Genomic DNA, 115,343 nt, shown 5'->3' with positions numbered 1-115,343 from the left:
GCCGCCGGCAGGTGGTGTGCAGGTCCAGGTCGTCGTCGGCGGGACCGGACACGAGTCCGGGCAGCGGCCGGTGTCCATCTACTCACGCGGTGAATACGACCGCGACGACGAATGGGTTCTGCATGCACGCGGTCTGCTGACCGTCGTGGGCCGCCCCGCGCCGCGGCAGGCGGACCCGCCCCCGGCCGGATCCCGGCCGGAGGCGTGGCCACCGGACCCGGCGACCGCGATCGATGTCGCCGCCGCGTACACGAGCCTGTTCGCCCGTGGTTACGAGTACGGTCCGGCCTTCCGCGGGGTGCGGGCGCTGTGGCGGTGCGGCCACGAGGTGTTCGCCGAGATCGCCGCGGACGCGGACACCGGGACGCGCGCCGAAGGCTTCGGGATCCATCCGGCACTGCTGGACGCCGCCCTGCACGCGGGGCAACTGGCCGGTGCGCTCGAAGCCGATACGGGACAACCGGAGTCGCCTTTCACGGTCGCGGCCGGGCAGGTGGCGCTGCCGTTCTCGTGGGAGTCGGTATCGCTGCACGGGGCGGAAAGTTCCGTCCTGCGTGTGCGGCTCACGCCGACCGGCTCGTCGGTGTCGGTTTCGGTGGCCGACGAATACGGGCAACCGGTTCTGTCGGGATCGGTGACGCCGCGGCCGATACCGCTCGAGCAACTCGTCGCGGCCCTACCGGGCGGTGCGGCCGATCCGGTCCTGGAACTCGTGTGGTCGCCCGCCGCCTCCGAGCCCGGCACGGTGCCTACGGAGGTGGGCCGTTGGGACGAGCTGGATCCGGAGGCGCAGGTACCACCGGTGGTGGTGGTCGAGGCCGGGGCCGGAGGGGACGACAGCATCGGCACCGGTGTGGTGAGCGCCACCCATACCGAGGTCACGCGAATCCTCGAGGTACTGCAGGCCTGGCGGTCCGAGGATCGGTTCACCTCCAGCACCCTGCTGATCGCCACCCGCGGCGCGGTCGCGCTGTCCGGCACCGGCTCGGCCGATCTCACCGATCTCGCCGGCGCGGCGGTGTGGGGTTTGGCGCGTAGCGCACAGACGGAGGATCCGGATCGGATCGTGCTGGTCGACACGGACACCGGCATCGACGAGCGACTCGCGGCCACCGTCCTGGCCGTGGGCGAACCCCAGGTGGTCGTGCGCGACGGCGTTGCCCACACCGCCCGGCTCACCCGGCCCGCGGTCGTGGCCCCCGCGGCGGAAGTGGACCGCCCCGGTTTCGGCGCGGGGACGGTGCTGATCACCGGCGGCACCGGAGGTTTGGGTGCGGTCGTGGCGCGGCACCTGGTGGCCGAGCACGGTGTGCGGTCGTTGGTGCTGGTCAGCCGCAGCGGCCCGCGGGCCGAGGGGGCCGCCGCGCTGTGCGCCGAGCTGGAACAGCTGGGCGCACAGGTTCGCGTGGTCGCCTGCGATGTCACCGACGCCGCCGCGCTGGCCGGTGCGGTGGCCGGGGTACCGGCACAGTGGCCGTTGACCGGCGTGATCCATGCCGCGGGTGTGCTCGACGACGGCACCCTCGCGTCGTTGACCCCGCGCCGGGTGGGCGCCGTGCTGGCGCCGAAAGTCGACGCCGCGTGGTATCTGCACGAGGCGACCGCGGAGCTGGATCTCGCGGCGTTCGTGGTGTTCTCGTCGGTTTCGGGCACCGTGGGCGGGCCCGGACAGGCCAACTACGCGGCCGCGAACACCTTCCTCGACGCGCTGGTGGCCCACCGGCGGGCGCGGGGGCTGGCCGGGCAGTCGCTGGCATGGGGTCCGTGGGCACGCTCGAGCGGTATGGCCGGACAGCTCGGTGCCGCTGATGTGGCCCGGATGGGTCGCGGCGGATTCGTCCCGATGCCGGATGAGCTGGCCCTGGCCGGGTGGCGTGCGGCGTTCGAACGGGACATGACACACGCGGTGATCACTGCCGTGGACACCGCCGCGTTGCGCGCTCAGGCCGAGACCGGGCTCCTGCCGCCGGTCCTGCGCGGCCTGGTGCCGGCGGTGGCCCGGCGCCCGGTGGCGACGCAGGCGACGGTACCGGTGCTGCGGCAACGGCTGGCAGGACTCGACGCCGACCGGCAGCGGCAGGCGGTCCTCGATATCGTGCGGACCCACGTCGCGGCCGTACTCGGTGACAAACGCGCCTCCACGATCGAAACGGACCGCGCGTTCCAGGACCTGGGCTTCGATTCCCTGAGCGCGGTCGAGCTGCGCAACCGGCTCAAGACCGCGACCGGACTGTCCTTGCCTGCCGCGGTGGTTTTCGACCACCCCACACCACAGGCGCTGGCCACCCATGTGGCCGGCGAGCTCACCGGCGCGCAGCGCGAGGTCGCGGTCACGACCACCACCGCCACCGACAGCGATCCGATCGTGATCGTCGGGATGGCCTGCCGGTATCCCGGTGGGGTCGGCTCGCCCGAGGACCTGTGGCAGCTGGTCGTGGACGGGATCGACGCGACGTCGGAGTTCCCGGTGAATCGTGGCTGGGATACCGGACGTCTCTACGATCCCACCGGCGAGACACCGAACAGCACCTACACGCGCGAGGGTGGCTTCCTGCACTCCGCCGGCGAATTCGATCCGGCGTTCTTCGGTATCAGTCCCAATGAGGCCGCGCTGATGGATCCGCAGCAGTTCCTGCTGCTGGAGACCTCGTGGGAGGCGCTGGAGCGGACCGGTGTGGATCCGGCGGCGCTGCGGGGCAGCTCGACCGGTGTGTTCACCGGCCTGATGTACCACGACTATCCGGTCAACGCGAATTCGGGATCCATTGTCTCCGGGCGGGTCTCGTACATACTCGGCCTCGAGGGCCCGGCCGTGTCGGTGGATACGGCGTGTTCGTCGTCGCTGGTCGCAATGCACTTGGCGGGTCAGTCCCTGCGGTCGGGGGAGTGTGATCTGGCGCTGGCCGGTGGTGTGGCGGTGATGGCTACGCCGGAGCCGTTCGTGGAGTTCAGTCGGCAGCGGGGGTTGTCGCCGGATGGCCGGTGCAGGTCGTTCGCCGACAGCGCCGATGGCGTCGGCTGGTCCGAAGGTGCGGGTGTGCTGGTGCTGGAGCGGTTGTCCGATGCCCGGCGCAATGGTCATGACGTGCTTGCGGTGGTTGCTGGTTCGGCGGTGAATCAGGATGGTGCGTCGAATGGTTTGACGGCGCCGAACGGTCCGTCGCAGCGGCGGGTGATCCGCCGAGCTCTCGCTAATGCGGGTGTGTCCCCGCTCGGGGTGGATGTGGTGGAGGGGCACGGCACCGGGACGACCTTGGGTGATCCGATCGAGGCCCAAGCCTTGCTGGCGACCTATGGGCAGGACCGAGACTCCGATCGGCCGCTGTGGTTGGGGTCGTTGAAGTCCAATATCGGCCATGCTCAAGCTGCCGCCGGCGTCGGTGGTGTGATCAAGATGGTGATGGCGATGCGGCACGGTGTGCTGCCGCGCACATTGCATGTGGACCAGCCGTCGACGAAGGTCGATTGGTCCGAAGGTCATATCCGGCTGTTGACCGAGCCGGTGGATTGGCCGGAGTCGGATCGTCCGCGGCGGGCGGGTGTGTCGTCGTTCGGTATCAGCGGCACCAACGCCCACATCATCATCGAACAGGCGCCCGCGACCGTTGCGACGACGCAACCGGCTCCGGACACGGTGTCGGTGGAGCCGACCGAGAACGTCCCGGCGTTGTTGCCGTGGGTGGTTTCGGCCCGGAGTAGTGCCGCTCTCGCCGACCAGGCGACTCGACTGATATCGCATGTGCGCGACCACGAGCCGATCGATATCGGCTTCTCGCTCGCGTCGACGCGTGCGGTGTTCGAGCACCGTGCGGTGGTCGTGGGCGAGGGTCGTGACGCTCTGCTGGCGGGTGTGCGGGCGCTTGCCGCGAGTGTGCGGGCGCCGGGTGTGGTGTCGGGTCGGGTGGTGCCGGGTTCGACGGGTGTGGTGTTCTCGGGTCAGGGTGCGCAGTGGGCGGGGATGGCGGCTGAGCTACGCGCTGCGTATCCGGTGTTCGCCGAGGTGTTCGACGGGATCGTTGCCGAGTTGGAGCCGTTGCTGGGGCAGCAGGTGTCGCTGAGCGTCGCATTGTCCGACGGTGACCTCGTCGACCGGACGGTGTTCGCGCAGGCGGGGTTGTTCGCGTTCGAGGTGGCGCTGTTCCGGCTGCTCGAATCGTGGGGTTTCCGGGCGGATGTCGTGGCGGGTCATTCGATCGGTGAGGTGGCTGCCGCGCATGTGGCCGGTGTGTTGTCGTTGCCGGACGCGTGTGTGCTTGTGGCGGCGCGTGGCCGGTTGATGCAGGCGTTGCCCGGGGGTGGGGTGATGGTCGCGGTCGGCGCTTCCGAGGCCGAGGTGCGTGCTCTGCTGGTGGACGGTGGTGTCTCGATCGCGGCGGTGAACGGTCCGTCATCGTTGGTGGTTTCCGGTGCCGAGGACGTGGTCGCCGCGGTGGCCGATCGCTGTGCCGAGCAAGGGTGGCGGACGCATCGTCTACGTGTTTCGCATGCCTTCCATTCGGTGCTGATGGAACCGATGCTCGCCGAATTCGCTTCGGCGATCGAGGGGTTGACCTTCGCTCGTCCGAGTATTCCACTGGTGTCGACGGTGACCGGCGCGGCTGTCACCGACGAGATGACCGATCCGTCCTACTGGGTCGGACAGGTTCGCGCGACTGTGCGCTTCGCCGATGCGGTCGCCGCGATGTCGAGTTCGGGTGCGGCCCGATTCGCCGAGGTGGGTCCCGACGCGGTGCTGACCCCGATGATCGCCCAGACGCTCCCCGGCGCGACCGCGGTCCCTGTGGCCCGGCGCGACCACGCCGATACCCCGGCTGTGGTGAACGCGGTCGCCGGCTTGTTCGTCTCCGGCGCCGAGGTGGACTGGGTCGCCTGCTACGCAGGTTCCGGAGCACGGCGCATCGACCTGCCCACCTACGCCTTCCAGCACGAGCGTTTCTGGCTCGATGCCAGGCAGATGCGGGCGCGCTCGTGGCTCGGCGCCGGATCGGGAGGCGTCACCGACGCCGGTCTCGACACGGTGGATCATCCGCTGCTGGGTGCGCTGGTGCCGCACCCGGATTCGGGTGGGGTGAGCTTCACGGGCCGCTGGTCGGTGGACTCCGTCGCATGGCTGGCCGACCACAGCGTCCTCGGTACAGTGCTGCTGCCGGGCACCGGATTCGTCGAACTGGCCTGCCACGTAGGCCGTCTCCTGGGCTGCGAGACAGTGGACGAGCTCGTCCTGCGGGCCCCCTTGACGTTGCCTGCCGAGGGCAGTGTCGCGGTGCAGGTCGCGGTGACCGCCTCCGACGAGACCGGTCGCCGACGGCTGCGTGTGCACTCCCGCCGGACGAGCGAGGGGTCATGGGTTACCCACGCCGAAGGCGTTCTCGCCCCGGGCGACGCCGTTGCTGATTTCGACCTCACCGCGTGGCCGCCCCACGACGCGCGGCCGTTGGATATCGACGGGGTATACGACGAACTGCTCGACATCGGGTATGGATACGGACCATCCTTTCAAGGGTTGCGGGAGGCATGGCAGCGCGGTGCGGAGCTGTTCGCCGAGGTCGCACTGCCGGAGGCGAAGGATGCCGACGGTTTCGGGATCCATCCCGCGCTGTTCGACGCGGCGTTGCATGCCGGGATAATTCACGGGCTTCGCGGCGGTGCCGAAGGCTCGCCGGCGCTGCCGTTCACCTGGAATCGAGTGGTGTTGCACTCGACAGGTGCCGCCGCGGTGCGGGTGCGCATCGAGCGTCATTCCGACAAGCTCGGCATCCGGATAGCCGACCAGCAGGGCCGCCCGGTGTTGTCGGTGGGCGGGTTGGTCTCCCGGCCAGTATCAGCCGAGGGCCTGAACGCGGACCGGGTTCCGGACGCGCTGTTCGGGGTGAACTGGGTCGCCGCCACGCCGTCGGCAGCGAACGCCGGGCCGGGCAGGGTGGCGGTACTCGGCACGGGGCGCAGCCGTGATGATCGAAATACCGACGGTGTGCGCGGCTACGACGACCTCGCGGCGCTGAGCGCCGATCTCGATGCTAGCCCGGAGTCGGTTGTACCCGACGTCGTCCTATTCGAATGCCCGCACTACGACGGTGCGCCGCCGGAGGCGGCGCGGCGGACAGCCGTCGATGTTCTCGACACCGTGCGCCAGTGGCTGGCCGACGGGCGCTTCGCCCGATCTCGATTGGTCATGCTGACCGAATACGCGGTGGCAGTGGATGATTCGGACGCGGTGAATCTCGCTCAGGCCCCGGTGTGGGGTCTGGTGCGTGCCGCGGAGGCCGAACACCCGGGCCGGTTCCAGCTGCTCGATCGGGACAATTCCGGCGACCGGGATGCGATCGACATCGCGACCGTAGCCGAGGGCATAGCGGCGGAGCCGGAGGCCGCGCTGCGTGGCACCGGAACTGTCGTACCGCGATTGACTCGTCACACACCCGGAACGGCTGTGCGGCTTCCGGAGCCGGGTACGGTACTGGTCACCGGTGGCACCGGTGGTCTGGGGGCGGTGATCGCCCGGCATCTGGTGTCCGAACACGGTGTGCGCCACCTGGTTCTGACGTCCCGGCGCGGACCGGACGCCCCCGGGGCAGCCGAACTTCGCACGGAGCTGACGGCGCTCGGTGCGCAGGTCACCGTCGCCGCGTGTGATGTGTCGGATCGGGACGCGACGGCGGCCCTGCTGGCTGCCGTACCGGCCGAGCATCCGCTGGTGGGTGTGGTGCATGCGGCCGGAATCGCGGACAACGGTGTGATCGAGTCGCTCACCGCGGACCGGATCGACCGGGTCTTCGGGCCCAAGGTCGACGCGGCATGGCATCTGCACGAACTCACGCGGGATCTGTCGCTGTCGTTGTTCGTGCTGGTGTCTTCGGCGGGCGGGCTGGTGCTGGCCGCCGGTCAGGCGAATTACGCCGCGGCGAACGTGTTCCTGGATTCGCTCGCCGCCTATCGTCACCGCCAGGGGCTGCCGGCGACCTCGGTCGACTACGGTCTGTGGGCACGGTCGACCGGGTTGGGGACCGACCTCTCCGATGCGGATTTCGATCGGATGCGCCGGCAGGGTTTCCCCCCACTGTCGGAGCCCGAGGGCCTGGCACTGTTCGACGCGGCGATAGCCACCGACACCGCGCAACTGGTGGCGTTGCGTGTCGATCCGGCCGCACTGCGGACTCGGGGCGAGCGCATTCCCGCCTTGCTACGGGCGATCGTGCCCGCCCCGGCTCGCCGGAACGGAACCGCCGCGGGCCGGGCATTTGCGCAGAGCCTCGCTGCTCTGTCGGAGGCCGATCGCCACAGCGCCCTGCTCGACCTGGTCCGCTCGGTCGCCGCCGAGATCCTCGGCCATACCTCGGCCGCCGTGGTGGAACCCCGGCAAGCTTTCCAGGAACTCGGTTTCGACTCGCTGAGCGCGGTCGAATTCCGCAACCGGCTCAATACCGCGACCGGGCTGGTCTTACCAGCCACCCTCGTCTTCGACTACCCCGATGCGCAGACCGTCGCCGAGTTCCTCGATGCGCACCTCACCGGCACCGGCGAGATCGGCGAGCGCGCTGTCGGCCGAGTCCGCGCCGGTGACGATCAGATCGCGGTCGTCGCGATGAGCTGCCGCTACCCCGGTGGCGTCACCTCGCCCGAAGACCTGTGGAACCTGGTCGCCTCTGGTACCGACACCACCGGCGATATGCCAACGGATCGAGGCTGGGATATCGACGGTATCTACGACCCGGAGCCCGGCAAGGCAGGGAAGACCTACACCCGCCACGGTGGATTTCTGTATTCGGCAGCCGACTTCGACGCCGATTTCTTCGGTATCAGCCCGAATGAGGCCACGATGATGGATCCGCAGCAGCGGTTGCTGCTGGAGGTGTCGTGGGAGGCGCTGGAACGCGCCGGGCTCGATCCCGCCGAACTGCGGGGTAGTCCGACCGGTGTGTTCACCGGCGTGATGTACCACGACTACGCGCGGGGAACGGGCACCGGAAGCAGCTCCGCGGGCAGCCTGGTCTCGGGGCGGGTGTCGTATGTGTTCGGTATGGAGGGCCCGTCGGTCACCGTCGATACGGCATGCTCGTCCTCGCTGGTCGCCATGCATCTGGCCGCGCAGTCGCTGCGGTCGGGGGAGTGCGATCTGGCGCTGGCCGGTGGCGTGGCCGTGATGGCCACCCCGGATATGTTCCTCGAGTTCGGCCGGCAGCGAGGTCTGTCGCCGGACGGCCGGTGTAAGTCGTTCTCCGACAACGCCGATGGTGTGGGCTGGTCCGAGGGGGCCGGTGTGCTGGTGCTGGAGCGGTTGTCCGATGCGCGGCGCAATGGTCATGCGGTGCTCGCGGTGCTCGCGGGTTCGGCGGTGAATCAGGATGGTGCGTCCAATGGTTTCAGTGCGCCGAACGGTCCGTCGCAGCGCCGGGTGATCCGCCAGGCTCTGGCGAACGCGGGAGTGGCCCCCGGCGAGGTCGATGTCGTCGAAGCACACGGAACGGGCACCACTCTCGGCGATCCGATCGAAGCCCAGGCTCTGCTGGCGACCTACGGCCGGGACCGCGCCGCGGATCGTCCGCTGTGGCTGGGATCGTTGAAGTCCAACATCGGACATGCCCAGGCGGCCGCGGGCGTGGGTGGTGTGATCAAGATGGTGATGGCCATGCGGCACGGGGTACTGCCGCCGACGCTCCATGCGGAGGAGCCCAGCACAAAAGTAGCGTGGTCCGAGGGGCAGGTGCGGCTACTGACCGAGGCCGTCGAGTGGCCCGAGGTGGGTCGTCCGCGGCGTGCGGGTGTGTCGTCGTTCGGTATCAGCGGCACCAACGCACACGTGGTTATCGAACAGGCTCCGGTGCCGGTGACGCCACCGAACTCGACCGTGGATGCGGTGCCGGCTGTCCTGCCGTGGGTGCTGTCGGCACGCAGCGGCGAGGCGCTTGCCGCTGCGGCCGCTCGCCTGGCGACGCATGTGGACGACCAGAGCGCGATCGATATCAGCTTCTCGCTGCTGTCGCGCAGTGTCTTCGAGCATCGCGCGGTGATCGTCGCGGACGACCGTGATGGTCTGCTGGCGGGTGTGCGGGCGGTGGCTGCCGGCGAGCAGGCGCCGGGTGTGGTGTCCGGTCGTGCGATATCGGGTTCGACGGGCATGGTGTTCTCGGGTCAGGGTGCGCAGTGGGCCGGGATGGCCGCCGAGTTGCACACCGGCTACCCGGTATTCGCCGAACACTTCGACGCGATCATTGCCGAGCTGGGACCCGCCCTGGGGCAGCTGGGGTCGCTCGAAGCGGCGCTGGCGAGTGATGATCTGGTGGATCGGACGGTGTTCGCGCAGGCAGGGTTGTTCGCGTTCGAGGTGGCGTTGTTCCGGCTGCTCGAATCGTGGGGGGTGCGGCCCGATGTGGTGGCGGGCCATTCGATCGGTGAGGTGGCCGCTGCGCATGTGGCCGGTGTGTTGTCGCTGGCGGATGCGTGTGTGCTGGTGGCGGCGCGCGGCCGGTTGATGCAGGCGTTGCCGACCGGTGGGGCGATGATCGCGGTCGGTGCCTCGGAAGCCGAGCTGGTGGGGTTGCTGGGCGATGGAGTGTCGATCGCCGCGGTGAACGGCCCGGCGTCGGTGGTGATCTCCGGCACCGAGAAGGATGTCGTCGCTGTGGCCGATCGGTGTACCGAGACCGGTTGGCGGACACATCGTTTACGTGTTTCACATGCGTTCCATTCGGCATTGATGGAGCCGATGCTGGTCGAGTTCGCCGCGGTGGTCGAGGGGCTGACGTTTGCTCGGCCGAACCTTTCCTTGGTGTCGACGGTGACCGGAGCGCGAGTCGCCGACGAGATGTCGGTTCCGTCGTACTGGGTGAATCAGGTCCGGGACACGGTGCGGTTCGCCGATGCGGTGACCACGATGGCGGCGCTGGGGGTGTCGAGGTTCGCCGAGGTCGGGCCCGATGCCGTGCTGACCCCGATGATCCATCGGATCGTCGACGACGAGCGGGCAGACGCGCCTTCGGCCGTGATCGCCCTGGCACGTCGAGAGCACGCCGATCCCGCGACGGTACTGGCCGGTGCGGCCGAGTTGTTCGTATCCGGCGCGGGCCTCGACCTGACCGCGCTGTACCGCGATACGGGTGCACAGCGCATCGATCTGCCCACCTACGCGTTCCAGCATCGTCCCTACTGGATGCTCGAAGGATCCGCCGGCAGTGGTGATGCCCGGTCGATGGGCTTGGTCGCTACCGGACACCCGCTGCTCTCGGCGGTGGTGTCACACCCGGACACCGGGGCCGCGATCCTGACCGGTCGCCTGTCGGTGCGGACACATCCCTGGATGGCCGATCACCGGGTGCTGGACACCGTGCTGTTCCCCGGCACCGGTGTGGTCGAACTGGCTCTGCACGCCGGCCGGCAAGTGGACTGTCCGACCCTGGACGACCTGGTCCTGCGGTCGCCACTGATATTGCCGGAAGCCGGCGGGGTCGCGGTGCGCGTGGCGGTCGACGGCGAGGACGAGACCGGTCGCCGCGCGGTGCGGATCTTCTCCTGTCCCGGCGATGCCGCCGATTCCGCGTGGGTTCTCAACGCCGAGGGCGTGCTCGCCCCGGAGGCACTGCCCGCCGCCGCCGCCCTCGTCGCGTGGCCGCCGGCCGGGGCGCGGCCGGTGGATATCGACGGTGTGTACGACGAGCTGCTCGACGCGGGGTACGGGTACGGTCCGTGCTTCCAGGGCCTGCAGGCGGCATGGCAACGCGGAACGGAGATCTTCGCCGAGGTCGCGTTGCCGGATCCGCGGGAGGCCGGGGGCTTCGGGTTGCACCCGGCGCTGCTCGACGCCGCTGTGCATGCGCTGCGCCCGGCCGGGTGGTACCCGGCCGCGGACGGGACCGGAATCGCGTTGCCGTTCGAATGGTCGGGGGTCACGATCCACGCGGCCGGGGCCGGCGCCTTGCGGGTCCGGCTGGCTCGCGTCGGCGAGAATACGGTGGCGCTGGACCTGGCGGATCCGACCGGTGCCCCGGTGGCGACCGTGCGGCAGCTGACTTCCCGGGCGATCGATCCCGCACAGCTGACGGCGGGCGTATCCGCCGTGGACAAGGCGATGTTCCAGGTCGAGTGGACACCGCTGGCGGTGCCGGACCACGAGCGCGCGGCGGCGGCGCAGGTGGATCCCGGTGCCGAGGTTCCGGCGGCGGTTGTGGTGGAGTGCGCGACGGGTAATGATCCCGCCACAATCCGTGCGGTGACTCACGACATGCTGGAGGTGCTCCGGTCCTGGGCCGCTGATCAGCGGTCCGGTGAGTCGGTGCTGGTGATCCGGACCCGTGGTGCGGTATCGGTCGCGGGGGAGGATATTACGAATTTGGCCGGTGCCGCGGTCGGTGGTCTGGTTCGTTCCGCGCAGGCGGAGAGTGCCGACCGCATCGTGTTGATCGACACCGATTCCCCGGACACCGGTGCCGACTCCGACGGGTTGCTCGGCGGAATTCTCGCTTCGGGAGAACCGCAGGCGGCCGTGCGGGGCGGTCGGGCGCACAGTGCGCGACTGGTCCGGGTGAGCCCCACCTCGGCGATCACTTCCCCGTCGGGCGCCGTCTTCGGTCCGGACGACACCGTCCTGATCACCGGTGCGAGCGGTTACCTCGGCGGGCTTCTCGCCCGGCACCTCGTCACCGCACGCGGCGTCCGGCACCTGCTGTTGCTGAGCCGGCGCGGTGAAGCCGCGCCGGGTGCCGCCGAGTTGCGGGCCGAGTTGCAGCGTCTCGGAGCCGATGCGGACCATATCGCCTGCGATGTCTCCGACCGCGCCGCGCTGGCCGCGGTACTGGCCGCTGTTCCGGCAGCACACCCCGTCGCCGGTGTGTTCCACACGGCCGGCGCGCTCGACGACGGCGCCATCACTTCGCTGACCGCGGACCGGATGGACGTGGTAATGCGGCCGAAGGTCGATGCGGCCCTGCACCTGCACGAACTGACAGCCGACCTGCCCTTGAAGGCGTTCGTTCTGTTCAGCTCGGCAGCCGGTGCGTTCGGCAACCCCGGTCAGGGGAACTACGCCGCGGCCAACGCCTGCTTGGACGCGCTGGCGTCACATCGCCGGGCTTCCGGGCGCTGCGCGCAGTCCCTCGCCTGGGGGCTGTGGAGCACGGAGGGCGGTATGGGCGCCGAGCTCAGCGATGTCGACCGGAGCCGCATGGCACGCTCGGGTATGTTGCCGTTGTCGCAGGAGCAGGGCCTGGCGTTGTTCGATGCCGCCGCCGAGATCGATACAGCGGCTCCGGTTCTCGCGCGACTGGATCGGGACGCTCTGCGCACCACGGGGTTCGCCGCCGCACTGCTGTCCGGCCTGTCCCCGGTACGTCGCGGCGCGGCGTCGAGTTCGGCCACGGCATTGCGTGCCCGGCTGGCGGAAACACCCGATGACGAACGCCTGGCAGTTCTCGTCGACGTCGTCCGCGGCCAGGTCGCGGCGGTGCTGGGGCATCAGCACGCGGTCGCGGCCGGCCGGGCCTTCAGCGAGCTGGGTTTCGACTCGATCTCCGCGATCGAGTTCCGCAACAACCTCACAACCATCACGGGTCTGCGGTTGCCGGTAACGCTGGTGTTCGACTACCCGAGCCCGCAAGCCCTGGCCGGATACCTGGCCGGCGAATTCACCGACCACAACCCCGACCGCTCGGGAGATCCGTCCGAGGACGAGATTCGCCGAGCCCTGCAGACGATCCCCCTCACCCGCTTGCGCGACGCGGGCCTGCTCGATGCCCTCATGACGCTGGCGAACGGCCGCGCCGACGCCGATCAGGGCATCACCGACGAATCGATCGACGAGCTGGATATCGACGACTTGATCGACCTGGCCTACCACAACTCAGAGGACTGAAAGAGCGATGACCAAGCCCGACGACAGCACCCAGAAGCTCGCTCAGGCCCTGCGCGTCTCGCTCAAGGAGACCGAGCGGTTGCGCACCCGCAACCGCGCCCTCGACGCGGCTCTCCGCGAGCCCATCGCGATCGTCGGGATGGCGTGCCGGTATCCGGGTGGGGTCGGCTCGCCCGAGGATTTGTGGCGGCTGGTTTCGGAGGGGACCGACGCGACCTCGGAATTCCCCGATAATCGTGGCTGGAATACCGAGCGCGTCTACGATCCGACCGGCGAGGCACCCAACAGCACCTATACGCGCGAGGGTGGTTTCCTGCACGCCGCCGGGGAATTCGATCCGGCGTTCTTCAATATCAGTCCGAATGAAGCCGCCCTGATGGATCCTCAGCAGTTCCTGCTGCTGGAGACTTCGTGGGAGGCGTTCGAGCGGGCCGGCGTCGATCCCGCCTCGCTGAAGGGAAGCCGGACCGGTGTGTGGGTCGGCATGATGTACCACGACTATCCGGCCAATGCGAACGCGGGATCGATCGCCTCCGGGCGAGTGTCGTATACGTTCGGTCTGGAGGGGCCATCGGTCACCGTCGACACGGCATGCTCGTCGTCGTTGGTGGCCATGCACTCGGCGGCGGCGTCGCTGCGATCGGGCGAATGCGATCTGGCAGTGGCCGGTGGTGTCACGGTGATGGCCACGCCGGAGACCTTCGTGGAGTTCAGCCGGCAGCGCGGGGCCGCTCCGGACGGCCGGTGTAAATCCTTCGCCGACAGCGCCGACGGCGTCGGCTGGTCCGAAGGTGCCGGTGTGCTGGTATTGGAGCGATTGTCCGACGCCCAGCGCAATGGTCATCGCATCCTGGCGGTGATCTCCGGTTCGGCGGTCAACCAGGATGGTGCGTCGAACGGTTTGACGGCGCCGAACGGACCCGCGCAGCGGCGGGTCATTCGTCAGGCGTTGGCGAATGCCGGTGTGTCCCCGCTCGAGGTGGATGTGGTGGAAGCCCACGGCACCGGTACGACGCTGGGTGATCCGATCGAGGCCCAGGCCCTGCTGGCGACCTACGGGCAGGATCGTGCCGCGGATCGTCCCCTGTGGTTGGGTTCGTTGAAGTCCAATCTCGGTCATGCCCAGGCGGCCGCCGGCGTCGGTGGTGTGATCAAGATGGTGATGGCGCTGCGGCACGGGGTACTGCCTCGCACGTTGCATGTGGATCAGCCGTCTACGAAGGTCGATTGGTCCGAAGGTCATATCCGGCTGCTGACCGAGCAGGTGGATTGGCCGGTGTCGGATCGTCCGCGGCGTGTCGGTGTGTCGTCGTTCGGTATCAGCGGCACCAACGCACACGTGATCCTCGAACAGGCGCCGGTCGCCGAACACGTACCGGCACCGATTCCGACGACGGCTCCCGGCGGCGGATCGCTGCCGTGGATGATTTCGGGACGCAGTAGCGAGGCGCTCGCGGGTCAGGCTGCTCGTTTGCTTTCGCACGTGGACGAACACGGTCCGATCGATATCGGCTACTCGCTCGCGTCGACGCGTGCTGTGTTCGAGCACCGCGCGGTGGTCGTCGGCGAGGGTCGCGACGCTCTGCTGGCGGGTGTGCGGGCACTGGCCGCGGGTGTGCGGGCGCCGGGGCTGGTGGCCGGTCGGGTAATGCCGGGTTCGACGGGTGTGGTGTTCTCGGGTCAGGGTGCGCAGTGGCCGGGGATGGCAGACGCGCTTCGCGCCGCGTTCCCGGTGTTCGCCGAGGCATTCGACGCGATCGTCACCGAGTTGGATCCGTTGCTGGGGCAAGAGGTGTCGCTGAGCGTCGCATTGTCCGACGGTGACCTCGTCGACCGGACGGTGTTCGCGCAGGCGGGGTTGTTCGCGTTCGAGGTGGCGTTGTTCCGGCTCCTCGAATCGTGGGATTTTCGTGCGGATGTCGTGGCCGGTCATTCGATCGGTGAGGTGGCTGCCGCGCATATTGCCGGTGTGTTGTCGTTGCCGGATGCGTGTGTGCTGGTGGCCGCGCGCGGCCGGTTGATGCAGGCGTTGCCCACGGGTGGGGTGATGGTCGCGGTCGGCGCCTCCGAGGCCGAGGTATCGCCGTTCCTGGCCGATGGGGTGTCCCTCGCGGCGGTGAACGGTCCGTCTTCGGTGGTGCTCTCCGGTGCGGCGGATGCGGTCGCGGCTGTTGTCGAGGCGTGTACCGAACAGGGGTGGCGCACACATCGTTTGCGGGTGTCGCATGCTTTCCATTCGGCATCGATGGAGCCGATGCTGGCCGAATTCGCCGCGGCGATCCAAGGTATGACATTCGCTCGGCCGAAGATCGCGTTGGTGTCCACGGTCACCGGTATGCGGGTCGGCGATGAGATGACCGATCCGTCGTACTGGGTGGACCAGGTCCGGGACACGGTGCGGTTCGCTGACGCGGTGGCGGTGATGTCCGAAATGGGGGTGGCCCGGTTCGCCGAGATCGGGCCCGACGCGGTGCTGACTCCGATGATCGCCGCGACAGTCGACAGCGGCGCTGCCGCGGCGGTGGCGTTGGCGCGTCGAGACCATGCCGATCCGTCCGCCGTGCTGGAGGGACTGGCGAAGGTGTTCGTCTCCGGCGCCGAGGTGGACTGGGAACGTTACTACGCCGGCAGCGGAGCCGAGCGCATCGATCTGCCCACCTACGCCTTCCAGCACGAGCGTTTCTGGCTCGACGCGGGACAACACCTGGCGGCCCAGTCGTGGTTGGGCGCCGAGCTGGGTGGGGTCGGCGCTGTCGGGCTGGACGTGCTGGATCATCCGCTGCTGGGTGCTGTGGTGCCGCATCCGGATTCGGGTGGGGTCACCTTCACCGGCCGGTGGTCGGTGGATTCGGTGGATTGGCTGGCCGATCACAGCGTGCTCGGTACGGTGCTGCTGCCCGGCACCGGGTTCGTCGAACTGGCGAGTTACGTCGGTGGTGTGCTGGGCTGTGCCGTGGTGGACGAACTCGTCCTGCGGGCACCGTTGACGCTGCCCGCGCAGGGCAGTGTCGCGGTGCAGGTGGTGGTGTCCGCCGCCGACGAGGCGGATCGGCGACAGCTGAGCGTCCATTCCCGGCAGGCGAGCGAAGGGCCGTGGCTGCTGCATGCCGAAGGCGTGCTCGCGCCGGGCGAGGCGGTGGCCGATTTCGACCTCGCCGCCTGGCCTCCGGCCGGCGCGCAGCGGCTGGACATCGACGGTGTGTACGGCGAACTGCTCGATATCGGCTACGGATACGGTCCGTCCTTCCAGGGTTTGCGGGCGGCTTGGCAGCGTGGCGAGGAGATCTTCGCCGAGGTCGCACTGCGGGACCCGCGGGATGCCGAGGGTTTCGGCATTCACCCCGCGCTGTTCGATTCGGCGTTGCATGCCGGGATGGTCCACAGTCTTCGCGGTAGTGGCGACGAGGTCCCGGCGCTGCCGTTCACGTGGAATCGGGTGGTGGTGCATTCGGCCGGCGCTGCGGCGGTCCGAGTCCGGATCGTGTTCCAGGGTGACCGGCTCGCTGTGCGGATAGCGGATGAGCGCGGCAACGCGGTGCTGTCGGTGGGGGCATTGGTCGCCCGGCCGGTATCGGCTGCCGGACTGAGCACAGCCCGGGCATCGGAGGCCCTGTTCGGCGTGGACTGGGTCGCGGTGGCACCCTCGTCGTCCGCGATGATCGAGCCGGGCCGGGTGGCGGCACTCGGCTGGAGTCATCACTCCGGTACCGCGCGGGATTTCCGGGATCTCGCGGCGTTGATCGCCGATCTCGATACCACCCCGGGTTCCGTTGTTCCCGATCTCGTGCTGTTCGCGTGCCCGTCGCCCGAGGGGGCGCCACCCGAGGTCGCACGCCGGGTGGCCGCCGCTGTTCTCGGCACTGTGCAGCGATGGCTCGCCGATAGTCGCTTCGCGGCCTCCCGTTTGGTCGTCGTCACCGGACGAGCAGTGGCCGTTGCCGATTCGGAACAGGTGGATCTCGGTCAGGCACCGGTATGGGGGTTGCTGCGTGCCGCGCAGGCCGAGCACCCGGATCGATTCCAGCTTCTCGACGCGGACGCCCCCGACGCGGACGGGACACGTGACCCGATCGCCATCGCACGCGCGGTGGCGGCAGCCGCGACAGAACCGGAAGCCGCACTACGCGGGACCGAGCTGCTCGTGCCCCGGCTGAACCGGCACGCGCCCGGTGCGACGACCGGGCTGCCGGAGGAGGGCACCGTGCTGGTGACCGGTGGCACCGGTGGCCTCGGTGCGGTGATCGCCCGGCATCTGGTGACCGCGCACGGTGTGCGCCACCTGGTTCTGGTGTCCCGGCGTGGCACGGATGCTCCGGGTGCCGCCGAATTGCGTGCGGACCTGCTCGACCTCGGTGCCGAGGTCACCATCGCCGCCTGCGATGTGTCCGATCGGTCCGCTCTGGCGGCACTGCTGGACACCGTTGGAGCCGAGCATCCGCTGGTAGGTGTGGTGCACGCGGCGGGAACAGCGGATAACGGGATGCTGGAGTCGATTACGGCGGAGCGCATCGATCGGGTGTTCCGGCCCAAGGTCGATGCGGCATGGCATCTGCACGAACTCACTCGCGATCACTCGTTGTCGATGTTCGTACTGGTGTCGTCGGCGGGTGGGCTGGTGTTGCCGGCCGGTCAGGCGAACTACGCGGCGGCGAACGTCTTCCTGGATGCGCTGGCAGCGCATCGGCGCGGTCTGGGATTACCCGCGACCTCGGTGGATTATGGGTTGTGGGCGCGGTCGAGCGGGCTCGGAACCGAATTGTCCGAGGCCGATTTCGAGCGGATGCGCCGGCTCGGTTTCCCGCCGCTGTCCGAGTCCGACGGACTGGCGCTGTTCGACGCGGCGGTAACCACGGGCACCGCACAGTTGGTGGCGCTGCGAGTCGACCCCGCGGTGCTTCGTACCCGTGGCGAGCAAGTTCCGGCCCTGCTTCGCGCGATCGCGCCGATATCGGTGCGGCGAGACACCGGAACCCCGGTCGCCAACGCCTTCGCGCACAGCGTGGCGGGTCTCTCCGATGCCGACCGCCGCGGCGCGCTGCTCGACCTCGTCCGGTCGGTAGCGGCCGGCGTTCTCGGGCACGCGTCCATGGATGCTGTCGAAACGCAGGCGGAGTTCCAGCAACTCGGATTCGACTCGCTGAGTGCCGTCGAATTCCGCAACAGGCTCAATGCCGCGACCGGGTTGCGGTTGCCGGCCACGCTCGTCTTCGATCAGCCCAGTCCCCGGACAGTCGCCGAGTTCCTCGACTCCCAGCTCACGGGATCGAATCGCGATATCGCGGTCACCACGCACCGGGCTGCCGACGGCGACCCGATCGCGGTGGTGGCGATGAGCTGCCGCTATCCGGGTGGTGTCGCCTCGCCGGAGGATCTGTGGACGCTGATCGCCGCGGGTATCGATGCCACCGGTGAGCTGCCGGCCGATCGTGGCTGGGATATCGAGACCCTCTACGATCCGGAGCCGGGAAAGGCCGGGCGTACCTACACCCGTGAGGGTGGATTCCTCTATGCCGCAGCCGAGTTCGATGCGGACTTCTTCGGGATCAGCCCGAACGAGGCCACCATGATGGACCCGCAGCAGCGGTTGCTGCTGGAGGTGTCCTGGGAGGCGCTGGAACGCGCCGGTGTCGACCCCGGGGTGTTGCGGGGCAGTTCGACCGGGGTGTTCACCGGTGTGATGTACCACGACTACGCGCAGGGAACCGGTACCGGGAGCAGCACCGGCGGCAGTCTGGTCTCCGGCCGCATCGCCTACACGCTGGGCCTGGAGGGCCCGGCGGTGTCGGTGGATACGGCGTGTTCGTCGTCGCTGGTCGCCATGCATCTGGCTGCCCAGTCGTTGCGGTCGGGGGAGTGTGATCTGGCGCTGGCCGGTGGTGTGGCCGTGATGGCCACGCCGGACATGTTCCTCGAGTTCAGCCGACAGCGGGGGTTGGCCCCGGATGGTCGGTGTAAGTCGTTCGCTGATTCGGCCGATGGGGTGGGGTGGTCCGAGGGCGCTGGTGTGCTGGTGTTGGAGCGATTGTCCGATGCCCGGCGTAACGGTCACGACGTGCTTGCGGTGGTGGCGGGTTCGGCGGTGAACCAGGATGGTGCGTCGAATGGTTTGACGGCGCCGAACGGGCCCTCGCAGCGCCGCGTCATCCGTCAGGCGTTGGCGAATGCCGGTGTGTCTCCGGTCGAGGTGGATACGGTCGAGGCGCACGGCACGGGTACGACGTTGGGTGATCCGATCGAGGCGCAGGCTCTGTTGGCGACCTACGGACAGGATCGTGATCCTGATCGGCCGCTGTGGTTGGGGTCGTTGAAGTCCAATATCGGTCATGCTCAAGCTGCCGCCGGCGTCGGTGGTGTGATCAAGATGGTGATGGCCATGCAACGTGGGGTGCTGCCCCGAACGTTGCATGTGGATCAGCCGTCTACGAAGGTCGATTGGTCCGAGGGCCATATTCGCCTGTTGACCGAGCCGGTGGAGTGGCCGGTGTCGGATCGTCCGCGGCGGGCGGGTGTGTCGTCGTTCGGCCTCAGCGGCACCAACGCGCATCTGATCGTCGAGCAGGCCCCGGCAGCGGACCCGGCGCCCGCACCGGCAGTCGAGCGGGCCCCGGCTGTTGTGCCGTGGCTGATCTCGGCGCGCAGTGCCGACGCGCTCACCGGCCAGGCCAGTCGTCTCGGCTCGCATATCGACGATCTCGATCTCGATCCGGTCGATGTCGGTTTCTCGCTGGTGACGTCGAGGGTGTTGTTCGATCATCGGGCCGTGGTGCTGTCGTCTGATCGTGATGGTCTGCTGGCGGGTGTGCGGGCGGTGGCTGCCGGCGAGCAGGCACCAGGTGTGGTGTCGGGTCGGGTGGTGCCGGGTTCGACGGGTGTGGTGTTCTCGGGTCAGGGTGCGCAGTGGGCCGGTATGGCCGACGAGCTTCGCGCTGCATATCCGGTGTTCGCCGAGGCTTTCGACGGGATCGTTGCCGCGTTGGATCCGCTGCTGGAGCAGGAGGTGTCGCTGTCGGTCGCGTTGGCCGACGGTGGTCTGGTGGATCGGACGGTGTTCGCGCAGGCGGGGTTGTTCGCGTTCGAGGTGGCGTTGTTCCGGCTGCTCGAATCGTGGGGCGTGCGTGCGGATGTGGTGGCGGGTCATTCGATCGGTGAGGTCGCTGCCGCGCATATCGCGGGTGTGTTGTCGCTGGTGGATGCGTGTGTGCTGGTGGCCGCGCGTAGCCGGTTGATGCAGGCGTTGCCCGCGGGTGGGGCGATGGTCGCGGTCGGCGCCTCGGCGGCCGAGGTGTTGACGGTGCTGGGCGTTGATGTGTCGATCGCGGCGGTCAACAGCCCGTCATCGGTGGTGATCTCCGGCACCGAGAAGGGTGTCGTGGCTGCGGCAGATCGGTGTGCCGAGAATGGCTGGCGGACACATCGTTTACGTGTTTCGCATGCGTTCCATTCGGCACTGATGGAGCCGATGCTGGCCGAATTCGCCACGTTGATCGAAGGTTTGACCTTCGCCGCACCGAATATTCCGTTGGTGTCGACGGTCACCGGTGCCCGTGTCACCGACGAGATGTCGGTTCCGTCGTACTGGGTGGGTCAAGTACGGGACACGGTGCGGTTCGCTGATGCGGTAGTCGCGATGGCGGGTATGGGCGCGAACAGGTTCGCCGAGGTCGGGCCCGATGCGGTCCTGCATCCGATGATCGTCCGGACACTCGACGATGGGAAAGATGCGGCCGCTACACCACCGGTGGTGGCATTGGCGCGCCGAGACCATGCCGATCCGGCCACGGTCTCGCGTGGGGTCGCCGGATTGTTCGTGGCCGGTGCCGAGGTGGACTGGGCCGGATTCTTCACCGGAATCGGGGCGCGGCGAATCGACCTGCCCACCTACGCGTTCCAGCGCCGCCGCTATTGGCTGCCCGAAGTGTCGTCCGGCAGCAGCGACGCCCGGGCGATGGGTTTGACCGCTACCGGCCATCCCTTGGTCTCGGCGGTGGTGTCGCAACCGGATTCCGAGGTGGTCGCCGTCAGCGGCAGGTTGTCGCTGCAGACTCAGCCCTGGCTGGCCGATCACCGGGTCATGGATACCGTGCTGTTCCCGGGGACCGGGTTCGTCGAGCTCGCCCTGCACGCCGGGGACCGGGTGGGTTGCTCGACGCTCGAGGAGCTGGTGCTGCGGGCTCCGCTGGTGCTGCCGGAGCCGGCGGGCGTGGCGATACGTGTCGTCGTCGGCGGGGAGGACAGTGCGGGCCGGCGGGGGGTGCGGATCTTCTCCCGCCCCGACGACGGTATCGACTCGGTGCCGTCGTGGACGTTGAACGCCGAAGGTGTGCTCGTGCCGACGGCCCCCGAGTCGCCGGCGGATCTCACCCAGTGGCCGCCCGCCGGTGCCACGGCGATCGATATCGGGGGGGTTTACGACGCTCTCGAAGCGCAGGGTTACCACTACGGCCCGGTGTTCCGGGCACTGAAGTCGGTATGGCGTGCACCCGACGGGGTGTACGCCGAGCTCGAGTCGGCCGAGCAGGCCCGCACCGAGGCGCAGCGATTCGGCCTGCATCCGGCCCTGCTGGATGCGGCGTTGCACGCGTTGTATTTCGCCGGCGACACGTCGGCGCCGGGCACTACGCCGGCGCTGCCGTTCGAGTGGTCCGGAGTGACGGTGCACGCGTCGGGTGCCGATGCGCTGCGTGTGCGGCTGACGCACGTGGGTGCGGACGGTGTCGCCCTGGATGTGGCGGATGCGACCGGTGCCGCGGTGGCGACGGTGCGGCAGCTCACTTCCCGGCCGGTCGATCCCGCACAGCTCACCACCGGCACATCCCTGGCTCGCACCGCTGTCTTCGATATCGCCTGGACACCGATCGCGGTGTCCGGGCACGACCTCGACTCGGTGTCGTGGGCGGATCTCGGTGCCGCGGTGCCCCCGGCGGTGGTGTGGGACTGCCCGGCGGGCAACGATCCCGCCGCCGTTCGTGGCGCGATTCATGATGTGCTGCGGGTGCTGCAGTCCTGGACCGCCGAGCCACGGTTCGGCGAATCAGTGCTGATGGTCCGTACGAGTGGCGCGGTATCGGTGGCCGGGGAGGATATTACGAACCTGGCCGGCAGCGCGGTGAATGGTCTGGCTCGTTCGGCGCAGGCGGAGCACCCCGGCCGAATCATGGTGATGGACACCGATTCCGTCGGTATGGACGCCGGGCACGGGTCGCTGCTGGGCGGTATCCTCGCCGCCGGCGAACCGCAGGTCGCGCTGCGCGACGGGCAGGTACACGTGGCGCGACTGACCCGGGTGGTCGCCACCGCTGCGCCCGCTCCGGTGGCCGGTTCGTTCGGTCCGGACGACACGGTTCTGATCACCGGCGCCGGCGGTTATCTCGGTGGCGTGTTCGCCCGGCACCTGGTCGACGTATACCGTGCGCGCCGGCTGCTGTTGGTGAGCCGCCGCGGTGAGTCCGCACCCGGCGCGGACGCGTTGGCCGCGGAGTTGCGCCGACTCGGCGCCGAGGTCGAATTCGCGGCGTGCGATGTCGCCGACCGCGACGCGCTCGCCGAAGTGCTGGCCCGGGTACCCGCGGCGCATCCGCTGGCCGGCGTGTACCACCTGGCCGGTGTGCTCGACGACGGCGCCGTCGCTTCGCTGACCCCGGACCGGATGGACGCGGTGTTGCGACCCAAGGTCGACGCCGCCCTGCACCTGCACGAACTGACCACCGAGCTGCCTTTGAAGGCGTTCGTGCTGTTCAGCTCGGTCGCCGGCGCGTTCGGCAGCCCCGGTCAAGGTAATTACGCCGCGGCAAACGCGTGCCTCGACGCGCTGGCAGCCCACCGCCGGGCTTCCGGGCGTCGAGGCCGGTCTCTGGTGTGGGGTCTCTGGAACACCGACGGTGGGATGGCCGCGGAGCTCGGTGACACAGACCGCCACCGCATGTCTCGTTCCGGCCTGCTGCCGCTGTCGGAGGAACAGGGCCGGGCACTGTTCGACGTCGCCACGGCGATCGATGTGGCGGCTCCCGTCCTCGCCCGGATCGACGTGGATGCCGTGCGTAGCGCGGGGACGGCGGCGCCCGCACTGTTTTCCGTGCTGGTCCCGCCTCGCCGCACCGCGGCCTCCGGCGCGTTCACGGCGCTGCGCGCCCGTCTCGCACGCACTCCTGACAGCGAACGCGCCGATGTGCTCGTGGAGATCGTCCGTGGCCAGGTCGCCACGATTCTCGGTCATCGTGACGCGAACGCGGTGGCGGCGGACAAGGCTTTCAGCGAACTCGGGTTCGATTCGATCTCTGCGATCGAGTTCCGCAACGCGCTGCGGGCCGTGACGGGTCTGGTGTTGCCCGTGACGCTGGTGTTCGACTACCCGACGCCCCAGGCGCTGGCACGATATCTGGCCGACGAGTTCACGGGTACCAGCCGCGACGTCGAGGTCTCCGCGCGCGTAGACCTCGACGAGCCGATCGCACTCGTGGCGATGGCCTGCCGCTATCCGGGTGGTGTCGCCTCGCCGGAGGATCTGTGGACGCTGATCGCCGGGGGTATCGATGCCACCGGTGAACTGCCGGCCGATCGTGGCTGGGATGTCGAAGGCATCTACGATCCGGAGCCCGGTAAGGCGGGCAAGACCTATACGCGCCGGGGTGGATTCCTGTATTCGGCAGCGGAATTCGACCCGGAATTCTTCGGGATCAGCCCGAACGAGGCCACCATGATGGACCCGCAGCAGCGGCTGCTGCTGGAGGTGTCCTGGGAGGCGCTGGAACGCGCCGGAGTGGATCCGGCCGTGCTGCGGGGCAGCTCGACCGGCGTGTTCACCGGTGTGATGTACCACGACTACGCCCACGCCCACGGCGGTAGCGCCACCGGCAGCCTGGTGTCGGGCCGCATCGCCTACACCTTGGGCCTGGAGGGCCCGGCCGTCTCGGTGGATACGGCGTGTTCGTCGTCGCTGGTGGCGATGCATCTGGCCGCGCAATCGTTGCGGTCGGGGGAGTGTGATCTGGCGCTGGCCGGTGGTGTGGCGGTGATGGCGACCCCTGGAACCTTTGTGGAGTTCAGTCGGCAGCGGGGGTTGTCGCCGGATGGTCGGTGTAAGTCGTTCGCTGATTCGGCCGATGGGGTGGGGTGGTCCGAGGGCGCTGGTGTGCTGGTGTTGGAGCGATTGTCCGATGCCCGTCGTAACGGTCACGACGTGCTCGCGGTGGTGGCGGGTTCGGCGGTGAACCAGGATGGTGCGTCGAACGGTTTGACGGCGCCGAACGGACCCGCGCAGCGCCGTGTCATCCGCCGAGCTCTCGCGAATGCGGGGGTGTCTCCGCGCGAGGTGGATGCGGTCGAGGCACACGGTACGGGTACGACGTTGGGTGATCCGATCGAGGCCCAGGCTCTGCTGGCGACCTACGGGCAGGATCGTGATCCTGATCGGCCGCTGTGGTTGGGGTCGTTGAAGTCGAATATCGGTCATGCGCAGGCTGCGGCCGGTGTGGGTGGTGTGATCAAGATGGTGATGGCCGTGCGGCACGGGGTACTGCCTCGCACGTTGCATGTGGATCAGCCGTCTACGAAGGTCGATTGGTCCGAAGGTCATATTCGGCTGTTGACCGAGTCGGTGGATTGGCCGGTGTCGGATCGTCCGCGGCGGGCGGGTGTGTCGTCGTTCGGTATCAGCGGCACCAATGCCCACATCATCATCGAACAAGCTCCGGTCGCGGTATCGGCTTCGGTGCAGGTGGTGGAGCCGGCGGCGCCGGTAGTCGAAACCGCCCCGGCCGTGAAGGTACTGCCGGCCGGTGGGGTGTTGCCCTGGGTGGTCTCGGCACGCGGCGGCGACGCCCTCGCCGGTCAAGCAACCCGCCTGGTAGCTCATGTCGACGAATTCGATCTCGATCCGGTCGATGTCGGTTTCTCGCTCGTCACGTCGAGGATGTTGTTCGATCATCGGGCCGTGGTGCTGTCGCCCGATCGGGCGGGGCTGCGTGCCGGTGCGCGGGCCTTGGGCCGGGGTGAGACGGGTCCGGATGTGGTGTCGGGTCGGTTGGTGCCGGGTTCGACGGGTGTGGTGTTCTCGGGCCAGGGCGCGCAGTGGGCGGGGATGGCCGAGGGCCTGCGGGTTTATCCGGTGTTCGCCGAGGTGTTCGACGGGATCGTTGCGGAGTTGGATCCGTTGCTGGGGCAGCAGGTGCCGCTGAGCGTCGCATTGTCCGACGGTGACCTCGTCGACCGGACGGTGTTCGCGCAGGCGGGGTTGTTCGCGTTCGAGGTGGCGTTGTTCCGGCTGCTCGAATCGTGGGGCGTGCGTGCGGATGTGGTGGCGGGGCATTCGATCGGTGAGGTGGCTGCCGCGCATATCGCGGGTGTGTTGTCGTTGGTGGATGCGTGTGTGCTGGTGGCCGCGCGTGGCCGGTTGATGCAGGCGTTGCCCGGGGGTGGGGCGATGGTCGCCGTGGGCGCCTCCGAGACCGATATGGCGGCGCTGCTCGAGGGCCTCGACGCGGGACTCGACGTGTCCATCGCGGCGGTCAACAGCCCGTCATCGGTGGTGATCTCCGGCCCTGAGGAGGCGATCGCGACTGCTGTCGAGGTGTGTGCCGAGAATGGTTGGCGGACACATCGTTTGCGGGTGTCGCATGCGTTCCATTCGGCGCTGATGGAGCCGATGCTGGCCGAATTCGCCTCGGCGATAGCGGGTGTGACGTTCGCCCCGCCGAAGATTCCGTTGGTATCGACCGTCACCGGTACCCGAGCCGGCGACGAGCTGACCGACCCGGCCTATTGGGTGGGCCAGGTCCGTGACACGGTGCGGTTCGCCGACACGGTCGCAGCGATGGTGGATCTCGGGGTGACCCGGTTCGCCGAGGCCGGCCCCGACGCCGTGCTCGTTCCCATGGTCGACGGGATCGTCGACACCGGGGACGCCACGGGTGCGCCGACCACGGTGGTGGCCCTGGCACGCCGCGAGCATGCCGATCCCCGCACTGTCACACGCGGGGTGGCCGCGCTGTTCGTGACCGGCGCCGAGGTGGACTGGACGGGGTTCTTCGCCGGCACCGGGCCGCGGCGAGTCGACCTGCCCACCTACGCCTTCCAGCGCCGGAGTTACTGGTTGACGGAAGGATCGGCCGGCGGCGACGCCCGTGCGATGGGGTTCGTGGCGACCGGACACCCGCTGGCTTCGGCGGTCGTCTCACACCCGGACTCCGACGCGGTCACCCTCAGCGGGCGCCTGTCGGCACGGACCCATCCGTGGCTCGCCGACCACGCGATCATGGACACGGTGTTGTTCCCCGGCACCGGATTCGTCGAGCTCGCCCTGCATGCCGGAGAGCAGGCCGGCTGCGCGCTCCTCGAGGAGCTGACCCTGACAGCGCCACTGGCACTGCCGGATTCGGCCGGGGTGGCGGTGCGTGTCGCCGTCGACGGCGTGGACCCGGCAGGTCGTCGCGGGGTGCGGATCTACTCCCGGCCCGACGACGAGATCGAGGCCTCGCGGCCGTGGACACTGCACGCCGAGGGCATGCTCGCATCCGGTGTGGGCGAGGTGCCCGCGGAACTGACGCAGTGGCCGCCGACCGGCGCCACGGCGATCGCTGTCGACGGTGTCTACGACTCCCTCGACGCCCAGGGCTACCACTACGGTCCGGCATTCCAGGCGCTGAAATCCGTGTGGCGAGGATCCGGTGCGGTCTACGCCGAGCTCGAACTTCCCGAACCGGCCCGATCCGAGGCGTCACGTTTCGGTGTCCATCCGGCACTGCTCGACGCCGCGCTGCACGCGATGCGTATCGCCGGCGACGTGGCCGCCGACGAAGCCGATCTCGCGTTGCCGTTCGAATGGTCCGGTGTCACCGTGCACGCGAGTGGGGCCGATACGCTGCGTGTTCGGCTGACCCGTGTGGGCGAGCACGGTGTAGCCCTCGACCTGGCGGATGCGACGGGTGCCGCGGTGGCGACGGTGCACCGGCTCGCGGTGCGCCCGATCGATCCCGCACGGCTCACAGCCGGCGCATCCATCGCCGGGACCCCGCTGTATCGGGTCGACTGGACACCGATCGCCACACCCGCAGTCGATACCCAGGTCACCGCGGCGTCATGGGCGGACCTCGGTGAGCAGGTTCCCCGGGTGGTGATCGTGAACTGCCGGACGGGCAACGATGCCGCCGCCGTCCACGCCGCGACGCACGAAGTGCTCGAGATCCTGCAAACCTGGACCGCGGACCAGCGCTTCGCGGAATCCACCCTCGTGGTCCGGACCCACGGGGCGGTTTCGGTCGCCGGGGAGGACATCACCGATCTGGCCGGTGCGGCCGTATGCGGTCTGGTCCGTTCCGCGCAGTCGGAGAATCCCGGTCGCATCGTGCTGATCGACACCGCTTCCGAGTTCGACGAGCTCCCCACCGACCTGATCGGCGCGATTCTGGCCACCACCGAACCTCAGGTGGCGGTGCGGGACGGACGAGTACACCGCGCCCGTCTCGGTCGAGCCGATTCCGCCGCGGCCACGAACCCGCCCTTCGCGGCGGAAGATACCGTGCTCATCACCGGTGCGGGTGGTGTGCTGGGCGCGATGTTCGCCCGGCACCTGGTCGCCACCTACGGTGTGCGCCATCTGCTGTTGCTGAGTCGACGTGGGCAATCGGCGCCCGGCATCGCCGAATTGCGGGAAGAGCTGGAGCGCCTGGGTGCCGAAACCGACGTCGTGGCGTGCGATGTCGCCGACCGTCAGGCGCTGGCACAGGTGCTGGCCGAGGTACCCGCCGCGCACCCGCTGACCGGTGTGTTCCACCTGGCCGGTGTCCTCGACGACGGTGCCGTCGCGGCATTGACCCCGGCCCGGATGGCTACGGTGCTGCGGCCCAAGGTCGATGCCGCCCTGCATTTGCACGAGCTGACCGCCGGGCTACCGCTGAAGATGTTCGTCCTGTTCAGTTCGGTGGCCGGGGCGTTCGGTAATCCGGGTCAGGGGAACTATGCCGCCGCCAACGCGTGTCTGGACGCATTGGCCGCTCACCGCAGGGCCACCGGGGACCACGCGATGTCGTTGGCCTGGGGCCTGTGGGACGGGGGTATGGCCGGAGAGCTCAGCGACGTCGATCGGCGGCGCATGGCTCGTTCCGGCATGCTGGCGCTGTCGCGGGATCAGGGCCTGGCGCTGTTCGACGCCGCCGTCCGGACCGATATCGCGGCGCCGGTGCTCGCCCGCCTGGATCCGAATATTGCGCGCGACGCGGCATTCGCCGCGCCCGCTCTGCTCTCCGGATCGATACCCACTCGCCGCACCGCGGTGTCGGGCGCGGCCACGGCATTGAGCGCACGGCTGGCGAGCGCTCCGGACGACGAGCGTCTCGATATGCTCGTCGAGATCGTGCGCGGTCGGATCGCCGCGGTCTTGGGGCACCAGGATATGAACACGGTCGCGGCCGACAAAGCTTTCAACGAGCTGGGTTTCGACTCGATCAGCGCGATCGAGTTCCGTAACTCGCTGAAAGCCGTGACCGGACTCCCGTTGCCCGTGACGCTGGTATTCGATTACCCGACACCTCAGGCGCTGGCGAAGTATCTGGCCGACGAGTTCGCCGGCACGAGCCAGGACATCGTCGTCACCGCCGACCGGGCTGTCGACGACGATCCCATCGCTGTCGTCGGTATGGCGTGCCGCTACCCCGGCGGAGTCACCTCGCCCGAGGAACTCTGGGAGCTCGTCCGGATCGGCGCGGACGCGGTGACCCCGCTCCCGGCCGACCGCGGCTGGGATCTGAACGGCATCTACGACCCGGAACCGGGCCGCGTGGGCAAGTCGTACACCCGCCACGGCGGGTTCCTGCACACGGCAGCCGAGTTCGACGCGGAATTCTTCGGGATCAGCCCCAACGAAGCCCTCACGATGGATCCGCAACAACGGCAACTACTCGAAACCACCTGGGAGGCCCTGGAACGCGCCGGCGTGGATCCGGCCGTGCTGCGGGGCAGCTCGACCGGGGTGTTCACCGGGGTGATGTACCACGACTACGCCCAGGGCAAGGGCGGCAGTGCCACCGGCAGTCTGGTCTCCGGCCGCATCGCGTACACCCTGGGGTTGGAGGGCCCGGCGGTGTCGGTGGATACGGCGTGTTCGTCGTCGCTGGTCGCCATGCATCTGGCCGGGCAGTCGTTGCGGTCGGGGGAGTGTGATCTGGCGCTGGCCGGCGGTGTGGCGGTGATGGCGACGCCGGAGACGTTCGTGGAGTTCAGCAGGCAGCGGGGTTTGGCCCCGGATGGTCGCTGTAAGTCGTTCGCTGATTCGGCCGACGGTGTCGGGTGGTCCGAGGGCGCGGGTGTGCTGGTGCTGGAGCGGTTGTCCGATGCCCGGCGTAATGGTCATGAGGTTCTGGCGTTGGTGGCGGGTTCGGCGGTGAATCAGGATGGTGCGTCGAACGGTTTGACGGCGCCGAACGGTCCGTCGCAGCGTCGTGTGATCCGTCAGGCGTTGGCGAATGCCGGTGTCTCCGCGGTGGAAGTGGATGCGGTCGAGGCGCACGGTACGGGTACGACGTTGGGTGATCCGATCGAGGCGCAGGCTCTGCTGGCGACTTATGGGCAGGATCGTGATCCGGATCGGCCTTTGTGGTTGGGGTCGTTGAAGTCCAATATCGGTCATGCTCAAGCTGCCGCCGGCGTCGGTGGTGTGATCAAGATGGTGATGGCCATGCGGCACGGGGTGCTGCCCCATACGTTGCATGTGGATCAGCCGTCTACGAAGGTCGATTGGTCCGAGGGGAATATCCGGCTGCTGACAGAGTCGGCGCCGTGGCCGGTAGTGGATCGTCCGCGGCGTGCGGGCGTGTCCTCGTTCGGTTACAGCGGTACCAACGCGCACATCATCATCGAACAGGCGCAGGCCGGGCCACCGGCTCCGGTGCCGGTGGTCAGGACCGAACCCGCGGGTGGGTTGCTGCCCTGGGCACTCTCGGCGCGCAACGGCGAGGCGCTGGCCGGCCAAGCCGAACGGCTGGCAGCGTATGCGGACGACCACGACCTGGACCCGATGGATATCGGCTTCTCACTGGCCTCGACGCGTGGTCTGTTCGAGCATCGCGGCGTGGTAATCGCGGACAACCGTGCTGGTTTGCTGTCGGGGGTGCGCGCGCTGGCCGCCGGTGACCGGGCGCCGGATGTGGTGACCGGTCGTGCGATACCGGGTTCGACGGGTGTGGTGTTCTCGGGGCAGGGCGCGCAGTGGGCGGGTATGGCCACCGAGCTGCGCGCGGCCTATCCGGTATTCGCCGAGCATTTCGACCGGATCGTCGCCGAGGTGGATCCGCTGCTGGAGCAGCGCGTTTCGCTGACCGAGGCGTTGACCGACGAAGAGCTGATCGACCGGACGGTGTTCACGCAGCCGGGGCTGTTCGCGTTCGAGGTGGCGCTGTTCCGGCTGCTCGAATCCTGGGGTGTGCGTGCGGATGTCGTGGCCGGGCATTCGGCCGGTGAGATCGCCGCCGCGCATGTGGCGGGTGTCTTCTCGCTCGCGGACGCGTGCGTGCTGATCGCCGCGCGTGGCCGGTTGATGGACGCCCTCCCCGCGGGCGGCGCGATGGTGGCCGTCGGCGCCGCCGAGACCGCGGTGCGCACACTGCTGGCCGGGGAAGTCTCGATCGCGGCGGTGAACGGCCCCTCGTCGGTGGTGATCTCCGGTGCCGAGAGCGATGTCGTCGCGGTCGCCGGCCGATGTGCCGAACGGGGTTGGCGCACCCACAGGTTGCGGGTCCCGCATGCGTCCCATTCGGCGCTGATGGAGCCGATGCTGGCCGAGTTCGTCTCGGCGATCAAGGGGGTGACGTTCTCCCTGCCGAATATCGCGCTGGTGTCGACAGTGACCGGTGCGCGGATCGCCGAGGAAATGTGCGATCCGTCGTATTGGGCCGGCCAGGTGCGCAACTCGGTGCGATTCGCCGACGCGGTCGCCGCGATGAGGGGTCTCGGCGTGTCCAGATTCGCCGAGGTCGGACCCGAGGCGGTACTGACCCCGATGATCACGCAGACCCTCGACGCCGAGCAGCTGAGCACGGTTCCCGAGGTAGTGGCCCTGGCACGTCGGGGCCGGGCGGACGCGTCGTCGGTGACGGGTGGTGTCGCCGAGCTGTTCGTATCCGGTGCCGACGTGGACTGGGCCGCGCTGTACGCCGCGACCGGCGCCGTGCGCATCGACCTGCCCACCTACGCGTTCCAACACCGCCGCTATTGGATGGCCGGCGGGTCCGCCGGCGGTGACGCGCGGGGGATGGGTCTCGTCGCTACCGGACATCCACTGGTCTCGGTGGTCGTCTCGCAACCGGACTCGGACGCGGTAACCCTTGCCGGCCGGCTATCGGTACAGACGCAGCCGTGGCTGACCGATCACAGCGTCATGGATACCGTGTTGTTCCCCGGTACCGGCTCGGTCGAACTCGCCCTGCACGCCGGCGAACAGGTCGGCTGCTCGACCCTCGAAGAGCTCGTCCTGCGCGCCCCGCTGACACTGTCGGAGTCGGCGGGGGTCGCGGTGCGCGTCGTGGTCGCTGCCGAGGACGAGACCGGCGCTCGCGCGGTGCGGATCTTCTCCCGCCCCGACGACGGTGCCGATTCGGTGCCGGCGTGGACCCTGCATGCCGAAGGTGTGCTCGCACCCGGACCCGGCAGTGCGGCCGCGGATCTGGTGCCGTGGCCGCCCGCCGATGCTGCCGCGGTCGATATCGAGGGGCTCTACGATTCCCTCGACGCGCAGGGCTATCACTACGGGCCGGTCTTCCGGGCGCTGAAGTCCGTGTGGCGGGGATCGGACGGGGTGCTCTACGCCGAGGTCGAATTGCCCGAGCAGGCTCGGGCCGAGGCGCAGCGGTTCGGTATGCATCCGGCACTGCTGGATGCGGCGTTGCATGCGTTACGTCCGGCCGACGACCCGTCGGCGGAGGGGACCGAGCTGGTATTGCCGTTCGAGTGGTCCGGTGTCACGGTGCATGCGGCGGCGGCCGACGCAGTGCGTGTCCGGTTGACCCGTGTCGGTGCGCACGGCGTCGCCCTGGATCTGGCCGACCCGTCGGGTGCTCCGGTGGCGACGGTGCGGCAACTGTCGACCCGGCCGGTCGATCCCGCGCAGCTCGCTGCCGGTCCATCGGTCGCCGGTAGCGGGCTGTTCCAGATCGGCTGGGCGCCGGTAGCCGTGCCTGCGGACGAGGTCACCGCGGTGGCGTGGCCGGACCTCGGTGAGCAGATCCCGCAGGTCGTGGTGCTGGACTGCCCGACGGGTGATGATCCCGCCGCCGTCCGTGCCGCGGCACACTCGGTCCTCGAGGTACTGCAGTCCTGGATCGCCGACGATCGGTTCGCCGAATCGGTGCTCGTCGTCCGGACCAGCGGTGCTGTCTCGGTCGCCGGGGAAGACGTGACGAACTCGGCCGGCGCGGCGGTGAGCGGGCTGGTCCGTTCGGCACAGTCGGAGAATCCCGGCCGGATCGTGCTGATCGACACCGATTGCGCACTCGACGGCCTGCTGGGCGGGATGCTGGCGTCGGCGGAACCCCAGATGGCGGTTCGTGATCGGCAAGTACACATTCCGCGGTTGGGCCGGGCGGCGTCCACTGCGGCGACCGCGGCCATCACTTTCGATCCGGACGAGACCGTTCTGATCACCGGTGCCAGCGGTCTGCTCGGCGGATGGTTCGCCCGGCACCTGGTGTCCACGCGCGGTGTCCGGCATCTGCTGCTGACGAGCCGCCGCGGGGAATCCGCGCCCGGTGCTGCCGAGCTGCGGGCGGAGTTGGGTGAGCTCGGTGCCGAGGTCGTGTTCGTCGCGTGCGATGTCGCCGACCGTGCCGCGCTCGCCGAGATGATCGCCGCGATACCGGCGGATCGGCCACTGGCGGGTGTACTCCATCTGGCCGGTGTACTCGATGACGGCGCCATCGGTTCGCTGACCCCGGCCCGCCTGGACGCGGTGTTCGGGCCCAAGGTCGATGCCGCTCTGCATCTGCACGAGCTGACCGCTGAGCTGCCGCTGAAGATGTTCGTGCTGTTCAGTTCGGTGGCGGGTGCGTTCGGCAATCCCGGCCAGGGAAACTATGCGGCGGCCAATGCGTGCCTGGACGCGCTGGCGGCGCACCGCCGCGTATCGGGGCGCTGTGGCCAGTCGCTGGCCTGGGGACTGTGGGACGGGGGTATGGCCGGCGAGCTCAGCGACCTGGACCGGCAGCGTATGTCGCGCTCGGGCATGCTGCCGCTCTCTCGAGAGCAGGGCCTCGCGCTGTTCGATTCGGCTGTCGAGCTCGAGGCCGCGGCTCCCGTCCTCGCCCGTCTGGATCTGGAGAGCATGCGCGGCGCGGGTCCCGCGCTGCCCGCGTTGTTCTCCGGTCTGGTTCGTGTCCGCCGGACGGCGGCCTCGGGTGCGGCCGCGGCATTGCGCGCTCGTCTGGTGAGTCTTCCCGATGGTGAGCGTTCGCGTGTTCTCGCCGAGATCGTGCGCGGTCAGGTCGCCGCGATCCTGGGGCATCAGGATATGAACGAGGTCGCCGCGGACCGGGCTTTCCACGAGCTGGGTTTCGACTCGATCAGCGCGATCGAGTTCCGCAATGCGTTGAAAGTGGCGACGGGTCTGCCGTTGCCCGCGACTCTGGTATTCGACTATCCGACGCCGCAGGCGCTGGCGAAGTACTTGGCCGACGAACTCACGGGCACGAGCGAGGCCGTCGTGGTCGCCGCGGGCCGGGCCGTCGAGGACGACCCTGTCGCTGTCGTCGGGATGGCGTGCCGCTATCCGGGAGGGGTCACCTCCGCGGAGGAATTGTGGGAACTGGTCAGCGCCGGCGTGGATGCCGTATCGCCGCTGCCGGTCGACCGGGGTTGGGATGTCGACGATATCTACGACCCGGAGCCCGGCCGGGCGGGCAGGACCTACGTTCGTGAGGGCGGATTCCTGCACACGGCAGCCGAGTTCGACGCGGACTTCTTCGGTATCGGCCCCAACGAGGCCACGATGACCGATCCACAGCAGCGGCAGCTGCTCGAAACGGCGTGGGAGGCGCTGGAGCGGGCCGGTATCGATCCCACGGTGCTGCGGGGCAGTTCGACCGGTGTGTTCACCGGTGTGATGTACCACGACTACGCGCAGGGCAGTGGCGCCGGCGCCACGGGGAGTTTGACGTCGGGCCGGATCGCCTACACCCTCGGACTGGAGGGGCCGGCGGTCTCGGTGGATACGGCGTGTTCGTCGTCGCTGGTCGCCATGCATCTGGCCGGGCAGTCGCTGCGGTCGGGGGAGTGCGATCTGGCGCTGGCCGGCGGCGTGACCGTGATGGCGACGCTGGAGGCCTTCGTGGAGTTCAGTCGGCAGCGGGGGTTGTCGCCGGATGGCCGGTGTAAGTCGTTCGCCGACCGCGCCGACGGGGTGGGTTGGTCCGAGGGTGCGGGTGTGCTGGTGTTGGAGCGGTTGTCCGACGCTCGGCGTAATGGTCATGAGGTTCTTGCGGTGGTGGCGGGTTCGGCGGTGAATCAGGATGGTGCGTCGAATGGTTTGACGGCGCCGAATGGTCCGTCGCAGCGTCGTGTGATCCGTCAGGCGTTGGCGAATGCCGGTGTGTCTCCGGTCGAGGTGGACGTGGTGGAGGCGCACGGTACGGGTACGACGTTGGGTGATCCGATCGAGGCGCAGGCTCTGTTGGCGACCTATGGGCAGGATCGTGATCCCGATCGGCCTTTGTGGTTGGGGTCGTTGAAGTCGAATATCGGTCATGCGCAGGCTGCGGCCGGTGTGGGTGGTGTGATCAAGATGGTGATGGCGATGCGGCACGGTGTGCTGCCGTCGACGTTGCATGTGGATCGGCCGTCTACGAAGGTCGATTGGTCCGAGGGCCATATTCGGTTGTTGACCGACCCGGTGGAGTGGCCGGAGTCGGATCGTCCGCGGCGGGCGGGTGTGTCGTCGTTCGGTATCAGTGGCACCAACGCCCACATCATCATCGAGCAGGCGCCGGTAGCTCCGGCGCCGGTGCCAGATTCGGCACCGGTGGCCGAGACTGTTCCGGCGGTGTTGCCGTGGACGGTCTCGGCGCGCAGCGGTGCCGCTCTCGCCGGTCAGGCGGCGCGCCTGGTCTCCTATGTAGAGCACCGCGACGTGACTCCGGTGGATGTCGGCTTCTCGCTGGCGTCCACGCGGGCAGTATTCGAGCATCGCGCTGTCGTCCTGGCCGGCGATCGTGATGGTCTGCTGGCGGGTGTGCGGGCGGTGGCTGCCGGCGAGCAGGCGCCGGGTGTGGTGTCGGGTCGGGTGGTGCCGGGTTCGACGGGTGTGGTGTTCTCGGGTCAGGGTGCGCAGTGGGCGGGTATGGCCGCGGATTTGCGTGCGGAGTATCCGGTGTTCGCCGAGGCTTTCGACGGGATCGTCGCCACGTTGGATCCGCTGCTGCAGCAGGAGGTGTCGCTGTCGGTCGCGTTGGCCGATGGTGGTCTGGTGGATCGGACGGTGTTCGCGCAGGCGGGGTTGTTCGCGTTCGAGGTGGCGTTGTTCCGGCTGCTGGAGTCGTGGGGTTTCCGTGCTGATGTCCTTGCCGGTCATTCGATCGGTGAGGTGGCTGCTGCGCATGTGGCCGGTGTGTTGTCGTTGCCGGATGCGTGTGTGCTCGTGGCGGCGCGTGGCCGGTTGATGCAGGCGTTGCCCGCGGGTGGGGCGATGGTCGCGGTCGGTGCCCCCGAGGCCGACGTGCTGGGGTTGCTGGGCGGTGACGTGTCGATCGCGGCGGTGAACGGTCCTTCGTCGGTCGTTGTCTCCGGTCCTGAGGACGCGGTCGCGGCTGTTGTCGAGGTGTGCGTCGAGAGAGGTTGGCGGACACATCGTTTAGCCGTTTCGCATGCGTTCCATTCGGCGTCGATGGTGCCGATGCTGGACGAGTTCGCCACGGTGGTCGAGAGGTTGACGTTTGCTCGGCCGAGTCTTTCGCTGGTGTCGACGGTGACCGGAGCCGCTGTCACCGACGAGATGTCGGTTCCGTCGTACTGGGTGGGGCAAGTACGGGACACGGTGCGATTCGCCGATGCGGTGACCGCCATGGCGGCTCTGGGAGCGTCGAGGTTCGCCGAGGTCGGGCCGGACGCGGTACTGACCCCGATGATCGCCGGGGCCCACGACAGCGCGACCACGATCCCACTGGCCCGGCGAAACAACGCGGCCCCCGCGACACTCCTGACGGGGCTCGCCCGGTTGCACGTCACCGGTTCGGTGGTGGATTGGAAGGGTTACTACGCCGGCACCGGCGGCGCGAAAACCGATCTACCGACATACGCTTTCCACCACCGCCGTTTCTGGGACGCGGGCCGACCGCATACCGGCGACGCCTCCGCGCTCGGTCTGCGATCCACCGAACACCCCATGTTGGGCGCGTTGGTAGCGCAGCCGGAGGACGGGGGCGCCAGATTCACCGGCCGGCTGTCCACGACCACCCATCCGTGGCTGGCCGATCATCACGTGCTCGGTACCGCGCTGCTGCCCGGCACCGCGTTCGTCGAACTGGCCGTGCACGCCGGAGAGCAGGTCGACTGTCCGGAACTGGGCGATCTCACCCTCCGGGCGCCGCTCGTGCTGCACGGGCGCGGCGCGGCGCAGGTCCAGGTGATAGTCGGTGACGGCGACGACGCCGGTCGCCGGCGGCTCGACATCTACTCACGCAATGACGAGGACGATCCGTCGGTTCCGTGGACCCACCATGCCGAGGGCGTCGTGAGCCCGAGCCCAGAGTCCGGCGACGCGGAGTCCGGCGAACAGGGACACTGGGCCGACTTCACCCAGTGGCCGCCGGCCGGAGCTTCGGCGGTCGAATTGGCCGGTGCTTACGACGGACTCGCCGACAACGGATACAACTACGGGCCCGCCTTCCGTGGTCTGGTTGCTCTGTGGCGCCGCGGTGCGGATCTCTTCGCCGAGGTCGCACTGCCCGAACCGATCTCCACCCGCGGTTACGGTGTACATCCGGCGCTGCTCGATGCCGCCATGCACGCTCTGCCGTTCGGTCTCGCGCGGGGGGACGAGGACGCCGAAGGGCCGACCCTCGTGCCGTTCGCCTGGTCGGCGGTGCGGGTGCACGCAGACGGCGCGCGGCGGGCGCGGGTTCGCGTGACCTGGCTGAACCCGGCGACGGTCACCTTGGCGATGGCCGATTCCGGTGGCGCGCCACTACTGTCGGTGCAGTCCGTCGCGTTGCGCCCGCTGTCGAACGAGATGTTATCGGCGGCAACCAGGTCCCGCGACGACGCGCTCTACGAGCTCACCTGGCGGCCCGGTCCCCGGCCGCGGTCCGCGGCGCAAGGGTCCTGGGCCGAGTGGGGCACCGCGGAACCGGCCTCGGTCTTGCTCTTCCGGCCGCCGGTCGACGGCGGTCCGGTGCCGGTCCGGCTGCGCACAGCGCTGCATCGCACACTCGAAGTCCTCCAGGAGTTCGCGAGCGAAGAGCGTTACGCCGCAAGTACCCTGGCCGTGATCACCGACAGCACGGACGACCCGGCGCTCGCCGCGGTGTGGGGGCTGGTGCGCGCGGCCCAGGCGGAGAACCCGGGACGGATCGTGCTCATCGAGGCCGCCGCGGCGACAACCGCGGATTCCCTGGTAGCGGCAGCGCAGCTGGGCGAGCCGGAACTGGAACTCCATGCGGAGGGGACACGGGTGCCGCGGCTCCTCCGCGCCGCACCACCCGAATCGGAGCGGCCGGCACCCTGGGATCGCGAGCGGACGGTGTTGATCACCGGTGGTACCGGTGCGATCGGCCGCCGGCTCGTCGAGCACCTGGTGCGCGAGCACGGCGTGCGGCACGTGCTGCTGGCCGGCCGTCGTGGACCGGCCGCCGCGACGGAACTCATCGCGGAACTCGATGGCCTCGGCGCCGAGGTGCGTGCGGCGGCCTGCGATGTCGGAGACCGTGAAGCGTTGCGAGACCTTCTCGCTTCGATACCCGCGCAGCGGCCGTTGGGTGCGGTCGTCCACGTGGCCGGTGTTGTCGGCAACGGGCTGATCGACACCTTGACGCCCGAGCAGATCGACCACTGCCTCGGTGCCAAGGCCGACGCTGCCTGGCACCTGCACGACCTCACCCGGGACGCCGGGTTGTCCGCCTTCGTGATGATCTCCTCGGTGGCGGGCGTGATGACGCCCCCCGGGTCGGGCGCCTACGCGGCGGCCAACCGATTCCTCGACGCGCTCGCGACCCACCGTCACGCCCGAGGTATGCCGGCCACGTCGCTCGCCTACGGCCCGTGGGGTATCGACACCGGACTGTCGCACGAGCTCAACCGGGCCGACCGGCAGCGGATGCGCCGCCACGGTCTGCCGCCGCTGCCTCCCGGCAAGGCACTCGACCTGTTCGACGCGGCAGTGTCCACCGGCCGTCCGGTACACGTACCGGTGGATATCGACCTGACCGGGTTGCGTGCTCAGGACGCGGTGCCCGCGCTGCTCAGCGACATGGTGAGGCGGCCCGGCCGTCGGCAGCACACCGGAACGCCGGATGCGGACGGACTCCGCACACGATTGGCGCAACTGTCCGAGCCCGAACAGGAACAGTGGCTGCGGACCCATATCCTCGAGAACGCGGCGAGGCTGCTCGGACATGAGAGCGCGGCCGACCTCGATCCCGAGCGGGGCTTCCTCGAATCGGGATTCGACTCCCTGGCCGCCATGGAGTTGCGAAACGCTCTCAACATGTCGACCGGTCTGACCCTGCCCACCGCCGCGATCTTCGATCACGAGACGCCGGCGGCGCTGGCCCGGTATCTGTGCAAGGAGCTCACCGCACCCGCACCGCACGCCGGTGAATCAGGCGGGGCCGACGACTCCCTGTACGGGATGTTCCGTGACGCGGTCACGTCCGGCCGGGCAGGCGCGGGCTTCGTTCTGCTGGGGGCGGCGGCGCAACTGCGCGAGCAGATCGCCTCGGCCGAGGACCTGGACCGGCTGCCGGAGCCCACGCGACTCGTCTGGGGAACTACCCTGCCACGCATTATCTGCCTCAGCCCGCCCCTCGCCACCGGCGGTGTGCACCAGTACGCCAGGCTCGCCTCGCAACTGCGAACGAACCGTGACGTTGTGGCGATGTCGCCGATCGGGTGCCGTACGGGAGAGCCGGTTCCGGCGACGTCGACGGCGGCCGCGCAGGTATTGGCACACTGCGTCCTCGCGGCTGCGCAAGGAGATCCGTTCGTTCTTCTCGGCTACTCCTCGGGCGGCCTGCTGGCCCACCTCGTCACCGAGTATCTGGAGGCGGCCGGTGGCCCGGTGCCCACAGGCCTGGTCATGCTGGACACCTACGCGGTGCACGACGACGGCGAATGGCTGCTGCCGCCGATGGCCGAGCACATGGTGTCGAACGAGGCTACGTTCGGTCGCTTCGACCCGGCCCGGCTGACGGGAATGGGCAGGTACATCCAGCTCTTGCAGGAGATGGTGCCCGGCTCCGTCGCCACGCCCGCGTTGTTCCTCCAATGCGCCGAGAGCTTCCTGGGGAGCTCATCGGATCGCGTGGACTGGCAGGCGCAACCGTGGGATCCGGCGCAGACCGTCGTGCCGATTCGGGCCGACCACTTCACAATCCTGGAGGACGGTTCGGCCGACGTCGCCGCAGCGATCGAGGGCTGGCTCGAGAGGTGACACCGGGGCCGGGTGAGCGAATCGCTCACCCGGCCGGTGCGGCCCGGCTGTACTACTGGTCGCCGGTGCCGGTGTGCGTGAGTCGCACCACCGAACTCCACGGCAGCCAAGGCTTTTCGATCGGCTTGCGCGGATCCGGCTGCGGCAAGAGCATCAGCGGTTTCATATACCACGGGAGCCGGTGGTACTTGTGTGCCGCCGAGGCCAACGATTCCACCTCGTCCGCGGTCCAGTCGAGGCCGGCGAAGAAGCGCAGCGGATCGACCGGACCGAACCGCCAGGGCGCATTCGCCAGCAGGGTCGTATTGGATCTGCTCATCCGCTTGACAATTGCCTGATTGTTCACATCCAGTGCCCACCAAGCGATTTCCGGGCGCGCCAACGCGGCCGCCAAGCTGACGACATCGTCCTCGGCGAGATAGTAGACCAGTCCCTCGGTGAGCACCAGCGCCTGCTTTGCACCGGCGAGGGCCTCGTCGAGGAACTGTTGTCGCGCCTCGGGCTCGGCGAGATCCACCGCCGTACGAGTGAGCGAACAGCGCGGCGACTCGTCGGCCAGCAACTCGCTTTTCTCGCCGACCAATTCGGGGAGATCGGCCTCTATCCAATCGAATTCGGAAGGCAGGTCCAGTCGGTACGGGCGAGTATCCATTCCCGCCGCCATATTGATCACCCGATCGCAGCCCTCAGCGAGCGACTTCATTATCAGGTCGTCGATGACCCTGGTCCTAGTGACCAGGTTCCAGCCGTTGTCCACCAAGCGCGGTCCGCGGGCGGCTATGGCACGACCGCGCTCCCCGGCGAGCCGGTCGGCGAGGGGGTCGTTGAAGAGCGCATCGGGTCGGGCCGACTCGACGGCACGGTAGGAAGCCACCCAGCGGGCGGTGTCGGACACGTGGGTAATCGGTTCATCGGTCTCGGCCACCCGTGCAGTCTCGCACAGCGAAACAACCCCTACACCGACAGTGCTCGTGCGTGTGACGACAATGGCCTATTTCTGGACGATCCGCGGGTTGCAAGCATCGTTGACCAGCGATATCTCCCTCGATCAGAGTCCAAGGATGCTGGGTGGTTACCGGACTTTCAGCGACGAAGAATCCTGCGACCAGGGTGGCAGTGGCTCCCGTGCCGACAACCACTGCTCGGGTATTCCACGGATCCCGCCTCGGGCACCGATTCCAGTGTGCGCCGCCACGATTCCACCGACGATCGCGGCGGTTGTGTCCGCGTCGCCACCGGCCTCGATACATGCGGTGACAGCTGCGGGATAGTCGTCGAGGAACGTGGCGGCCGCCCACAGGGTGAACGGCACGGTGTCCTGCGCGCTGACCGCTGCTCCGTTGCCGAGTTCGTATGCGGCTTCGGCAACCGACCGACCGAGAAGAGTCCGCGCGCGGCGGACACCGGCCGCGGTCCGTCCGTCGATCAGATAAGGCTCGACCACTTGCAGAAATTCGATCGGTGCGCAGGAATTTCCGCGAGTGGCCGCAGCATGACTTGCCGCGACAGCGATCGCCATGGCGCCGACAATTGCCTCGGGATGCTGATGTGTCACCTCGGCCGACAACGCGGCCTGGGCTGCGGCGCGGTCGGGATCTCCGGCGAAATACGCGCCGAGAGGGGCGACACGCATCGCGGCACCGTTGCCCCAGGAGCCGCGCCCGCCGAAAACCGCGCCCGCCGCGTCGGTCCAGGGACGTCCGTCGCGGATCTCGTGCAGCACCACGACCGTGCCGGCGCCGTAGCCCCGGTAGGGTTCGCAGCGGTCGGCGAAGGCCGCCGCCAGTGCGTCGCGGTCGATATGGCCTCGATCCCGGACTTCCAGGTATACCGAACAGGCCATCTCGGTGTCGTCGGTCCACTGCCACGGCGCCGCGGGCGGCCGACCAGCGAGAAGATCGGGTAGCGAACGACCTGGCACGAAGAACTGAGCACCCAGCGCGTCGCCGACCGACAGACCATCGAGGCTGTCACGAACGACGTCGGAATCCTGTGACATATCGGTGTCATAGTGCCACCCGCAGCGACGGACCGCACCACCGGGACAAAAGATGACCACCGCGCAGGAAACCCCGAACCCGGTCGACCGATGACCCGCCACCGCCACCAGCGCGTCCAGCCGGTGGAGGGCTGGTATTCAGCCTCGCACTATCGCACGTCACCTACTGGATGCGGCGGCAGCCCGCAGGCGGTTGATGCCGCCGCAGGCACCCTTGCTCGGTCGAAAGTCGGCCGAGTTCGATGGCCGAATAGCCGATAGACCGAAACACCTTTTGTTCCAACATGTCTCGACCGTATTCACCGACTTCGGCGCGAGTATTCGGATACCATCCCCGCATGCTGCCCGGCCTACCCTCGGCCGACCCGAAGCGGCGGTGCCGCCTATCCCGGCATCGCCGGCCTTCGCCGGCAGTCCAGGAAGGAAGATTGCCATGGATCTCGAATTGACCGGCAGAACAGCAGTTGTCACCGGAGCCGGCCGCGGTATCGGCTTGGCGATCGCCGAGGCGTTGACCGCCGAAGGCGTGCAGGTTGTCGGCGGCGCCCGGACCATTACACCGGAGCTCGAAAAAGTCAGCGTCGCCGCCATTTCCGTTGACCTGAGCACACCTGAGGGCGCGACGCGACTGATCGACGGCGCGCTCGCCGAACTCGGCGGTATCGATATCCTGGTCAACAACGTGGGCGCGGGTGATGCGGATCTTCTGGGTCTGGGCGGCTTTCTCGATGTCACCGACGAACAGTGGCGCAAGCTCTTCGACCTCAATCTTTTCAGTGCCGTGTGGGCCACCCGGGCGGCGTTGCCGAGCCTGCTGCAGCGGCGTGGATCGATCGTGAACATCTCCTCGATCTTCGCCCGCACCCCGACCCCCGGTCCGATCGGCTACAGCGAGGCCAAGGCGGCCTTGACCGCTCTAGGTAAACGACTCAGCGACGAGTTCGGTCCCCAGGGGGTGCGTGTCAACACGGTGTCGCCCGGTGTGGTGGGCAGCCCGCTGTGGCGCGGCGCGGACAGTTTTGGAGCCAATGTTGCTGCTGCGCAGGGTATGTCGCACACGGAACTGCTGGAGAGTCTGGGCGATATCTTCAATATCGCCTCCGGCCGGATCTCGGAGCCCCATGAGGTCGCGGCACTGATCACCTTCCTCGTTTCCGAAAAGTCCGCCAATATCGTGGGGGCGGACTTCGTCATCGACGGCGGCACCATCAAGACCGCCTGAGGTCTGCACGAGCCGAGCGAGGCACGGCGCCGGAACATCGGCGCCGTGCCTGTCACCGGTCGGGGCTGCCTCTGTTCATCTCAAATCGAGGTAGTCGCGCAGCGCCGCGTTGGGATTGTCGGGGCGGTAGGCGATCCCGACGGTCAGATACATCGGCGGCCCGTCGAGCCGGCAGAGATGGACGCCGGGAACTCGAAAGGTGTTCGCGCGTCCGGCGGGCATGGGGGCGATCCCCACTCCCGCTCCGACAGCGTGCAGGACCTGTTCGTCGTCGGCCTCACTGCGTACCACGCGCGGTGCAGTGTCGGGCCACATCTGTTCGACGATGCAGTCGTACATGCCGGGTCCGTTGGATCGGGGCCAGAATACGACCGGCTCGTCGACCAGTTGCTCCGGTCGAATCCGGTCCATGGTCGTGAACGGGTGGTTCGCCGGAACGGCCAGTAGCAGTTGTTCGCGGTCCAACACCTCGACGGTCACATCGGGCGCGTCGACGGGAGGCCGCACTACGGCGATATCCACCACGCCCTCCCGCACCAACTCCAGATTCCGTTTCGTGAAGCCTCGATGTTCGTCGATCGCGACGTCGGGGAACCGTCTGCGGAACGCGTCGAGGGTGTCGGCGATGGCGCCGCCCGCCCAGGATCGGGTATGCGCGAATCGCAGTGTCGCGTTCCCGCCGGCGATGGCCTGGATCCGCATCAGTGCCCGTTCTGCGGCGACGAGCAGGAATCGCGCCTCGCGAACGGCGACGACGCCCGCGTCGGTGAGTCCGATCCGCGGGCCGTTCCGGTCGATCAAGGTCACCCCTACCTCGCGTTCGAGCACTTTGATCTGCTGGCTCAGCGCGGACTGGGCGACGTGCAGTGCCGCGGCGGCCCGCGTGAAGCTGGAGTGCTCTGCCACCGCGACGAGATAGCGGGCGCGTTGGAGGTTCATCCTGCCACTATAAGAAAAAGTGATCACCGATCGAGAATCTGTCTTGGACGCGACGGCGAGGTCGGAGGAGGCTCTCCCTCGCGTACCGCTCTCGCGGTGACGTTCGAACATCCCTGGCAGTTGGCGCGCGGTGTGCGGTCGGTGCTGGTCAACGGTGTGGTCGCGGTGGCCGACGGCACGGCCACCGGCGCCCGCGCGGGACAACTCGTCCGTAGCAGGAAGTAGGAGAATGACGGTGGAAACCCGGTCGCTCACAGCCGAGCTGGCCGAAATCGTGGGTGCGGCTCACGTATTGACCGAGCAGGAGCTGATCTCGGGTTTCGTCACGGACTGGACCCGGCGCTGGACCGGGTACACCACCGCCGTCGTGCGGCCGGCGAACACCGGCGAGGTGGCCGCGGTACTCGCGGCGTGTCACCGCGCGCGGGTGGCGGTCGTTCCGCAGGGCGGCAACACCGGCCTCGTCGGCGGTTCCGTCCCGATGCACGGCGAGATCGTGCTCAGCACGGTGCGGCTCAACCGGATCGACCGGGTCGATCCGGTGGGCCGGACGATCGACGCGGGCGCGGGTGTCACCGTCGCGGAGGCACAGCGCGCGGCTCGTCACCACGGTCTCGACTTCGGCATCGACCTGGCGTCGCGCGATTCGGCGACGATGGGCGGCATCGTCTCCACCAATGCCGGCGGCATCCGGATGATCAAGAACGGCAATACCCGAGCGCAGCTGCTCGGCGTCGAGGCCGTCCTCGCGGACGGCACCGTCTTCACCCGGTGGAAAGAACTCACCAAGGACAACGTCGGCTACGATCTGCCCGGCCTGCTGGCCGGCGCCGAAGGCACCCTCGCGGTGATCACCCGCGTCCGGATGAAGCTGGTGGTCCCCCCGCGAGCCACCAAAGTCGCACTTGTCGGCGTGGAATCGGTCGGGGGCGCACTGGGGTTCGTGGACACGCTGCAGCGTTCCGGTCTCGCCCTCGAGGCCGCCGAGCTGATGACGAGGTCGGGAATAGACCTGGTCATGCACCACAAATCGCTCCGGGCGCCGTTCGCGGAGGACGCCCCGTTCGCCTTGCTGGTCGAGGTGTCGGGTCAGGCGGACGCACAGCAGTTGCTGCTCGACGCGCTGACCGCGGGCGAGTCGGTGATCGTCGACGCGTCGATCGAGGACGGCCCGGCGCACCGACTGTGGAACTACCGGGAGAGCCACACCGAGGCGGTCAGCGCGGTCTCGACGACGCCGCCGGTCAAACTCGATCTCTCCACGCCGCTGCGCGAGATCGAAAGCTTCCTCGCGGAACTGACGGTCCGGATGCGCGACGCTTTCCCCGGCGTGCGGGCGATCTGCTTCGGGCACATCGGTGACGGCAACATCCACGTGAATCTCCTCGACGTCGCCGACGATCAGCGTGAATCCGTAACCGATATGGTGCTGCGCCTCGTCGCCCGGCACGACGGCAGTATCAGCGCCGAGCACGGGGTCGGACGTGCGAAGGCGCCGTGGATCGGACTCGGCCGCACCCCGGTGGACCTCCAGCTGATGCGTGCGATCCGATCCGCCCTCGACCCCGCCGGAATCCTCAATCCCGCAATCCTTCCCGCGAACCCACAGCTCTGACGAACGCGAAAGGTCTCTCGACCACATGACGACCACCACCTGGACCGAACGATTGCGCGACCTCGGCATCGCCCTGCCGACCGTGCCCACACCGGCCGCCGCGTACCTGCCCGCGGTGCGCAGCGGGAACCTCGTGCACGCCTCCGGGCAGGCTTCCCGCTGACTTCAGGGCTGCGAATCGGGCTGCTCGGCCACGTGGTGGTTTCAGCGGGTTCGAGTGGTGTCCCCTGGCATCGACCAGCTGGCGAGCAGGCGAAGCGCTTCGCGGGACGGGCTACCGGGTTCGGTTGTGTACACGTACAGGGTCTGATCCGGATCGCCCGGCAGGGTGAGCGTCTCGTACTCGACAGTGAGTTCGCCGGCCACGGGGTGGCGTAGCCGTTTGGCGCCGTGGGTGCGCTGTAGCACTCGGTGTTCGCGCCACCACTGCCGGAATTCGGCGCTTTCGCGGCTCAGCTCCTCGACGAGGGCGAGCCCGGCGCGATCGCCGGGGTTGTTGCCCACCTCGAGTCGCAGGCTCTCGACCGCAGCGCGGGCCTGTGTTTCCCAGTCGAGGAACAGGGCCCGCGGCTCGTCGCCGAGGAACATCCAGCGGGTGTAGTTGCGCTGCCGGGCGGGCATGGCGGTGAAGTCGGCGAACAGGGCGTATGCCATCCAGTTGCCCGCCAGGATGTCGGACCGGTGGCCGAGAACAAGGGCGGGAAGCCCGTCGAGCGAGTCGAGCAATTGGTAAACGCCGGGACGAACCTGCTGCACAGGGACGCTGCGCCGGACAGGACCTGCGGTGGGATGCCCGATCAGATGTCCGAGGTGAGCGCGGCCGGCGGCGTCCAGATCGAGGGCGCGAGCGATGGCGTCGACGACGCCGGCCGTGGGTGTGATCCGGCGGCCTTGCTCGAGCCGGGTGTAGTAGTCGGTCGATACCCCGGCCAGCAGGGCGACCTCCTCGCGTCGCAGACCGGGCACCCGCCGGATCCGGCTGTCGGTCGGCAGACCGGCGCGAGCGGGGTCCATCTGGGCGCGGGCACGGCGCAGGAAGTCGGCCAGTTCCCGGTTCGGCTCGCTCATGGTTCAGATTATCCCGGGCCGGGTCCGGCGTTGCCTGGGTCGCGGCGTCCTACGTTCGCCGGTCCCAGGTCCGAGTGGGCCAGATATACGGCTATGACCTGCAGTGATGACGGCCAAACTGGGATCAGGGCGGGCCGGCAGGAGGCCCGCATCGCGAAGGAACGAGTGAAGAATGACCGCATCCGCACCCGCCACCTGGTTCGTGACCGGCGCCTCCCGGGGACTCGGCCTGGAACTGGTGAGGCACCTGCTCGACCGTGGCGACAATGTCGCGGCCACCACCCGCAGCACCGACCGGCTGTATGCCGGGCTGGCCGGGTCCGACACCGGCCGGCTGCTCGCACTCACCGTCGACCTGGCCGACGAGGCGCAGGTGCGCGACGCCGTGCGGCACACGCTCGACCGCTTCGGCGAAGTGGATGTGGTCGTGAACAACGCGGGCTACGGTTACCTGGCCGCGGTCGAGGAGGTGCCCGACAGCGCGGCCCGGCAGATGTTCGACATCCAGGTCTTCGGGGCGTGGAACGTCCTGCGGGCGGTACTACCGCACCTGCGCGCCCGCCGCCGCGGACAGATCGTCAACCTCTCCTCGATCCTGGGACTGACCACAATGCCGGGCTGGGGCCTGTACAGCGCGGGGAAGTTCGCGCTCGAGGCGATGAGCGAAGCCTTGGCGGCCGAGGTCGCCGATTCCGGAATTCGCGTCACCCTGGTGGAGCCTGGCTACTTCCGGACCGAGTTCCTCAGCACCGATTCGCTGGCGCTGCCCGCGACCACCACGGACGGCTACGAGCCGATCCGTGAGATGACACGCGATCATCTGGCGCTCCAGGGCACTCAACTCGGCGACCCGGTGCGGGGCGTCCGGGCGATCATCGAACTGGTCGACCGCGGTGCCGGGCCACTGCGCCAGGTGCTGGGATCCGACGCGCATGCTTTCGCGGCCGCGAAGGTGGAGGCACTGCGTTCGGACCTCGAAGCAGGAAAGGATCTAGCCCTGAGTACCGATTTCCCGGAGAGTCGCTGAGCCCGATGGAGTCCGGGCGATTGCCGACCATGAGCCGGCTGGATGCCGGGCGTGAGGGCGGCCATGGCCATTCGCCGCAGTCCGTGTGCGGCGGAGGCCGGCCACTGGGCTACGGGTGGCCGGCTCCCGAGGCCGGTACCCACACCGATCCCGCCGGCTGCCGAAGCAGCGTTCACATCCAGCAGGGCGTCGTTCTTGTGGTGGAGGCCGGTGGTGTAGGTGTAGACGACGATATTGCCGTGCGGGGCGACAACTTCGATGTCGGTGGCCAGATTCGCGGCCAGATCCACCTCGACGTCGACGCGTAGTGAGGCATGGTTGTCGGCGATATCGAGGATGCCCGCCACCGCCGGCCGGTCTTCCTCGTCTGTATGGTTCTTTCTGTGAATAGTGTTGTCCTGCACAGTATTTCGCCTGAATGGGTGAGTTGCGGAATCGGCTCTGTGCCGTGAATGCCGCATGCTGCGTACGGCGCTCGCCGTATGGGCGGAGATGTGGGGCGTTGCCGCGGTGGGAATCCCGTCCGGTTCGGACGTTGCGTCGAGCCGACGGCTTTCGGGTACCGAAGTAACGAATACGGAGTCTTGTGGGAGGGAATGATCCACCTACGTCCACAAGGCGAAGACCCACGCCTACGGTAGCGGTACCCGCAACACGCAACAGTGCCGGGTTGTTCCCCGCGCGGCGGTGAGTTCCACTGCGGAGACCGGTCTCGAACTGGTCGTCGGGGTGAACATGTACCGGATGACATCGTTTACCGAGTGTGAGACTGTCAAAGGAAGCCGGGGGACCGGATGGCGAGGTGATCGGGCAGGAGGACGCATGAAGCCTCCCCTCTCCCGATCCGTTATCGAAGCTGTACAGGAAGTCATGCAGCGAGCGACGCTGGCCGCTCGACACACTGCGGGCGGTCTCCATGGAAGCTACGGTCGCATTGCCGACGGCGCAAAGGCCGGAAGCGGATTCCTGCGGCTGGCGGACGAGGGGCGTGGAAAAACTCTCCGGCGGGTCTCCGCCGGCGCCTTGGGTGCCGTAGCGCTGACACAAATTATCGACGATGAACCCAGTCCCCCACTGGTGGAACGCGCACTCGCCGAATTCGACCCGGACGTGCGGCGCTATGTCAAAATGTCCCCTTTCTTACTGGAACAGCTGAAAATATTGCGTGCCGAGGGGTGGACGATAAAATACGGTGATCTCGCCGGAAAATATCGCGAAAGCACGCAGGGTGAAGCCGACCACGAAGCCAAGCGGATCACCATCGATGACGGGTTGAAAAACGATTCTGTGCAGGCAACCCGCATCCTGGCGCATGAGGTGGGTCACGTATATCCCGGACGGGTCGAAGCAATTACCGATCCACCCACTCCCGGGGAAAAATTTCCCGCATGGCTCGCGCGGAACATGCGCGAACTTTATGCGGGTGAAGCCGAAAGTGAACTGGTCACAGCCCGGGTACGAAAGGAAATTCTGGACGGCGGCGGTCCGGACATCACTCGTAATGATGCGGGAGGCGGCTCCACCAGGGGCGAAGGCCGTTACGGTCGGGTGCTCGACGGAGAACTGTCTTATGACGAAGCCCGTGACGGGCTGACGGATACGATGGAATACGATCCGAACGATATATATATTTCCCGCCTGGAAAAGGAGTGGGACAAAAAATATGCCGACTCCCACGGGCCGTCGACGGTAGACCCGGGTGAGGATTGGGGGCCGGATGATTATGTCGGCCGTCCCCCAGGGCTGACATCGGACTGAACCCACCGCGCACCAACCTGGGAGCCGTGCGCAACGTCTCGATCGACGCGCTGGACCGCCTACCCATCGATGTCCTTCCGGTGGGCACGGACTACCCACCGGACTTTCTCATCGCGCGCCACCGCCATCGTCGTGCCCAGCTGTTCTACGGTGCCAGCGGAGTCATGCAGGTGGTCACCGATCTGATCAAACCCGACCGTATGGTGCTGCGCTGGCTTCGCGGCCATGGCGCCGGCGTCGACCCGGCGACTGCTCGTACCGTGCTGGCCGACCGACATCGCAGACCACATCAACCGAACCCACGCCTACCGGGTGACTGCCCGGGAAATCGACCACGCCATATGGAAGGCAGCCCGCGCCCAGACCCCTCGCCGCTGAGCAGCTACGGGCCGAAAGGCCGTACCGAGCCGTCACCGTCCCCTGGACAAGGTGGATATTCCACGGCGTGCGTCACGTACTCGTAGCGCCCGGTACCTGGTTGGGGCGAGTGAATTGACTCGGCGTCGATATCGACCTCGGTCGCGCCGACGAAGGTGATGTGGCAATCCGTTCTCACTAACGCTGGAACCGGCAGCCGCGAAGTATCCGGTGTGAAACAGAAGATCGGCCGCCGCGCAGCGGTCACTGTGTTGTTCGCGGCCACCCTTGTGTCGGGTGGAAATGGCTTCTCGCAGGCTCAGCCGGCCGGTGTGATCTCGCCAGTGGTATACCTACAGCCCAGCCCACTGCCGCCGGTAGGCGTCTCCAGTATCTGGGCCTCGCGCGATGGCGACGATCCCGCCGTCGTCGTCCTCGGGTTCCTCGGCCAAGGCCGCACCAACACTCCGTGGCCGCTCGAGGTTGCAGTGAACTGGCGCAATCTGGCTACCTCCACCTCCGGCACCGCCTGGGTGACCGCCGGAACTCCGTTGCGGGTTACGGTCGGGCCCGGTCCTGTGGTGGCCACGACGACCAGCACGCAAACCATCATTCCCGGTGCCGGCGTGCTGGCGGCGAGCTGAGCGTCGATCACCGCACCGGTCCGCCCCGGCCGGGTGGAGCCCGCCAGGGCGGGGACCATGCCAATGCTCACGGCGAACTGCCCGGCAAGAGCTGGTCCTCGAAACTCAACGGCTCCGGTGGCACCGGGCTGCGCGGATTTCGGCGTCGGCTACAACTGCTCGTCCCCGGTGTGGGCGGCGTTCAAATGGGGATCACAGCACTCCACGGACTGGGGCGAAGAACTCGACCTCGACGGCGACGGCGGATGGGGCGTCTACCCACGCGACATCCTGAAATCGTCGTGGGTCACCGAATATCCCTGACCGCCAATACACGCCCACCAATGGAGTACTACGACCGATGAAGCGATTTCCACGCCTCGTGCAGCTGGCCGCGCTTACGGCCAGCTGCACGGTCGTGCTGTCCTGCACCGCCGATGACCAGCCGATCAGCAAGGACGCGCCGCTGGACACACTTCCTTCCGATGCCGTTGGGGTGGTCTCGGTGGGACCGATCCAGCCACCGATCATTTCGGATCGAGGCCGCGCGACGTTCTTCGCCTTTGACGACCGGCGGTCGGGCCCGTTCCGGGCTCGACCGTGACGGCCAGGCCCTCGGCCGGGTCCGGGGCGGGGCGATCTACGACAGCCAGGTCTTTCGGCAGGACAGTCGATCGTCACCACCGCCTCCGACGCAGTGACCACGTTGAGGCCTGCGGGGAGAACGAACACCGGGATCGACGAGGATATGGTGCAGGCCGCAACGAGCGATCCCGCCTCCGGACGTGCCGCGGTCTATCCTCTCCGTCCCCGCCACCGGCTCGACGACAGTCACCCACCACTGGCGGCTACCGCCTCCCACCTGCACACCAAAATCGAACTGACCCCGAGCACCGTCGCTCAAATCGACTACTGAGCCACCCCACCTACACCATCACCGACCTCGCCACAGTGAGATAGCCAGGTTCCGCACACCGCAGTGCCCATTCATACCCTGGCCGTGCCCTGACGGCGTTCGTGCCAACGCTGAAAACCAGCCACCACCAGCGCGACGACGCCCACCGGTAGGAAGTAGATCAGCACACCGAACACCGAGTCCGTCGCTGGCAACACCAGAAACGAAACCAGCAGAACCACCAAGGCCACCAGCCACGAACATCGACGGAACGCCGGGATCGCGGGCACCACGGAGAGAAGAACCGGTACCGCCAGCAACACAACCAACTGGGCGCCGTGATGAGTGAGCGCTGACTCGCCGCAGGCGGCATCCATGTTCACGACTTCACACGAAGAGATCTGGTACAGCGGCTCGGCGGCAACGAACACACCACCCCAGACCGCCGTCGCCCCAGCCAGGACCAACCACGCCATCCGCGGCCACACCATGATCCGATTACACCCCATACTCGCTCGGTCTCGCACAACAACCGCGGCCATCTCCAGGGCCACGCGCCGCAGCTACTGCGTTACCAGAGTCGGCGGATACAGATTTCTGCTCGGCCCGTCAGCGCGGCGCCGAGCTCTTCGACGGGGCGACGAGGACGCCGCGCATCTGGTCACGGGCACAGTTCTTGGGGCGGTAGGTCGGATGGGACTGCCCCGAGTTCGGTTTACGCTCCGAGCACATCGAGCCAGGAAGGAGGCGGTCTGTGGCGAGGTCACGGCGGTTGAAGATCCCGCTCGGACAAGGTGCGAGTCGTGTTGTCGGTGCTGTCCGGAGAAATGAGCGCCGCGGAGGCAGCGCGGCGGCGCGGGGTGGCGACGTCCAGCGCACCGTCAAAGCCGTCGAACAGCACCATGGACTACTCAGCGTCTGAACTTACACACACCGCGCGGCCGGTCCGGGCGTGCAGCGACGACCGCTCATCCACCGAGCCCCTGCTCAGATCCTTTCGATGAGGGTGGCATTGGCCATGCCGGCGCCTTCGCACATGGTCTGGAGCCCGAACCGCCCGCCGGTCGTTTCGAGATGGTTGACCAGTGTGGTCATCAGCCGGGTTCCGGATGCCCCGAGTGGGTGTCCGAGTGCGATGGCGCCACCGCGGGGATTGAGTTTGGCGGGGTCGGCATCGAACGCCGCCTGCCATGCCATCGGAACCGGTGCGAACGCCTCGTTCACTTCGTAGACGTCGATATCGTCGAGGATGAGGCCCGACCGGGCCAAGATCTTCTCGGTGGCCGGGATCGGGCCGGTCAGCATGATCTCGGGGTCGGAGCCGACGACCGCGAAATGGCGCAGGCGCGCTCTGGGGGTCAGATCGAGCCGGGCGGCCGTCTGCTCGCTCATGATCAGCGCCGCCGAAGCACCATCGGTCAGCGGTGAGGAGTTGCCTGGGGTGATGGCCCAGCCGATTTCGGGGTAGCGCCTGCTGAACTCTTCGTCACGGAATGCGGCAGGTAGCGTACCGAGTTTCGCCGCCGAGGTGGTGGCACGGACCGTCTCGTCGACCGTGTGCAGCGTGCCGTCGGGCCGGGTGACGGGCACGATTTCGGTGTCGAATGCCTCGTTCGCGCCGGCCTCGGCCGCACGCTGGTGTGAACGTGCCGCGAATTCGTCCAGGGCAGTTCGATCGAACTTCCACCGGGAGGTGATCAGTTCGGCACCGATGCCCTGGTGCGGCAGGCTCGTGAAGCGACTCGCCAAGGGACCGTGCGGGTGCCCGTCGCCGACGGCGGTCCCCATCGGTACCCGGCTCATGGACTCCACGCCGCACGCGATCGCGATATCGTAGGCCCCCGCGATCACCCCTTGCGCGGCGAAGTGCACGGCCTGCTGACTCGAGCCGCATTGGCGGTCCACCGTCGTACCCGGCACCGTGATCGGGAAGCCGGCGTTCAACAAGGCGGTGCGGGCGATGTTGAGTGCCTGGTCGCCGGCCTGGCCGACGCAACCGGCGATGACATCGTCGACCAGTGCGGGGTCGATCCCGGTCCGGTCGATCAGGGCGGACAAGACGGTCGACAGCAGATCCGCCGGATGGACACCGGATAACGCGCCACCCGGTTTTCCCTTTCCGGATGCGGTGCGGACGATATCCACGATCACAGCTTCGGTCATGCTGAGGTGCCTTTCATCGAAGTTCTGTACGGGTTCCGCAGGGGCAGGCGATCCGCATTCGGCCCCGGACGGCTCCTCGGGGCGCGGCCTTTCCGTTTCTCAGCATCAACGAGGTGCCATCCGGATCGCTCCGTCGAGTCGGATGACTTCGCCGTTGAGCATCGGGTTCTCGACGATGTGGCGTACCAGCGCACCGAACTCGGCCGGATCTCCGAGTCGAGACGGATGCGGAACCTGTGCGCCGAGAGATTGTCTGATGTCTTCCGGCAACGTTTTCAACAATGGGGTATCGAATGTGCCGGGAGCTATTGTCGCAACTCGGATCTGGTGTCTCGCGAGTTCCCGGGCGATGGGCAGGGCCATGGAGACGATTCCGCCCTTCGCCGCGGCGTAGGCAGGCTGACCGATCTGCCCGTCGAAAGCCGCGACCGAGGAAGTATTGATGATGACGCCGCGTTCGCCGTCCACGGTATCTGTCGCCGCGATTCGCTCGGCGGCGAGTCTGATGACGTTGAACGTGCCGGACAGGTTGATCCTGATAATGCGCTCGAAGTCGTCGAGGGGGAGCGGCCCGTTTTTGCCGAGAACCTTTCCGGGGGGCCCGATTCCCGCGCAGTTCACCACGACGCGCAGGGGCCCACGCTCGGACAGGATGTCCAGTGCCCGGGTCACGTCCTCGGTGGAAGTCACATCGCCGGGCACGAATGTCACTGCCCCCGCGCGCTCTTCCTGAATTCCGGCGCCGGACGAGGAGGGCAGGTCGAGTACGCCGACATGCGCGCCTGCGCCGGCCAATGCCTCGGTGGTGGCGAGCCCGAGGCCGGACGCGCCACCGGTGACCAGCGCAACCGTGTTGTCCAGTTCCATCGTGAAATTCTCCTGTTGGTCGACGGGACCCGCCGGCAGACAAGATGCCCGGACGAGCGGCCCCAGTTCACAATACGGACTACAAATGTCCAAATCAACACCGGATCGAGACTCGAACTGCCTCCTGTCAGCGCAACTGTCTGCGGAATTGAGAGAGGGAGGATTGGTGCACTTCCAAATTTGGACGGTATATGTCAGTATGATGGGGATCATATCAGGATCGCCCCTCGATGAGGTGAAGCACTCTCGATGGGCCGTTCCGAGCGGCGGTACGAGGCCGCGCGCTATCACCGGATCCGACAACAGGAGCGCAACGTCATGGGAAAGCTCGAGGGCAAGGTCGCCTTCATCACCGGCGCGGCACGGGGCCAGGGCCGCAGCCATGCGATCCGGCTGGCGCAAGAAGGCGCGGACATCATCGCCGTGGATATCTGCGACAACATTCCGGACAGCCCGTATGAGGGCGCTACCGAGTCCGATCTCGCCGAGACAGTGCAGCAGGTCGAAGCGTTGGGCCGGCGCATCCGGGCGAGCAAGACCGACGTCCGTGACTACGAAGGGCTGCAGAAGGTGGTCGACGACGGTGTCGCACAGCTCGGCGGGCTGGATATCGTCTGCGCCAACGCCGGCATCGCCGGGATCACCAGCCGGCCGCAGTCCGTCTGGGAATACGACGGCGCGACATGGCAGACGATGATCGATATCAATCTCACCGGCGTCTGGCATACGGCCAAAGCGGCAGTTCCCCACCTGATTGCCAACAAAGGCGGTTCGGTCATTCTCACCAGCTCCGCGGCGGGCGTGAAGGCGTACGCGAATATCGGCCACTACGTCGCGGCCAAGCACGGGGTGATCGGGTTGATGCGCTCGCTCGCGCTGGAACTGGCACCGCACGGTATCCGTGCCAACGCGGTCAATCCCACTCAGGTGGACACGCCCATGATCCAGAATCAGGCGATGCGCCGACTGTTCCGGCCCGATCTGGAGCACCCGACGCGAGAAGATTTCGCACCGGCCTCCCAGACGGTGAACGCTCTGTCGATTCCCTGGGTGGACTCGGTGGATGTCAGCAACGCCGTACTCTTCCTGGCCTCCGACGAATCCCGGTACATCACGGGTGTATCGCTGCCTGTCGATGCGGGTGCCCTCATCAAATAGATGCGAACAGGTCGCGGCGGCAGTGTGCGCGCCACTTCGGCGTGTCGACCTCGGCCGGTACTGCGCTCCGCCGCGCCTTGTGCGAAGACCCTGAATCAGCCGGCCGTGGCCGCATCGGGTGGCCGCACGTTGGAGGAATGGAACAGATGTCACTGACAGACGCACAGCTGATGGAGCTGTACGACAAGCAGGCTCTGCACGACAACCTGATGATGTATGTGCGGGGCGCGGACCGGCACGACCGTGAGCTGATGCGGTCGACATATTGGCCGGATTCATTCGACGACCACGGTGCCTACGTCGGAGACGGCCAGGGGTGGGCGGATGCGGCGATGACCTGGCACGACAAGATCTACAGCTGCAACCATCATGTCTCGAACGTCCTGTCCGAGATCGAGGGCAACCGGGCGAAGAGGGAGAGCATGTTCGTCTGTGTGGTCCCGTTCAGAGAGCCCGAAGTGACCATGTTCCAGGCCGGCCGGTACCGCGATCTGTGTGAGAAACGGGACGGTGTGTGGAAGATCCTGCACCGCACGTGTGTCTGGGACTGGATCGACGTCCGGCCGATCAACTCCGATTGGGATATCGTCGATGTGCCACGCGTATCGCATTGGGGCGATTGGTATCCCGATGACCCGATCTATCTGGACTGGGTGCAGAGCCCGCCGACCGAGTTCCCGCGACAGCCCGGTCGGCATCCGTAGCCGGATCGATATCGAGTACCCGGGTGAGCGGCAATCGACAGCCGTGATCGATGTCCGCTCACCCGGGTACGGGTTCACATGAACAGCGCGCGGTTCAGGCGAACGAGATAGTCGGCACCCGGGTCCCGCGCACCGCTACCACTCATCCGTTCCAGGACGGCCTCGAAGGCCAGATCCCGGCGCTTCGGCGAGCGCGCCGGGTCTGCCGCGGTGAGCGCGCCCGGCAGCTCCTGGCTGGAAAGGTCCGTGCAGTAGCACGGCGTGCCGGGCTGCTGCCGCCACGATTCGGCCAGGACGCCGGCGTCGAACCCGTCGAACCCGGTGTCCTCGACCAGGGCCAGGGCGATCTTTCGGTCTCGTTCGTCGTCGGCGGCAACGGGAATGGCGATCCGATCCGGGCTGCCCGCCGGTTTCCCCTTCTTCGCGAACGAATCCGAGCCGATCGCGTTCCATGCCTTGACCACTGACCGACCCAGCTGGTCGGCGACCCACAAACTCTCGGTCCGACCGTCCTCGAGGGCATCGATACGCCCATCGCGTTGCGGATAGTAGTTCGAGGTATCGATCACGACTGTGTTCGATGCCGACCGGCCGATGAGCGGGGCGATATCCGGCAGGCGGTTCAGGGGAACGGAGACGATCGCGATATAGACGTCGAGCACCGCGTCTGTCGCGGTCACCGCGCGCCCACCATGTGCCAGAACGTCGGGCCCGATCGTCTCCGGGCCGCGAGAATTCGCCACCTTTACCTCGTGTCCGGCAGCGCTCAACGTGGCGACCAGGGTTTTTCCGATATGCCCGGTGCCCAGAATGCCGATCTTCATCTATGGTCTTCCTTCTCTTCGGTGCCGGATTCGCCGTTCAGTTGTCGTAGCAGGCGACGAGGCGGCCCACGACCTGACCCTGTCGGAGGAGTTCCAGTCCTTCCGGAATGCGATCCGGTGTGATGCGGTGGATCGGTGGCTCGAGTTCGCCGCCGCGCATGAGCTCGTACAACTCGGTGAGGTCCTGCTGGGTGCCCGAGAGGGACCCGAGGATCTTCAGCTGCTTGAAGATGATCGCCTGGGTGTTCACCGTGGACTCCGGCCGGCCCAGACCGACCTGCACCAGTGTGCCGGCCTTGGGCAGTGCCTCCACTGCCTGTGCGGTGGTGGTCCCGAAGCCGGCGTAGTCCACGATCAGCGGCAAATTCTTGTCCGCGAACTCGCTGATCGATTCGGCTACGCCCGTGAGCCCGATCTCGGCAGCCAGTTCCCTGGTGGCCGGGTTCGTTTCGGCGGCATACACCTCGGCACCTTTCAGCACGGCGATCCGGGCGCCGAGATAGCCGAGACCGCCGAGTCCGATCACTCCGACCCGCATACCCTCCTGCGCGCCGCCCAGTGCGACCATGGCGTGGTACGCCGTCAGGCCCGCATCCGTCGCCACCGCTCCCAGCTCGAAGGAAAGCTCGGCCGGCAGGCGGACGAGGTTCTCCTCGGTGGCGCGCACTTTGGGGCCGTACCCGCCGTCCCAGGTGCCGTAGCCGATGGCATCGCCGTTGGGGATCATCGGCGACAGCCCTACTCGGTCGCCGACCTGCCACCGGTCCATCCCCGGGCCGATTTCGCTTATCACACCAGCGTTCTCGTGGCCGAGTGTCATCGGCAGCCGCGGGAACGACGCCATCCACTCCGGCTCGTGCAGGGCGCCCATATCGGAGGCGCACAACCCGGCGGCCTTGATATCGACGATGACCTCGCCCGGGCTCGCGTGTGGTGTTTCCACCTCTTCCAGGGTCAAGGGCCGGCCGGTGCCGTGAAATCGCCAAGATTTCATGGGGCTTACGTCCTTTCTGGGGATCGATGGACGAACGGTGAGGAGCGGCGCCGGCCGGGGCCGAGCGGCGAGATCTCAGGAGAATGCGAACCCGGCGAAATCGTCGGCCGCGACTTTGTCGCATTCGGCGACGTATCGGTCGAGTCCGGCGACATAGGGCATGAAAACCCTGCTGCCGTCATCGCGATTGACATGCACCATATAGTTTTCGACGTTGAGCCGGAGCAGGCTGGACGCGGCCTCCGCCACGTGTGCGGTCCACTCGTCCTGGGCCGTTTCCTCGGGTTCTACCTTCGTACGACCCCGTTCGCCCATATGCCGCAGCAGATCGGCGACGAAGTCGACATGCTGGACGTTGTCCAGGATCATATTGGCCAGCACCGAGGGACTTCCGGGGCCGGTGAGCAGGAACAGGTTCGGGAACCCGCGCGTCATCAGCCCGAGCAGAGTCCGCGGCCCGCGAGCCCACCGGTCGGTCGGTCGCTCGCCGAGTTCGTTGCGGATATTCGTTTCGTCGAGGGCACCGGTGAACGCGCTGAAGCCCAAGGCGAACACGATCAGATCGAATTCGAGATCGTGATCGCGAGTCCGTATTCCGTGTGGGGTGATCCGTTCGATGGGGTCGGCCTTGACGTCGATCAGATCCACATTGCTTTGATTGAATGCCTCGTAGTAGCCGGTATCCACGCACAGGCGCCGAGAGCCGATGGGATACGAGCGCGGCGTGAGGATGTCGGCGGCTACGGGGTCGCGCACGGTATCGAGCACATGCCGCCGGACGAAATCGGCCACGAGGGTGTTCGCGTGGATATCGGTGCCCTGATCGCTGAAAACCGCATTCATCGTGTGCCCGCCGCGGGCCCAGCGCTCCCGCAGCAGCGCCTGCTGTTCCTCCGGTGTGAAGGAGCCGGCCGGTCCGGCACCGAGGGGGATATCCGAGCCGGTCGGATGGTGCAGGATGGCCTCCCGCATCTCGGCGACCCGGCCGGCGAGGTCGGCGTACTTCTGCTGATCGAGTGGACCGTTCTGGGCGGGCACCGAGTAGTTCGCGGTACGTTGGAACACCGTGACGTTCTCGGCGTCACGCGCCAGGGCGGGTACCGCCTGGACGCCCGAGGATCCGGTGCCGATGACGGCGATACGTTTACCCGCGGTCTCGACATGGTCGGTCGGCCAGTGCGAGGTCTGCACCCAGCGACCGCGGTAGTCCTCGAGTCCGGGGAAAGCCGGTGTCCGGGCTTTGGAGAGCTGACCCGACGCCATGATCAGATAGCGTCCGGTGACCGGTTCGCCGCTACTCGTGGTGACGCGATAGCGGTGCGCGGCCGGCTCCCACTGGGCGCCGGTGACCCACGTCGAGAATCGGATATGCGGACGGACGCCCCAGCTGTCGGCGGCGAAGTTCAGATACGCCAGGATCTCCGGCTGCGCCGGATAGCGTTCCTTCCACGTCCATCGCGGATACAGCTCCTCGTCCGGGAAGCAGTAGAAGTAGCTTTCGATATCGACGCGCGCTCCGGGATAGCGATTGTGGTACCAGACCCCACCCACACCGGGCGCACCCTCGAACGCGATGACCCGCAACCCCTCCTGGGTCAGTTTGTGCACCGCGTAGATACCGCCCGCACCGGCACCGACCACAACAGCGTCATAGTCCACCGAATTCATAACCGAACCTTTCTCAGGTCGAGATGCATCATTACAAGCCTTCGTCGTGACAGGGCAGGACCGATCACGCCGAACGCCGGACAACCGGAAGCACGAGCCTCGACAGCCGGGTGTCGTCGTGCCATACGGTGTTGGTGGCCACCACCAGGTCTTCACGGCGGGCATCCGCGACCGGGATCGCCGCGTTGGGATTGCGGTCGTACTTCGGGAAATTGCTGCTGGAGATGTCCAGCCGCAGCCGATGCCCGGCGCCGAACACGTACGCGGTGGCGACGAGGTCGATGTCGATTTCGTAGACCGCCCCGGGTACCAGGAATTCCGGTCGCGCCGTCGATGTCCGGTAGCGGCACCGCAGGATGCCGTCGCAGACGAGTTCGGCCCGGCCGTCCGGGTGGACGTCCACCAGCGTCGCGGTGAAGTCGGTGTCGACCGCGCTCGACGAGACGTACAGTTTCGCCCGGACCGGACCGGTCACCTCGAGTGACCGGTCGAGCGGCGCGCTCGTGTAACACAACGCGTCACGACGGGTCTCGGTGCGCGCCTGGTCGCGGGGGCCCGCGTTGGCGCCGATGAACAGGCCGGGCAGGAATGTCGCGCCGCCACAGGTCGTGACCGGGTCGGCCGGGTCGTAGACGAAGCTGTCGGAGGCCGCCGCCGAGCCGGTCGAAGTGGACAGCGTGCCGTCGCCGCCGCTGGTTCGGGCATCGGTTGTGCTGCCGAGGAAGTAGTCGACGTACTCGGTATCCGGCAGGGGCCAGTCCGGCTCGTCGCGCCAGATATCGGGTCCCATGACGAAGATCCGCACCGGGCTGGGCGAAACTGTCGAGGGTGAGCCCGCCAGGTTCTCCTTGAACCACGCCAGTTGGACCCCGGTGATATCGGTTGCGTCGGCCCCGGCCTGGACCCCGAAGGACCGCTCGGGGAAAACACCGCTGGTGGCTCCGTGGGCCCACGGGCCGATGATCAACCGCTGACGCCGGGCGTCCGGCCGGTCCGAGCGTGCGCGCAGGGCGAGATAGTTGTCGATCGTGCCGCCCAGGAAAAGGTCGTGCCATCCGCCGATGTTCAGCACCGGGATGTCCGGGACAGCCGCCGACAAGTGTTCCCAATAACCGTCCCGGTCCGGGTGGTCCAGCCACTGCGTGAGGTACGGCGCGATGGCGGTCAGCGTGGGATGATCGCGCGCCGGCAGCGTGCGGAACACCTCGTCCATGTCGTCGAGCATTCGCCGGAGATCAGCGAGGCGATTCTCCTCGACCGAAGGGTTGCGGAGCAGTTCCCCGAGGCCGAGTGCCGAAGTGACCCACTGCAAGGCGAATCCCAGGCGGAACGCGCCCCCCTGGTACAGCCAGCTGTCGTAGTAGTCACGAGAGGTGACAGCCGCCGATATGGTGGCCAGGGCCGGTGGCCGCTCGGCCGCCGCGAGCCATTGCGTGGCGCCGGTGTAGGAGCTGCCGAACATGCCCACCGAGCCGGTCGACCACGCCTGGCCGGCCGCCCACGCGATGGTGTCCGCGCCGTCGGTCCGTTCGTCGGCGAACGGACGAAAGGTCCCGTCACTCTGATAGCGGCCACGGGTGTCCTGGACGACGACCGCGAATCCTTCCCGTGCCGCGCGCAGCACATCCACCCAGCCGCTGATCATCCCGTAGCTTTCCTTGTTGTACGGGATGCGTTCGAGCAGAGTGGGGAACGGCCCGCCGGTGGCCGGACGGTAGACATCGGTGGCGAGTTCCACGCCGTCGCGCATCGCGACCCTGAGGTTCTTCTCGACGACTAGGTCCATGGTGTCGACCGAGTCCCTTCCCAGCTTGTTCGTTTCCTGCGGTCGGTCACCACGTCAGAACGCCGTGACGCCGCCGTCGACGGCCAAGGAAAGCGCTGAGGTCCAGGTGGATTCATCGGACAGCAGGTAGACGACGGCATGGGAGATCTCGGTCGGCTCCATCATGCTGTCCGGGTGGAAATGGGAGTAGGTGCCCAGCAGGGTTTCGTTGCCGGCGGCGATCTCACCGAAGAGGGGCGCGATATACCGCGACATCTCGGTGTCGACCGGACCGGGATGCACGGTGTTGACCCGGATCCGGTGCTTGCCCAGCTCGGCGGCGAGGGTCTTGCCCATCCCGGTGACGGCGAACTTCGAGGCGGTGTAGGGGAGATTGAACGGACCCCCTTTGAGTCCGTTGCCCGACGAAACGAGAACGATCGATCCGCCGTTCCCGGAATCGACCAGTACCGGCGCGGTCGCCTGGACGGTGTTCCACACTCCGAAGAGATTGACGTCGATGACATCGCGGAATTCTTGCTCGCTGAACTTGTCCCAGGGCTTGAAGATTTCGATGCCCGCATTGGCGACCACACCGTCGAGTCGGCCGAGCTCGGCCACGCCGGCGCTGACGACCTGCCGGAGCCGCCCGAGGTCGCGGACATCGGCCTGCTGGGCGACGATCCGCCGGCCGAGCGATTCGACGAGATGGACCGTCTCCTGGAGGTCTTCCGCTGTGGCACCGCCGTACTGGAAGACTGTGGGGATCGACGCGCAGATATCGACCGCGATGATATCCGCACCCTCCTCGGCAAGGCGGACCGCATGGGAGCGGCCCTGACCGCGCGCCGCACCGGTGATGAAGACGACTTTGCCTTCCATACGTCCCGCCATTGCTGATGCTCCATTCTGAGAGAGAAACCGAGGCGGCGTCCTGCTGCCGCAACCGGAAATGAGTGCTCGGCCCCGCGCCGCCGCCCGTGGTGACCGGGTATGGGGCGAGCACTCGGCGAGCACAGTCGCTCAGCCATGTGATGCCGACCATACTGACATGTTCCGTCCAAATTAGAAAGGCCGACGGCCCATCGGCCGGCGGGGCTACCACTCGAATGCTGCTGCGAGCCTGCGTGCGTCGGCCATATGGAGTCCCGCCAGAAGCTTTGTATCTTGCGCCAGCGGGCGGCAAAGGGGCGGACTTGACGCACTTTCCCACCTTGTTGGCGTCGAATACCGTGCCGGTGTGCTGGTGGCCGCTCTTAACCTGAACACAGCGAATGTGAGCTGAGACACCGACGCACCGGCCCGGAAGAAGATCTCGACGGACGGACGGACGGACGGACGGCATCGGCACCGCCCAGGCGCTCGCCTACGACCCAATAGACGAACGACATGACTCGCCGTGCACCGAGCGACGAACGAACGAGCGGCCGGACTCGCCGGCATTCAGCCCTATATCGCGACGGCGATCGCATGTCGCGCAATCCGACCCACCACGGGTGCTTTCCGGCACCTGGAATCACGAAGATCTGGAGAAACTCGATGAGTACCCCCGAACTGATCAAGAGCGACGTACCGCGTGAATTCGTCGCCGATCACACCGTGGAACGAAATCAGCGGCCCATGATCGACGGACCGAACAAATTCAAGTTCGCGATCTTCGGGGCAAATGTTTCGACCGGTCAGGGCGGCCTGACGCTGGCCGACAACACGATCAAACTCGGTAATTGGGACGAGGTCCGCGGTCTCGCCGAAAAAGCGGACGCCTACGGCGTCGAAGGGTTCATTCCGATCGCTCGCTGGCAGGGGCTCTCCGGGCCGGAACGGCCCTGGGGCCGGCAGCACGAGACGTTCACCTGGGCGGCGGGACTGGCGGCGGCCACGCGGAACATCCAGATCTTCGCCACCTGTCACGTCCCGTTCGTACATCCGCTCATGGCGGCGAAAATGAGCGCGACGGTCGATCACATCAGTGGCGGCCGGATGGGGTTGAACGCCGTCGCCGGCTACCACCAGCCGGAGTACAAGATGTTCGGTCTCGAACTCCCGGAGCACGACAAGCGCTACGAGATGGCCGAAGAGTGGATGACGATCGTCGAGCGACTCTGGGCCGACGAGGGCGAGGAATTCGAATTCGACTTCGACGGCGAGTTCTTCAAACTGGGTGGTGCGCAGGCCTACCCCAAGCCTGTGCAATCACCCGGCCCCATGGTGATGAGTGCCGGCGCGAGCCCGGCGGGCCAGAAATTCGCGTTCCAGCACGCCAACATCCTGTTCATCATGGTTGCCGATGTGAACAACAGCAAACCGGTCACTCAGAAAGTCCGGGCCAACGCCGACGAGGCGGGCCGGCCGGACCTCGATCTCTGGGCGGGTGTGCACATCATCTGCAAAGACACCGAAAAAGAGGCGCAGGACTACGTGAAATACGTCGTCGACGAAAAAGGCGACTGGGAGAGCGCCGTGCGGTATCAGCAGATCATCGCCTCGGGCGATGCCCGCAGTATGCGCTGGGACGATTTCAAGCGTAATGAGGACTTCAAGAAGGATGAATCCATCCGCACCTTCATGCGGGCCGGTTTGGTTCCGCTGGTGGGCACCCCGGAGATGATCGTCGAAGGACTCCAGAAGCTGTCCGACGCGGGTATCGCGGGTGTCTGCACCGGGCTCGTCGACTACGACGAGGGTCTGGACCGGCTCAACGAGCAGATTTTCCCGCTGATGCGCAGCGCCGGACTTCGCGCCTGACAACGGCTTGGATCCTTTACAAGGGAGTGAAGGTAGATGAATTTTCCGGATCCCAAACAATTCCGCCTGATAGTCGCGGGAACCACCGACTCGGGCGAAGCGGATTTTCTCGAGGTCGGTGGTCCGGCCGAGATAAGTATGCCGGGTATCGCCGAGGGGGCATTCTACTGGGCCGTCGAAGGCGGGCACAGTGAAGAGAACATCGGCCGGCCGCCGAGTCGCGTTCAACTGGCGGGGCCGAATGGCTCGACCTTCGGGGTGAGCAGTTTCCCGGCACGTTCGGCCGGAAACGAGCTGGACCCCGAACAGCTCGACCCGAGTATGGCCGGTACCGGCGATGACGGCGATCCCAATATGCACGCGAGCGACACCATCGATTACGAAGTGGTGATCTCGGGAAAAGTGGATCTCGAGCTGCCCGGCGGAAAGGTGCGAACACTCGGACCGGGTGACCTCCTCGTCATGGGCGGCGTACCCCACGCCTGGAAGAACCCGTACGACGAGGACTGCGTCTACATCGTGGTGACGATCGGCTACAACGATTCGAAGTCCAGCGCATAGCGACCGGAACCAGAAATTCGAACAAGGCAATCAGGATGAAGGAGTAATCATGGGTCCGAGTTCGCCGGGTGCGGCGCTGCGCGAGATATTCCAGCGGCCCGAGACCGTGGTCGTACCGTTCGGATCGCTGCCGATCCACGCTCAGATGGCCCAGCATGCGGGCTTCGAGGCCTTCGAACTCTCTGGTGGGATGTCGGCATGGTGGGCCGAGGGCGCCTCCGATGTCGGCTGGCTGACGTTGACCGAGGTGGTAGCGCACGCGAAGCGCGTCGCGCGAAGCACCGACATTCCCGTATATTGCGACGCCGATACAGGTTTCGGCGCCCCCATCAATGTCCAGCGCACTGTCGCGGAGTTCATCGATGCCGGCGTGGCGGGAATCCATATCGAGGATCAGCGGGAGCCGAAGAAGTCCGGGGGGACGACCGGAATCGAACTCGTATCCGATGCGGAGGCGATAGGGCGGCTCAATGCGGCGGTCGACGCCCGGGACCGCTTGGACGCCGACTTCGTGATCGTCGCGCGCACAGACGGATTCGGTGCGGCCGGTGGCAGTGTCGACCAGGCGATTCGCCGCGCACAGCTGTACCGCGCCGAAACCGGGGTCGATGTCATTTTCTTCGAAGGCTTCCATACGTGGGAGCAGGCCGAGCTGGCGTTGAAAGAGACGCCCGGTTCGAACTACGTGATGGGTGCCGATCTCATCGGGCGGCGGCCGCTCGCCGAGCTGACCGCCGTGGGTCAGTCGATCGAGGCAGTGCCGTTCGTCCTACCCGGTGTCCACGAGGTGTGGCGATTGCTCCTCGATATCAAGGAAGCCGGCGACGCCACCCCCTTCGCGGCATATGTGGAGAAAATGAACGAGGCGAAGGGTACAGCCTACGACTTCGGATGGGGTGCTCGCCTCGGGCGGCCGTCGCCGGAATACGTGCAGAGCACGGAGGAAAAATATCTTCCGCCCGAAGCCCAACGTGATTACGTCAATACTCCCAATGCCTAGCGGTCGAATTCCTCGATCCGATCGACCGGATAATCCACAAACTCTACAAAGGTGTATGAAATGACTGGACAGAGCGAACTCGACTTCGGCGGGCGAGTGGCCATTGTTACCGGAGCAGGGCAGGGAATGGGTCGCGAGCATGCCGTCATGCTCGCCTCTCGCGGTGCGCGGGTCGTGGTGAACGATATTGCCACAGCTCGTGCCGAGGAAACGGTGCGGGCGATTACCGAGGCCGGCGGGACGGCAGTGCCCGACAGCCACGATATTGTCACCGAAGCGGCGGGCCTGGTGCAGGCGGCCATCGACAGTTTCGGGCGCCTCGATATCGTCATCAACAATGCCGGGATCAACGCGTACGGCCGCTTCTGGGAAATGGACAGCGATCTGTGGTGGCGAGTTTTCGACACCAGCTTCCGCGGTGTCGTCGAGGTCGCGCGCCACGCGATGCCGCACCTCATCGAATCCGGAAGCGGACGGCTGATCAACATCTCTTCAAACGGGTTGATGGGCATCCCCAACGACACGTCCTATGGAGCGGCCAAAGCGGCGGTCTGGGGGCTCGGCAATTCTCTCGTCGGCGAGGCCCGTGAGGTCGGCGTACAGGTCACCACGCTGCTGCCGGTTGCCTGGACACCGATGACAGAAGACGCGTTCGGCAACGGCAGCCCGGTCATCCAGAAGCTCATGCGCGAGCAGTTCCCGGCGGATGCCGTCGCGGCCTTTGTCACCTGGCTCGCGCACCAGGACACCACTGTGCACGGCGAAGCGTTCGAGGTCGGTGGCCTGGCGGCCGCCAGAACTGTCATCACCGCGATGCCGCGGATCAAGGCCGCCGAGACCACCCCCGAAGCCTGGGCGGACAAGGCGACCGAGCTCACGGCGGACGGCGACCTCACCCCGCTGTTCAACGCGAGCCAGTCACTCCGCGCGCAGATGGTCTTCCTGGCGCCGGAGATGGAATCCGAGATTCCCGCGGACGCGGCAGATGTGTCCGGCAACTGAGTAACCCGACCGATCGTTCAGTCCACGGTTCGGGGCGCCGGTGCCGTGCTCCGAACCGGGGCAGGAAGAGAACTGATGACTCAGACCAAAGTACGTGGCTTCGGCGGTGACCCGGCAGTCGTGCGGAACGCGTTTGCGCAATTTCCCTCTGGCGTGGCGGTTCTCGCGGCCGACATAGCCGGCGGCAAGCACGCACTGGTCGCCTCGTCGTTCATGGTCGGAGTATCGCTGGAACCCTGCCTCGGCGCGGTCGCGGTACAGAAGTCGTCCGAGACGTGGGGCGTGCTCGAGGGGGCCGGCTCCCTCGGAGTGTCGATCCTGGGCAAGGGGCAGAGCGATTTGACCCGCAAGCTCGCAAGTAAGGATCGCGCCTCCCGGTTCGAGCAGGTCGCGATCGAAGTCGGGGAAGCGGGCGCCGTGTTCATCGAAGACGCCGCACTGTGGCTCGAATGCTCGATCCACGAGGTCACCGAGGCAGGCGATCACTGGATGGCCTTGCTCGAGGTGAACAAGCTCGGTATCGGCGAGAACGAGCCGCTCATCTGGCACGGCGCGAAGTTCCGCGAACTCGTCGACGCTCGAACGATCGACGTCGAGTAGACGAGGTGATCAGCGGGGGTGCCTGTCCAGGGGCGACACCGCCGTCCGGCCCGGTGCCGACACGAGAGTATGGAGCACAGGACGTGACAAGGTTCGACGATATCGAGCTCGCGGTCGCCGACATCGCCGCCGGTAAACCGGTGGTGGTGGTGGACGACGAGGATCGGGAGAACGAGGGCGATCTGATCTTCGCCGCCGAGAAGGCGACGCCCGAACTGGTGGCGTTCATGGTCCGCTATACGTCGGGATATCTGTGCGTACCGCTGTCCGGCGAGGACTGCGACCGGCTCGCCCTGCCGCCGATGTATGCCGTCAACCAGGACAAACACGGTACCGCCTACACGGTGACGGTCGACGCCCGGGCGGGAATCGGTACCGGTATCTCCGCCGCCGACCGGGCCGCGACCATGCGCCTGCTCGCCGACCCCACCGCCGGTGCCGGCGATTTCACCCGGCCCGGCCACGTGGTACCGCTGCGTGCGAAGGACGGAGGTGTCCTGCGCCGGCCCGGTCATACGGAAGCCGCCGTCGACCTCGCGCGGATGGCCGACCTCCGCCCCGCGGGCGTGATCTGCGAGATCGTCAGCCGGCAGAACGAAGGCGCGATGGCGCAGACCGGCGAGCTCCGGGAATTCGCCGACGAACACGGCCTCGCGCTGATCTCGATCGCCGACCTCATCGCGTGGCGCCGCAGGCACGAGAAGCAGGTCGTCCGCATCGCCGACGCGCGGATACCGACCGCGCACGGCACATTCCGGGCAGTCGGCTACCGGAGCATCTACGACGAGGTCGAGCATGTCGCCCTCGTGTGCGGAGATATCGCCGGGCCGGCGGGCGACGGTGGTGATGTCCTCGTCCGGGTGCACTCCGAATGCCTCACCGGTGATGTGTTCGGATCGCTGCGCTGCGACTGCGGGCCCCAGCTCGACGCCGCGCTCGAAATGATCGCGAGTGAAGGCCGGGGAGTCGTGCTGTACATGCGCGGTCACGAAGGCCGCGGTATCGGTCTGCTGCACAAGCTGCAGGCCTACCAGCTGCAGGACGCGGGATCGGACACCGTCGACGCGAACCTCCAGCTCGGATTGCCCGCCGACTCCCGCGACTACGGTATCGGCGCGCAGATCCTCGTCGACCTGGGGATATCCACCATGCGGTTGCTGACGAACAATCCCGCCAAACGGGTCGGACTCGACGGCCACGGACTGCGCGTTACCGAACGCGTACCGATGCCGCTGCGTGCCAATGCCGAGAACCTCGCCTACCTGCGGACCAAACGCGACCGTATGGGCCACGATCTCGCCGGTCTCGACGACTACGAATTGATTTTTCCGAGAACGAATATTTATCAGGAGAGCTAGTGAGTCCCGAAAGAGCGCGGACGGCCGAGGCGTACCCGGATATGGTCGCCGAGATCGCGGCCGAGTCGCCGGCAGCAATCTGTCTGGAAGAGGTCGACGGGCCGGTCAGGACCTATGCCGAGGTCCACGCGAACGCGCGGAAATGGCACCGGGCGCTGACCGGGCTCGGGGTGGCCGCGGGTGACACCGTACTCACATTCGTGGCGTCCTCGGTGGCCTCGGTCGAATTGTGGTGCGGTGTGGCCTACGCCGGCGCGATCGAAGCCTCGGCCAATCCTGCGTATCGGGGCGCACTCCTCGACCACATCGTCGGTGACACCCGGGCTCGGGTGGCGGTCGTCGATCACCGGTATTTTCCGTCCGTTCGAGAGGCGCTGATCAAGGCGCCGAATATCGAGCAGGTTGTTGTCATCGGCGGCGACGACGATCTCCGATCCGATAATTCCACCGTCATTGTCCGGGCAGACGACATTCTGGCCGCGGCAGGGGAGTCCGTGGACAGCGCGCGCGAGGGCCGGATACCCGGACATACGCCGGCCTGCATCCTCTACACCTCCGGCACGACGGGGTTGTCGAAGGGGGTCGTCGTGCCATTCGCCCAGCTGAAGGAGGCGGCTGCCGGGGTCTTCCCGCCGACCGTACTCGGCCACGAGGACGCCATCTACCTCCCCTTTCCGCCGTCCCACATCACCTATCGCGCCAATCTGATATCGGTGGCGCGGGTGCGTGGACGGGCGGTTCTGCGCGAGCGTTTCTCGACCGACGCCTTCTGGGCGGATATCGAGAAGTATCAATGCACCGCGACGCTGCTCCTCGGCGCCATGGCAAATTTCGTCTACCAGAGCGATATCCGGCCCGAATCGACCCCGTTGCGACGAGTGCAGATGATCCCCGTTATTCCGGAGGTGGAGGACTTCAAGAAGCGGCACGACGTACTGGTGACCACACAGTGGGGCATGACCGAAGTATGCGCACCCATTGTCGCGGTGGACTACGACGTCAGTATTCCGCAGAGTTGCGGTCGCCTGCGCGACGGGTTCGAAGCAAGAATCGTCGACGAGTTCGATCGTGAGGTGCCCGACGGTGAACTCGGCGAGCTCGTCCTGCGTCCGCGCGAACCGTGGCATTTCGCCTCCGGATACTGGGCGAACCCGGAGGCTACGGTCGCCGCCTGGCGCAACCTGTGGTTCCACACAGGTGACCAGTTCCGCCGTGATGAGCAGGGTAACTACTACCTGGTGGATCGTCTCAAGGATTCATTGCGCCGCCGCGGTGAGAACATCTCCTCTGTCGAGGTCGAGGCGGCCGTGCTGCAGCATCCCGACGTAGTGGAATGCGCGGTGGTGGGGGTCGACTCGGAGTGGAGCGAGCAGGAAGTGATGGCCTTCGTCGTCCCGAAACAATCGCGGGACTTGGACGAGGCCGCGTTGGACGAATTCCTGTCCGGCCGGCTGGCCGAGTTCATGCGACCACGATTCATCGAGGTGGTCGACCTGCTGCCGAAGACCGCGACCGAGCGGGTCCGCAAGGCCGAGCTCCGGGAGCGTGGCCGGGGACCCCGTACATGGACCCGGCCGGAACGTGCCCGGTCCACTCCGGCCCGGACGTCCGAGGGCGGTGCGTCCCGATGATCTCGCGGCAGGACAGCCCCGGCGGTCCGTCAGGTGTCGTCGCCGGGGGAGTCCTGCGCGGAGGGACGCCGATAGCCGACGCCACGCAGCACCGTGTCCACGAGTTGCGTCAGGTAGGCCTCCGTATGCGCGACCTCGGCCAGCCCCGGAGGCGTGCTGCGGACATGCGTGGTGATGGCACCCGCGACGAGATCGGCGATGAGGGTGGGCGTGATACCGGGGTCGATCTCGCCGCGCCGGACCGCTCGCCGGACCAGTGCCCGGGTCGACCGGATGTAATCCGGATAGTCGAGCTCGCCGACGACCGCGGCCAGCTCCTCGTTGGAATGCCGGTCCATGATCAACCGGCTGACCATCGTGCCCTCGATGCTCTGGACGAACGCCATCCACTGTCGAGCGAACTCCCGCAGGTCCAGCTCGAGGTTTCCGAGATTGATGTTCCCGACCGAGGGCGCGGCCGAACGTACAGCATCGACCAGCAGCGCGGCCTTGTTGGGCCAGCGCAGATACAGCGAGCCCTTGCCGACACCCGCGCGCCGCGCGACCTCGTCGACGGTGAATCCGCTCCACCCGCGCTCGCCGTATACCGACCTGGCGGCGTCCAGCACCCGGTCGTCGAGATCGGGTTCACGCGGTCGTCCGACCGTGCGCGGCGAAGACGTCATGGCTTTTACCATACCGCTCCGCGCAGCGGCGCCGAAGCCATCTCGCCCGGCTGGAGGAGACACACAGCAAGTTACCGAGCTATTCCGTCCAGAATGTTTCGCGCTCTCGCGGCCGGTGGGGCGCGGTGAGTACGCGGAATCCGTATGCCGAGAGGAAGTCCTATGGCGAAATCGAATGAACCGGAGACCGCCCCGCTTGTGGTCGAGCAGGCCGACGGCGTCCGGACCTTGACCATGAACAGGCCTGCGGTGAAGAACGCCCTGGATTCCGCTCAGTGGCGTCGCCTGGCGGCGGCGCTCGACGACGCGGAGCGCGATACTAGTGTGCGCGCGGTGGTCCTGACGGGTGCCCACGGGGTGTTCTCGTCCGGCGGTGAGCTGGGAGCCGACGGTCCGCAACATCCGCTGGACCGCATGCGGATCATTTCTGCCACAGCGATTGCCCTGCACGAGTTTCCGAAGCCGACGATCGCGAAGGTGCCGGGCCCGGCGATCGGCGGTGGCTGGAACCTCGCACTGTGCTGCGACCTCGTGATCTGTTCGAGCAAAGCGACATTCGCGCAGGTGTTCCCGCGGCGGGGGTTGTCGATCGATGTCGGTGGGTCCTGGTTGCTGCCTCGTCTCATCGGGATGCAGCAGGCAAAACTGCTGACGATGACGGGCGATGTCCTCGGCGCGGCGGAGGTGGAACGACTGGGACTGGCTACCAGGGTGGTCGAGGCCGAGGACCTCGACGCGGTCGTCGACACGCTCGCCGGTCGGTTGGCCGCCGGTCCGCCGGCAGCTCTGTCCTTGACGAAGTCTCTCCTGCACCGTGCGGCCGGCGCCGACTTCGCAAGCAGTCTCGAGGCCGAAGCGGTGGCCCAGGCCGTGAATTTCGCAGGCGAGGACATCGACAACGGCTTCCGGGCTTTCAAATCCAGAACAGCGCCGTCCTTCACCGGTCGTTGGCGCTTCGACGAGTCTCGGTAAGGCTCCCCACCTCGTCGATCAGGTCCTGATCCAACCTTCTTCCTATTTTGGACTATATGTGTCAGTATGATCGGAGTCACGTTGACGGATAACAGTTCTCAGGCGGTGACCGCCCTCCGATGGCGCGGCCGTCGCGAGCGGGCGGTCCGGATCGCGCCGGAACGGACCGATGTGGCTCCTGGTCTCGATGTGGCTGTGGCGATCAATCCCGAAGGAGTAGCTGCCAATGTATGAGCGGTATCAGACGATGAAGTTCGATCTGTCGAGCAGCGGTGTGCTGACGGTGACGTTCTTGCGCGCCGACAAGCTGAATGCGATAGATGCCGACTTCCATCGTGAATTGTCCACGGTGTTCGCCGATATCGGCATGGATCGCCGGGTGCGGGCAGTGGTGCTCACCGGCGCGGGGCGCGCGTTCTGTGCCGGCGGTGATCTCGAGTGGATCGCGGGGGAGACCCCGGTTACCAGGGAGACCACGTTCTTCGAAGCCAAGAAGATCGTCGACGATCTGTTGAACCTCCCGCAGCCGGTCATCTCCGCAGTCAACGGTGCTGCGGCCGGCTACGGCTTCACGATGGCGTTGATGAGCGATTTCAGCATCGTCGCCGAGGATGCGCGATTGTCCGACCCGCATGTGGTGATCGGTCTTGTCGCCGGTGACGGCGGGGCGATGATGTGGCCGATTCTCGTGGGTATGGCGCGCGCCAAGCGCTTCCTGCTGACCGGGGATCCGGTGGTGGGGCGGGTGGCCGCGGAGTGGGGGCTGGTCACCGAGTCGTGCCCGGTGGACGAGGTGCTGCCGCGGGCGATGGAATGGGCCGAGCGGATGGCGGCCTCGCCGCATGTCGCGGTGCAGGGCACCAAGAAGGCGCTCAACGCCATCCTGCACATGTTGTCCAGCGTGACACTGGATCTGGGGTTCCAGGCCGAACGCGTCTCCGCGGTGTCCGAGGATCATCAGCGTCTGGTCGGCGCGGCGCTCGGAGCCCGTGATCGCCGGCGCGCGGCGGCTGCGGCCCGGCAGTGACACCGCCCGAACCGGCGCCGATGCCGGGCCTCATGATGGATGTGGACCTGAACGTCGCGCTGCTGCTGCGGCGGATGCGCGCCATCCATCACGGGGCGCGGGTTTACTCGCGGTCGGCGAGCCACCCGGACGGTCCCTCGCGGTCGGCCACCTTCGTCGAGGTCCTGGATCGATCGGAGCGCCTCGCTGCGGCATTGGCTCAGCTGGGAATCCGGCCAGGCGATCGCGTCGGGAGCCTCGCGTGGAACACGCAGGAGCACCTCGAGACCTATTACGCGGTCATCGGCATGGGGGCGGTGCTGCACACGGCCAACCCGAGGTTGCACGAGGACCAATTGGTGTACACGATCAACCACGCGCGCGACACCGTGCTGATCGTGGAGTCCGATTTCCGGGACCGGATCGCCGGTCTGCGGCATCGGCTGCCGCACCTCGAGCAGGTGGTGGTCATCGGCGCCGTCGGCGATGTCGCTGCCGGCGAACTCGGCTACGAGGAGTTGATCGCGCAGGCGGATCGGCCGCTCGCGCCGGTCGACGTCGACGAGCGGGCTGCCGCAGCCCTCTGCTACACCTCCGGTACGACGGGCGATCCCAAGGGAGTTCTGTATTCCCACCGGTCGATCGTCCTGCACGCCCTGTCCATGGCAGGTCGTGACGTCTTCCGGATCGGTGAGCAGGACGTTGTCCTCGGCCTGGTTCCGCTCTTCCATGCCATGGGGTGGGGGCTGCCCTTCCTCTGCGGTCTCACCGGTGCCGATATGGTCCTGCCCGGCCCGAACCTGCAACCCGAGGCGGTTGCCGAACTGATCTCCGAACACGGGGTGACATGGGCCGGGGGTGTTCCCACGGTATGGATGGACCTACTGCGAGTCATCCGGGAGCGGGAATCGGGCTCCGCACCGGTCGACCTGTCGGGTCTGCGGACCGTTGTCGGCGGCGGGACCGCGGTTCCCGAGTCGCTCATGCGCGCCTACGGTGCCCACGGAGTCGATTTCGTCCAGGGTTGGGGTATGACCGAAGTCTTCCCGGGAGCCACCATGGTGACGCCTTCGGCGATGACCGACACCGATGAGGGGTGGCGGTCGCGCACTTCGGCCGGCCGGATCTCGCCGCTCTACGAAATGCGCCTCGTCGCCGACGACGGTACGGAGCTGCCCAGAGATGGGGTCGCCGTCGGTGAACTGGAGATCCGCGGGCCGATGGTGGCCGGCGCCTATCTGGGAGCCGACGTCGGCGCGGACAAGTTCCACGATGGCTGGCTGCGGACCGGGGATGTCGGGACCATCGACTCGAAAGGGTGGGTGCGGATCACCGATCGGCTCAAGGACGCGATCAAATCCGGTGGCGAGTGGATCAGCTCCCTGGATCTGGAATCGGCGCTGATGGCGCACCCATCGGTTCGCGAGGCGGCCGTCGTCGGGCGCCGGGACGACCGCTGGGGCGAGCGTCCCGCCGCCTTCGTGGTGACCGACGGCGCGGTCGGCACCGACGAACTTCGCGAACACCTGTCGGGGCGCGTGGCGAAATGGTGGGTCCCGGACGATTTCCGGGTGATCGACAACATTCCGCGCACCAGTACCGGCAAGTTCGACAAGAAGCTGCTCAGAGAGGCATTCGGCAATCTCGCCTGAAGCCGCAGCGCTCAATTAGAAAGCTCCACAACCAGCTGCCTCCGAAAGTTTTCGGGGCAGAGATTTGCACTCGGCAACCTCAAAGGAGATGGTTTCCATGACCGTACTGGACGACTACCGTGACAAGTATCCGCACTGCGAATTCAACCGGGACGAGAACGGAATTCTGGAATTACGACTCCATTCCGATGGCGGTCCCTTCCAAATCGGCATGCATACTCATCGTGAATTGACCCGCGCATTCCGCGATGTCGCGCTCGATCGCGGTAATCGAGTCGTGCTCATCACCGGCACCGGTGTGGAATTCATGGGACCGCGCGCCGACGCCGAGGGTGGCCAGATCATGACCGTGATCCCCTCCTTCTCGGAGGAATACGCGGTATGGGAACAGGACGCCTGGACCGACCAGCGTGAACTGGTCAACGCAATACTGGATATCCAGGTCCCGGTGGTCGCCGCGGTCAACGGCCCGGTGGCGCGGCACTGCGAGATTCCCCTGTTCTCCGACGTCATCGTTGCCGCGGACACCGCGTCGTTCGAAGACTCGGCGCATTTCGAGCTGGAAGATATCGCGCCGGGCGACGGTTCCCAGATCTGGATGACCATGCTCCTCGGGATCAACCGGGCCCGTGCCTACATGCTCACCGGGGAGACGATCACCGCGGAAGAAGCGCTCCGCTGGGGCCTCGTCAAAGAGGTCCTTCCCCCGGACCAGGTGCTCGGACGCGCCCGGGAGATCGCGGGCCGGATCGCCGAGAAATCGGATACAACGCTGCGTTTCACCCGCGCCCTCATCGTCCAGCCCCTCAAGAAGCAGGTCCTCGAAATGCTCGGCATGGGACTCGCCTACGAGGCCTTCGGCGCACTCGGCAAGCACGCCTGAAATCCGACGACCGACACCGGCGGGTTGCGTCGAACTCGAGAAACGCACCGATAGACCCCAGGAGAAATTTCCTCATGAACGACATCACTCCGACAGCGGTCCGCAGCGTGGACCCGTTGTTCGACATCGCCGGCAAGGTCGTGATCGTCACCGGAGCCAGTTCCGGTCTCGGTCGACAATTCGCCACCGCGATGGCACAGCGCGGCGCTCATGTCGTCGCGGTGGCGCGGCGAAAAGACCCGCTGCTCGAGCTGGTCGACCAGTTTCCCGAACACATTCTTGCCGTATCTGCGGATGTCACGAATGACGACGAGATCCGCAATGTCATCGACCGCACCGTGGAATGGCGCGGCGCAATAGATATCGTCGTCAACAATGCCGGTATCACCTCGATCCAACCGGCCGAAGACGAAGACCCGGAAACCTTCGGCAAGGTGATAGACGTCAACCTGATCGCGCTCTATCGCCTCTGCCACCTCGCCGGTCGCCGGATGCTGGAACAGGGCCGGGGCACAATTATCAATATCGCGTCCATCAACGGCCTGGTCGCCAGCTGGTCGATTCCCGAGGCCGGCTACTGCGCCAGCAAGGGGGCGGTGATCAGCCTGACGCGCGAACTCGCGGCACAATGGGCGGACCGCGGTATCCGGGTCAATGCCCTTGCGCCCGGGTATTTCCGGAGCGAGCTCACCGAGGAACTGTTCACCAGCAGCGCCGGTGAACGCAGGTTCCGGCGTATGCCGATGCGGCGCGGCGGACGGGAAGACGAACTCAACGGCGCCCTGGTGTTCCTCGCCAGCGAGGCATCGTCCTATATGACGGGGCAGACGCTCGTCATCGATGGCGGTTGGACAACGGTGTGACGACCGAGAAGACGGGTAGCGAGACCGGTGTGCCCCGAGCGGAAACACCGGGAACTCCCACCGGGCACGACGCCGAGACCGATATCAGCCCATCAATGCTCCGTCGCGCCGTGATCGCGAGCTGTGCGGGGTCCTTCGTCGAGTACTACGACTTCGCCGTGTACGCCGCCCTGACCCCTGCGATCGCGAGCACCTTCTTCTCGGCGACGGACCGGGTGAGCGGGCTGCTGAGCACACTGGGCATCTTCGCCCTCGCGTTCGTCGCACGGCCTCTGGGAGGACTGGTGTGGGGTCGCTTCGGCGACAAGATCGGACGGCAGACCACCCTGGTCTCGGTCATCCTCTTGATGTCGGTCAGCACGGCCGCCATCGGATTGCTGCCGAGTTACGAGACGATCGGCGTACTGGCACCGCTGCTACTGGTGATTCTGCGTGTCCTCCAGGGTGTTTCGGCGGGCGGTGAGCTTCCGGGGGCGACGATCTTCGTCGCCGAATCCGCACCGAATCACCGGCGCGGCTACTTCGTGAGCTGGATCGGGGTGTCGATCACCTGCGCGACCCTGGCCGGTCTGCTCACCGCCGCGCTGCTCGCGGCGCTGCTGTCCACCGAATCACTGAACAGCTGGGGCTGGCGCATTCCGTTCCTGCTAGCCCTGCCGCTCGGCCTGGTGGGGCTCTACATCCGGGTGAAACTCGACGAATCCCCCGCGTTCCGACTCGCACGGAAAGCCGAGGCCACTTTCCAGAGCCCGCTCCCCGAGGTGCTCGGAAAGGCCTCCATGTACCGCCGGATGGCGGTGACCGGACTGCTCGGCGCCGGTGCCTTTCTCGGTTACTACATCATGATGATCTACATGCCGACGCTGTTGACCAGCGAGCTCGGCTTCGACTCCGGCGACGGTCTCCTGGCGATCTGCGCCGGCGGCGCGGCCATCGTCGTCCTGGGGCCGCCGATGGGCATACTGTCCGACCGGTACGGCCGCCGGCGCGTCCTCGTCTCCGCCGCTGTCGGCTTGATCGTCTTCACGTACCCGAGCTTCCTGCTGCTCGACACCGGCAACTTCCTCGCGGCCGTGGCGGCGCTGATATTGCTCGCGATACCGGTTTCTGCCGGACAGGCCGTATACGTCACCGCCGCGCTGGAACGGTTCCCCACCAGCATCAGATACACGGCGTTCGGCATCAGCTACAACGTCTTCGGACTGATCGGCGGTACCGCGGCATACGTCTCGACATTCCTGGTCGCGCAGACGGGAACCACCTACGCGCCTGCCTTCTATCTGATGGCTGTTGCCGTGGTGGTGCTGCTGACGACGTTGCGGGTCCCGGAGACCGCGAGCCGCCCCCTCGAATCGGCATAAGAACTGGTCCGGCGCCCGGTAGGCAACCCGTAATCGCCGGTATCCGCCGGTACATCGAACAAGGAGGACCATCATGGGACGTCTCGACAACAAGGTCGCGCTGGTCACCGGCGCCGCCCGCGGCCAAGGGCGATCACATGTCCTGCGGCTTGCCGAGGAAGGCGCCGATGTGGTGGCGATAGATATCTGCGCACCGGTGGATACCGTGCCCTATGCGCTGCCTACCTCCGAGGATCTGGCGTACACCGCCGAACTGGCGAGGGAGACGGGCCGTCGGATCATCGATCGGCAGTGCGATACTCGGGATCTGGCCGGACTCCAGGCCGTTGTCGCCAAGGCGGTCGCGGAGCTCGGTGGGATCGATATCGTCGTGGCCAATGCCGGCATCACCGGTTTCGCACCCTCCTGGGAGATGTCCGAACAGCAATGGCAGGACATGATCGACGTCAACCTCACCGGCACCTGGAAGACCGTCCGGGCGGCGGTGCCGTCGATGATCGAGCGGAAACAGGGTGGCTCGATCGTCCTCACCAGCTCGCTTGCCGGTCTGATCGCTTACGCCGATCTCTCTCACTACACCGCCTCGAAGCACGGCGTCACCGGTCTCATGCGGGCGCTCGCGGTCGAGCTCGCTCCACACAACATCCGGGTCATTTCACTGCATCCCGGCAATGTCGACACACCGATGATCAACAACCCGGTCGTCCACAATATCTTTCTTCCCCACGTGGCGAACCCGACGCGAGCCGAGGTGGAAGAAGTCTTCGTTCAGTTGCAGGGCTTGCGTGTGCCCTGGATCGAAGCCGTCGACGTCAGCAATGCGGTGGTCTACCTCGCCTCCGACGACGCTCGCTACGTCACCGGCACCACCCATGTGCTCGACGCGGGTGCCATGGCCCCCAACAAGATTCCGCACCGGTGACCGGCCGACAACACCGAACCGGCTGATGAAAGGTCCGCACTGATGTCCATCGAAGACAAATATGCCATTGTTGAGCTGAACCAGCGCTACGCCCTGCTCCTCGACACGGGTGAGCCCGCGCGGTGGGCGGCCGAAGTATTCACGGAGGATTGCTTTTTCGACGAACGCCAGGTCGATTTCGGTCTCCACGTAGGGCGCGAGGCCATTGCGGCGTATGGCGACGAATTGGTGGACATGGTGGAGCACGTCGTTCACCACATGACCAACCATGTGATCACCATCCTGTCCGACACCCGCGCCACGGGTGTCGCGTTCGGTATCTGCGACGTGCAGCATGCACGCGGCGGTCCTCGGCTGCGGTTCAACGTTCAGTACGAGGACGAATACAGAAAAGTCGGCTCCACGTGGCTGATCTCCAAGCGGGTGCTGGTGAAGACCTTCGAGCCCGAGCAGGTCGGCCAGGCGCCGCTCGCCTCGGGATAGTGCTCCGGCGGTAGGTACCGAGGTGTGACGGCGCATCACAGGCCGCGCCCGGATAAATGTTGTCACGCCGGACTGCCCCGACCGGCCTCCGTCCGGTACAGCTCTGTGGCGACGACGCTGTCGCCACAGAGCCGCCTGCCGGCCGCATCGCTCCGGCCGGCGAACTCGTCGCCGCTAATCGACCATGGTCAGGCCACCGCTGACGCTGAGTACTTGACCGGTGATGTAATCGGCCTTGTCGGAGACGAGGAAGGTGACCGCGGTGGCGATTTCCTCGGTCCGGCCGACTCGTTTGAGCGGGATGGTCGACAGCAACATGGATTTGATGCGGTCGGAGGTATCGTCGGTCCACAGCGGGGTATCGGTGGCGCCGGGGGAGACGCAGTTGGCGGTGATACCGCGCTTGGCCCACTCCCGGGCCAGCGATTTGGTGAAAGCGATGACGCCGCCCTTCGTGGCGGCGTAGACGGCCTGTCCGCCACTACCGACCCGGCCGGCATCGCTGGCGATATTGATTATTCGACCGGAGCCACGTTCGACCATCCCGGCCCCGACTTCGTGGCAGGCGAATATCGTCGACATGAGATTGACATCGACGAGGTTGCGGATCTGCTCGACGCCGAGGGAGATGAACGGGTCATCACCTGCCCAGCCCACATTATTCACCAGGATATCGATGGGACCGAGGGTGGTCGTGACGGCCTGGGTCAGTTCCGCGACCTCCTCGGGCGAGGTGACATCGCAGGTGAACCCGCGTGCGAGCAACCCCTGTTCCGACAGTTCCCGTGCGACGGCATCGGCGCGGTCGCCGCGAAGATCGCAGACCGCCACCTGGGCGCCGGAATATGCCAGCTGAGTGGCGATCGCGGCGCCGATACCCTGGCCCGAGCCGGTCACCAGCGCGATTTTCCCTTCGAGGGATACCTGCATGTTCATACCTCCGTGTATGGGGAGTGAGGTCCTGTCGGGCAAGGGCTCACCGTGGCCAGGCCTGGGCGAATATATGGACGATAAGAGTCAGTATTATGGTTTCTGCATTCTTGTGCAAGTTTCGCGGCCGACTGGGATGAATGCTTCGAGACTAGTGCGGTCATCGCCAGTGGGGGAGAAGGAGGCGCTGGTTCGCAGCGAATTACCGCGGAAGACCGGTGTGTCCGGCAAATCCGGGCGACTCGAGTCGCTTCCCGGGTTGATCGGGTGGTCGTGGCGGGCGCGGTCCAGCCCTCTCGGGTGGTGCCTCGTTGTGGTGCCTTGTTCCACTTCCTAATTTGGACTGAATGTGTCAGTATGGCCGGAGTCCCGTTGAACGACCAGGATCCGAGGGAGTCGGCTGCCCGGCACGCGAGCCCGCGCACCGCGGTTTGCGCGTGTCGCGGTGCGCCCGTCTTTTCTTCGGAGCCGGTTGTCGAAGACGGATATCCAGACAGTGGATTGCCCGGCCCTGTCGGAACCCGCACCACAGTGCCGGGATCCGGACCGCAGTCAACCACTCGACAGCAAGAACGAGGTGTCCGATGAGCAAGCGTCCGTGCCTCCCCAGGCGACCATCCCGAGTTCGATAGCAGTGAGGCAGACCATGGCAACCGGAGAAGCTCACGACCTGCACACCGAGGCGGTCCTGACGCAGCAGCGGGGTAATGTCCTGCTGATCACGATCAACCGGCCGCGCGCTCGTAACAGCATCAACCGGAACGTCGCCGAATCGATCGGCGCTGCGCTCGAGACAGCCGAAAAGGACCCGGCGGTGAGAGCGATTGTCCTCACCGGGGCGGGCGACCGGGCATTCTGTGCCGGGGCAGATCTCAAAGCGTTGGCCGCCGGGGAAGATATCCACCCCGCCGGGCCTCGTGCTCGCTGGGGTTTCGCGGGGTATGTCGATCACCCCGTCAGCAAACCCACCATTGCCGCGGTCAACGGATTCGCGCTCGGCGGTGGCACCGAACTGGCGCTGGCCAGCGATATGGTCGTCGCGGCCGATACCGCCGAGTTCGGCCTGCCCGAAGTGCGCCGCGGACTGGTGGCCGCCGCCGGTGGTGCGTTCCGGCTGGCGCAGCAGATTCCGCGCAAAGTCGCCTTGGCGATGGCCTTCACCGGCGAGCCGATCTCGGCGGTGCGGGCGGCGGAGCTGGGGCTGGTCACCCGGGTCGTACCGCAGGACCAGGTCCTCTCGGTAGCGTTCGAGCTCGCCGATGCCATCGCCGACAATGCCCCGCTCGCGGTGCAGGCCACCAAACGTATCGCGGGCGGCATCACCGACGGGCATGTCGAGCGTGAGGCCGCGGACTGGGCGCGCAACCGCCTCGAAGCGGGACAGGTCCGGCATTCGCGAGACGCGCAGGAGGGCCTGCGGGCTTTCGTCGAGAAGCGGACACCGAACTGGACAGGACAATGAAACACAGCACCTCGCGATCGCCGGTGATCGCCGGTCTCGGAATGACCGAGATGGGAAAGGTCTACGGCAAGAGCGCCCGTCAGTTCGCCGCGGAGGCCACCCGGCTGGCCGTCGCCGACGCCGGTCTGCGCTTGGCGGATGTCGACGGCCTACTGGTCTCGGGTGGCGTGACCAACGATGTCGGCCTCGAGTTGCAGGTCGACCTGGGCCTGCGCGACCTTGCAGTTCTGACCCAGATGCAGGCATTCGGCGCTACCGCCGGCGCAATGGTTCAGTACGCATCGATGGCGGTGCAGGCCGGGATGGCCGAAGTCATCGTGTGCGTATTCGGCGATGCTCCCCTCGTGGAAGGGGTAGGGGCGGGCCGGGCCTATTCTGATGGTCACCGGACGCCTTCCGGATGGGCGGGCCTCCAGCGGTCGACGGGCGCCGTAACTCCGAACGTGCTGTACTCGCTGGCTGCGCGTCGCCATATGCTCGAGTACGGGACGACCTCCGAACAGCTGGGTGCCATCGCCGTCGCCCAGCGCGACTGGGCCGTAATCAATCCACTGGCGCAGATGCGTACCCCCATCACCCTCGCCGACCACCAGGAATCCCGCATCATCAGCGATCCGTTTCATCTCTACGATTGCTGCCTGGTATCGAACGGTGGCGTCGCCGTCGTGGTGACCACCGCCGACCGCGCCCATGACCTGGCGCAGCCTCCGGTTCGCGTTCTCGGATGGGCACAGTGTCATCCAGGCACAAAATTGCGTCGTAACGACGACTTCGGTTTGGTGACCGGCGCGGCCCGCTCCGGGCCGGCGGCCATGTCGATGGCCGGCGTCACCGTCGACGATATCGATATCGCCGAACTCTACGACTGCTACACCTACACCGCTCTGGTCAGTCTCGAGGACTACGGGTTCTGCGCCAAAGGCGAAGGAGGCGAGTTCGTGGCGACGCCGGGAAATATCGGCCCGGAGGGCAAGCTGAAGATGAATACCGGTGGGGGACAGCTGTCCTCGTATTACATGTGGGGTATGACCCCGCTGTCCGAGGCCGTCCTGCAGGCGCGCGGGCAGGCAGGTGCCCGGCAGGTAGACCAGCACGAGCTTGTCCTGGTCTCGGGTAACGGCGGAATTCTCGACCACCACTCGACCTTGATCCTGGGCTCGTGAGCAGGGTCGGAAGGAACGGAGGGATTCCCACATCTATGAACATTCAGCCTGTTGTCCGCGACGCCGCCACCTCGGAGTTCTTCGACGGCGCCGCACGAGGGGTCTTCCTGTTGCGCCGGTCCACGGAAACCGGCGAGGTCCTGACCCCGCCCGCAGTGCAGGACAGCGTGGGAAACACCGATCTGGAATGGGTGGAGGCTTCCGGGCTCGGCCGGGTCGTCTCATGGGCGTTCGTCCCCCGGCGGGGCGGCGGTTCGGATACCCCGGTCGAGCTCACGATCGGTGTGGTCGAACTCGATGAGGGGCCGTGGTGGTGGACCCAGGTCGTCGATATCGAGCGCGATACCCTCACCGCGGGACTACGAGTCCGCGCGGTGTTCCCCAGATCCGGGCCGACGGAAACCGACGAGTATGTCCCGGTCTTCGCGCCCACACAGGACGAGTAGGCCGTATTCGATTCGACAGGGCCGGCCTTCGTGATCGGGCCGGTCGAGCCGGCATTCCGGTCGCCGTGGTGTCCCGGCGGCACGCTTCGCTGATATCGACAACATATCCGACGAACCTGGAAAGTAGGTCGAGAATTATGTCCGATCGAACTGCCGGCGTGAAGTTTCCGTCCAAGGTCGGCGTCTGGTGGAACAGCGAGGCGTGGCCGATACGTGAGGCTCGGGACATCGCCCGCGATATCGAAGCGCTGGGGTTCGGTTCGCTGTTCATGCCCGAGGGTGGCGGTAAAGACGCGCTGGTGGAATCCGCGGCCTTTCTCTCGGCCACCGACCGGCTCGTGATCGGCACCGGTATCGCCAATATCCACGTCCGGATACCGACAGCGGCGGAGTCCGGTGGCCGCATCCTCAGTGCCCTGTACCCGGGGCGGTTCGTGCTCGGTCTGGGTGTCAGCCACGGCCCGTTCGTCGAACAGATGCTCGGGGGTGCGTATCGCAAGCCGCTGGCGACGATGCGTACGTATCTCGAACGCATGGATGCGCTGCCCCCGGAGATCGAGCCCGGTGCCCGGCCGCTCCGCCTGCTGGCGGCATTGGGTCCGAAGATGGTCGAGCTGTCCGGCGAGCACGCCGACGGCGCCCATCCGTATCTTGTGACACCCGAACAGACCCAGGTCACCCGTTCGATCCTCGGCGCCGATCGCTGGATCGTCACCGAACAAGCTGTGGCGATCGGTGGCGATTCGGATGATCAACTTCGGCGTGCGCACGACCACCTCACGATGTACTCGACGCTGCCGAACTATCGGAACTCGTGGCTGCGCCAAGGTTTCGACGAATCCGACCTGGTCACCGGTGGGTCGGACCGGTTGGCCCGCGCACTGGTCGGCACGGGCTCCGCCGATGACGCGGCCGCTGCGCTCACCGCACATCTCGACGCCGGCGCGGACCACGTCGTCGTGCAGGTCCTGACGGACACACCCTCGACCGACCCACGGCCCGCGCTCCGCGAACTCGCCAGGGCGCTGCAGCTGTAATTGCACCGGCGACCAGCGCCCGGATTGCCATCGGCCGGCGTTGAGATAACCGAGTGTGATGGCAACACTGTTGCGGGCCGCCGACCTCTCCAGGTCAGAGACGTCGGCGGCCCGTGGGCGTTGGGTCAGTGGTGTGCGGCGCGATTGATCGCGACGATTTCGTCCAGCGAGGGTGCCGCGGTGAGGTTCGCGAAATGCTCCATGAGCCGGTCACGAGTGCGGGGCGCTTCGTCCTTGTCGGCCGCTGCCAGGGCCTGCCGCAATTCAGCGGCATTCAGTTCGGTGCAGTAGGCCGGCGTCCCCGGCTGCTGTCGCCATGATTCGGCCAGAACACCGGCATCGATGGGATCGAAGCCCGTGTCGTCGACGAGCTGCATGACGGTCCGGCGTGCTCGTTCCGAATCGGCGGCAACGGGGATGGCGATGCGGCCGGGCGTCCCGGCGGGTGCACCCCTGGTCTGCTGCGTCCCCGCGAGCGCGGCGTTCCATGCCTTCACAATCGGTTTGCCGAGCTGTTCCGCGCTCCACACGCTCTCGACCTGCCCGTTGTCCACCGCCTCGACGGTGCCGTTCATCCCGGGATAGTAGTTCGATGTATCGACGATCACCGTATCGTCGGAAACCCCGGCGAGGAGGCCGGCGAGCTCGGGCTGCTTCGCGAACGGGATCGACAGGATGATGACATCCCTGTCCTGGGTCGCGGCGTCGAGGGCGACTGCGCGAGCGCCTGCCTCTCGGATATCGGAGGCGACGGACTCCGGCCCGCGGGCGTCCGCGACCAGTACCTCATGTCCGGCCTCGCTGAGCCGGCGTGCAAGGTTGCCGCCGATGGCTCCGGCGCCGATAACGGAAATCCTCATATCGTGTTCCTTCCTTCTCTCGTGTGCGGATCGCTACATGAACAGCGCGCGGCTGAGACGAACGCCGTACTCCGAGTGGGGGTTCGTCGTCCCGTCGCCGACCCTTTCGAAGATGGCGGCGACCGACAGATCACGCCGCTTCGGCAGTCGTGCGGCCTCGGCGCTCGCCAGGGCCGCCGGCATCTCGTCGCGGGTGAGATCCGTGCAGTACGCCGGTGCCCCGGGCTGCTGGCGCCACGATTGCGCCAGCGGTCCGGCATCGAAACCATCGAATCCGGTGTCCTCGACCAGCGCCATGCCGACCGCGCGTCCGCTGTCGTCATCGGCGGCGACCGGGATGGCGATACGACCCGGAGTACCCGGCGGCGTGCCTTTCAGGGCGAAGGAGACGGAGCCGATCGCGTTCCACGCCTTGACGATCGGCCGGCCGAGTTGTTCTGCTACCCAGATGCTTTCGACCTCGCCGGCTTCGATAGCAGCGATCTGGGAGTCGCGCCCCGGATAGTAGTTCGAGGTGTCGATGACGACGGTCCCGGCGGGTACGCCGGCGATCAGTGGCGCGATATCGGGCACCCGGTTCAGGGGGGTGGAGAGGATGACGACGTTCACCTCGTTCACGGCTTCGGACGCGGTCCCCGCACGTGCTCCCGTCTCCAGGACCGTGGCGTCGATCGTTTCGGGCCCGCGGGGGTTGGCCACCTTCACGTCGTGTCCGGCCGCGCTCAACTTTCGACCGAGTGTCTTGCCGATATGGCCGACACCGAGAATGCCGATCTTCATGCAGTAACTCCTTGGGTTGTTTTATCGATTTCCTCGATCGGGCAACGCTGTGCGGACGCCGTGTAGGTGCCGTGCCGGCCGAGCCGTTGGACGGCCTCTTCCTCGGATCCGGCCCTTGTGGGACCCGGACCGAATTGCGGCCGGCTCACCGCCGCCGGCGCTGGGCCTGCCGAATCACGGAGAAGCCGGCTTTGTTCCAGGCGTTACCGAACGCATACGCCGCGGTTCCGCCTCGGTCTTGCGGGTCGGCGGGTACGGCGGGTGATACTGCTACAGCTTGCTGTGTTGTTCGCGGTAGCCGTTTTCGATCAGTGTCAGGAGACGATCGAGCGCCTGCTGGTCGGCCTCGGCGGCGCCCATGGTCCATGCCACCGAGACGGCCAGGAGGAACAGGTCACGCCCGCTCACCGCGGCCCGCACCTGTCCCGTCAGCTGCGCGCTGCGCACGTACTCGTCGGTGGTGCCGATGAGTTTCTCGCAGGGCACAGTCAGCGAGTTATCCGGTTCCAGCGCCCTCGCCGCAGCCATGAGCGGTTCCGGCAACCCACTGAACGCGCTGAAATATTTCACCATCGAGCGTAGCCATTGCCCCCAGCTTTTCCAGCGCGTCGTCGAGCTGAGCGATATCGGCCCGACGTACCTCCAGTTCGTCCGAACGGGACTGCAACACCGCCGCCAGCAGCGCTTCGCGGTTCGGGAAATGCCCGATACAACGTGCCCGGCCCGACACCGGCGTCCTCTTCCAGTGACGTGCTGACCCCGAACCTCAGGAACTGACGCTGTGCCGCCTCCAGTAGAGCAGCTCGGTTGCGCTGGACATCCGCGCGCGGCCGGCGGCCCGGCTGCTCTTGGGCACCCATACGTCCTCCTGCCTGCTCCAGGGGCCACGGCGAAACGGATACTTCCTCCGGATACCTCCACAGCATAAAACGGAGGCTTCATCCGGTCAACCTCGGTGATCGATGGCGGGTTCGATACGGCGGGTCGAGTCCCTGCTCTTCCTAATTTGGACGATAGCTGTCAGTATAGGCGATGTGACGCCGGTCATCTGGCGATACGTCATCCGCGTGGTCACGACAGTGAGCAACCCCGACTTCTACCTTGCCTGGCATGACGAGGGTGGTGCACTCACCTGCACAACCTCGTGTTCTGGGCGACGTACATGTCGCTCGCCGGCCATCAGCGCGCTGCAGCGGCCGGTACCGGCGACCCGCAGATCTCGGCGGCCCTCGCCGAGACGGTAGCCGAGCTGTTGAACTCACCGAATGCGAAATTGGCCGGTTCGATGCCCGGCCCCCAGTGCCGGCGGCCGGCTGTGGCTGCCGGCGGCGCTCAACACTGTGGGCCCGGTCGATCAGCGCGAGGTCGAAATGCGTGAGGACGTCCTGTGTTACACCACGCCCGTGCTCGACGAGCCGATCGAGGTCACCGGCCATGTGTCGCTGGTGCTCCATATCGCTTCGTCTGCCCTGGATGCCGATTTCACCGGCAAGCTTGTCGACGTGTTCCCGGACGGCCGCGCGATCTATCTGACCGATGGCATGCTGCGCGCCCGCTACCGGAATTCGCTCGCCGAGCCCGAACTCCTCGAGCCGGGAGAGGTTTACGAGATCACCCTGGACCTTTCGGTGACCTCGAATGTCTTCCTGCCCGGACACCGGATCCGGCTGGAGGTATCCAGCAGCAACTACCCTCGCTTCGACCGGAATACCAACACCGGCGGAGATATCAACACCGAGACCCTCGACCAGGCTGTCGTCGCGGTCAACCGTGTGCTGCACGGTCCGGAACACCTCAGCCGGCTGGTCCTCCCGGTGATCCGCCGCTGAGGCTCGGACCGGGTCGTCCCCCACGATGGCGCGGGTGCGCCGGATCGGTGCTCGCACCGCCGCCGGGGCGGGCATCGATAATCGGAGCCGGGTTCGGCTCCGTAGCTGCTGGTGAACTGCATGCACAGGATCATCTGTGGATGCGCCATGGTTGCTTACGGAGGGCCGGCATCGGCGGAGGTCCTCCGTCCGCTCCGATGTCCGGGTCTACGGGTCTACGGGTCGACGCGTCGGCCGGCGGTGAGGCGCGTCCGCAGTGTTTCGATGATGCGTGCTTTGGTGGTGGAGTCGATGCGGTCACTGGTGGCCGCATACAGGGTCACGTCCGGGATCGGGGGTAGCGCCTCGATACGGCTGATCCCGTCCGGCGGCGGGCCCAGCCGCGGTAGTGGGGTGACCCCGAGGCTGTGCCGCGCGGCGCTGAGCACGCCGGTCAGATCCGGGCACTCCTTCACGACCTGGTGCGGGGCTTTCATCAGCGACGCGAGCGCTTGGTCCCGCACGGCGCACGGGCGAGTGAAGAAGATCAGCCGGTCGAGGGGGGCGTCGTCGGTGCCGAACCATTGCAGGGGGAGATCGGCGATAGCGAGGCTTCCGCGAGCCGGCCGGGTGAGCATCAAGGCCACGTCGGCGCGGTCGTCGTGAACCAGATCGCGCACATGGGCGCTGCGCGTCAGGCGCAGCCTGACCTCGTGACCGGGGTGCAGGGCATTCAGGGTGGATACGACACTCGGTACGAGGAATTGCGCCGCGTGTTCGGTCGCGGCGACCAGGAACTCGCTGTCCCCGGGGGGTGCGAGGGCGTGGATCGCGTCGTCGTGGTGCGTCAGGATCACCCGTGCCCGGGCGACTAGTTCCTCGCCGTCGCTGGTGAGTCCGATTCCTCGTCCCTGGGCGGTGACCAGCCGGGTGCCGAGTGTTTTCTCGAGCTTGCGCAGGTGGTTGCTGACGGCTGACGGGGTGAGGTGGAGCGCCTCGGCGGCTCGGCGCACGCTCGAGAATGTCGCGACCGCGACCACACTGCGAAGTTGGGGGATGTCGAGAGTGGCCATAGCGCCAGTATGCCGCAAGACTGTTCACGTTTTGTGAACGGTCTTGCGGCGGCCGTGCTCGGGGCCGATTGTGGAGCCATGTCCACCAGCACACCCCGTCTGTCGGCGCGACTGGCTGTTCCTACCGTGCTGCTGTACGCGGCCGGCTATCCGCTCGGAACGGCGACGGTCGCGGTCATGTCCCCGTTCCTGGTGATCTTTCTGCGTTTCGCAGGTTCGGCGATTATTCTCTGGGCGATCGTGGCCGCCCGCAGGACGGCGCTGCCGTCGCGGCGGCAGGTATTGCATGCGATGGTGGCCGGGTTGATGACCCAGGCGATGCAGTTCCTCGGATTGTATTGGGGTTTGGCCCACGGAGTTTCGGCAGGATTGGCTTCATTGGTCATCGCGCTCAACCCGGTGATCACAGCCGCCCTGATGGTAGCGGTGACGCGCCATCGTGAGTCGCGTAGAGGAATGTTCGCGCTCGTGTTGGCGGCCGCCGCGGTATTGCTCGCCTGCGCGCCACGGATTGCCGCCGACCATCAGATGGGGATCGGTATTGCGGCGGTAGTGATCGCCATGCTCGGTTTATCGGCCGGCGGTGTGTATCAAGGTCGCTTCTGCGCCGATATGGACCCTTGGCTGGTCACCGCACTCGGTGTCACCGCGGCCACTCCGGTCGCTGGTGTGGCGGCGGTCTTCACCGGCCCGCAATCCTCGGACTGGCCGCACGCTCTGCTTCTGCTGGCGTGCATGATCGTCGCCACTTCCGTTGGTGCTACCACGCTGTACTCGGCCGCAATCAAGAGGGCGGGGGCCCGCGCGGCCTCCATCCTGTTCGCGGTCATCCCGGCCGCGGCGAGTGTTATGGCGTGGGCCGCGCTCGGGGAGACACTCTCACCACTGGCCGTTGCGGGTCTGGCCCTCGGCGCCGCGGCGTGCACAGTGCAGGCAAGTACCGCTGTATCCCGGCCGGGCCACCGCGACCAACAGCCTTTTTCCGACCAACCGTTGCCGGCTACTCGTTGAGCTCAACGGACTCGCCCAGACCGAACAGGTGAAGGTTCGCCGCGGGCATCAAGTACATGGACGTCTACCAGCGCACCGGCGTCGTGCCTCACGCCGGAGCTGTGTCGGGCGCGGCATGGTCCGAGAGTTTTGCGGCCGTGGAGAGAATCAGCGCTGTACTGCGAGTGTCCTGACGGAACGGCATGAGAGACAACGAAAATCGGTCGGACCGCTCCCGACAAGGGCAACACATGACGCATCGGCGCGGATTTGGTCGGTCGGGCTAATCCGGGGATCCGCTGCCCGGTCGGTACTGGGAGGCGTCCCGGTACGCGGACGGCGGCATCCCTCGCCACCGTTTGAAGGCGATCGTGAAGCTGGCTGCGTCCGTGTAGCCCAACGTCCGGGATATCCGGGAAATGGAATGGTCGGAATTCGAGAGCAGATCGCAGGCGAGGTCGCACAGGGTCTCGTCGCGTAGCTCGGCGAAATCGTGGCCTGCGAGTTCGAGCTTGCGCTGCAGAGTGCGCGGTGAGACCTGCAGCGTGGCAGCCACATTCGGGAGTTTTCTGTTGAGCGCCGGCGCGGCCCTGATGGCTTTGGCGACGGTGTCGGGCCAGTCGCCGGTCGCCCGGAACGAGTCGAGAACTTCGGTGTCCGCTTTGATCCATGCCGCGTGCTGGAATGCGTTCCCGAAAGGGAGTTCCTCTGTCGATATCACGGGATCCCACCACAGCCGCAATGTCTCCGAGCCACATTCGACCACGTTGCTGGAGACGTAGGTCAATGCTTCGGGCGAGACTTCCGGTAACGGGAATTCGATGCGAGTGAACGGGAATCGGCCGCCGTAGAGCCACTCGAATGAACGGCTGGTGACATAGAGGTCGCGATATGCGCTGAACGGGATCAGCTCTTTTGCGGTGTCGGGGTAGGTGAACTGGACACCTGTCACCGTGCCATCGGATGTCCGGAGCGCCCCGATCTCGAGAAGTCCGGGCGAGTAGTCGACTGCGTTCACCGCTTCGACCCAGGACGCAATGGTCGGCGCGGTAGCGAGGGCCATCCCGCGGGCGCCGACCGTGGCAGTGGTGTAGGCCCGCGCGGCGCGTAGCCAGAGATCGACGCGATCTCTCGTCAGCGTGACGAACTCGAGTTGAAAGGCGAGCTCCTTCTTCGCCGGAATGGTGCCACCCGGGCGGTTCACGGCATCGGGGTCGATCTCGGCATTGGCGAGTGCGGTACGCCAGTCGAGACCCGCTTCTTCGAGAATTCGGCGCAGCGCGTGGACGCTGAAGTTCGCGACACGAAGGTTCTGATACGAGTTCAGCTTCACTGCTGCCTCCTTACGTGGGGTCGGCGGCCGCCGCTCGACAGCGCTGTCGAAACGGCAGCTCCGGCAGGCATCGGAAGTCCCGCCAGTACGTTTGCATCCTGCGCCATCACCCGATATCGGGAGCCGTTTGGCGCGTTATACGGCTTTGTTGGCGTCGAATGCCGTGCCGTTCCGGTGCCACGGCTCCCCGCCTGAGCCGTGGCGAATGTGAGCCGCCGCTCGAGATGATCGTGGCGCCGCCTGGAACGCTGCCGTCAGAACTGTCGCGCCGCGACGTCGGGACGATGCGAGGCGGCAAGTAGCTCGCGCAGGCGGTCGGCCGGAACGGGGGCTCCGGGATCGGCGAGGTAGTCCGCGGCGAACCTGTCCTCGTCGGCGGCGTAGATCGGGGTGTACGCCCCGGACTCCGGTTCGAACCTCCAGGATTCGGCGAGCGTTCCCGCGTCGACGGTGTCGAAACCGAGCGTGTTCACGATCGTGGAGACCCGCGCCTTCGCCTCGCTGTCGTTCCCGGCGATCGGCAGCGCGGTACGCGGGGAGGAGTGAGCCAGGTTCGGGATGTGGTGGAAGAGAATGTTGTTGAACGCCTTGACGATCACCGTGCCCGGGAGTAGCGACTGCTCGTACTCGGCCGTCGCGCTCTCCAGGGAGTCCAGCTGCTCGATGCGGCCATCGCGATGAGGATAGTAGTTCCCGGTGGAAAGGACCGTCCTCCCGGTGAAGGCGTCGACGGGCAGTTTCGGGTACGCGGCCAGCGGCACTGCCAGGACCGGGATGTCACCGAACTCCGCTGCCGTGCGGACCTCGCCGGCCTGGGCCCGGGAGCCGAGTTCGTCGATCAAGTCCGTGAGCGACTCCGGTCCCCGCGAGTTCGCGATGAGGACGTCGTAGTCGGCGGCGACGGCGAGCCGTGCGACTGCCGCTCCGATCGATCCGCTACCGATGATTCCAATGCGCTTCATGGTGCTCTCCTTGCTGTTGACGAGTGTTCAGGCCGGCACGAGGCGTGACTTCCCGGCTATCTGTTGTCGGTGATGTCTGTTGGGTGGGTCGTGCGTGTGGTCGACTCCCACCCGCTTCTGAGGAGACCGGCCAGGGCCGCGGCAGACGCGTCGTCAGCCATGGCCGCACCCCGTGCCCAGGTCGCGGCCAGAGCGGCCAGGAAGAGATCGCGGGCCCGGATCCCGCTGCGGGCACTCCCCTCGCGCTGGGCGGCGTGCAAGAACTCCTCGGTTGTCGTAATGAATCCCTGGCATGTCACGGCCAGCGGAGAAGGGCTCTTCATCGCCGCGCGCAGGGGCTCCGGCAGCCCGTCGAATGCGCCGGCCCACTCGGTGAGCGCGTCGAGCCAGCCCTCGAGTGCGTCGGCGGCGTCGGCCGACCGGGTGCGGAGTTCATCGCGCCGGGATACGAGCGCCTCGTCGCGCGCGGCGAGTAACGCGGCGAGCAGCGTTTCCCGGTTCGGGAAGTGCCGGTACAAGGTCCCTGCGCCGACGCCGGCCTGTTTCGCGATCGCGTCGAGCGAACCGTTGATGCCGTGCTCGGAGAAGCACCGCTCGGCGATAGCGAGGATGTGATCTCGGTTGCGTTGGGCATCGGCCCGCGGGGCACGAGCCCCGCTCGTCGCGCTCTCAGGCATGGCGGTCACCTCAAGTTGACTAAACGGAGAGTGTCTCCGTAGGCTTCCAGTATAAGTGGAGACTACCTCCTCTTATGTCCTGGGCGGGGACAACCCACACTCAGCGCGCAGCCGACAGCGACCAACAGCCCGGATTGCGTACGGAAAGAGGACATGATGGACAGGCAGATGATCATCGGCATGCATCTGGGCAACGGGTACGGCAACCTGCCCGGCGCCTGGCGTGCCCCGGCGGTGGATCCCACGAGCTATACGAGCTTCGACGCGAAAGTTCGGCATGCCCGAGCAGCCGAGCGTGGAAAGCTCCAGTTCCTGTTCCTGCCCGACGGCCCCAGTCATGTCGGTGATATCGAGAACGAGCCGCCCAACTTCAATCTCGATGTCATGGTTACGCTGGCAGCCGTTGCGCGCGAGACGAGCCGGATCGGCCTCGTCGCCACCGGCTCGACCACCTTCAACGAGCCGTTCAACCTCGCGCGACAGTTCAAAGCACTCGATGTCATGAGTCATGGTCGGACGGGCTGGAACGCCGTCACGTCCAGCGGCGAGGACGTCGCGGCCAATTACGGCAAACGACTGCCGTCCAGCCCCGAACGCTACGGGAGAGCGCACGAGACGGTCCAGTTGGTGCAGGCTCTGTGGGGCAGCTGGGGAGAGACCGCATGGGTGCACGACAAGGTGACGGGCCGCTTCGCGGACGCCGAGAAAATCGCCCCGATAAATTTGGGCGGCGAGTTCGTCGCCTCGCGCGGGCCGCTGCACATTCCACCCTCCGAACAGGGGCAACCCGTCGTCTTCCACGCCGGAGGAAGCGCGAACGCCCTCGAGTTCGCCGGCCGCTGGGCCAGCGCCGTCATCGGAGCGGCCTTCACGATCGACGACGCGCGTGCCCAGCGTGCCGCGTTCCGCCTCGCCGCCGAACGCGCCGGGCGCAACCCGGACGAAATCAAGTTCTTCGCCGGCCTGATGACGACCATCGCAAACGACAGGCGGGAAGGCCTTGATCGCCGCAGCACGTTGAGCGGCCGAACATTCCCGCAGCGCGCGTCCTACCTCGGACGGATGCTCGGCCTGCGGCTCGACCCCGCACGGCTCGACCGCCCACTATCCCCGGAGCAATTGTCCGCGGCCCGGCCGTCACCGGGCGACCCGCGCTCGGTCCACGCACTGAAGATCGCGCGTGAAGGCTGGACCCTCCGCGACGTTCTCGCGCACGGTGTCATCGACTACCACCCAGTCATCGTCGGCCCGGCCGCCGAAGCCGCCGACCACATGCAGAAATGGTTCGAGGCAGACGCTGTCGACGGCTTCTGGGTCTCGCCGGACATATACGAGGACGGGGTCGACGCCTTCGTCGACGGTGTCGTGCCGATCCTCCAGGATCGCGGGCTGTTCCACCGCGAATACGACGGCGCCACCCTGCGCGGACATCTGGGCGCCCCGACCCAATACGGAGTCGATCCGCGCGTCACGCGGTGACCGCGATTGCAGGTCATCTCGGTCGCTCCCTCATGCGCCGGAGATCGGCGCGCGCGATGACCGGTCGGCTTGTGGAGCGGTCCCGGGTGCAGGTGTCCGCATGGCAAGCAGGCGTGGCGATCTCGACCGCGCGTGAGCAGAGTGTCGCCGAGCGTATTGCGCAATGGTATGCGAACCGCGGGATCGGCACCTGTGTTTCACCCTTCGATGAGGTGATGCCGGGGTGCGGACGGCGTCGAACCGGTGCCGTCCTGCGTCTTGGGTCCTGCTCGCCACGCCGACATCAACGCGTTCAGTAGCGTGCGCTTCAGCCAAGCTGCTTGGTGTCGGTCGGCTCGGCGGGGCTGCAGCGCTTCGTCGAGCTTTTCGAGGAAGCGACGGCGATCGACGCCGAACGCGACGATAAGTTCTTCGCAGTCGGCACCGCCGAAGGGAGCCCAGCCGATAGCGTATTCGACTATTCGCGCCGCTTCCGGATCGACCGATAGTACGGAGCGGAGGAACCTCAGTTGGCTGAAGGATGAACGGACCCAGTACGAGCACGTGGTCTCATTCGAGCCTGTTTCCTCCGCTCGCTTCCGCTGCGGCTGGTTCGGCGACGTCGATGTCCCGGCATGTCGTGAATAGTTGCGGTGTCGGATTTGTGAATTCATGAGTTTCCCTGGAGAAGCCGGGTCGGCCTTAGGTGTGAGGGGACAGTGACGCGGCCCCATATGCGGCACGGTCGAATATCAAGGAGCGAGCCGCCCCGTTGTGCGACGCATCGTGGTCGGACGATGCGATCTCGAATATACTGACACAATTCGTCCAAATAGGAAAGGTTTCCTTGGCGCCGAACCCACCGGTTTCGAACCACCATGGCGATCGCCGGGCCCGATGTCGGCGTCCGTGGGGGACGCCGCTACTCTCGCCTACAAAGAGGTGGGTGTGCGCCGGTGAGGCCGCCCCACGATCTCCCACCTGCCGTCGGGTTACGGAATCGCTTTCCATCCATCCCTGGGCCTCGGCCCTGGCGGCCGAGCGGAGAGTCGACCCGCAGCTGCGCTTGGTCGAGCCGCGCGGGTTCCTGCGCGGCCCTCGCCGCAACTTCATCGGTGGATCGAGGCTAAGGTTTCGAGAAGGGGTGTCCTGGCTTCATACCCTGAGAGCGCCGCGTCTTGTAGGCCTGTCGCAGTATCTTCTGATGCGCCCGGTGCGGCAAGTCTGTTCTGCGCGTATCGGTTTCGGTGCGGGGTCATAGCAACCTGATCTATCATCGGTCTAGACAAGTTGTCGGCTGGGGTGCGGAGGCGACGGGGATGACCACTCTCGAGGATCTGTTTCTCGATGCGATCGAGGACGCCAGAAATACCCGGACATGGCCGGCCGCGATTGATCTGCACGAGCACACCAAGACACTGGTCAGCGAGTTCGGGAAACGGCAGGGCCTGTATTCCGCCGACGAGCGGCTCGCGCTGATGAAGCTGCGCAATGAGACGCTGACCAAGGTCCGCAGTGCCGTGTATCGGACAACGATCGACCGTGACGTGGCCGCGGCCGCCGAGGATCGAGAACGTCACGTGGCAGAACGCGCGGAACGACTGGACACGCTCGACCACGAACTCGCTGAGGCCGAGCGCGAGCTCGAAGCTCTGGACCGGGGAACCTCCCGCAGCATTCCGGGGCACCCATTCGAGGGCCTGACCGGGACCGCCATCTTTCGCGGGCGAGGGTCCCGCGGATACGAGCGGGAGCGCTAGATGAACACGAGACTCACCTGCCGCACCCGAGAGGCCTTGTAGTCATGACGGCGATGGATGAGCGTGAGACCCGTCGAGGCAGTCTGTGGACGGGCGAGGACTACCAGGAGTTCTTCGCCGCGCTGGCGACAACCGCAACCGATCAGGAGATCGCCAACCAACTCGGCCGATCACCGGGGGCGGTGCGGGCACGCGCGCGGTTCGTGTTGCTGGACGGTTATACCGGTGCCGTCGCGATACGCAAACTGCGGAAGATGGTTACCGACCCGAGTTTCGACGGCCAGGCCCTGGCCCGCGAGGCACATGCCGCCAAGGGCTATCCGTTCTGGGATCAAGCCACCGACGAGCAGTTGATCTTGGCCTGGGCGCAGTCACCGCCCGCGAGTATGGCCTCGCTGGTGGAGCGGTTCGGTGTGCAGGAGCAGGACATCGCACGCCGTTGTATCAGGCTGGGGCTGACCACCTCCACCACGGAGGTCGCTGACCACCTCGGAGCCGAACCCGGAAAAACCCTGGACATCTGGGCGCGCATAGCTCGCGACAGCGCGACCGTGGCGGTCGGTGTGCTGGTCGTGACGTCGAGCACGGGTGCGGTGGTGCACCTGTCACTGCATCCGGATATCGACGCGGCAGCCAGGGCATGCCGTGAGCTGGACGAGTCCGGTCTGATCGATGCGCCGGCGGTGTGGACGATCGCGACCCGCATTGTCGGCGAAGGCTCGATCAGGGAAACCGCTGCCGGGGCATGGCCCGATCGCCACCGGCTGGGAGAGATCAGCGAGCCGACGGACGGACCCACATTGGCCGATCCGATCCGCAACGGCGGTCGCCCTTGGTGGCGGTTGTTCCGGCGCTGACCCGCTACGAGCGCTCGATCCACTTTGTGAGGGCAGATTCTAGCGCTGGGCCTGTATTCAGTCCTGCGTCGGTGGCGGCCGGTTCGAAGTGTTGGATCAGTTCGAGTCTGAGGATCCACAGGAGCGGCGAACGAGACCCCGAGAAGATCGTTCAATTTGCCGCTGTGGAACATGGCCGACCAGCCGTCGTATCCTTCTCCATCTCCAGGTCGTCCCATCGTATGTTCCCCGGTGTGACGCCGATTGACCGACCAGGCCGTATCCGAGCAGGTAGCGGCTGAGATGGTGCAGCGCAAAATTGTGCTCGAAACCTTCGGAGGTCACTCTTCGGTAGCTGCGGAAGAATCTCGCACACAGTACGAGTGTGTCCAGAGCCGGGAACCGATTCCTGATCTCCTCGACAACTCGCAGGTTTTCCGAGACCAGGCCGAGGTCCGCCTCGATGAAGAAGGCATTCGCCCCCGACCCCATCCGGTCTGCTTCCTCGAGGAAGCGGCGGCCCTTCGCGGCATCGCGGCCGATGATGACCACGCGGTCGCCCCGGTCGAGGTAGCTCGCTGCCAGCTCTCGACCGATGCCCGCGGTGCCACCCGATACAACCCTGGTTCTCGAGCCGTCCTCCTCTGCCCGATGCTCACAGCTGCTGCGCGGTGTGCTGCGAAGGTGTTGTGGTCTCGCGCGATCGTGTCGTCGCGGAGTGCATCCGATAGGCCACGATCGTTGCCGGAATGATGATCAGGACCATGGCCAGGAAGGTGTCGGAGAATGCCGCGCCCTGATCGCTGAAGTGCAGCGGGTTGATGGCCGCACTATCGCTGTGCTGGCGTGCTGTGAGCAGTACGCCGAACAGGGCCGGACCCGCGCCGGCCCCGAGGAATTGGGCTCCCTGGAGGATCCCCAGGCCGACACCGACCTGGTCGGGAGGCAGTACGCCCGCGGAAGCGTTGATGAGGGGGGTGATGACGAGCACGAAACCGACACACAGGCCGAGTGCTCCCGCGCCGGCCGGGACAACAGACGTGGATCCGGCGGATATCGACAGGAACAGTGCGGACAGGCCCATCACCGCCAGGCCGGTCAGTGCCAGCGCGCCGGTGCCGATGCGATCGGTAAACCGGCCGATCAGTGGTGAGAACGCCGCGACCGCGATCCCGGCGGGAATCATGACGAGGGCCCCTTGGCCGGGATCGAGATCGTTGACGTCGATGACCAGGAGCGGAACGAAGACCAGACCGCCCAGATTGACCACCATGGCCAAGAACGCGACGACGACCGCGGATCGGTAGGTCCGGTTGGCGAAGAGTGCGGGCGGGACGAACGGATGTGCCACCTTCACCGTGCGCCGGGCGAACAACCCCAGCGCAACGACGGCGACGAGGAGGCTGCCCCAGGTGGTGGGCGCGCCGATTCCGGCGGCCTGGGCCTGGGTCATGCCGAACAGGGCCAGGCCCGCGCCGACGCCCAGTAGGACACCACCGATGATGTCGAAACGGTTCGCGCCCGCCGGTGTGTCGCCGGGCAGCATCCGCCACGCCGCTGGAAGGAGAACGAGCGCGAGCAGGAACATGAGCCAGAAGAGCGCAGGCCATCCGAGCCACTGGCCGATTCCGCCGCCGATGGCCGGGCCGGCCGCGGTGCCGATGCCCGAGGCGGCGGAAACGACGCCGATGCCCATTCCGCGCTTGGATTCCGGCATCAACCTCGTGACCGCGATGATCGACAGCACGGGTAGTGCCGCGGCACCGCCGCCCATGACGATCCGGCCGATCACCAGGACCGGCAGATCCGGGGCGAGTGCGCAGACCAGACTGCCGGCGGCGTAGATCAGCAGGGCGGAGCAGAACAGGCGCCGCAGACTCACCCTGTCGGAGATACGTCCGTAGAACGGAATGCCGATCGAGAACACCAACAGGTAACCGGTGACGACCCAGGCCAACTGGGCCTCGGATGCTCCGAATTGTTCGCCCATCGAGGGCAGCACGAGATTGACCATGTCGGCTGCGATGACCGTCGCGAGCATCGACGTCATCAGCACCGCCAACAACGGTATCGACGAAGAACTGCGAACAGAGGTGGTCGACGTTGCCGTCATCAATGTTTCCTCCCCATATTTACTGATACCAATGCAGTTGCAGTTGAGGTATGAGAAAGGCGGAGGGTGCCCTCCGCCGTGGCTCGATCAGTGCTGTTGTGTTGCGAGTTCGCGCTCTTTGGCGAGCACTTGCCGGACCAGGTGCGCGATTGTCGTGCGGCCGAGTTGTTTCTCGATGGCCGCCTCGGCGTCCTGGAATTCCTTTTCGAGGAGCGCCTGCATATGGCGGCCCACCTCGCATGCGTCGCTGGCCGGATGGGCGTGTCCCGACAGAATCGGCCTGCGCTCGACCGCGGCGAATGCGTCGCACAGAGTGATCGTGTGCGCGGCGCGAGCGAGAACCCAGCCGCCGCCGCGCCCCTCGGTGGACTCGACGAGACCAGCTTCGCGCAGGCTGCCGAGGATGCGGCGCACCAACACCGGATTGCTCGCGAGACTCTCGGCGATTTCCGCGGAGGTGAGCGTGCGATCGTCCCAGCGCGCCAGCATTGTCAACGCGTGGGTCGCGACCGCGCTTCTGCTGCTGAGTCCCACTCCGCCTCCTCGGTGGCCGCACTGCTGCCGCATCTGCCGAACTGCAATCAGAATAGTTTCAGTTGAGGGCCGGGGTCAACGACGATCGACGGTATCGCTGTCCTCCACCGTGTTTCGAGATGTGCACCGTGACCGCCCGTGCTCTCCGCCTTCGGGGACGGATCTAGCTGTGAGCCGACTGCCGGCCGGTGGGGTCATCGGTGGGTGTCACGAGGCGCCGATGGAACAGCTGTGCTGGTAATCACAGCGGTACCGCTCTATGGAGCATCCTCGTGGCAACAGAGTGCTGGCGAAGCGGCCTTCCCGGGGTGCGCAGTGCGGCTCGGACGGGGACTTGGTGCCCAGTCGAGAGGGGTGGACGTGGTGGCGACCGATCGGCAACCTCGTATCACTGGTCATCGCTTGACCTTCCGCCCGGGCTCTCTTCCAATTGAGACGGCTTGTAGTTGCCGGACGCCATATCCCGCTCGCGACAGGTGGCGGGTGTGGTGATCGTTCGGCAGCCATCGGTTCCGCGCCGACAGCAACATTGCCTGCAAGGGGTCGAAGTGCACTCCTGCTCCGGCAGCTCTCCGGGATCCTCGATCGAAGCGCCGAGTCGCCGGGAGGGGATCTACTTTCCCGGCATCACCGGTGATCGCCACCGGGTCCGAGGGCATTCCGGACAGGTATTGCCCGGCACTTCGTATGATCTTGCCGAGACTGCCATTCTGGGCCAGGTACAAGGGGCGACCGTGTCCAGTTGAAGCCCGGGGAAGGCGCTTCCCTCCGTTTGTGATCCGAGGGAGAGAATCGCCCTCCCCGCATTGCTTTTTATGGGAATGGCGAGTGCGCGCTGAAGTTCGTGAGCTGCCCGTCCCCCGAATCACGTTTACGCCGTGCTGCCGCCATCGGCCAGCAAGGTGCTGCCGGTCATGAACGCCGACAGGTCGGATGCGCAGAAGAGAGCGACGCGGGCGATATCGTCGGGGACGCCGAGACGGCCGACGGGAGCGGTGAACATGAGCGGGGTGGGCGGGGCGTCGGCATCGCCGCCGCTCGGGGTGGCAGCTGCCGCGGCGATCATATTGCCTTCCGTCGGGACATAGCTCGGTGCCACCCCGAGGACGCGGATGCCCAGTGGGGCGAGTTCCAGAGATAACTCACGAGTGATGCCGCGGGCGGCGTGTTTCGATCCGACATAGGCAGCGAGGCCCGGTGCGCTGCCGCGGAAGCCGGCGGTGGAGATGATGTTGACGATCACACCGCCGGAGCCGGCGGCGGCCATGTGGCGAGCCGCCTCGCGGGCGCCGAGGAACACGCCCCGGGCATTCACCGCGAATACCTGGTCCCAGGTCGCCTCACTCATCTCGAAGACGGAGACGCTGGGAAAGACGCCGGCGTTGTTCACCCAGATGTCCAGGCTACCGAGATCGGCCACCGCGTGGTCGGCCGCCGACGTGACGGAGTCCGCGTCGGTGACGTCCATGACGACGCCGAGCGTCCGCACCCCGAAGCGTTCGCCTATCTCGGCGGCGGCCGCCGATGCCAGGCTTTCGTCGAGATCGCCGATCAGCACGTCGGCACCGGCTTCGGCCAGCCGGAGGGCGATTGCCTTGCCCAGTCCACGGCCGCCCCCGGTGACGACCGCCCGCCGGCCCCGGAGGGAGACGAGCTCGGCGAGGGATTTGTTCGATACCTCAGGGATGGACATGCATCTCCTTTGCTCTGGCCGGTCAAGGGAAGCGGCGTTCAGGACTACCCGCGCACGATCGTGCACCTTTAAACGGTAACCACCATGGTAACTTTTTACAATAACTACACTCGGGCATTCGAAAGACCGTGCGCACCTCGCGCCGAGCATCCGATCAAAGGACGTCCGTGACCTCTCCCGAAAATGCCGAACCGAGAAGACGGCGCCGAGGCCCGAACGCGTCGACTCCCGCCCGCCGTGCGCAGATCGTCCGCGCCGCGCTGGAGAGCTTCGCTCAGCACGGCTACGAGCGAGCGTCACTGCGGGACATCGCCGGGCGGGCACAGGTGACCCATGCGGCGTTGCTTCGCCACTTTTCGGGCAAGGACGAGCTGCTCTTGGCGGCGCTCGCCCAGCGTGAAGCAGATGAGGAGGCGCTGGCGACGCGGATCATCGAGGCCGGAGCGAGCAGGCAGCGTATCTTGAGCGAAGTTCTGCGCGACGAATTCGACGATCCCGACTATCAGCGCAATTGGATGGCGCTGACTATCGCGGCAACCGACCCCGCACATCCCGCCCACGAGTTCTTCGCCGGCCGACGCGAGCGGATGCGAACCAGATTCAGTGGTAGCCAACTTCCCACCTCGCGAGACAGCCCATACCTGTCGGCGGACGAGAAGGTGACCCTGGTACTCGCACTGATGGACGGCCTGCGGATCCAATCCCTGCTCGACCCGTCACGCGAGACTCTCGGACTGCTGGAGGTTGTCATGACGTTGGTCATCACGGACCCGGAGCAGGACTCCGACGAGTGAGTCCACGCCCGCCGGGGCGGGAGGCTGCCGTGCCGGGTCGGTAGATCGGCGCCGGACAGCGTGCACCGCGTACCGGCCGGCGTCGTCCTGCTCGATGACGAATCCGCGGATATCGATGTCGAGCCTTGTCTCGCGTCCGGGTGGAGGCCTACCGGACTATCTCTTGTTCAACTGACCGGCGTCGACCGGGATGACGGAGCCCGAGACATAGCGGGCATCGTCGGAGACCAGCCATGCGATGGCATTGGAGACATCGAGCGGCTCCACGAGATCCACCGGCATCGCGTTGGACAGTGCATGGGCCAGCGCGGGGTTGCGTTCCATGATCGCCTCCAAGTTGCCGTCACCGGCCATGGGTGTGCGGACCGCGGTCGGGGCGACACTGTTCACCCGGATACTGTGCGGCGCGAGGTAGTTCGCCCAGGACCGCATGAGCCCGACGACCCCGTGCTTGGCCGCGGTATAACCGAGGAATCCCGCCGTCGGAATGCCGACACCGATGAGGCCGCCGGTGGAGCTGGTGAGCACGATCGATCCACCCTTACCCCGCTCGATCATGGACGGGATCGCCACGCGACCGGTGTTCCACACGCCGGTCAGGTTCACCGCGACCACCTCCTCCCACTCCTGTTCCTCCGCCACCACCGCACCGCCGGCTCCGATCCCCGCGTTGGCCAGGACGATATCGACCGGCCCGAGCTCGGCGACACCCTCCTCGAAGACCTGGCGCAACGCGGCGACATCGCGGACGTCCGCCTGCCGGGCCACGATCCGGCGCCCCTGCTTCTCGACCTCCTCGACGGTCTGTGCCAGTTCGTCGGCGGTTCCCATCGAATAGTGCACCGAACCAAGTTGGGCGCAGATATCCAGCGCTATGACATCAGCGCCCTCCTGCGCCAGCCGGATCGCGTGACTGCGGCCCTGGCCACGAGCGGCGCCGGTGATGAAAGCGACCTTGCCGTCCAGCTTTCCCATACTTATCTCCTTGTGCATATGACGAACAGTTTTCGGACAGGGATCGGCAGACCGGGCAACGATCTGCCGAAGACAACAGCCGAGCGGCGCCGCTGATGCGGTATGCCGAGGCCGGGTAGTTCATGGCGGCGCCGCCGGCCACCGGGTGGATTGCGGCCACATTCGGCCGGCGATGCGAAGCGCCGATCGCCCTATTCGAGATCCGCCATGGTTTTGCCGACATCAGCGAGGGTGGTCGCGGCACCGTAGTCACCGGTGTACCGGTAAGGGGCCACATCGCAGCGGAACAGTCCTTGGTCGGGCGCGAAATCGGCCTGCCTCCACCCTTTCGAGGTGGCCTGCACGACATTGAAGCAGCGCGGTGCCGCGTCCTTGTCCGACAGATCGCGGGCGGTATGCAATCCGCCCCCGGTCCAGGCAGTCTCCGTGCCGGCCGCCTCGAAGACGCATCGGCGAGTGAGCTGGTCACCGCACCTGGTGGCGGCTTTGGCGAACAGCAACCAGGACGACAGGGCGCGTACCGAGCCGAGCGCGAGTTCCGCGTCCGGTGCGTACTTTGCGAACATATCGTGCATCTGCTTCATCGCCGGCGAGGCATCCGCGGCTTCGACCGGCACCGCGCCGGTCAGGTCGACGATATTGTTCTGGAAGCTCAGCGACTGCGCGGCGGCCCGAAGGAACTGTGTGTTGTAGGAGTTGTTGGTCGGGTCGATCCAGTCGAGTTTGTAGTTCATGCTGGTCAGAACATCCTCCAGCTTGCCCAGCTGCCGGAAGTCGCCGTAGAAGACCAGGCCCTTGACGCCCTTGCTCTTGATCGCCTGCGCGTAGGGAGTCCAGTCCGGGACTCCGGAGGCGGGGTAGAGATCGCTGTAGGTCACCGTCCCGCCGGCCGCCCGGATCGCCTCGACGGCCTTGTCGCCGAGCACCTTGGTGACCGGTGAATCGCCGTTGATGATCCCGATTGCCCCCGCCGAGCCCGGATATGCCTCGTTCAGCAGCCAGCTCCGGAAGCCGAAATAGGGCTCGTAATGTGCGTATGTGCTCGCCAGGGCGCTGATCTGCAAGTCCGACTGCAGATTCTGCGATTGCGAGACCTGCGCGGGAAATTCCGGCAGCAAGCACGAGAGGCGGTCCTTGACGCCGAGGCCGTCCAGCGCGGCGCCGCCGCCGACAAGTGCGAAGTCCTCGCGACAGGAGTCGAGCATCCGTTGCCGGACCTCCATGAGTTTCGTATCGCGGACTTCGAACACCAGTTTCCGGCCGTTGATACCACCGGCCGCGTTACACCACGACGTGAACGCCTTTGCCGCGTCCACGAATTCCGGTTGTTTGGTGAATCCCACATCGCTGAAGACGCCGACCTTGATCTCCTCGGCCGTCACCCCTCGGGCCGGAGCGCCGGTCGCCGACCCGTCGTGACAGACACTCGACAGATCACCGAAGTCTCCGGTTTCGACGTCATTCGGGCTCGCTTCCCGGCCGGAGCCGCGCCCGCTACATCCGGCGGTAACCAAGGCCATCGCCAAGAGGGCTACGGCAATTCGTCGTGGTTTCAAGGTGTTCCTCCTCAACTGGACCTCGTTGACCAGTTGCCGACCATGTCTTCGGCTCGGTCGAGCCTGTTCATTTCGCCTGTGTGTAGGTGATGTGCAATTCCCGCAGTCCCCGCAGGAGGAATGTCGGTTCATAGCGATAGCTGCGCTGCTCCGGTGTGCCGTGCATGCTGTCGTCGATGGCGATATCGCGGAAACGGTCGAGCATCCGATTGACGGTGACCTGGCCCTCGGTGCGGGCCAGCGGTGCACCGGCGCAGGTGTGGATGCCACGTCCGAAGGCGATGTGCTCGCGGGCGTTACGGCGATCGACCCGGAATTCATCCGGATTCTCGAATTTGCGTGGGTCCCGGTTGGCTGCGCCGATACACAACATCACCACCGTGCCGGCGGGGATATCGACGCCCCCGAGTTGCGTGCTCTTGCGAGCAAGCCGGAAGTCCACCTTGGTAGGGCTTTCGAAACGGAGCGATTCCTCGATGAGCGGACCGACCAGACTACGGTCCGCGCGTACGAGCTGCTGGAGCTCCGGCCGCTCGGCGAGCACGCGGACGGCCGAGCTGAGCAGTTTGGTGACGGTCTCCTGGCCTGCCGCGAAAAGGAAGGTGGCCGGGCGCACGATATCGATCACCTCGGGAACCGATCCGTCAGGGTAGGTCGTGGCCGCGAGTACGCCCAGGATGTCCTCGCGTGGTGTGGCCCGGCGATCGGTGATGTACTCGCCGAAGGTTTCTTCCAGCCACTCCAGCGGATTGGTACCCACCGGTTCATGGTCCAGCGCCCCAACCCTGGTGCCGGGGTCTTTGTGGCCGGCCAGCCGGGCCCGGAACTTGTCTCGGTCGGCATCCGGAACGCCGAGCAGGTCGGCGATGACGAGGGTGGCGAACGGCTTCGCGTAGTCGTCGAGAAGTTCGCATCGGTCCCTGGTGGCGATCTCGTCGAACTGCCTATCCGCCAACCGCCACATGTACTCTTCGTTCTCCTTGAGCCGCTTCGGCGTGAGCAGTCGGCTCAGCAAGGTGCGAGTACGTGTGTGTTCCGGGGGGTCCATGGTGACCATGTGCTCGAAGATCGGAAACTGGTGCCGGTGCTCATCGATCTGCGCGCCGATGTCGTCGCCGGCGGGTTGGAACGGAAGTGGCGGGAACGGACCGCCGATAGCCACGCAGGCGGAGAAGGCATCGGTATTGCGGAACGCCTCGTTGGCTTCCTGGTAACCGGTGACCGCAACGACCCCGTAGTGGGGTTCACGGAACACCGGGTTCCGGCTACGCAGGTACGCCAGATATTCGTAGGGGTCCTGAGCGACCAGTGCATCGGAGAAGTAATCGACAGACGCCAGATCGGTCATGTCAGCCTTTCGTGACAAGGGCGGCGAGCATCGGACGACCGCCTTGCACGCCGCGGTGGTGGGTAGGGTGTCGAGCCGGCTGGGCCGGGCTCAGCCCATCCCGATCCGAATGTTCTTCACTTGCAGAAACTCGTAGAGGCCCTCGAGACCACCGGTGCGCCCGAAACCGCTGTGTTTGTAGCCGCCGTAGGGGCCCTGCGGCGAGATATCGCTGAGCTGGTTGATCCAGACGGAACCGGCCTGCAGAAGTCGTGAGACACGATGCGCCCGGGTCAGATTCGTGGTCTGGATAAATGCATTCAGGCCATAGGGGCTGTCGTTTGCGATCCGGATCGCTTCCGCCTCGTCGGTGAATCTCATCACCGATACCACGGGTCCGAAGGTTTCGGCTCGCGCCAGGTCCGACCGGTTGTCGACATCGGCGAACACCGTCGGCTCGATGAAATAGCCTTCGGCCAGCTCACCGCCCATTCGTTTTCCGCCGGTGAGTAGTTCGCCGGCGCCGACGGAAACGGCTCGGTCGATCACTCCGAGGATGCGGTCGGCCTCCGACGCACTCACCACCGGGCCGAATACCACCGTCGGGTCGAAGGGATCGCCGACCCGCGCGGATTCGACGGTGGCGACGAACCGCTCCAGAAATGCGTCGTAGACGGATTCGTGGACCAGTACGCGGCTGGCGCAGGCACAGCTCTGACCGGATTGGACGATGGGCCCCTGATAGGCCGACAACTGCGCGGCGGCATCGAGATCCGCGTCCTCGAATACGATATTGGCGGACTTGCCGCCGAGCTCGGCCACCACCGGCACGAGATTCTCCGCGGCAGTCGCCAGTATTTTGCGCGCGGTCGTCCCGCCGCCCGTGAAGTGGATCTTGCCGATTCCGCTGTGCCGGACGAGCGCCGCACCGCCTTCGGGCCCGGCGGGCACCACGTTCACCAGCCCCGGCGGGAGCCCTACCTCAGTGCACAACTCACCGAACCGCAATGCCGCGAACGGCGCGACCGGCGAGGGTTTGAAGACGACGGCGTTGCCGGCCGCCAGTGCGGGCGCCACACACGATGCGGCCACGACCATCGCACCGTTCCAGGGGGCGATGACGCCGACGACGCCGTAGGGTTCCCGTTCGATCAGGTTGAGGTCGAACGATTCGGCCGCGGGGGTGCTGAGTCCGTGCGGTTTGTCGACATACCCGGCGAAGTGGCGCAGGAAGCGTTCGAGCAGCAGGGTGTTGATCGCCAGCGAGATCGGTACGGCGTAGTCCTGCACATTCAGCCGGGAGAACTCGGCCAGATGTTCGTGCACGGCATCGGCGAGATCGATCAGCAGGTCGCGACGACGGTCCGCGGTTAACGATATCCATTCGCGCTGGGCGTTCCGGCTCGACTCGACAGCGAGGTCGATCTCGGCGGCGCCGGCGAGCTGGACGGTTCCGTTCGGGCGGCCGGTCCCCGGGAAGATGTGTGCATGGGTGCCGCCGGAACTCCGATCGATCCGGTCGCCGCCGATCAACAGCGAACCCGGCAGTTCGACAGCAGAAGGATCGAGATTGTCAGTGATGGGGGCCATCGGTGCTCCTAGGAAGTCGGCGCGTCTTCGGCACGCCACTCGTTCAGGACGCGGGCCTTCTGCTCGTCGATCACCTGACTGAGGTGTGTCGCCTTCGGCAGGCCGGAGTAGGCGGCGAACTGCAGTGCCAGCTCGTCCATTTCCTCGAAGGACACATCACGGCTCTTCAAGGCGGCATAAACATGGGAGAGGATAGGAATCGGTGCGTCCTGGAATCCGACGCACGCCACGGTGATCAACCGGCGCGCTTTCATACTCAGTCCCGGGCGCAGCCACATCTCGCCGAAGACGAAATTGAGAATGCCGGCCCCCTGGTACGGATTGTCGCGGTCCGGGGCGAAGGGCATACAGTTGACCTCTTTGAACGACTCCACGCCGCGCGCCAGCCGCGCCTCCGGATCGCTCGGTGTCACCAGTGGCAGCAGGGGTTCGGGAGCAGGAACGGGGAGTCCACGCTCCTGGTGGATCCGCTCCCACTGCTGGTCGACGAAGATATTGAACCGTGACGCCTTCGGCCACCCTGCGTAAACGGCGAAATGTAGCACTGTCTCGCGCATTTCGGTGATGGAGATATCACCGCTGTTCAACGCCGCATACACATGTTCGATCAGCGGCTGTTCGGCGTCGGAATCGGCGACGCACGCCAGCGTGACGAACCGCCGGTCCCGGCGGCTCAGCACCGGCCGGGTCCATACTTCGGCGAAGACGAAGTCGATCAGGCCGTGGGACGTCGTCGGGCTCGAATCCCCCGGGGGCGCGAAGGTCATCACCTCGGCGAACTCGCGCCGGCCTCGTTCCGACCGCTGCGCAGTACTCGCCGCTGCGCTATCGATGGTTCCCATATCCTTCGCTTTCATCTGAGGGTGACACCGGCGTCGACCTTGAATTCCATCCCGGTCACGTGCCGGGCCTCATCGGAAATCAGGTACAGCACGGCGTTACTGATATCGATGGTTTCGGTCATCACCACCGGCAGCGCGTTACCGAACAGCGGTGCCAGATCCGGACGCTTCTCGGAGAGCAGACCGAACAACGACTCCGGGGACATACCTGTCGCCACACCGGTCGGGTGCACGGTGTTGACCCTGACGTTCTGCGCGGCCAGCTCATTGGCCAGCGCGCGACTCATCCCGACCACACCGTGTTTGGAGGCCGTGTACGGGAGATGCAACGGCGTGCCTTTCAGCCCCGCCGCGGAACTGATGTTGACAATGCTGCCACCGCGATCGACAAGATGCGGAAGTGCGGAGGCGCAGGTATTCCACGTCCCGATCAGATTGATATCGACCACTGTCCGCCACTGCTCGGCGGTGGTCGTATCCCATGTCCCGGCGGTCAGCACACCGGCATTGGAAACCGCCGCGTCCAACCCGCCGAGTTGCGCCACCGCCCCGTCCACCGCCGTCGACAGCTCTTGCGCGTCGCGTATATCGACCACCGCGGTGATGACGCGGCGACCGTGCTTTTCGACCAGCCGCGCGGTTTCGGCGAGATCTTCCGGCGTCGCCAGTGGATACTCGAGTTCGGGCAGCGACCGGCAGATATCTATCAGAACGAGGTCGGCGCCTTCCTCCGCCAGCCGCACCGCATGGCTGCGGCCCATCCCGCGTGCGGCGCCGGTGATCAGCACACGCTTACCGGCGACCCTGCCCGGCGGTCGTGAACTCTCGGTCATCGCATTCCTCACAACTTGTTGCAGAAGCCGGCGTCGACGGGCATGGCCACGCCGGTGATGTACTTGGCCTCGTCGGAGGCGAGGAATGCGATGGCCGCGCTGATGTCCTGTGGCTCCAACATCGCCACCGGCATCGGGTTCATCAGATGCGGGCCACCATCAGGATTGTCGGCGGCCCATTCCATCATCTGGGGATTGACAGCCATCATGGTATTGACCGCCGTCGGATGAACTGTATTGACGCGAATACTGTGGGCCGCAAGGTTATTCGCCAGACATCGCATGATTCCCACGATGCCGTGCTTGGACGCCGCGTAACCGAGCCCGCCACCGTCCAGCCCACCCATACCGACCAGGCCCGCCGTGGAACTGGTGAACACGATGCAGCCGCCCCGGCCGCCGGCGATGAGATGCGGAACCGCCGCACGGGCGGTGTGGAACGCGCCGGAGAGATTCACGCCGACCACATCGGCCCACTGCTCGAGTTCGGTCTCGATGGGAACCTCTTCCAGCGACAGCGGTGCGATGCCCGCGTTCGCGCAGACGATATCCAGGCGGCCGAACTCGGCAACGCCGGCATCCAGGGCCTCGCGGAGCCGGGGGAAGTCGCGCACATCGGCCACCGACCCGAGCATCCGGCGGCCTTTCGCCTCGACGAGCGCAACCGTCTCCTCGAGCTCTTCCCGGCTCGCCATGGGATAACTGTTGGACGCGATATCGGCGCAGATATCCACGCCGATGATGTCCGCTCCCTCCGCAGCCAGCCGGACGGCATGACTTCGGCCCTGCCCCCGTGCCACTCCGGTGATGAAGGCGACTTTGCCATCTAGCGAACCCATCGATCCTCGCTTCGGTGCTGAGCAGATCCGCGTCACCTCGGTTGACCCACGAGGGGCGCGGCAGTATGTGGAAAGAAAACTGCGGTTGAGCTGTGGTAATCTGATTACCACGTTGCGAGAATAGCAGTTCCGCAGTGGAGAGGGAAGGAATCGGACGAATTGACCGAACAGCGCGACGTCATCATGGAGTCTGTACTCGGCCAGGGCGAACAACGCATTCGCGAGGCCGTCGTCTCCATGCTCGAAACCGACGGATACGACGCGATACAGATGCGCGAGGTTGCCCGGCGTGCCCGGGTGTCGCTCACCAAGATCTACAAACTGCACGGCACCCGCGACGAACTCATCCTCGCCGCTTTGGACTGGTGGATGCGGGAGAACCGCTACGCCGAGCTGTCGAGCTACACGGCCCATCCGGGCGAGCCACTCCATACCGCCCTCATGCGCGTACTCCGACCGATCTTCGAACCCTGGGAGCGCCACCCCGGCCTGCTCGTCGCATACTTCCGCGCACGCGCCGCGGCGGGCGGCGAAACGCTGATCAACCACGGGCTCGAGGCCGTCGTTCCGGCCGCGATGACAGCATTGGCCGATATCGACCCCGAATTCATCCAGGACCTGGATGCCATCCTGACCAGCCTGGTATACGGGCTTCTGGGACGAGTCGCCGGTGGTGAGATCGACGTGACAGCCATCGTGCCCGCGGTCGACCGCGCCGTGTATTGGATGACCACCGGATACGAGGCCGCCCGGCCGCCTCGGTCGCACTCGTGATGCGCGCCGATCGGCAGTCGCCGATTCCAGGGTTCTCGCCCATTTGCGAGAGTGTCATTCTACTCTGGGCGAGAGTGTGATTCTCGCCCATTATGGCTCCATCCATCACCACGAAAGGCTGATGAGCACATGAGCGACCTGGCATCCGTCGACTACTTCTCCGACCCGGCCATAGCGCAGGACCCCTACGAGTACCTGGATCACCTGCGGAGGCGGAACCCGGTATTCCGTGAGCCGCACTACGGAGTCGTGACGGTGACCGGGTACCGCGAAGCTGTCGAGGTCTTCCGAAACCAGGACGACTTCTCGGCCGCCGTCTCGGTCAGCGGGCCGTTTCCACCGCTGCCGTTCCAGCCGGAAGGCGACGATATCGGCGCCCAGATCGAGGCTCACCGGCACCGATTCCGGATCTCCGAGCACATGGTGACCATGGACCCCCCGGATCACACCCGCACCCGGGGACTACTGAACCGGCTCCTGACACCCAAGCGGCTGAAGGAGAACGAGGAATTCATGTGGGATCAGGCAGATCGCCAGCTCGACGAATTCCTCGCCGACGGCCGTTGCGAATTCCTGGGGCAGTACGCCAAGCCGTTCGCCACGCTGGTCATCGCCGACCTGCTGGGCGTACCCGATGGTGACCGCGACGAGTTCCGAGCCAGACTGGCCGGTCAAACGACACCGGGCAGTATCGAGGGGGCGATGTACCACGATGCGCCCGGCACCAATCCGCTGGAGTGGCTCGACGACACATTCAGTGCGTACATCACCGATCGGCGCGCAAATCCCCGCAGCGATATCCTCAGCGTTCTGGCCACCACGATGTACCCCGACGGGTCCGAACCGTCGGTGATCGAACTGGTGCGGCCGGCCACGTTCTTGTTCGCGGCCGGGCAGGAGACAGTCACCAAGTTGCTCAGCGCGGCGGTACGGATACTGGGCGAGAAGCCCGAGTATCAGCGGATCCTCCGCGAGGACCGCAGCCTCGTCGGCCCGTTCATCGAGGAATCACTGCGCACCGAGAGCCCGACCAAGGTCGACTTCCGGCTCGCGCGTAGGCGCACCACCCTCGGCGGCGTCGACATCCCCGCAGGGACCGTGGTCATGTTGTGCATCACCGCGGCCAACCGTGACCCGCGTAAGTTCGAGGACCCCGACGAATTCCGGCTCGACCGTCGCAACGCCCGCGAACACATCGCCTTCGGCCGCGGCATCCACACCTGCGCGGGTGCGCCACTGGCACGAATCGAGGGGCAGGTCACGCTGAACCGCCTACTCGACCGCGTCACCGATATCGCCATCGACGACACCGTCCACGGCCCCGCGACCGACCGCAACTATTCCTACGAACCCACCTTCCTGCTCCGCGGGCTACGAGAACTCAACATCACCTTCAACTCATAGGCAGACGCTTCCACGAGAGAAAGAGTGGGCGCGCTGTCGGCGGCCTGCCGCACCTCGCGTTCACGTCGGCATCCGCGGATCATCGATCCGCCCGATTACCCACGCGGCGCGGTCTTTTCGAATGAAACCATTCTGATCACGGTCCGCGGCGGGCAGCGTGTCGACGACCTTGCGAGTGACCCGGTTCCGTACGGGCCGGGGCATCTCTTCCGAGAACCTCGCCCACCGTCGGGTCAGGCCACCAGTTCCTCGCCCGCGAGCGTGGTGCGGTGCATCAGTCGCCGTGAGGTCGGTTCGAACGGCATTGCGCGATGCAGCATTCCCGTGTTGTCCCAGATCACCAGATCGCCCTTTCTCCAGCGATGATGCAAAACCGACTCCGGTCGCGTCGACCAGTCGAGCAAACGGTCGAGCAGCGTGCGGCTTTCCTCGGGTGCCATCCCGATCACCTCGCCCGCGGTCGCTCCCACGAGCAATGACCGACGTCCGTTTCGCCGGGTCCAGACCAGTGGATGGGTTCTGGTGGGGACCCGGTCCCACGCCTGCCGCTCCTGCTCGGTGGCGGAAGGATTGGCGCGGGCCTGGGCCGCAGCAAAACTGTGGATCACCTGCAACCCCTCCAGCCGGGCTTTTTCCTCGTCCGGCAGCGCGTCGTACGCCAGATAAGTATCGGCGAATTCGGTGTCGCCCCCGGCCTCGTCGACCTCACGTGCGGTGAGCAGGGTCGCTCGTTGCGGAGTGTGGCCGGTGGCGCCGTCGATATGCCAGAGGAAATTACCGCGCCGATACGACGCCAGGGTGGCGGCAGTCTTCGCCGGGTCCAGCGTGATGGTTTCGATCTCGGAGAGGCGGTGCTCTCCGGTGCGGGCGGCTACCGGCCGGCCCAGCGCCCGGGTCAGGGCTACAAGGTCGTCATCGGTGATGTCGAGATCGCGGTAGATCACGACCCCGTACCGGTCCAAGGCGGCCTGGCACTCCGCGGCCGCCGCTCGGCCGGTCAGGTCGCTCCCGTGGGCTCCGATGATCTCGACGCCGAACGAGGGGAGGGGATTCACCGTGGCGCTCATCTCTGCTCCTTTATTGGTGATACGTATAAGAAGACAATATCTCAATTGTGAGAGTATTATTTCCGTTCATGGAGAGTGAACCGATGGAAGGAGCCGGACGGCGGCGGCGCGTATCCGGGCGAGCATCAGCGGGGGCCGTGGCCGGTCGCGGCGGCACCGAGCTCGGCGTCGAGCGCACGAACTCCGCGCCCGCTGCGCGTGGCGTCGGCTCGCGAAGTGCGGGAACCCGGGCCGAGCTCATCTCGGCGACCAGGAGGCTGTTGCTCGCGCAGGGATATGCCGCGGTCACCTATCGCAGCGTGGCAACCGAAGCGGGGGTCACGCCCGGACTCGTCCAGTACCACTTTCCACTCATGGACCAGCTGTTCGAAGCCGTACTGGAAACCGGAACGGACCGGCTCGTCGAACGGCTGGGGCGGGCAGTGGAATCCGAGCAGCCGTTACGGGCGTTGTGGGCATACGCCAGTGACCCGGTGGGCACGGCATTGTTGCTCGAGTTCATGGCCCTGGCCAGGCATCGCAAGTCCATCGCACCCGCGCTCGGCGCCGGCGGCGAACGCCTGCGCAAGGCATTGCTGGCCGCGCTCGAGCCCGCGCTGCGGCAGTATCGCTTCGACGGCCACGACGTTGCGGCGTCGGCAATCGTCTTCCTGATGTCGGCGATCCCGCGAATGATCCATCTCGAGGAGTCTCTCGGCACCTTCACCGGGCACGTGGAAGTCGTGGACCTGATCGAGAAGTACCTGGACCAGGTGGAACCGAAAGCGCAGGAACAGCGATGAGGATTGTCAGCCAGCGGCGTTTCGGTGGCCCCGAAGTCCTGGAGACTGCCCAGGCTCCACTGCCGGTTCCCGGACGGGGGGAAGTCCTTCTCCGGCTCGGCGCCACCGCGGTGAACCCGGTCGACTGCAAACTCCGGGCAGGCCGGGTGAAATTCCTCGGTGACCCACCCTTCACTCTCGGCTTCGACGTCTCCGGGACGGTTGTCGAAGCCGGAGCCGACGTCACCGGAACAGGCCCGGGCGACAACGTTTTCGGAATGATTCACAGCCGCACCGGAACCTACAGCGAGTTCGTGACTGCGCGCGCCGACCTGCTGGTACCCCACCCGCCGGGCTTGGACCACCTGACAGCTGCTGCCGTGCCCACCGCCGCACTCACCGCCTGGCAGGCTCTGGAAGCGGCGGACCCGAAGCCCGGCGAGACCGTTCTCGTGCACGCCGCCGCCGGTGGGGTCGGGCATTTCGCCGTCCAGTTCGCCGAACGCCGCGGCGCGCACGTCATCGGCACCGCACGGGCCGGCAACCATCGGTTCGTGCGCAGTATCGGCGCGGCCGTGGTGGTCGACTACACCACAACCGACTTCACCGAGGCGATCGACCGGGTCGACGTTGTGCTGGACCTGGTCGGTGGTGAATACGGCAGGCGATCGCTGCGTGTGCTGCGAGACAGCGGTCGCTACATCACGGTGCAGGAATCCGACGCCCATGGTGATCCGCGCTACCGGATGGTCACCGGGAAGCCATCGCCTGCCATGCTGACGGAAATCGGGTCAGCAGTCGCTCGGGGGCAGGTGCGAGTCCATGTCGACCGCGTACTGCCGATGAACGAGGTACGGGAAAGTCATCGGTTGAGTGAATCCGGACGAGTACGCGGAAAACTCGTACTCACTCCGTGGTCTTGACGCTGGTTCGGATGGCGGCTGCGCGCCGGAGGTGATATCGGTCCCGACGGAGGAGCGGTTGACCGGGTCAGCGAGGTAGGGCACCGCGGCGGCGACCTCGGCCGGGGCGGCTAGGACGTCCCGCCGGATGCCTGCCCCGGGGGCCAGCGGTCGGTGATCATCTCGGTCATCTCGTTCACCCAGGTGTCGTCGAGGGCGGCGTCGTGACGGATAAGAATGCGGAAGATCGCGGTGCCCGCCACGACCTCGGCGAGCATGGGCAACTGGTCGTCGTCGCGGCGCTCCTGGCCGTAGCGGGATTCGAAAGCGGTGAGATTGCCGGCCAAGCGGGCGATCATCATGCTGTGCACTTCGGGGGAGGCGACGGTGTCGGCGATCAGCCCCGGTAGTGCCAGCCGCACCTCCGGTCTGTCGAACATCGCGCGGACCGTCTCGACCAATGCCCGGATGTCCTCGCGGAGATCGCCGGAACCGTCCGGCGTGGGAATCGTTTCGGCGGACAACACGGCCTCGTGGACGAGCTGTGCTTTGCCCGACCAGCGTCGGTAGATGGCGGCCGTGGTCGTTCCGGCTCGCGCGGCGATCGCCGACAACGACAGCGCGGGGTAGCCCGTCTGCAGAATCAATTCCCGGGTGGCCGCGATGATCGCGGCGTCGATCCTGCCGTCGCGCGGTCGCCCCGGCGTGGATGGCGCAGACCCCTTGCCTTCTTTGCGGCCTTCTGCTGTCATGATCCCACCCTAATTCCAATACGGTGCGCATCATATTTGAGGGAGAGCGTGTGAACCTGAGCCCACTCGACGAGTATCCGATTCATCAGACGCCCGCGCCCCTCACCTGGCCCGCCGGCTCCGACCGGAATTTCTACGATCGTTCGTACTTCAACGTGCTCGATCGGGACGGCCGCTTCATGGCACTGACCGGAATCGGCTACC

The 115,343-nt window shown here is 66.6% G+C and carries 76 protein-coding genes and 4 pseudogenes (1 of these 80 running past the window's edge); 44 read left to right on the top strand and 36 right to left on the bottom strand.

The genetic code is table 11. From position 1 onward, the window contains the following. On the top strand, positions 1–12,841 hold the 3' portion of the coding sequence (locus AB0F41_RS01380) for an SDR family NAD(P)-dependent oxidoreductase (protein ID WP_357420691.1). It extends 3,071 nt beyond the left edge of the window; 12,841 of the gene's 15,912 nt are visible here — the last part of the coding sequence; its start codon lies beyond the left edge, outside the window; the stop codon is at positions 12,839–12,841. Between the two features lie 7 nt (positions 12,842–12,848). Continuing rightward, entirely contained in the window at positions 12,849–39,458 is a 26,610-nt protein-coding gene (locus AB0F41_RS01375; protein ID WP_357420690.1) for an SDR family NAD(P)-dependent oxidoreductase, read from the top strand. Between the two features lie 52 nt (positions 39,459–39,510). On the opposite strand, the gene AB0F41_RS01370 is transcribed toward AB0F41_RS01375, so the two are convergent. After that, on the bottom strand, positions 39,511–40,383 hold the full coding sequence (locus AB0F41_RS01370) for an SAM-dependent methyltransferase (RefSeq protein ID WP_357420689.1): 873 nt from the start codon (positions 40,381–40,383) through the stop codon (positions 39,511–39,513). 147 nt (positions 40,384–40,530) lie between these two features. Beyond that, entirely contained in the window at positions 40,531–41,457 is a 927-nt protein-coding gene (locus AB0F41_RS01365; RefSeq protein WP_357420688.1) for an ADP-ribosylglycohydrolase family protein, read from the bottom strand. A gap of 433 nt (positions 41,458–41,890) precedes the next feature. Here AB0F41_RS01365 and AB0F41_RS01360 point away from each other — a divergent pair, with 433 nt between their 5' ends. Beyond that, positions 41,891–42,679, top strand: coding sequence for an SDR family oxidoreductase (locus AB0F41_RS01360; protein WP_357420977.1), 789 nt, complete (start codon positions 41,891–41,893; stop codon positions 42,677–42,679). Positions 42,680–42,754: 75 nt separating this feature from the next. Here the strand turns inward: AB0F41_RS01360 and AB0F41_RS01355 are convergent, their stop codons facing one another. Further along, positions 42,755–43,618, bottom strand: a complete 864-nt coding sequence (locus AB0F41_RS01355) for a LysR substrate-binding domain-containing protein (RefSeq protein ID WP_357420687.1) — start codon at positions 43,616–43,618, stop codon at positions 42,755–42,757. A gap of 96 nt (positions 43,619–43,714) precedes the next feature. Between AB0F41_RS01355 and AB0F41_RS01350 the strand changes: the two genes are divergently transcribed. The 3 genes and pseudogenes from AB0F41_RS01350 to AB0F41_RS01340 form a co-directional block, all read left to right on the top strand. Continuing rightward, entirely contained in the window at positions 43,715–43,843 is a 129-nt protein-coding gene (locus tag AB0F41_RS01350) for a hypothetical protein (protein WP_357420686.1), read from the top strand. A gap of 4 nt (positions 43,844–43,847) precedes the next feature. Continuing rightward, complete coding sequence (locus AB0F41_RS01345; protein WP_357420685.1) at positions 43,848–45,233, top strand: FAD-binding oxidoreductase; 1,386 nt, start codon at positions 43,848–43,850, stop codon at positions 45,231–45,233. A gap of 25 nt (positions 45,234–45,258) precedes the next feature. Then, a pseudogene (locus tag AB0F41_RS01340) lies at positions 45,259–45,384 on the top strand (RidA family protein); the annotation flags it as partial. Positions 45,385–45,437: 53 nt separating this feature from the next. Here the strand turns inward: AB0F41_RS01340 and AB0F41_RS01335 are convergent. After that, positions 45,438–46,301 (bottom strand): helix-turn-helix transcriptional regulator, encoded by an 864-nt coding sequence (locus AB0F41_RS01335; RefSeq protein WP_357420684.1) that lies wholly within the window; start codon positions 46,299–46,301, stop codon positions 45,438–45,440. A gap of 172 nt (positions 46,302–46,473) precedes the next feature. Between AB0F41_RS01335 and AB0F41_RS01330 the strand changes: the two genes are divergently transcribed. From AB0F41_RS01330 to AB0F41_RS01305, 6 genes are all read left to right on the top strand, one after another. Beyond that, positions 46,474–47,328 (top strand): SDR family NAD(P)-dependent oxidoreductase, encoded by an 855-nt coding sequence (locus AB0F41_RS01330; protein WP_357420683.1) that lies wholly within the window; start codon positions 46,474–46,476, stop codon positions 47,326–47,328. Positions 47,329–47,348: 20 nt separating this feature from the next. Then, positions 47,349–47,636 carry a hypothetical protein gene (locus AB0F41_RS01325; protein WP_357420682.1) on the top strand — a complete coding sequence of 96 codons (288 nt, stop codon included), beginning with the start codon at positions 47,349–47,351 and terminating at the stop codon, positions 47,634–47,636. A 514-nt stretch (positions 47,637–48,150) separates the two neighbouring features. After that, positions 48,151–49,086, top strand: coding sequence for a hypothetical protein (locus AB0F41_RS01320; protein ID WP_357420681.1), 936 nt, complete (start codon positions 48,151–48,153; stop codon positions 49,084–49,086). A gap of 590 nt (positions 49,087–49,676) precedes the next feature. Beyond that, positions 49,677–50,087 carry a hypothetical protein gene (locus tag AB0F41_RS01315; RefSeq protein WP_357420680.1) on the top strand — a complete coding sequence of 137 codons (411 nt, stop codon included), beginning with the start codon at positions 49,677–49,679 and terminating at the stop codon, positions 50,085–50,087. Positions 50,088–50,204: 117 nt separating this feature from the next. Beyond that, a complete protein-coding gene (locus AB0F41_RS01310; RefSeq protein WP_357420679.1) occupies positions 50,205–50,390 on the top strand; it encodes a hypothetical protein in 186 nt (61 codons plus the stop codon). A gap of 58 nt (positions 50,391–50,448) precedes the next feature. Continuing rightward, positions 50,449–50,670, top strand: a complete 222-nt coding sequence (locus tag AB0F41_RS01305) for a hypothetical protein (protein ID WP_357420678.1) — start codon at positions 50,449–50,451, stop codon at positions 50,668–50,670. Positions 50,671–51,053: 383 nt separating this feature from the next. Here the strand turns inward: AB0F41_RS01305 and AB0F41_RS01300 are convergent, their stop codons facing one another. The 4 genes from AB0F41_RS01300 to AB0F41_RS01285 all read right to left on the bottom strand — a co-directional run bounded on the left by AB0F41_RS01300 (position 51,054) and on the right by AB0F41_RS01285 (position 53,991). Beyond that, positions 51,054–51,437 carry a hypothetical protein gene (locus AB0F41_RS01300; protein ID WP_357420677.1) on the bottom strand — a complete coding sequence of 128 codons (384 nt, stop codon included), beginning with the start codon at positions 51,435–51,437 and terminating at the stop codon, positions 51,054–51,056. Positions 51,438–51,724: 287 nt separating this feature from the next. Beyond that, on the bottom strand, positions 51,725–51,865 hold the full coding sequence (locus AB0F41_RS01295; protein ID WP_357420676.1) for a hypothetical protein: 141 nt from the start codon (positions 51,863–51,865) through the stop codon (positions 51,725–51,727). An 83-nt stretch (positions 51,866–51,948) separates the two neighbouring features. Continuing rightward, the gene (locus AB0F41_RS01290; protein WP_357420675.1) at positions 51,949–53,124 is read right to left on the bottom strand and encodes a thiolase family protein; all 1,176 of its coding nucleotides are present in this window, start codon (positions 53,122–53,124) and stop codon (positions 51,949–51,951) included. A gap of 105 nt (positions 53,125–53,229) precedes the next feature. After that, entirely contained in the window at positions 53,230–53,991 is a 762-nt protein-coding gene (locus AB0F41_RS01285) for an SDR family NAD(P)-dependent oxidoreductase (protein WP_357420674.1), read from the bottom strand. Between the two features lie 318 nt (positions 53,992–54,309). Here AB0F41_RS01285 and AB0F41_RS01280 point away from each other — a divergent pair, with 318 nt between their 5' ends. Then, on the top strand, positions 54,310–55,149 hold the full coding sequence (locus AB0F41_RS01280; protein WP_357420673.1) for a mycofactocin-coupled SDR family oxidoreductase: 840 nt from the start codon (positions 54,310–54,312) through the stop codon (positions 55,147–55,149). 146 nt (positions 55,150–55,295) lie between these two features. Next, positions 55,296–55,853: a nuclear transport factor 2 family protein gene (locus AB0F41_RS01275; protein WP_357420672.1), complete on the top strand. Its 558-nt coding sequence runs from the start codon at positions 55,296–55,298 to the stop codon at positions 55,851–55,853. Positions 55,854–55,927: 74 nt separating this feature from the next. On the opposite strand, the gene AB0F41_RS01270 is transcribed toward AB0F41_RS01275, so the two are convergent. The 5 genes from AB0F41_RS01270 to AB0F41_RS01250 form a co-directional block, all read right to left on the bottom strand. Next, positions 55,928–56,677: an NAD(P)-binding domain-containing protein gene (locus AB0F41_RS01270; RefSeq protein ID WP_357420671.1), complete on the bottom strand. Its 750-nt coding sequence runs from the start codon at positions 56,675–56,677 to the stop codon at positions 55,928–55,930. A 37-nt stretch (positions 56,678–56,714) separates the two neighbouring features. Next, a complete protein-coding gene (locus AB0F41_RS01265; RefSeq protein WP_357420670.1) occupies positions 56,715–57,671 on the bottom strand; it encodes a zinc-binding dehydrogenase in 957 nt (318 codons plus the stop codon). 75 nt (positions 57,672–57,746) lie between these two features. Continuing rightward, positions 57,747–59,339, bottom strand: coding sequence for an NAD(P)/FAD-dependent oxidoreductase (locus AB0F41_RS01260; RefSeq protein ID WP_357420669.1), 1,593 nt, complete (start codon positions 59,337–59,339; stop codon positions 57,747–57,749). A 64-nt stretch (positions 59,340–59,403) separates the two neighbouring features. Continuing rightward, positions 59,404–61,125 (bottom strand): CocE/NonD family hydrolase, encoded by a 1,722-nt coding sequence (locus AB0F41_RS01255; protein WP_357420668.1) that lies wholly within the window; start codon positions 61,123–61,125, stop codon positions 59,404–59,406. Between the two features lie 54 nt (positions 61,126–61,179). Next, a complete protein-coding gene (locus AB0F41_RS01250; RefSeq protein WP_357420667.1) occupies positions 61,180–61,998 on the bottom strand; it encodes a mycofactocin-coupled SDR family oxidoreductase in 819 nt (272 codons plus the stop codon). 645 nt (positions 61,999–62,643) lie between these two features. Between AB0F41_RS01250 and AB0F41_RS01245 the strand changes: the two genes are divergently transcribed. The 7 genes from AB0F41_RS01245 to AB0F41_RS01215 all read left to right on the top strand — a co-directional run bounded on the left by AB0F41_RS01245 (position 62,644) and on the right by AB0F41_RS01215 (position 70,001). Continuing rightward, the gene (locus tag AB0F41_RS01245) at positions 62,644–63,849 is read left to right on the top strand and encodes an LLM class flavin-dependent oxidoreductase (protein ID WP_357420666.1); all 1,206 of its coding nucleotides are present in this window, start codon (positions 62,644–62,646) and stop codon (positions 63,847–63,849) included. A gap of 36 nt (positions 63,850–63,885) precedes the next feature. After that, on the top strand, positions 63,886–64,410 hold the full coding sequence (locus AB0F41_RS01240) for a cupin domain-containing protein (protein ID WP_357420665.1): 525 nt from the start codon (positions 63,886–63,888) through the stop codon (positions 64,408–64,410). Positions 64,411–64,459: 49 nt separating this feature from the next. Then, positions 64,460–65,410 (top strand): isocitrate lyase/PEP mutase family protein, encoded by a 951-nt coding sequence (locus tag AB0F41_RS01235; RefSeq protein ID WP_357420664.1) that lies wholly within the window; start codon positions 64,460–64,462, stop codon positions 65,408–65,410. Between the two features lie 60 nt (positions 65,411–65,470). Further along, complete coding sequence (locus AB0F41_RS01230) at positions 65,471–66,412, top strand: SDR family NAD(P)-dependent oxidoreductase (protein WP_357420663.1); 942 nt, start codon at positions 65,471–65,473, stop codon at positions 66,410–66,412. 75 nt (positions 66,413–66,487) lie between these two features. After that, positions 66,488–67,012, top strand: a complete 525-nt coding sequence (locus AB0F41_RS01225) for a flavin reductase family protein (RefSeq protein WP_357420662.1) — start codon at positions 66,488–66,490, stop codon at positions 67,010–67,012. Between the two features lie 83 nt (positions 67,013–67,095). Beyond that, positions 67,096–68,370, top strand: a complete 1,275-nt coding sequence (locus AB0F41_RS01220) for a bifunctional 3,4-dihydroxy-2-butanone-4-phosphate synthase/GTP cyclohydrolase II (RefSeq protein WP_357420661.1) — start codon at positions 67,096–67,098, stop codon at positions 68,368–68,370. Beyond that, positions 68,370–70,001: an AMP-binding protein gene (locus tag AB0F41_RS01215; RefSeq protein ID WP_357420660.1), complete on the top strand. Its 1,632-nt coding sequence runs from the start codon at positions 68,370–68,372 to the stop codon at positions 69,999–70,001. Before AB0F41_RS01220 ends, AB0F41_RS01215 begins: the two co-directional genes overlap by 1 nt. A gap of 29 nt (positions 70,002–70,030) precedes the next feature. Here the strand turns inward: AB0F41_RS01215 and AB0F41_RS01210 are convergent, their stop codons facing one another. Next, positions 70,031–70,666 carry a TetR/AcrR family transcriptional regulator gene (locus AB0F41_RS01210; RefSeq protein ID WP_357420659.1) on the bottom strand — a complete coding sequence of 212 codons (636 nt, stop codon included), beginning with the start codon at positions 70,664–70,666 and terminating at the stop codon, positions 70,031–70,033. 198 nt (positions 70,667–70,864) lie between these two features. On the opposite strand from AB0F41_RS01210, the gene AB0F41_RS01205 reads away from it, so the two are divergent. The 8 genes from AB0F41_RS01205 (at position 70,865) to AB0F41_RS01170 (ending at position 78,808) form a co-directional block, all read left to right on the top strand. Then, a complete protein-coding gene (locus tag AB0F41_RS01205) occupies positions 70,865–71,638 on the top strand; it encodes an enoyl-CoA hydratase-related protein (protein WP_357420658.1) in 774 nt (257 codons plus the stop codon). A 226-nt stretch (positions 71,639–71,864) separates the two neighbouring features. Continuing rightward, positions 71,865–72,665 carry an enoyl-CoA hydratase-related protein gene (locus AB0F41_RS01200; RefSeq protein ID WP_357420657.1) on the top strand — a complete coding sequence of 267 codons (801 nt, stop codon included), beginning with the start codon at positions 71,865–71,867 and terminating at the stop codon, positions 72,663–72,665. Next, positions 72,662–74,296 carry a long-chain fatty acid--CoA ligase gene (locus tag AB0F41_RS01195; RefSeq protein WP_357420656.1) on the top strand — a complete coding sequence of 545 codons (1,635 nt, stop codon included), beginning with the start codon at positions 72,662–72,664 and terminating at the stop codon, positions 74,294–74,296. The genes AB0F41_RS01200 and AB0F41_RS01195 overlap by 4 nt, the downstream gene beginning before the upstream one ends. A 97-nt stretch (positions 74,297–74,393) precedes the next feature. After that, on the top strand, positions 74,394–75,179 hold the full coding sequence (locus AB0F41_RS01190; RefSeq protein WP_357420655.1) for an enoyl-CoA hydratase-related protein: 786 nt from the start codon (positions 74,394–74,396) through the stop codon (positions 75,177–75,179). Positions 75,180–75,286: 107 nt separating this feature from the next. After that, positions 75,287–76,042 (top strand): glucose 1-dehydrogenase, encoded by a 756-nt coding sequence (locus AB0F41_RS01185; RefSeq protein WP_357420976.1) that lies wholly within the window; start codon positions 75,287–75,289, stop codon positions 76,040–76,042. Then, positions 76,039–77,403 carry an MFS transporter gene (locus AB0F41_RS01180; protein ID WP_357420654.1) on the top strand — a complete coding sequence of 455 codons (1,365 nt, stop codon included), beginning with the start codon at positions 76,039–76,041 and terminating at the stop codon, positions 77,401–77,403. Before AB0F41_RS01185 ends, AB0F41_RS01180 begins: the two co-directional genes overlap by 4 nt. 73 nt (positions 77,404–77,476) lie before the next feature. Next, positions 77,477–78,325 carry a mycofactocin-coupled SDR family oxidoreductase gene (locus AB0F41_RS01175; protein WP_357420653.1) on the top strand — a complete coding sequence of 283 codons (849 nt, stop codon included), beginning with the start codon at positions 77,477–77,479 and terminating at the stop codon, positions 78,323–78,325. Positions 78,326–78,367: 42 nt separating this feature from the next. Next, the gene (locus AB0F41_RS01170) at positions 78,368–78,808 is read left to right on the top strand and encodes a nuclear transport factor 2 family protein (protein ID WP_357420652.1); all 441 of its coding nucleotides are present in this window, start codon (positions 78,368–78,370) and stop codon (positions 78,806–78,808) included. Between the two features lie 174 nt (positions 78,809–78,982). On the opposite strand, the gene AB0F41_RS01165 is transcribed toward AB0F41_RS01170, so the two are convergent. Further along, entirely contained in the window at positions 78,983–79,738 is a 756-nt protein-coding gene (locus AB0F41_RS01165) for an SDR family NAD(P)-dependent oxidoreductase (protein WP_357420651.1), read from the bottom strand. Between the two features lie 646 nt (positions 79,739–80,384). Between AB0F41_RS01165 and AB0F41_RS01160 the strand changes: the two genes are divergently transcribed. From AB0F41_RS01160 to AB0F41_RS01145, 4 genes are all read left to right on the top strand, one after another. After that, the gene (locus AB0F41_RS01160; RefSeq protein ID WP_357420650.1) at positions 80,385–81,200 is read left to right on the top strand and encodes a crotonase/enoyl-CoA hydratase family protein; all 816 of its coding nucleotides are present in this window, start codon (positions 80,385–80,387) and stop codon (positions 81,198–81,200) included. Continuing rightward, positions 81,197–82,363 (top strand): thiolase family protein, encoded by a 1,167-nt coding sequence (locus AB0F41_RS01155; protein WP_357420649.1) that lies wholly within the window; start codon positions 81,197–81,199, stop codon positions 82,361–82,363. The genes AB0F41_RS01160 and AB0F41_RS01155 overlap by 4 nt, the downstream gene beginning before the upstream one ends. A 35-nt stretch (positions 82,364–82,398) precedes the next feature. Then, entirely contained in the window at positions 82,399–82,809 is a 411-nt protein-coding gene (locus AB0F41_RS01150) for an OB-fold domain-containing protein (protein ID WP_357420648.1), read from the top strand. Positions 82,810–82,946: 137 nt separating this feature from the next. Then, on the top strand, positions 82,947–83,846 hold the full coding sequence (locus tag AB0F41_RS01145; protein WP_357420647.1) for a TIGR03620 family F420-dependent LLM class oxidoreductase: 900 nt from the start codon (positions 82,947–82,949) through the stop codon (positions 83,844–83,846). A gap of 125 nt (positions 83,847–83,971) precedes the next feature. Here AB0F41_RS01145 and AB0F41_RS01140 read toward each other — a convergent pair. The 3 genes and pseudogenes from AB0F41_RS01140 to AB0F41_RS01130 form a co-directional block, all read right to left on the bottom strand. Then, positions 83,972–84,709 (bottom strand): annotated as a pseudogene (locus AB0F41_RS01140) (NAD(P)-binding domain-containing protein); the annotation flags it as partial. 30 nt (positions 84,710–84,739) lie between these two features. Beyond that, positions 84,740–85,486 (bottom strand): NAD(P)-binding domain-containing protein, encoded by a 747-nt coding sequence (locus AB0F41_RS01135; protein ID WP_357420646.1) that lies wholly within the window; start codon positions 85,484–85,486, stop codon positions 84,740–84,742. Positions 85,487–85,756: 270 nt separating this feature from the next. Continuing rightward, positions 85,757–86,428, bottom strand: a complete 672-nt coding sequence (locus AB0F41_RS01130; protein ID WP_357420645.1) for a hypothetical protein — start codon at positions 86,426–86,428, stop codon at positions 85,757–85,759. A gap of 323 nt (positions 86,429–86,751) precedes the next feature. On the opposite strand from AB0F41_RS01130, the gene AB0F41_RS01125 reads away from it, so the two are divergent. Beyond that, positions 86,752–87,315 carry a CocE/NonD family hydrolase gene (locus AB0F41_RS01125; RefSeq protein ID WP_357420644.1) on the top strand — a complete coding sequence of 188 codons (564 nt, stop codon included), beginning with the start codon at positions 86,752–86,754 and terminating at the stop codon, positions 87,313–87,315. A gap of 215 nt (positions 87,316–87,530) precedes the next feature. Here the strand turns inward: AB0F41_RS01125 and AB0F41_RS01120 are convergent, their stop codons facing one another. Further along, positions 87,531–88,367 (bottom strand): LysR family transcriptional regulator, encoded by an 837-nt coding sequence (locus AB0F41_RS01120; protein ID WP_357420643.1) that lies wholly within the window; start codon positions 88,365–88,367, stop codon positions 87,531–87,533. Between the two features lie 78 nt (positions 88,368–88,445). Between AB0F41_RS01120 and AB0F41_RS01115 the strand changes: the two genes are divergently transcribed. After that, entirely contained in the window at positions 88,446–89,378 is a 933-nt protein-coding gene (locus tag AB0F41_RS01115) for a DMT family transporter (RefSeq protein ID WP_357420642.1), read from the top strand. A gap of 262 nt (positions 89,379–89,640) precedes the next feature. Here the strand turns inward: AB0F41_RS01115 and AB0F41_RS01110 are convergent, their stop codons facing one another. From AB0F41_RS01110 to AB0F41_RS01100, 3 genes and pseudogenes are all read right to left on the bottom strand, one after another. Continuing rightward, complete coding sequence (locus AB0F41_RS01110) at positions 89,641–90,690, bottom strand: helix-turn-helix domain-containing protein (protein WP_357420641.1); 1,050 nt, start codon at positions 90,688–90,690, stop codon at positions 89,641–89,643. 254 nt (positions 90,691–90,944) lie between these two features. Continuing rightward, positions 90,945–91,655 (bottom strand): annotated as a pseudogene (locus tag AB0F41_RS01105) (NAD(P)-binding domain-containing protein); the annotation flags it as partial. Between the two features lie 53 nt (positions 91,656–91,708). Next, positions 91,709–92,329 (bottom strand): helix-turn-helix domain-containing protein, encoded by a 621-nt coding sequence (locus tag AB0F41_RS01100; protein WP_357420640.1) that lies wholly within the window; start codon positions 92,327–92,329, stop codon positions 91,709–91,711. 153 nt (positions 92,330–92,482) lie between these two features. Between AB0F41_RS01100 and AB0F41_RS01095 the strand changes: the two genes are divergently transcribed. Beyond that, on the top strand, positions 92,483–93,808 hold the full coding sequence (locus AB0F41_RS01095; protein ID WP_357420639.1) for an NtaA/DmoA family FMN-dependent monooxygenase: 1,326 nt from the start codon (positions 92,483–92,485) through the stop codon (positions 93,806–93,808). Between the two features lie 197 nt (positions 93,809–94,005). Here AB0F41_RS01095 and AB0F41_RS01090 read toward each other — a convergent pair whose 3' ends face one another. Then, positions 94,006–94,461 carry a hypothetical protein gene (locus tag AB0F41_RS01090; RefSeq protein WP_357420637.1) on the bottom strand — a complete coding sequence of 152 codons (456 nt, stop codon included), beginning with the start codon at positions 94,459–94,461 and terminating at the stop codon, positions 94,006–94,008. A gap of 645 nt (positions 94,462–95,106) precedes the next feature. On the opposite strand from AB0F41_RS01090, the gene AB0F41_RS01085 reads away from it, so the two are divergent. Both AB0F41_RS01085 and AB0F41_RS01080 read left to right on the top strand, forming a co-directional pair. Then, positions 95,107–95,547: a hypothetical protein gene (locus AB0F41_RS01085; protein ID WP_357420635.1), complete on the top strand. Its 441-nt coding sequence runs from the start codon at positions 95,107–95,109 to the stop codon at positions 95,545–95,547. A gap of 53 nt (positions 95,548–95,600) precedes the next feature. Further along, positions 95,601–96,404: a hypothetical protein gene (locus AB0F41_RS01080; protein WP_357420634.1), complete on the top strand. Its 804-nt coding sequence runs from the start codon at positions 95,601–95,603 to the stop codon at positions 96,402–96,404. A gap of 96 nt (positions 96,405–96,500) precedes the next feature. Here AB0F41_RS01080 and AB0F41_RS01075 read toward each other — a convergent pair whose 3' ends face one another. The 4 genes from AB0F41_RS01075 to AB0F41_RS01060 form a co-directional block, all read right to left on the bottom strand. Next, the gene (locus AB0F41_RS01075) at positions 96,501–97,112 is read right to left on the bottom strand and encodes an SDR family NAD(P)-dependent oxidoreductase (protein ID WP_357420975.1); all 612 of its coding nucleotides are present in this window, start codon (positions 97,110–97,112) and stop codon (positions 96,501–96,503) included. Further along, positions 97,039–98,496, bottom strand: a complete 1,458-nt coding sequence (locus tag AB0F41_RS01070; protein WP_357420633.1) for an MFS transporter — start codon at positions 98,494–98,496, stop codon at positions 97,039–97,041. Before AB0F41_RS01070 ends, AB0F41_RS01075 begins: the two co-directional genes overlap by 74 nt. 87 nt (positions 98,497–98,583) lie before the next feature. Continuing rightward, positions 98,584–99,030 (bottom strand): Rrf2 family transcriptional regulator, encoded by a 447-nt coding sequence (locus AB0F41_RS01065; protein WP_357420631.1) that lies wholly within the window; start codon positions 99,028–99,030, stop codon positions 98,584–98,586. Between the two features lie 871 nt (positions 99,031–99,901). Further along, positions 99,902–100,723, bottom strand: coding sequence for an SDR family oxidoreductase (locus AB0F41_RS01060; RefSeq protein WP_357420629.1), 822 nt, complete (start codon positions 100,721–100,723; stop codon positions 99,902–99,904). 167 nt (positions 100,724–100,890) lie between these two features. On the opposite strand from AB0F41_RS01060, the gene AB0F41_RS01055 reads away from it, so the two are divergent. Next, positions 100,891–101,517 carry a TetR/AcrR family transcriptional regulator gene (locus AB0F41_RS01055; protein WP_357420627.1) on the top strand — a complete coding sequence of 209 codons (627 nt, stop codon included), beginning with the start codon at positions 100,891–100,893 and terminating at the stop codon, positions 101,515–101,517. A 156-nt stretch (positions 101,518–101,673) separates the two neighbouring features. Here the strand turns inward: AB0F41_RS01055 and AB0F41_RS01050 are convergent, their stop codons facing one another. The 7 genes from AB0F41_RS01050 to AB0F41_RS01020 all read right to left on the bottom strand — a co-directional run bounded on the left by AB0F41_RS01050 (position 101,674) and on the right by AB0F41_RS01020 (position 109,479). Next, the gene (locus AB0F41_RS01050) at positions 101,674–102,492 is read right to left on the bottom strand and encodes a mycofactocin-coupled SDR family oxidoreductase (protein ID WP_280399796.1); all 819 of its coding nucleotides are present in this window, start codon (positions 102,490–102,492) and stop codon (positions 101,674–101,676) included. Between the two features lie 191 nt (positions 102,493–102,683). Further along, a complete protein-coding gene (locus tag AB0F41_RS01045) occupies positions 102,684–104,048 on the bottom strand; it encodes an ABC transporter substrate-binding protein (protein WP_357420625.1) in 1,365 nt (454 codons plus the stop codon). A 67-nt stretch (positions 104,049–104,115) separates the two neighbouring features. Beyond that, complete coding sequence (locus AB0F41_RS01040; protein ID WP_357420623.1) at positions 104,116–105,396, bottom strand: cytochrome P450; 1,281 nt, start codon at positions 105,394–105,396, stop codon at positions 104,116–104,118. Positions 105,397–105,486: 90 nt separating this feature from the next. Beyond that, on the bottom strand, positions 105,487–106,965 hold the full coding sequence (locus AB0F41_RS01035; protein WP_357420622.1) for an aldehyde dehydrogenase family protein: 1,479 nt from the start codon (positions 106,963–106,965) through the stop codon (positions 105,487–105,489). Between the two features lie 8 nt (positions 106,966–106,973). Continuing rightward, positions 106,974–107,807, bottom strand: coding sequence for a carboxymuconolactone decarboxylase family protein (locus AB0F41_RS01030; RefSeq protein ID WP_357420620.1), 834 nt, complete (start codon positions 107,805–107,807; stop codon positions 106,974–106,976). A gap of 11 nt (positions 107,808–107,818) precedes the next feature. Next, on the bottom strand, positions 107,819–108,640 hold the full coding sequence (locus AB0F41_RS01025; protein ID WP_357420618.1) for a mycofactocin-coupled SDR family oxidoreductase: 822 nt from the start codon (positions 108,638–108,640) through the stop codon (positions 107,819–107,821). Positions 108,641–108,648: 8 nt separating this feature from the next. After that, entirely contained in the window at positions 108,649–109,479 is an 831-nt protein-coding gene (locus AB0F41_RS01020) for a mycofactocin-coupled SDR family oxidoreductase (RefSeq protein WP_357420974.1), read from the bottom strand. Between the two features lie 183 nt (positions 109,480–109,662). Between AB0F41_RS01020 and AB0F41_RS01015 the strand changes: the two genes are divergently transcribed. Together AB0F41_RS01015 and AB0F41_RS01010 are read left to right on the top strand one after the other, a co-directional pair. Beyond that, positions 109,663–110,253 carry a TetR family transcriptional regulator gene (locus AB0F41_RS01015; RefSeq protein ID WP_357420973.1) on the top strand — a complete coding sequence of 197 codons (591 nt, stop codon included), beginning with the start codon at positions 109,663–109,665 and terminating at the stop codon, positions 110,251–110,253. Positions 110,254–110,382: 129 nt separating this feature from the next. Further along, positions 110,383–111,657 (top strand): cytochrome P450, encoded by a 1,275-nt coding sequence (locus AB0F41_RS01010; RefSeq protein ID WP_357420617.1) that lies wholly within the window; start codon positions 110,383–110,385, stop codon positions 111,655–111,657. A 233-nt stretch (positions 111,658–111,890) separates the two neighbouring features. On the opposite strand, the gene AB0F41_RS01005 is transcribed toward AB0F41_RS01010, so the two are convergent. Then, positions 111,891–112,724, bottom strand: coding sequence for a TauD/TfdA family dioxygenase (locus AB0F41_RS01005; RefSeq protein WP_357420616.1), 834 nt, complete (start codon positions 112,722–112,724; stop codon positions 111,891–111,893). A 68-nt stretch (positions 112,725–112,792) separates the two neighbouring features. On the opposite strand from AB0F41_RS01005, the gene AB0F41_RS01000 reads away from it, so the two are divergent. Beyond that, complete coding sequence (locus AB0F41_RS01000; protein ID WP_357420614.1) at positions 112,793–113,506, top strand: TetR/AcrR family transcriptional regulator; 714 nt, start codon at positions 112,793–112,795, stop codon at positions 113,504–113,506. Next, a complete protein-coding gene (locus AB0F41_RS00995) occupies positions 113,503–114,408 on the top strand; it encodes an NADP-dependent oxidoreductase (RefSeq protein WP_357420612.1) in 906 nt (301 codons plus the stop codon). Before AB0F41_RS01000 ends, AB0F41_RS00995 begins: the two co-directional genes overlap by 4 nt. Positions 114,409–114,518: 110 nt before the next feature. Here the strand turns inward: AB0F41_RS00995 and AB0F41_RS00990 are convergent, their stop codons facing one another. Continuing rightward, positions 114,519–115,139: a TetR-like C-terminal domain-containing protein gene (locus tag AB0F41_RS00990; protein WP_357420611.1), complete on the bottom strand. Its 621-nt coding sequence runs from the start codon at positions 115,137–115,139 to the stop codon at positions 114,519–114,521. A gap of 50 nt (positions 115,140–115,189) precedes the next feature. On the opposite strand from AB0F41_RS00990, the pseudogene AB0F41_RS00985 reads away from it, so the two are divergent. Then, positions 115,190–115,343 (top strand): annotated as a pseudogene (locus tag AB0F41_RS00985) (hypothetical protein); the annotation flags it as partial.

The sequence above is a fragment of the Nocardia sp. NPDC024068 genome (genome assembly GCF_040638875.1).
GTDB lineage: Bacteria > Actinomycetota > Actinomycetes > Mycobacteriales > Mycobacteriaceae > Nocardia.
This window is presented reverse-complemented; position numbering and strand designations above follow the sequence as displayed.

Excerpts from the sequence above, each read along its gene's own strand:
- AB0F41_RS01295 (WP_357420676.1), bottom strand. The coding sequence starts at position 51,865 with ATGGTGCTGTTCGACGGCTTTGACGGTGCGCTGGACGTCGCCACCCCG.
- AB0F41_RS01270 (WP_357420671.1), bottom strand. The coding sequence starts at position 56,677 with ATGAAGATCGGCATTCTGGGCACCGGGCATATCGGAAAAACCCTGGTC.
- AB0F41_RS01300 (WP_357420677.1), bottom strand. The coding sequence starts at position 51,437 with ATGGCGTGGTTGGTCCTGGCTGGGGCGACGGCGGTCTGGGGTGGTGTG.
- AB0F41_RS01280 (WP_357420673.1), top strand. The coding sequence starts at position 54,310 with ATGGGAAAGCTCGAGGGCAAGGTCGCCTTCATCACCGGCGCGGCACGG.
- AB0F41_RS01290 (WP_357420675.1), bottom strand. The coding sequence starts at position 53,124 with ATGACCGAAGCTGTGATCGTGGATATCGTCCGCACCGCATCCGGAAAG.
- AB0F41_RS01035 (WP_357420622.1), bottom strand. The coding sequence starts at position 106,965 with ATGGCCCCCATCACTGACAATCTCGATCCTTCTGCTGTCGAACTGCCG.
- AB0F41_RS01330 (WP_357420683.1), top strand. The coding sequence starts at position 46,474 with ATGACCGCATCCGCACCCGCCACCTGGTTCGTGACCGGCGCCTCCCGG.
- AB0F41_RS01240 (WP_357420665.1), top strand. The coding sequence starts at position 63,886 with ATGAATTTTCCGGATCCCAAACAATTCCGCCTGATAGTCGCGGGAACC.
- AB0F41_RS01210 (WP_357420659.1), bottom strand. The coding sequence starts at position 70,666 with ATGACGTCTTCGCCGCGCACGGTCGGACGACCGCGTGAACCCGATCTC.
- AB0F41_RS01060 (WP_357420629.1), bottom strand. The coding sequence starts at position 100,723 with ATGTCCATCCCTGAGGTATCGAACAAATCCCTCGCCGAGCTCGTCTCC.
- AB0F41_RS01155 (WP_357420649.1), top strand. The coding sequence starts at position 81,197 with ATGAAACACAGCACCTCGCGATCGCCGGTGATCGCCGGTCTCGGAATG.
- AB0F41_RS01245 (WP_357420666.1), top strand. The coding sequence starts at position 62,644 with ATGAGTACCCCCGAACTGATCAAGAGCGACGTACCGCGTGAATTCGTC.
- AB0F41_RS00995 (WP_357420612.1), top strand. The coding sequence starts at position 113,503 with ATGAGGATTGTCAGCCAGCGGCGTTTCGGTGGCCCCGAAGTCCTGGAG.
- AB0F41_RS01115 (WP_357420642.1), top strand. The coding sequence starts at position 88,446 with ATGTCCACCAGCACACCCCGTCTGTCGGCGCGACTGGCTGTTCCTACC.
- AB0F41_RS01365 (WP_357420688.1), bottom strand. The coding sequence starts at position 41,457 with ATGTCACAGGATTCCGACGTCGTTCGTGACAGCCTCGATGGTCTGTCG.
- AB0F41_RS01015 (WP_357420973.1), top strand. The coding sequence starts at position 109,663 with ATGGAGTCTGTACTCGGCCAGGGCGAACAACGCATTCGCGAGGCCGTC.
- AB0F41_RS01225 (WP_357420662.1), top strand. The coding sequence starts at position 66,488 with ATGACTCAGACCAAAGTACGTGGCTTCGGCGGTGACCCGGCAGTCGTG.
- AB0F41_RS01235 (WP_357420664.1), top strand. The coding sequence starts at position 64,460 with ATGGGTCCGAGTTCGCCGGGTGCGGCGCTGCGCGAGATATTCCAGCGG.
- AB0F41_RS01025 (WP_357420618.1), bottom strand. The coding sequence starts at position 108,640 with ATGACCGAGAGTTCACGACCGCCGGGCAGGGTCGCCGGTAAGCGTGTG.
- AB0F41_RS01150 (WP_357420648.1), top strand. The coding sequence starts at position 82,399 with ATGAACATTCAGCCTGTTGTCCGCGACGCCGCCACCTCGGAGTTCTTC.
- AB0F41_RS01345 (WP_357420685.1), top strand. The coding sequence starts at position 43,848 with ATGACGGTGGAAACCCGGTCGCTCACAGCCGAGCTGGCCGAAATCGTG.
- AB0F41_RS01230 (WP_357420663.1), top strand. The coding sequence starts at position 65,471 with ATGACTGGACAGAGCGAACTCGACTTCGGCGGGCGAGTGGCCATTGTT.
- AB0F41_RS01335 (WP_357420684.1), bottom strand. The coding sequence starts at position 46,301 with ATGAGCGAGCCGAACCGGGAACTGGCCGACTTCCTGCGCCGTGCCCGC.
- AB0F41_RS01165 (WP_357420651.1), bottom strand. The coding sequence starts at position 79,738 with ATGCAGGTATCCCTCGAAGGGAAAATCGCGCTGGTGACCGGCTCGGGC.
- AB0F41_RS01130 (WP_357420645.1), bottom strand. The coding sequence starts at position 86,428 with ATGAAGCCTCCGTTTTATGCTGTGGAGGTATCCGGAGGAAGTATCCGT.
- AB0F41_RS01005 (WP_357420616.1), bottom strand. The coding sequence starts at position 112,724 with ATGAGCGCCACGGTGAATCCCCTCCCCTCGTTCGGCGTCGAGATCATC.
- AB0F41_RS01285 (WP_357420674.1), bottom strand. The coding sequence starts at position 53,991 with ATGGAACTGGACAACACGGTTGCGCTGGTCACCGGTGGCGCGTCCGGC.
- AB0F41_RS01175 (WP_357420653.1), top strand. The coding sequence starts at position 77,477 with ATGGGACGTCTCGACAACAAGGTCGCGCTGGTCACCGGCGCCGCCCGC.
- AB0F41_RS01135 (WP_357420646.1), bottom strand. The coding sequence starts at position 85,486 with ATGAAGATCGGCATTCTCGGTGTCGGCCATATCGGCAAGACACTCGGT.
- AB0F41_RS01320 (WP_357420681.1), top strand. The coding sequence starts at position 48,151 with ATGAAGCCTCCCCTCTCCCGATCCGTTATCGAAGCTGTACAGGAAGTC.
- AB0F41_RS01160 (WP_357420650.1), top strand. The coding sequence starts at position 80,385 with ATGGCAACCGGAGAAGCTCACGACCTGCACACCGAGGCGGTCCTGACG.
- AB0F41_RS01360 (WP_357420977.1), top strand. The coding sequence starts at position 41,891 with ATGGATCTCGAATTGACCGGCAGAACAGCAGTTGTCACCGGAGCCGGC.
- AB0F41_RS01200 (WP_357420657.1), top strand. The coding sequence starts at position 71,865 with ATGTATGAGCGGTATCAGACGATGAAGTTCGATCTGTCGAGCAGCGGT.
- AB0F41_RS01020 (WP_357420974.1), bottom strand. The coding sequence starts at position 109,479 with ATGGGTTCGCTAGATGGCAAAGTCGCCTTCATCACCGGAGTGGCACGG.
- AB0F41_RS01375 (WP_357420690.1), top strand. The coding sequence starts at position 12,849 with ATGACCAAGCCCGACGACAGCACCCAGAAGCTCGCTCAGGCCCTGCGC.
- AB0F41_RS01030 (WP_357420620.1), bottom strand. The coding sequence starts at position 107,807 with ATGGGAACCATCGATAGCGCAGCGGCGAGTACTGCGCAGCGGTCGGAA.
- AB0F41_RS01100 (WP_357420640.1), bottom strand. The coding sequence starts at position 92,329 with ATGCCTGAGAGCGCGACGAGCGGGGCTCGTGCCCCGCGGGCCGATGCC.
- AB0F41_RS01095 (WP_357420639.1), top strand. The coding sequence starts at position 92,483 with ATGATGGACAGGCAGATGATCATCGGCATGCATCTGGGCAACGGGTAC.
- AB0F41_RS01010 (WP_357420617.1), top strand. The coding sequence starts at position 110,383 with ATGAGCGACCTGGCATCCGTCGACTACTTCTCCGACCCGGCCATAGCG.
- AB0F41_RS01050 (WP_280399796.1), bottom strand. The coding sequence starts at position 102,492 with ATGGGAAAGCTGGACGGCAAGGTCGCTTTCATCACCGGCGCCGCTCGT.
- AB0F41_RS01170 (WP_357420652.1), top strand. The coding sequence starts at position 78,368 with ATGTCCATCGAAGACAAATATGCCATTGTTGAGCTGAACCAGCGCTAC.
- AB0F41_RS01260 (WP_357420669.1), bottom strand. The coding sequence starts at position 59,339 with ATGAATTCGGTGGACTATGACGCTGTTGTGGTCGGTGCCGGTGCGGGC.
- AB0F41_RS01355 (WP_357420687.1), bottom strand. The coding sequence starts at position 43,618 with ATGAACCTCCAACGCGCCCGCTATCTCGTCGCGGTGGCAGAGCACTCC.
- AB0F41_RS01275 (WP_357420672.1), top strand. The coding sequence starts at position 55,296 with ATGTCACTGACAGACGCACAGCTGATGGAGCTGTACGACAAGCAGGCT.
- AB0F41_RS01265 (WP_357420670.1), bottom strand. The coding sequence starts at position 57,671 with ATGAAATCTTGGCGATTTCACGGCACCGGCCGGCCCTTGACCCTGGAA.
- AB0F41_RS01125 (WP_357420644.1), top strand. The coding sequence starts at position 86,752 with ATGCGAAATTGGCCGGTTCGATGCCCGGCCCCCAGTGCCGGCGGCCGG.
- AB0F41_RS01090 (WP_357420637.1), bottom strand. The coding sequence starts at position 94,461 with ATGAATTCACAAATCCGACACCGCAACTATTCACGACATGCCGGGACA.
- AB0F41_RS01250 (WP_357420667.1), bottom strand. The coding sequence starts at position 61,998 with ATGGCGGGACGTATGGAAGGCAAAGTCGTCTTCATCACCGGTGCGGCG.
- AB0F41_RS01070 (WP_357420633.1), bottom strand. The coding sequence starts at position 98,496 with ATGACGGCAACGTCGACCACCTCTGTTCGCAGTTCTTCGTCGATACCG.
- AB0F41_RS01085 (WP_357420635.1), top strand. The coding sequence starts at position 95,107 with ATGACCACTCTCGAGGATCTGTTTCTCGATGCGATCGAGGACGCCAGA.
- AB0F41_RS01120 (WP_357420643.1), bottom strand. The coding sequence starts at position 88,367 with ATGGCCACTCTCGACATCCCCCAACTTCGCAGTGTGGTCGCGGTCGCG.
- AB0F41_RS01190 (WP_357420655.1), top strand. The coding sequence starts at position 74,394 with ATGACCGTACTGGACGACTACCGTGACAAGTATCCGCACTGCGAATTC.
- AB0F41_RS01255 (WP_357420668.1), bottom strand. The coding sequence starts at position 61,125 with ATGGACCTAGTCGTCGAGAAGAACCTCAGGGTCGCGATGCGCGACGGC.
- AB0F41_RS01145 (WP_357420647.1), top strand. The coding sequence starts at position 82,947 with ATGTCCGATCGAACTGCCGGCGTGAAGTTTCCGTCCAAGGTCGGCGTC.
- AB0F41_RS01000 (WP_357420614.1), top strand. The coding sequence starts at position 112,793 with ATGGAGAGTGAACCGATGGAAGGAGCCGGACGGCGGCGGCGCGTATCC.
- AB0F41_RS01040 (WP_357420623.1), bottom strand. The coding sequence starts at position 105,396 with ATGACCGATCTGGCGTCTGTCGATTACTTCTCCGATGCACTGGTCGCT.
- AB0F41_RS00990 (WP_357420611.1), bottom strand. The coding sequence starts at position 115,139 with ATGACAGCAGAAGGCCGCAAAGAAGGCAAGGGGTCTGCGCCATCCACG.
- AB0F41_RS01080 (WP_357420634.1), top strand. The coding sequence starts at position 95,601 with ATGGATGAGCGTGAGACCCGTCGAGGCAGTCTGTGGACGGGCGAGGAC.